Origin of the sequence: Neisseria lactamica (assembly GCF_901482445.1) — a bacterium.
Classification (GTDB): Bacteria; Pseudomonadota; Gammaproteobacteria; order Burkholderiales; family Neisseriaceae; genus Neisseria; species Neisseria lactamica.
Genome location: NZ_LR590477.1, coordinates 864,496 through 979,838, shown reverse-complemented (window position 1 = coordinate 979,838; position 115,343 = coordinate 864,496). Strand labels below are relative to the sequence as shown.

The window sequence follows — 115,343 nt, the reverse complement described above, 5'->3', positions numbered from 1 at the left end:
CCGTCTGAATATTGTTCGGACGGCATTTCCCCTTTGCCCGCGAAATGCGGCACATTCGGCACACCGGAAAGGAAATATGATGAAAGTCCTCTTTATCGCCGACCCGATGGCAAGTTTCAAAACCTACAAAGACACCACCTACGCGATGATGCGCGAAATGGCAAAACGCGGTTGGCAGCTTTTTCATACCTTGAGCGGGGAATTGTCTGTAAACGGCGGCCTGGTAACGGCACAGGCAGCGGCATTTGAGTTTTTGGGTGCAAAAGCCGATGATGATCATGCATGGTTCAAATCCGCAGAGAAAGTTCAGACGGCATTGAAAGCATTTGATGCCGTGATTATGCGTACCGATCCGCCGTTCGATATGCAATACCTCTACGCCACCCAATTACTGACGCTGGCGGAACAGCAGGGCGCGAAGGTTTTTAACAGCGGACAGGCGATGCGCGACTTCAACGAAAAACTGGCGATTTTGAATTTCAGCCGCTTTACCGCGCCCACGCTGGTAACGACCCGTTCCGCCGATGTCCGCGCATTTTTGAAAGAACACGGCGACATCATCGTCAAACCGCTGGACGGTATGGGCGGTATGGGCATTTTCCGCCTGACCGAAAAAGCCCCCAACATCGGCAGCATCCTCGAAACCCTGATGCGGCTTGATTCCCGCACCATTATGGCGCAACGCTACATTCCCGAAATCGTCCACGGTGACAAACGCATCCTGATTATCGGCGGCGAAGTCGTCCCTTATGCTTTGGCGCGTATTCCGCAAAACGGCGAAACACGCGGCAACCTTGCGGCAGGCGGGCGCGGCGTGGCGCAGGAATTGGGCGGACGCGACCGCGAAATTGCCGAAACGCTCGCCCCCGAACTCAAACGGCGCGGCATCCTGCTGGCCGGTTTGGACGTTATCGGCAGCAACCTGACCGAAGTCAACGTAACCAGCCCGACCGGATTCCAAGAAATTATGAAACAAAAAGGTTTCGATGTGGCGGCAATGTTTGCCGATGCCGTTGCCGCGTGGTCGGTACGTTAAACCGATGCCGTCTGAAAGGCTTTTGCTTCACAACCGCCTGGTTTGATCGGGCAGGCAGGGTTTTCTCTCAGCCGGCAGGGATGCGCTTAATACCGTACGGACACCCCTCCGCCCCGTTTTCAGACGGTATATATAGTGGATTAACAAAAATCAGGACAAGGCGACGAAGCCGCAGACAGTACAAATAGTACGGAACCGATTCACTTGGTGCTTGAGCACCTTAGAGAATCGTTCTCTTTGAGCTAAGGCGAGGCAACGCCGTACTGGTTTTTGTTAATCCACTATATTGAGAACATTTTGAAAGGATACCGATGGAACCTTCCTCCTACGCGGCAGAAAAAAAAGGAAAAGGCGGCATCAGGCGCGTTATTAACGCATTCGGCTATTCGATAGACGGCATCGCCGCTGCCTACCGTTACGAAGCGGCATTCCGTCAGGTTTTGTGGCTGAACGCGCTGCTGGTGTGCGCGGCATTTTTTTGGGTTTCCGAAACCGCCGTCCGCCTGCCGTTGATTATCGCGTCTTTTGTGTCGGTCATTGTCGAACTGTTCAACACCGCCGTCGAAGCCGCCGTCGATCATACTTCGACCGAAAAACACGAGCTGGCCAAACGCGCCAAAGACGCAGGTTCTGCCGCACAATTGTTCGCGATGCTGATGTTGGCGGCGGTTTGGCTGTCCGCCCTGTTCGGGTAAAACGCTTGCAGCAGGATTTGTAACCCTTTAGGATTAGTATGTAGTATTTATTATTCGCTTAATCTATATCAAATTTCCGAACGGTATTTGTTTGTAAGATGAGCGCATCCTCGTTTGACATTTAAGGAGTAGAAAGATGAAAAAACTATTGGCAGCCGTGATGATGGCAGGTTTGGCAGGCGCGGTTTCCGCCGCCGGAGTCCACATCGAGGACGGCTGGGCGCGCACCACCGTCGAAGGTATGAAAATGGGCGGTGCGTTCATGAAAATCCACAACGACGAAGCCAAACAAGACTTTTTGCTCGGCGGAAGCAGCCCTGTTGCCGACCGCATCGAAGTGCATACCCATATCAATGATAACGGTGTGATGCGGATGCGCGAAGTCGAAGGCGGCGTGCCTTTGGAGGCGAAATCCGTTACCGAACTCAAACCCGGCAGCTATCACGTGATGTTTATGGGTTTGAAAAAACAATTAAAAGAGGGCGACAAGATTCCCGTTACCCTGAAATTTAAAAACGCCAAAGCGCAAACCGTCCAACTGGAAGTCAAAACCGCGCCGATGCCGGCAATGGACCACGGTCATCACCACGGCGAAGCGCATCAGCACTAATCTGCTGAAAATATTTGAAATGCCGTCTGAAAAAGCTCGGGCTTTCAGACGGCATTTTTATGCCCGCCTTTAAAATGTGTTAAAATCTGCCTTTAAAAACCGCCGTTTCCAAGCCATCCTGCGTATGAATACGACATCAGACCCCTCCAATATCATCGTCGGGCTCTCCGGCGGTGTCGATTCTTCCGTAACCGCCGCCCTGCTCAAGCAGCAGGGTTATCAAGTGCGCGGTGTGTTTATGCAGAACTGGGAGGACGACGACAACGACGAATATTGCAGCATTAAACAGGATTCGTTCGATGCCATCGCCGTTGCCGATATTGTCGGCATCGATATCGACATCGTTAATTTCGCCGCGCAATATAAAGACAAAGTCTTTGCTTATTTTCTTCAGGAATACAGTGCGGGGCGCACGCCGAATCCCGATGTGTTGTGCAATGCCGAAATCAAATTCAAATGCTTTTTGGACTACGCCGTAGGGCAGGGCGCGGATACCATCGCCACCGGTCACTATGCGCGCAAAGAAGTCTGCAACGGCGTGCATTACCTGCTCAAAGGTTTGGATCGAAACAAAGACCAAAGCTATTTCCTCTACCGCCTCAAGCCTTTCCAACTTGAACGCGCGATTTTCCCGTTGGGCGGTTTGGAAAAACCCGAAGTCCGCCGCCTTGCCGCCGAGTTCAAACTGCCGACCGCCGCCAAAAAAGACAGCACGGGCATCTGTTTCATCGGTGAGCGTCCGTTCCGCGAGTTCCTGCAGAAATACCTGCCGACCGACAACGGCAAAATGGTTACGCCCGAAGGGAAAACCGTCGGAGAACACGTCGGGCTGATGTTCTACACGCTCGGACAGCGCAAAGGTTTGGGCATCGGCGGCGCGGGCGAACCGTGGTTTGTTGCGGCTAAAGATTTGACGAAAAACGAACTGATTGTCGTGCAAGGACACGACCATCCGCTGCTCTATACCCGCAGCCTTGTGATGAACGATTTGAGTTTCACGCTGCCCGAATGTCCGAAAGCAGGGCACTACACCTGCAAAACGCGTTACCGTATGGCGGACGCGCCTTGCGAATTGCGCTATTTGGATGATGAAACCGCAGAGCTGGTGTTTGACGAACCGCAATGGGCGGTTACGCCGGGCCAGTCTGCCGTGCTGTACGACGGCGACATCTGCTTGGGCGGCGGTATCATCCAAACGACCGACAAACCCGTCATCATCACACGATAAAGGTAATGCCGTCTGAAACGGTTTTCAGACGGCATAGTTCTGCTTCATTTCACTCTAAAAGACCGAAAATTATGGAAAAAATCTGGTTAGACAGCTACGAGAAGGACGTCAGTGCCGAAATCGATATCACGCAATACAATTCCATCAGCGATGTATTCCGCCAAAGCGTGGAAAAATTTGCCAGGCTGCCCGCTTTTCAAAATATGGGCAAAACGCTGACTTATGCCGAAACCGGCAAACTGGCGACTGATTTCGCCTCTTATCTGCAAAACGTCCTCAAGCTGCCGCGCGGCGAACGTGTTGCCATTATGATGCCGAACGTATTGCAATACCCGATAGCCCTTTTCGGCATTTTGCAGGCAGGTTTGGTGGCGGTGAACACCAATCCGCTCTATACGCCGCGCGAGCTGGAGCATCAGCTGAAAGACAGCGGCGCGACCGCCATCATCGTTTTGGAAAATTTCGCCAACACGCTGGAGCTGGTGCTGCCGCGCACGCAGATCAAACATGTCATCGTCGCCTCTGTCGGCGAAATGTTCGGACTGCTTAAAGGTTCGCTGATTAATTTCATCATCCGAAAAATCAAGAAAATGGTGCCCGAATACCGCATTCGGGAAACCGTTTCCTTTCAGACGGCATTGAAAGAGGGAGCGAAGCACGTTTTCCAACCTGTCGCATTAAACCGCGAAGATACCGCGCTGTTGCAATACACGGGCGGCACGACGGGCGTTGCCAAAGGCGCAGTGCTGAGCCACGGCAACATCTGCGCCAATATGCTTCAGGCAAAAGAATGGATTAAAAACCAGTTGCGCGAGGGAAAAGAAACCGTTATCGCCGCCTTGCCGCTGTACCATATTTTTGCCTTAACCGTGAATCTGATGATTTTTGCCAATGCCGGCTCAAAAATCATCCTGATTACCAACCCGCGCGATATGAAAGGCTTTATCGGCGAACTGAAAAAACAGCGGGTTAATGTATTTATCGGCGTAAACACGCTGTTTAACGCGATGGTTAACCGGCCCGATTTTGCCGAAGTCGATTTTTCAGAATTGCGGCTGACTTTGGGCGGCGGTATGGCGACCCAAAAAGCCGTTGCCGAAAAATGGAAAAAAATCACCGGCACGCCCATCGTCGAAGCCTACGGTTTGACCGAAGCCAGCCCAGGCGTGTGCTGCAACCCCTTAAACATCGAATCATACAGCGGCAGCATCGGTTTGCCCGTCCCGTCCACCGAAGTAGAACTGCGCGGGTCGGACGGCAAAGAAGTCCCCGTCGGGCAGCCGGGCGAATTGTGGGTAAAAGGCCCTCAAGTGATGCAAGGCTACTGGAACCGCCCCGAAGAAACCGCCAAAGCCATAGACGCGCGCGGCTTTTTGGAAACCGGTGATATTGCCGTGATGGACGAAAAAGGCCGGTTGAAGCTGGTCGACCGTAAGAAAGACCTCGTCGTTGTTTCCGGATTCAATGTTTATCCGAACGAAATCGAGGAAGTCATCGCGCATCACGGCAAAGTGATGGAAATCGCCTGTATCGGCGTACCCGACGAAAAAACCGGGGAAGCCTTAAAAGTATTCGTCGTCAGAAAAGACCCGTCATTGACGAAAGAAGAACTTATCGCCTTTTGCCGCACCGAATTAACCGCATATAAAGTACCGAAAAATATCGAATTCCGCGACGAGTTGCCCAAGTCCAACGTCGGCAAAATCCTGCGCCGCGAGTTGCGCCAAAGTACCGGGAAATAAAGAAAAGATGCCGTCTGAAAACAGCCGTCCACCGTTCAGACGGCATCCGTCCGTTTGCCAGAACCGCGCGCTTCACGTTAAAATCACGCATTCCAATACGGGTATTTCATTATGACCAAATTCATTTTCGTCACCGGCGGCGTTGTCTCCTCACTGGGTAAAGGTATCGCCGCCGCTTCTATTGCCGCCATCCTCGAATCGCGCGGCTTGAACGTTACCATGCTCAAGCTCGATCCTTATATCAACGTCGATCCCGGCACGATGAGCCCGTTCCAACACGGCGAAGTGTTCGTAACCGACGACGGCGCGGAAACCGACCTCGACTTGGGACACTACGAACGGTTTATCGATTCCACGATGACCCGCCGCAACAGCTTCAGCACGGGACAGGTGTACGAAAACGTCATCGCCAAAGAACGACGGGGCGACTACCTCGGCGGTACGGTTCAAGTCATTCCGCACATTACCGACGAAATCAAACGACGCATCCATGAAGGCGCGACGGGTTACGATGTGGCGATTGTCGAAATCGGCGGCACGGTCGGCGACATCGAATCGCTGCCGTTTTTGGAAGCCATCCGCCAGATGCGAAGCCAGTTGGGACGGAACAACACCCTGTTCGCCCACTTGAGCTACGTTCCCTACATTGCCGCTGCAGGCGAAATCAAAACCAAGCCGACCCAGCACACCGTTAAAGAAATGTTGAGCATCGGTTTGCAACCCGACATCCTGATTTGTCGTATGGACAGGACAATGCCTGCGGACGAACGCCGCAAAATCGCCTTGTTCTGCAACGTGGAAGAGCGTGCGATTGTCGGCAGCTACGATGTGGACAGCATCTACGAATGCCCCGAAATGCTGCACGACCAAGGCATCGACAACATCATTACCGAGCAGTTGCAGCTTAACGTGCAACAGGCGGATTTGACCGCGTGGAAAAAAATCGTCCACGCCGTCAAAAATCCGAAACACACCGTCAAAATCGCGATGGTCGGCAAATACGTCGATTTGACCGAATCCTACAAATCATTGATTGAAGCCTTGAAACACGCGGGCATCCACACCGAAACCGACGTGCAGATTACCTTTGTCGACAGCGAAAACATCGAGAAAAACAAGGGCGACGTTTCTATGCTCAAAGATATGGATGCCATCCTCGTTCCCGGCGGTTTCGGTTTGCGCGGCGTGGAAGGCAAAATCGCCGCCGTGCGCTATGCCCGTGAAAACAACGTGCCATATTTGGGCATCTGCCTCGGTATGCAGATTGCGCTGATCGAATACGCCCGCGACGTGGCAGGCTTGAAAGGCGCGAATTCCACTGAGTTCGACCTCAAATGCACCGCGCCAGTCGTTGCCCTGATTGACGAATGGCAAACTGCCGACGGCAGCGTCGAAACCCGCGACGAATCCACCGATTTGGGCGGCACGATGCGTTTGGGCGCGCAAGAAGTCGAATTGAAAGCAGGCAGCCTCGCCGCCAAAATCTACGGCAGCGAACACATCTGCGAACGCCACCGCCACCGCTACGAAGTCAACAACAACTATGTTCCTCAGTTGGAAAAAGCAGGCTTGGTCATCGGCGGCGTATCCGCCGGACGCGAACGCTTGGTCGAAACCATCGAGCTGCCGAACCACCCTTGGTTCTTCGCCTGCCAGTTCCATCCCGAATTCACTTCCAACCCGCGCAAAGGGCATCCCTTGTTCACCGCGTTTGTCAAAGCCGCGTTGAACAATAAAAAAGCCTGATAAAGCGTTACTTGATGATCAAAATGCCGTCTGAAAGCCTGAATGAAGACTTTCAGACGGCATTTTTGCAAATCGGGGATCATAAAAGCCATCAATTTAATTTTTATGGTTTTATCTAATATTGACCAACTGAATATTGTTAAGCAGGGCGTGAAACTCAAGATTATTGTTTTTATAGTCGTGCAAGTCCGGTTTTGACAGGAAATAGCTTTAAAAATCAGTTTTGCTTAGTTTGATGGGGATGATGGTTTTGAGTTGATATGTTTAGAATATCAAAATTTAATTGTAAAAATAAGGAGTTTAGATGAAGGTTTATTATGCTCATTCCGCCCAAGGCCAATTCTGCAACCTTTTGCCTTACGAACGCTGGAAAACCCTTCAATCCCACGCCCAAAATGTCGGCAATTCGGCTGCAAATTTTGCTCAAGTTTTCGGCGCGCAAGACATCGCTTATCACGCCGGTCAACTACACGATTTAGGAAGATACTCGCTTGAATTTCAGGCTAGATTAAATGGCGGGAGCAGGCCTGTCGACCATTCTACTGCCGGGGCAAAAATCGCAGTCGAGCGTTGGGGCAGCATTGCTATAATGCGTGCCAAACACCGCACTCAAAAACTTGATGAGATTCGAGGCCGTCTGAAAAACGGCGATCCCTGCCGCGTCATCGTCACCTCTTTAATCGAAGCCGGTGTGGATGTCGATTTTCCGCTGGTGATGTGCGCTGAAGTAGGTTTAGACAGCGTTGCCCAAGCCGCCGGCCGCTGCAACCGCGAAGGCAAAAGGCCGTCTGAAAACAGATCTGTCTGGATATTCGCGCCCGAAGCACAATGGAAAGCCCCGTCTGAACTTACCGCCTAAGCTGCCGTTATGCGCCTGACCGCCGACAGCTTTTCAGACGACTTCATTCCACAGATTTTCGATTTTTCAACGCCTCAAGCTATTTGTATGGCTTGTTCGTTAAATTTTGCACGTTTCAAATTTGGAGAATCGATGTGAATTTCGACTATATAGCCCACGCTCGCCAAGACTCATCAAAAAATTGGCATTCCCATCCCCTGCAAAAACATCTACAAAAAGTCGCCCAACTCGCCAAGCGTTTTGCAGGGCGTTATGGGTCGTTGTTTGCCGAATATGCGGGGCTTTTGCACGATTTGGGGAAATTTCAGGAATCTTTTCAGAAATATATCCGTAATGCATCCGGCTTTGAAAAAGAAAATGCCCATTTGGAAGATGTCGAATCTACCAAGTTGCGCAAAATTCCGCATTCCACTGCCGGTGCCAAATATGCGGTAGAACGTCTAAATCCATTTTTCGGGCATTTGCTGGCATATTTGATTGCCGGGCATCATGCTGGGCTGGCAGATTGGTATGACAAAGGCAGCCTGAAACGCCGTCTGCAACAGGCGGATGACGAGTTGGCAGCGTCTTTGTCGGGCTTTGTGGAAAGTAGTTTGCCCGAAGATTTTTTCCCGTTATCAGATGATGACTTGATGCGGGATTTTTTTGCGTTTTGGGAAGACGGGGCAAAGCTGGAAGAATTGCATATTTGGATGCGTTTTCTCTTTTCCTGCTTGGTGGATGCCGATTTTTTGGATACCGAAGCCTTTATGAACGGCTATGCCGATGCAGATACTGCGCAGGCTGCCGGATTGCGCCCAAAATTTCCCGGTTTGGATGAGTTACACCGGCGATATGAGCAATATATGGCGCAACTTTCAGAAAAAGCAGATAAAAATTCATCTTTAAACCAAGAACGCCACGCCATTTTGCAGCAATGTTTTTCTGCCGCAGAAACGGACCGTACTTTGTTTTCTTTAACCGTGCCGACCGGTGGCGGTAAAACTTTGGCGAGCTTGGGCTTCGCTTTGAAGCACGCGCTGAAATTTGGCAAAAAACGTATTATCTATGCTATTCCTTTCACCAGTATTATCGAGCAGAATGCCAATGTTTTCCGCAATGCATTAGGCGATGATGTGGTTTTAGAACACCACAGCAATTTGGAAGTGAAAGAAGATAAGGAAACAGCGAAAACTCGTCTTGCTACGGAAAATTGGGACGCGCCGCTGATTGTTACTACCAATGTGCAACTGTTTGAAAGCCTGTTTGCGGCGAAAACCAGCCGTTGCCGCAAGATTCACAATATTGCCGACAGCGTGGTGATTTTGGATGAAGCCCAGCAGCTTCCGCGCGATTTCCAAAAACCGATTACCGACATGATGCGGGTGCTGGCGCGTGATTACGGCGTTACCTTTGTGCTGTGCACGGCAACCCAACCGGAGCTTGGCAAAAATATCGACGCATTCGGTCGCACTATTTTGGAAGGGCTACCAGATGTGCGCGAAATTGTGGCAGACAAAATTGCCTTATCGGAAAAACTGCGCCGCGTCCGCATCAAAATGCCGCCGCCAAACGGCGAAACGCAAAGCTGGCAGAAAATTGCCGATGAAATAGCCGCGCGCCCGTGTGTTTTGGCAGTGGTCAATACGCGAAAACACGCCCAAAAACTCTTTGCCGCCCTGCCTTCTAACGGAATCAAGCTACATTTATCTGCCAATATGTGCGCCACACACTGCAGCGAAGTGATTGCGTTGGTTCGCCGATATTTGGCACTGTATCGCGCAGGCAGCCTGCACAAGCCCTTGTGGCTGGTCAGCACGCAGTTGATTGAAGCAGGCGTGGATTTGGATTTCCCTTGCGTGTATCGGGCGATGGCAGGGCTGGACAGCATTGCCCAGGCGGCGGGACGGTGCAACCGTGAAGGTAAACTGCCGCAGTTGGGCGAAGTAGTCGTATTCCGCGCCGAAGAAGGCGCGCCCAGCGGCAGCCTGAAACAGGGGCAGGACATTACCGAAGAGATGCTGAAAGCAGGGCTGCTTGATGACCCGCTTTCCCCGTTGGCATTTGCCGAATATTTCCGCCGATTCAACGGCAAAGGTGATGTGGACAAACACGGTATCACAACGCTTTTGACGGCAGAAGCATCAAATGAAAATCCGCTGGCAATTAAATTCCGCACAGCTGCCGAACGTTTCCACCTGATTGATAACCAAGGCGTGGCACTCATTGTGCCGTTTATCCCGTTGGCTCATTGGGAAAAAGACGGCAGTCCGCAAATCGTCGAAGCAAACGAGCTGGACGATTTTTTCAGACGACATCTAGATGGTGTTGAAGTTTCAGAATGGCAGGATATTTTGGACAAACAACGCTTTCCGCAGCCGCCAGACAACTCCTTTGGGCAAACCGATCAACCACTGCTGCCCGAGCCGTTTGAAAGCTGGTTCGGTCTGTTGGAAAGCGACCCGCTCAAACACAAATGGGTTTACCGCAAGCTGCAACGCTACACGATTACTGTGTACGAACACGAACTGAAAAAGTTGCCTGAACATGCCGTTTTTTCAAGAGCGGGATTGCTCGTGTTAGATAAGGGCTATTACAAAGCCGTGCTTGGCGCGGATTTTGACGATGCGGCTTGGCTACCTGAAAATTCGGTTTTATGAAAAATGCCCCTATTGCTAGGGGCATTTTGTCATTTTTAACATAGCACTATGGTTTCAACACACAGCCACCCGAAGGCGGCCGACCGTTCACAACTCATTTATTTAAAGCATAGATAAAGTCGTTGAACGTGGGTACATTTTACAACACATTAAAAAATAAGCGAATGATACTTGACAAATAAAGCTAAAATTAATTAATATAGCTCTATGGAAATTATTAAGGAGGCAATATGAGGTTCATCCTGGAAATCAGTGGTGATTTGGCATGCTTCACAAGGTCTGAGCTAAAGGTGGAAAGGGTTAGTTATCCTGTGATAACGCCGTCTGCCGCCAGGAACATCCTAATGGCGATATTGTGGAAGCCGGCGATTCGCTGGAAGGTCTTGAAGATAGAAATCCTAAAACCGATTCAGTGGACGAATATCCGCCGCAACGAAGTGGGAACTAAGATGAGTGAGCGTAGCGGCTCGCTCTATATTGAAGATAACCGCCAGCAGCGCGCATCCATGCTGCTGAAAGACGTTGCCTACCGCATTCACGCCGATTTTGACATGACCAGTGAAGCGGGCGAGAGCGACAACTATGTTAAATTTGCCGAAATGTTCAAGCGGCGGGCAAAGAAAGGACAATATTTCCACCAACCTTATTTAGGCTGTCGTGAGTTTCCTTGTGATTTCAGGTTGCTGGAAAAAGCCGAAGATGGATTGCCACTCGAAGACATTACCCAAGATTTCGGTTTTATGCTGTATGACATGGATTTCAGCAAATCCGACCCGCGTGATTCCAATAACGCCGAGCCGATGTTTTACCAATGCAAAGCGGTAAACGGCGTGATTACCGTGCCGCCTGCCGACAGCGAGGAGGTGAAACGATGATTTTGCACGCGCTCACCCAATACTATCAACGCAAAGCCGAAAGTGATGGCGGTATTGCCCAGGAAGGGTTTGAAAACAAAGAAATACCGTTCATTATCGTTATAGACAAACAGGGTAATTTTATTCAGCTGGAAGATACCCGTGAGCTGAAAGTTAAGAAGAAAGTTGGCCGCACTTTTTTAGTACCGAAAGGTTTGGGCAGGAGCGGTTCAAAATCCTACGAAGTAAGCAATTTATTGTGGGATCACTACGGTTATGTACTTGCTTATGCCGGAGAAAAAGGGCAGGAGCAGGCGGACAAACAGCATGCCAGCTTTACCGCCAAAGTAAATGAATTGAAACAGGCGCTGCCCGATGATGCAGGTGTTACTGCGGTTGCTGCCTTTTTGTCTTCTGCGGAAGAAAAAAGCAAAGTCATGCAGGCTGCAAATTGGGCGGAGTGTGCCAAAGTCAAAGGCTGTAATCTCAGCTTCCGCCTGGTGGATGAAGCGGTAGATTTGGTTTGCCAGTCAAAGGCGGTGCGGGAATATGTGAGTCAAGCAAATCAAACGCAATCCGATAATGTCCAAAAAGGCATTTGCCTGGTAACGGGCAAAGCTGCGCCGATTGCGCGGCTGCATAACGCCGTGAAAGGCGTGAATGCCAAGCCCGCCCCGTTTGCATCGGTAAATCTGTCGGCTTTTGAATCATACGGCAAAGAGCAGGGCTTTATCTTTCCCGTGGGCGAGCAAGCCATGTTCGAATATACCACCGCCTTGAACACCTTGCTTGCTAGCGAAAACCGATTCCGTATCGGCGATGTAACGGCCGTATGTTGGGGCGCGAAACGGACTCCGTTGGAGGAAAGTCTTGCTTCGATGATTAACGGCGGCGGCAAAGACAAGCCCGATGAGCATATCGATGCCGTTAAAACTCTTTATAAAAGCCTATACAACGGTCAATACCAAAAACCTGACGGCAAAGAAAAATTCTACCTTTTAGGTTTATCGCCCAATTCCGCGCGCATTGTCGTCCGCTTTTGGCATGAAACCACCGTTGCCGCCTTATCAGAAAGTATTGCGGCGTGGTATGACGATTTGCAAATGGTGCGCGGCGAAAACTCGCCATACCCCGAATATATGCCGCTACCGCGCCTGCTGGGTAATTTGGTGTTGGACGGCAAAATGGAAAACCTGCCATCTGACCTGATTGCCCAAATAACCGATGCCGCGCTCAACAACCGTGTTTTACCCGTCAGCCTGTTGCAGGCTGCTTTGCGGCGCAACAAGGCGGAACAGAAAATTACCTATGGCAGAGCAAGTCTGCTTAAAGCCTATATCAATCGCGCAATCCGTGCGGGTCGTCTGAAAAACATGAAGGAGCTAACTATGGGCCTAGATAGAAACCGTCAAGACATCGGCTATGTGCTGGGGCGGCTGTTTGCCGTGCTGGAAAAAATACAAGCCGAGGCCAATCCCGGCTTGAACGCCACCATTGCCGACCGCTATTTCGGTTCGGCAAGCAGCACACCGATTGCCGTATTCGGCACACTGATGCGCTTGTTGCCGCACCATTTGAACAAACTGGAATTTGAAGGACGTGCCGTACAACTGCAATGGGAAATCCGCCAGATTTTGGAACATTGTCAGAGATTTCCTAACCATTTGAATTTGGAACAGCAAGGCCTATTTGCCATCGGTTACTACCACGAAACCCAATTCCTGTTTACCAAAGACGCATTGAAAAACCTGTTCAACGAAGCGAAAACCGCATAAGGAGCAAATGCTATGACTATTGAAAAACGCTACGACTTTGTCTTTTTATTTGATGTGCAAGACGGCAATCCCAACGGCGATCCTGACGCAGGTAACCTGCCGCGTATCGACCCGCAAACCGGCGAAGGTTTGGTAACTGATGTTTGCCTGAAACGCAAAGTCCGCAACTTTATCCAAATGACTCAAAATGACGAACATCACGACATCTTTATCCGCGAAAAAGGCATTTTGAACAACCTGATTGACGAAGCCCACGAGCAGGAAAACGTAAAAGGCAAAGAAAAAGGCGAGAAAACCGAAGCTGCCCGCCAATACATGTGCAGCCGTTATTACGACATCCGCACATTTGGCGCAGTGATGACTACCGGCAAAAATGCAGGACAAGTACGCGGTCCCGTGCAACTGACTTTTTCTCGCTCTATTGATCCCATCATGACCTTGGAACACAGCATTACCCGCATGGCGGTTACCAACGAAAAAGATGCCAGTGAAACCGGCGACAACCGTACAATGGGTCGCAAATTCACCGTCCCCTACGGTCTATACCGCTGCCATGGCTTCATTTCTACCCATTTTGCCAAACAAACAGGCTTTTCCGAAAACGATTTAGAGCTGTTTTGGCAGGCACTTGTCAATATGTTTGACCACGACCATTCCGCCGCACGCGGACAAATGAACGCACGCGGGCTCTATGTGTTTGAACACAGCAATAATCTAGGTGATGCGCCTGCTGATAGTCTGTTCAAACGCATTCAGGTAGTCAAAAAGGACGGTGTAGAAGTAGTAAGGAGTTTTGACGATTATCTTGTCAGCGTAGACGATAAGAATCTTGAAGAAACCAAGCTGTTGCGTAAATTAGGCTGAAAATGACCGCACTTTCAACTGAAACCCAAGGGGAAAATCAGGACACGCGCCTGATTCCCCTTTCCGCCCTGCAACACTACGCCTTCTGCCCGCGGCAATGCGCGTTGATTCACAATGAACAGGCGTGGGCGGAGAACTATTTGACCGCGCAGGGCAAGGCACTGCATGAGCGGGTGGATTCGGGTGAGCCGGAAACGCGCAAGGGCGTGCGCTTTGAGCGGACGGTACACGTTTCGGCGGAAAAACCGGGCATCAGCGGCGTGTTGGATTTGGTGGAAGTGGAAACGAAAACAGGCCGTCTGAAACCCGTGGAATACAAACGCGGCAAGCCCAAACCTGACCCGATGGACGAAATCCAGCTTTGCGCCCAAGGCTTGTGCCTAGAGGAAATGACAGGGCAAACCGTCTCTGAGGGCGCACTGTGGTATATGCAAACCCGCCGCCGTGTCCCCGTCGTGTTTTCAGACGACCTGCGCGCCCAAACCCTCGCAACTATAGCCGCCGTGCGCGAACTCTTAAACAGCGGACAAACCCCACCGCCCGACTACGGCAAACGCTGCAAAGCCTGCTCGCTGGCGGAGATATGCCAGCCGGAGTTGTTGGCGAAACGGGATGGGAGTGTGGGATATGTGGAAGCGTTGTTTATTGTGTAAGAAAAAACCGCAGGTATTTGAAATCTGCGGTTTTTTGGTTTATAGCTTGCTGTCTTCGCTGTCCAAGAAACTTCTCAAACGGTCGCTTCTTGTCGGATGCCGCAGCTTGCGGAGTGCTTTTGCCTCGATTTGTCGGATGCGTTCGCGCGTTACGTCAAACTGTCTGCCGACTTCTTCCAGCGTGTGGTCGGTGTTCATATCGATGCCGAAACGCATACGCAGGACTTTTGCCTCACGCGGTGTCAGGCTTTCGAGGATTTCTTTGGTTACTTCGTGCAGGCTGGTGTACATTGCCGCATCGGCCGGCGCAACATTGTTGGCATCTTCGATGAAATCGCCCAAGTGCGAATCGTCGTCGTCGCCAATGGGGGTTTCCATCGAAATCGGCTCTTTGGCGATTTTCATGATTTTGCGGATTTTGTCTTCGGGCATCTGCATCAGTTCGGCAAGTTTGGCAGAATCGGGTTCTTCGCCGGTTTCTTGAAGGTGCTGGCGCGAGATGCGGTTCATCTTGTTGATGGTTTCAATCATATGAACCGGAATGCGGATGGTACGCGCCTGATCGGCAATCGAGCGGGTGATTGCCTGACGGATCCACCAGGTTGCGTAGGTGGAGAATTTGTAGCCCCGGCGGTATTCGAACTTGTCGACCGCCTTCATCAGGCCGATGTTGCCTTCCTGAATCAAATCAAGGAACTGCAAGCCCCGGTTGGTGTATTTTTTGGCGATGGAAATGACGAGGCGCAAGTTTGCCTGAATCATTTCCTGTTTGGCGGCTGCGGTTTCTTTTTCGCTTGACACCATATTTTTGTTGATTTCTTTTAACTCTTCGATGGAAATGCGGGTTTCTTTTTCCATATCCGCCAACTCGGTTTGTTTTTCGAGAATAGCGTGGCGGAAGCGGTCGAGTGCGTTGCTCCAAACCCTGCCTTTGGCGATCTCTTCTTCAATCCATTGCAGATTGGTGATTTCGGGCAGGAAGTTTTGGATGAAGTAGTCGCGTTCCATATGGACGCGGTCGAGGCAGATGTCGCGGATTTCGCGTTCGAGTTTGCGGATGTTTTCTACTTTTCCGCGCAGGCTGCTGCTGAGGCTGTCGATTTGGCGGGTGGCGAAGCGGACTTCCAAAAGTTTGTTGGCGATGGCATCGCGGTAGGCGAGATAGTCTTTGTGCCGGCTGTGGTGTTTTTCCAAGCGGCCGATCATTTTTTTGTAGTCTTTTTCGATTTGGGCAAAGTGGCCGATGACTTTTTGTTTCAATTCGGCGAGATTGGCTGCCGAGATTTCATCCGCATCTTCTTCCGACTCTTCGTCGTCTTCGTTTTCATCCGAATTGTCGTTGGAAGGTTTCTCGGGCACTGTGGTTTCCAAGTGTCCCAAGCCCAATTCGTTGAGCAATACTTCATTCGGGTCGATAATGGCTTCTACGACTTCGTCGACGCGGATTTCGTCTTTGCGGATTTTTTCGATGAGTTCTAAGATTTCCGCAATGGATCCCGGGCAGGCGGAGATGGCCTGAACCATATTTTTCAGGGCGTTTTCGATTTTTTTGGCGATGATGATTTCGTCTTCGCGGGTCAGCAGGTCGACCTGCCCCATTTCGCGCATATACATACGGACGGGGTCGGTCGTCCTGCCGAACTCGGAATCTGCGCTGGAAAGGGCGGCCTCGGCTTCTTCGACGGCATCATCGTCGGTAACGGCGGCATTGTCGCTTAACAATATGTCTTCCGCATCGGGGGCGTGTTCGGTAACTTGGATGCCTAAACCGGAAATCATACTGACGATGTTGTCGATTTGATCGGCATCGGACATATCGTCGGGCAGTGCGTCATTGATTTCGGAGTAGGTGATGTAGCCGCGTTCTTTGCCCATAATGATGAGTTGGCGCAGGCGCGCGCGTTGTTCCTCAATCGTCAGGGGGCGGGTATCGTCTTGGTATTCTTCGTGATTTTGGTTTTTGGACATTGTCTGCTTTCTGTTGGTAAGGTGCCGACGGTTTGCGTTTGGACGCACCTGAAGGCGTGGCAGAGTAGGGTACTCTGATGCCGTCTGAAGGCTTTTGGGGATGGGTGTTCTGCAGGTGTCGTTGTTGCAGCCGGGGTGAATGCTTTTCAGACGGCATAACGGGTTTACGGGTGGCGGAATCCGCCGGTCAATTTTGTTTTGCGGTCAGCAGCGACAGCAAAAGTTTTTTCTCGCTTTCATTTAAGCCGGATTGCAGGCTTTTTTGTTTCAATGCTTCGATTTGGCTGTATTTTAACTCATTGAGCAGTTTTTTGATGCCGATTTGGAAGTTTTCGCAATCTTCTTCGCCGCCGCCTTCCATTTCTTCCGATTGAAGGGCCGACCGGAAGATGCGGTTGATTGTTTCCTCGTAGGGCGAACCGCGCATATGTTCCAAAATCTGCGCGGTTGCCGGCACGGAAGGATGGTTTTTAATGGTTTCGGCGAGGTTGGCAAGGCAGGCGAAATCGCCGTCCAACGCCAGATAATCGGGCAGGTCTATATATGCAGCCCAATCCGGATTTATCAAGAGGCTGCGGATTTGCCGTTGCACCAATGTCGGCATAACGGGCTGCTTGACGGAAATCGGGGGCAGTTTGTAGTTTTTTTGTTTGACGTGCCGCTTCGGCACTTCCTGTCCGAGCAGTTGGGCGAGATTGTCGGGGTCGATGCCGACCAGTTCGCTAAGCCGTTGTTTCAACAAATAACCCAATGCCGGCGCGGTGATTTGCACCAAAAGCGGCGAACTGGTTTTCACCAATTCCGCCTTGCCTTCCTGCGTATTGAGATTGAGGTCGTCTGAAAGGTGTTCCCAGAAATACTCCGACAAAGGCTTGCTTTGATTCAACAGCGCGTCTTCAAATTGCGTCTTGCCGTAGGCGCGGATGTAACTGTCGGGGTCGTGTTCTTCCGGCAGGAACAAAAAATGCAGCGATTTATCGTCTTTCAACTGCGGCAACGCGTTTTCCAGCGCGCGCCAAGCCGCTTTGCGTCCCGCACTGTCGCCGTCGAAACAGAAATAAATACTGTCCGCCTGCCGCATCAGGATTTTGACGTGTTCTGCCGTCGTTGCCGTACCCAAAGCCGCTACGCCGTAGCCCACGCCGAACTGCGCCAGCGCGACCACGTCCATATAGCCTTCGACCACCAAAATTCGTCCTGCTTCCTTGACAGCGGCACGCCCTTCATACAGTCCGTAAAGGTTTTTCCCTTTGTCAAACAAAGGTGTATCGGGAGAATTTAAATATTTCGGCTTCGAGTCGTCCAGCACCCTGCCGCCGAAACCGATCACCTGCCCGCGCGGATTGCGGATGGGGAACATAATCCGATGGCGGAAGCGGTCGTAATGCCGTCCCTCATTGTCAATCACCATCCCCGTATCCACCAACGCGGTATTCGGGTACGGTTGGAACACTTGCGCCAAAGGCTGCCAGCCGTCGGGCGCGTAGCCCAAACCATAATGCGCGATGACTTCGGCACTCAAGCCGCGTTTGTCCAAATAAGCCTTCGCAGCCGGATTGAATTTCAGCTGTTGCGCATAAAAATCAGCCGCCGCCGCCGTCGTTTCTTCCAGCGTCTGCTGTTTTTTCTTGCGCTCGGCACGGACTTCGGGATTATCGTTTTGCCCGCGCACTTTAGGCACGACCATACCCACGCGGTCGGCAAGAAACTGCACCGCCTCCGGAAACGACAGTCCCTGATGTTCCATCACAAAACCAATCGCCGAGCCGTGTGCCCCGCAACTGAAACAGTGGTAAAACTGTTTGGTCGGACTGACCGAAAAAGACGGTGTTTTTTCCTTGTGGAACGGACAACACGCCATATAGTTCGCCCCGCCTTTCTTCAGCGGAACCTGCTCGTCGATAATATCGACAATATCGGTTTTGGCTAAAAGCTCGTCAATGAAATCGGATGGAATCATAGTTCGGCGGGGCGGATGCCTGTTTTCGGTACGGACGGTACGAAATCGGGATTTTTCGGAATGGCGGTCGGATGTGGCGGTTCAGGCAAAATGCCGTCTGAAGCCGGAAACCGGATGTTCAGACGGCATTTGCGTTCAAACGCTTAAGCCAATTTGCCGTGGCATTGTTTGTATTTCAAACCGCTGCCGCAGGGGCAGGGGTCGTTGCGGTGGACGATTTGCCCCCGCGCTTCCAAGGCTTCGGGGCTGAAATCCGTCCCATCGGGATTAAAGGCCTCGGTAACCAGATCGGTTTGCGATTGCCCCAAAAGTTCTTCCATATCGGGCGATTCGGAATGGATGGATTGGATGTTGCCGACAGGTTGTTCTTCAACCGCCGCAACAGGGTTTTGTTCGATTTGAACCGAGGTAAGCAGGGAGGCGATATGGAATTTGATGCCGTTCCACAGGTCTTGGAACATGGTAAAGGCTTCGCGTTTGTATTCCTGCTTCGGATTTTTCTGGGCATAGCTGCGCAGGTGTATGCCTTGGCGCAGGTAGTCCATAGCGGCGAGGTGTTCGCGCCATTGGTTGTCGATGACCTGCAACATCACGTTGCGCTCAAAATCAGCCATTGCCTGCCTGCCGACCAGTTCGGTTTTGGCGGCATATTCGTTTTCGATGCGTTCGATCAGGCGCTCTTTGATGTCTTGACCGTCAATCGCATTATCAGCCTTCAGCCAGGACTGGATGTCTTCCTGAAGCCTGAATTCGGCAGCCAGGCGGTTTTCCAGTGTCGGAATATCCCACTGCTCTTCCATACTTTCCGGCGGCATATAGAGGTCTACAAGCCCGCCGACGACATCAAAACGGATTTCCTTCATCAGGTCGCTGATGTCTTTGCTGGTCAGAATTTCGTTGCGCTGGCTGTAAATGACTTTGCGCTGTTCGTTCGCAACGTCGTCGTATTCCAAAACCTGTTTGCGCATATCGAAGTTTCTGCCTTCGACTTTGCGTTGCGCGCCTTCGATTTGGCGCGTCAGCAGGTTGTGTTCGATGGCGACGCCGCGTTCGGGTGCGAGGCGGTTGAGGATGGCGGCGGCACGGTCGAGTGCGAATAGGCGCAGCAGCGGGTCTTCAAACGAGAGGTAGAAACGGCTGGATCCGGGGTCGCCCTGACGGCCGGAGCGTCCGCGGAGTTGGTTGTCGATGCGGCGGCTTTCGTGGCGTTCTGTGCCGATGATGTGCAAACCGCCTGCTTCCATCACCTTGTCGTGTTCTGCCTGCCAGCCGTTTTCCAATGCGGAAATTTGTGCGGCTTTTTCTTCGTCGCTCAGGTTTTCGTCGGACCGGATGGCTTCGATTTGGTGCTTCAGGTTGCCGCCCAATACGATGTCCGTACCGCGCCCCGCCATATTGGTGGCAACGGTAATCGCGCCGACTTTGCCGGCTTGGGCGACAATCAGGGCTTCGCGTTCGTGTTCTTTGGCGTTCAGAACGTTGTGCGGCAGACCGGCTTTTTGCAAAAGATGGGAGACCAGTTCGGAGTTTTCGATGCTGGTTGTGCCGACTAAAACAGGTTGTCCGCGTTTGTGGCATTCCTCGATGTCTTTGACGACGGCTTCGAATTTTTCTTCGGCAGAACGGAAAATCTGGTCGTTGAAGTCTTTGCGCTGTACGGGGCGGTTGGTCGGGATAATGACGGTTTCGAGGTTGTAGATGCTTTGGAACTCGAAAGCCTCGGTATCTGCCGTACCGGTCATACCGGAGAGCTTGGTGTACAGGCGGAAATAGTTTTGGAAGGTAATAGATGCAAGCGTTTGGTTTTCGCGTTTGATCTCCACGCCTTCTTTGGCTTCAACGGCTTGGTGCAGACCTTCGGACCAACGGCGGCCGGACATCAGACGGCCTGTAAATTCGTCAACGATGACGATTTCGCCGTCTTGGATAACGTAATGTTGGTCTTTGTGGAATAACGTATGCGCGCGCAATGCCGCCATAAGGTGGTGCATCAGGGCGATGTTGGCGGCGGAATAGAGCGAGTCGTTTTCTGCCAGCAGCCCCATTTGGGTCAGAATCTGCTCGGCGTGTTCGTGACCTGCTTCGCTCAGGATGACCTGATGTGCCTTTTCATCTACCCAGTAGTCGCCTTCGCCTTCTTCTGTCTCTTGACGGACGAGGTGGGGCGGGACGGTGTTCATGATTTGGTAGAGCCGGATGTTGTCGTCTGCCTGACCGGAGATAATCAGCGGGGTACGCGCTTCGTCAATCAGGATGGAGTCCACTTCGTCAACGACGGCGAAATTCAATTCGCGCTGCACTTTATCGTATTGGTCGGTCACCATATTGTCGCGCAGGTAGTCGAAGCCGAATTCGTTGTTCGTGCCGTAGGTAATGTCGGCAGCGTAGGCGTTTTGGCGGTCAAACGGCTGCATGTCTGAAATAATCACGCCCACGGTCAGACCGAGGAAATTATAGAGCGGCTCCATAATGCCTGCGTCGCGCGAGGCGAGGTAGTCGTTGACGGTAACGACGTGCACGCCTTTGCCGGCCAGCGCGTTGAGATAGACGGCGAGGGTGGCGACCAGGGTTTTGCCTTCGCCGGTACGCATTTCGGCGATTTTGCCGTCGTGCAGCACCATACCGCCGATAAGCTGTACGTCGAAGTGGCGCATACCGAGCACGCGGCGGGACGCTTCGCGGCAGACGGCGAAGGCTTCGACCAAGATGTCATCCAAAGTCTGGCCGTCGGCGAGGCGTTGTTTGAATTCGGCGGTTTTGGTCTGTAAATCCGCGTCGCTCAAGGCTTTCATTTGTTCTTCGAGTGCGTTGGTTTTGACAACGGATTTGCGGTATTGTTTGAGCAGCCGGTCGTTGCGGCTGCCGAAGATTTTTTTGGCGATGTTTGTCAGCATGAATGATTCCTGCGCCTGATATAATAGTGGGCGAAGATGCGATTTTATCACAAGCGGTTGCGTAAAGTGCCAATGCCGTCTGAAAATTAAAGGCGCGTTTGCGGCATTTCAATCTTTTGGGACGTGTGTTTTATGGATTTGGAACAATTGGGCAGGCGGGACGCGCTGCTTTCGGGGCTTTTGAGGCAGGCGGGGGAATGGCGGCGTTTGGATGCGGCGGTAAAGGGGCTGCTGCCCGCCAACCTGCATCCCCACTTTCAGACAGCCTGCGTCGAGGACGGCAGGCTGATTCTTTTGGCGGCAAACAATATGGCGGCATCGCGTTTGAAGATGATTGCCCCGTCGGTCTTGCCGAAGCTGGCCGGTTTGGATGAATCGGTGCGTTCCGTTGCGGTCAAGGTTGTGCCGAAGCGGGAAGGGCTGCCGAAAACCAATACCCTGCATTTGAGTCCGGCCGCATTGGAAAGTTTGAACTCGGCGGCAGCAGACTTGGAAGGCAGGCATCCCGAATTGTCGGAGGCATTGGCGGAACTGGTCAGGAAGCACGGGGAATAAGGCGGCAGGTAGGGATGTTGTAAATATCCGTTAATATTTGCGCGGAAGGGGAGGATTTCCCTAATACTAAAGAAATAGCTTCGGGATAAAATTGCCCTTTTTTGGGTAAAAGATTGTAAACTTGCAAGCGGGATTTGATTTTAAACGAAGTTTGCAGCAAAATGCCGCCCCGAAACATCTGTTTGTGCAACGCGGCGGAATCTTTTTCAAGGTTTTGTTAATGGCGGTTGCACTTTGATTTCCGTAAAACCGAACATTATTTCATCAATTGGAGATTTGTCATGAAAGCGTATCTTGCCCTGATTTCTGCCGCCGTCATCGGTCTGGCTGCCTGCTCTCAAGAACCTGCCGCGCCTGCTGCCGAAGCAACTTCCGCTTCCGAGGCTCCCGCAGCCGAAACGGCTTCCGCCCCTGAAGCCCCTGCCGCCGAAGCCCCTGCCGCCGAAGCGGCTGCCCCTGCCGCCGGCAACTGCGCGACTACCGTTGAAGCCAACGACGCTATGCAGTTCAACACTAAAGAAATCCAAGTCAGCAAAGCGTGTAAAGAATTTACCATCACTTTGAAACACACCGGTACCCAACCTAAAACCAGTATGGGTCACAACATCGTCATCGGCAAAGCCGAAGATATGGACGGTATTTTCAAAGACGGCGTTGGCGCGGCTGATACCGACTACGTTAAACCTGATGATGCACGCGTTGTTGCACACACCAAACTGATCGGCGGCGGCGAAGAAGCTTCTTTGACTCTGGATCCTGCCAAATTGGCCGGCGGCGAATATAAATTCGCCTGCACCTTCCCGGGGCACGGTGCTTTGATGAACGGCAAAGTGACTTTGGTCGATTAATCCGTTTGAAGCTCGAAAACAGACAGCCTGCCTTGCGCAGGCTGTTTTGTTATAATTTGGAAACATTAATTTAAGAATAAATCCTATGAATCTGTTTGAAACCAAAAGCGTTACCTTTGCCGAACCGATTGAAATGCTGTATGCCTGCCACGGCAAAGTGCGCCGTTTCTGCAATCAGGTTGCTATGTTGTCGGACTATATCGCCGAAAACGGCTGCAATCAGATTGTTTTGCAAACCATCCGCCAAATCTCCCGGTATTTCAACGTTGCCGCACCGTTGCATCATGAAGACGAAGAAGAAAACTTTTTCCCGCTGCTGCTGCAATATGCGCCGCAAGCCCAAGAAAGCGTGGACGAGCTTTTGCGCCAACATATCGGACTGCACGACAACTGGGCGGCGGTTTCCGCCGAATTTGCCAAACTCGAAGCAGACAATGCCTATATCCCCGATGCGGAAACGTTCAAACGTTTTGTGGCGGGATATGATGTGCATCTGGCGATTGAAGAGCCTTTGTTCGACATGGGCAAAACGTTTATCCCTAAAGAAAAATTGACCGAAATCGGCGAAATTATGGCCGCACGCCGGCGCAAATAAGGTAATCGTCTCAAGGAATACACTATGCTGACCCCGAAAAGTTGCGATTTGTTCAATATCCCTTTTTTCCAGTTTTCCCAGCTTAAAAAATACCAGCCCGAAAGCATTCCGCAAATCAAGGCTGACTATAAAGAAAACTGGCAGATATGGCAGCAGCTGATACAGCAGGTCGCCGCCGAATTGGGTGCGCCGTTTGCCCCGCCGCATATCGAACGCTGGTGTAACGGCTGGCAGGTGCGCGCCCACTTCTTTGCCTATTTCAAATACGAACAATATAAAAATTCCGCAGCGATTTTGTCGATACTACTCAACCGCCGCCGGCTGAGCGTCAGCTTGGATTGGCACTGCTATAAAGCCGATGTTTCCCCCATCGCGCTGCCTGATTACAACCGTTGGTTGGATAATTTTGATACCGAAAAATACGCTTCTTTCGATATGTGGCACGGTGCGGAAAGCGAATACGACGACTACCGAACCGTCGCGCAACAAAGCGAATCCGACCGAAAGTTGCAAAACGGTGAAGACTTCTTCTGCATCGGCAAACACATCGAACGCGACGATTTGGGCAAGCAGGATGTAGCAAAATGGATAGCCGAAACGGTGGAAGATTTGCTGCCTCTTTATGAAGCCTGTCACGGCAAATGATTCAGAAGACTGACGGGTAAAAATACCCACCCCGTATGCCAACCTAACCTAAATGCCGTCTGAAAATCACATTCAGAACGTTTCAGATGGTCTAATTTCAAAAGTGAACAAATATGACCGAAACCCAATCCCTAGAGCTTGCCAAAGCGTTGATTTCCCGCCCGTCCGTTACGCCGGATGACCAAAATTGCCAAAAACTCCTTGCCGAACGCCTGCACAAAATCGGTTTTGCGGCTGAAGAACTCCATTTCGGCGACACCAAAAATATCTGGTTGCGACGCGGCACGAAAGCTCCCGTCGTCTGTTTTGCAGGGCATACCGACGTCGTGCCGACGGGCCCTGTTGAAAAATGGGATTCGCCCCCGTTCGAACCGGCCGAGCGCGACGGAAGATTATACGGGCGCGGCGCGGCGGACATGAAAACCGGCATCGCCTGCTTCGTTACCGCCTGCGAACGCTTCGTTGCCGAACATCCCGACCATCAAGGCAGCATTGCGCTCCTGATTACTTCCGACGAAGAGGGCGACGCGCTGGATGGCACGACCAAAGTCGTCGATGTATTGAAAGCGCGCGACGAGTTGATCGACTACTGCATTGTCGGCGAGCCGACCGCCGTGGACAAATTGGGCGATATGATTAAAAACGGCCGGCGTGGCTCGCTGTCGGGCAACCTGACCGTCAAAGGCAAGCAAGGCCATATTGCCTATCCACATTTGGCGGTGAATCCCATACATACTTTTGCCCCGGCATTGTTAGAGCTGACGCAGGAAGTCTGGGACGAAGGCAACGAATACTTCCCGCCGACCAGCTTTCAAATTTCCAATATCAACGGCGGTACAGGCGCGACCAATGTCATTCCGGGCGAGCTGAACGTCAAATTCAATTTCCGCTTCTCCACCGAGTCCACCGAAGCAGGGCTGAAACAACGCGTCCACGCCATTTTGGACAAACACGGCGTGCAATACGATTTGCAGTGGTCGTGTTCGGGACAGCCCTTCCTGACCCAAGCGGGCAAACTGACCGACGTGGCACGCGCAGCCATTGCCGAAACCTGCGGCGTAGAGGCCGAATTGTCCACCACCGGCGGCACTTCGGACGGACGCTTTATTAAAGCCATTGCGAAAGAACTCATCGAATTAGGCCCGTCCAATGCCACCATCCACCAAATCAACGAAAACGTGCGGCTGGATGATATTCCGAAGCTGTCTGCGGTGTATGAGGGGATATTGGCGCGCTTGTTGGCTGGAAATGCCGTCTGAAAGCAGCTTGCTTGCCGGATAAGGATGTCCGACCATTTTATTAGACCCAACGTGGGTTTGAGGCAACACATTGATTTTATGTAGAGCGATTTATTTGAACGGCAATCTATTCCCTCTCCCGTGGGAGAGGGCTAGGGAGAGGGCATTGGGGCGGTAACGGAAATATTGTCTGTATCTGCCCCGTTTTACCCCCTCCCCGACCCTCCCCGACAGGGGAGGGGGCCAAGTTGCAGGTACGCCGACGGAATATGGTTGAAACCCGGCCATTCGGGGCGGTGGGATTTTGGTTTATTTTTGGGAAGTAACCCCTTCCAAATCAGGGTAAACAGGGCTGCGCCTTATGTGCAGCCCTGTGTGTTGAAACATTGAGGAATATAACCGTGCCGTCAAATTACTTTCATACGCGTGAACGATTGGGTGCTTTAGGCGGCATTGTGCAACACCATACCGCCTTGTACCGCAGCGTGGCGGTATATGAACCGGCTGTGCTTATCGTGCGGCGCGGATGCAAGAAGCTGCGGTGGGCGGAGCGCGAATTGAGGATTGCGGCGGGTGAGGCGGTCGCCTTGGCAGGCGGACAGACGTTTGACGTCATCAATATTCCCGATTCAGACGGCCTCTATCAGGCGCAATGGATTGCTTTCGAACAGGAAACCGTAGAAAGGTTTGCCGCACAATACGGGACGGCGCAGGCAGTGTGCGATGCGGTGAAGCTGCCGCATCCCGGGCGTATGGGCGCGGCGTTTGATTATGCGGCTGCGGTACTGGCGGATGAAGAAGTGCCGCACAATGCGGCAGAGGCCGCGCTTTGCGGCGTGTTGGCGTGGTTGCAGCATGACGGCATCGGTTTTGCCGTGTACGAAGGCGTCAACCTGATGCGGTAAATCCGCAAACTGATTACCGCCGATATGGCTGCGGACTGGTCGTCGGCGATGCTGGCGCAGCGGCTTAATTGCAGCGAGGCCGCGTTGCGGCGGCGGTTGGCGCGGCAGGATACGAATTTCCGTACGCTGCTGACGGATGTGCGCATGATGCGCGCGCTGACGCTGTTGCAGGTTACGCAATGGCCGGTGGCGCAGATTGCCGGCGCGGTCGGCTATGACTGTCCGTCCCGTTTCAGCGCGCGCTTCAAAGAGCGGTTCGGTTGCGTACCGTCAGCGATCCGCTCGGAAGCGGAGCCGGCGGCATATCGGCGCACGGGGCAGGTCAGCGTCGGTGTTCGACCGTGAATTTCGCTTCGCCCAAGCTGTTTGCCTTAGTGAAGAAACCGACCAGTGCGGGTGTGGATTGGGCGGTGATGTTCGGCAGCTTGGCGACTTTCAGCGCGGTGAGCGTGAATTCGTAGCGGTGTTTCCTGCTTTCGGGCGGACACGCGCCGCCGTAGCCCGGCGTGCCGAAGTCTGTGCGGGTTTGCAGCGCGCCTTTGGGCAGCCTGCCGCCTTGCGCGGTAATGCCTGCGGGCAGGCGGCGGACATCGGCGGGAATGTCGGCGACCACCCAGTGCATCCAGCCCAGACCGGTCGGCGCGTCTTTATCGTAAACGGTCAGGACGAAACTTTTTGTCCCTGAGGGCGGATTTTTCCACGACAGCGCGGGCGAAGCATTGCCGCCCGAACAGCCGAAGCCGTAAGGCGCGCTCAAAAGCTGGTTTTGCGTGAAGCCGCCGTCTTCGGACGGGTTGTCGAATTGCAGCGTGAATGCGCCCTCAGCAAAGGCAGCGGTTGAAAAAGCCAGCAGTACGGCGGAGAGGATGCAGGTTTGCATAGATGATTCCTTTACTTGATGAATAAGTGGATTCATTATAGGCTGTCAACGGCGGCAGGAATGTGCCGAAACGGTTGGATGATGTGCCGAAATGCGCAAATGCAAAAATCCGTGGTTTCAGACGACCTTTTGCAGGTCGTCTGAAAGCTTTAATTCCTTTCCCTGATGCTTTGGAAATATCGCATATTTAGGCATTGCCGCAACCCGCCCCTCAAGGTTTCCGTCGTAGCCAGTTCCTGCATCGGCGTGCGGGAATGGCGGAAATCGGGGATTTCGCCGTCAAATCTATGATAGGGATACGGAGCAAACAAATGATTACCCTGCCTGCCTTAAACAATCTGCCGTCAAAATGGGATGAAATCCGCCATTGGCTCGAAACCCAGGTTTTTGAGTGCGGAGTTATGCCGTATCCCAATTTGACGGAACACGAAGCCAAGCAGTTCGAGCGGGATTTTTGGGACAATATCGGCTGCGCACCTGAAGAGTATGTCCGTATCCGCCGCGCCATCCGTCTGCTGGAAGCGAGTTATCCCGACAGTTTGAACGAGCTGGTGTGTGCCGCCATTGCCACGCCTTTGGGCGAGATGCTGGCGGTGTTCGGCAGTAAAGGCTTGTGTCTGCTGGAGTTTGTCGGACAGAAGCATTTGGAACAGGAAATTGCCGCCGTCCAAAAAGCTTTGCGCGGGCGGTTTGTGTTTCGGGAAGATGAGCGAACGCAACTTCTGAGGCAGGAATTGGACTTATACTTCAAATGCCGTCTGAAAACCTTTGCCACGCCCTTGGAAATGATTGGTACGGCGTTTCAAAAACAGGCGTGGGACGCGCTTTTGGAGATTCCTTACGGTGAAACGCGCAGTTATAAGGAGCAGGCGCAGCGTTTGGGCAACCCCAAAGCCGTCCGCGCCGTTGCCGCCGCAAACGGGCAGAACAAGGTGTCTGTCCTGATTCCCTGCCACCGCGTCATCGGCAGCGACGGCAAACTGACCGGCTACGCGGGCGGGTTGAACCGCAAACAGTTTTTACTGGCTTTGGAACGCGGCGAAGTTCAGACGGCATTGTTTTAAGCGGGGGAGGGCAGAATGGCTCGCCGGGCTTAAATGTGGTGTGATGACGGTTGTGGAAATTCATACAACGGCAATCCTTTTAAGGCATCGGTCTTAATGTCTTTCTGATTCATATGCTTGTCGTTTTGCCGCCCATTTTTCCAAAATTAAGGATTGACACATTTTTTCCGGACGCTATAATACGCCCCATTCCCCGATAGCTCAGTCGGTAGAGCGACGGACTGTTAATCCGCAGGTCCCTGGTTCGAGCCCAGGTCGGGGAGCCAAAATTTTGAAGCCCGAACTTGAATGTTCGGGCTTTTTCATATTTGCACGTCCGGCGTTCGGGATGCGGCGAGATAGGTTTTCCAACAGTTTCGCGGTAAAATCCGTCTGTTTTGTTCGGTTTTCCATTTTATGTCTCAAAAAATCCTGATTATTTCTCCCAGTTGGATAGGCGACTGCGTGATGACCCAGCCCTTGTTCCGCCGTTTGAAGGAACTTCACCCCGGTTGCACGATTGATGTGTTCGCACCGAAGTGGTCGATGGCGGTGTTTGAGCGTATGCCTGAAGTGAATGAGATTCTTGAAAATCCGTTCGGACACGGTGCGTTGGAGTTGAAACGCCGCTGGCGGGTCGGCAGGGATTTGGGGCGGCGCGGATACGATCAGGTTATCGTGTTACCGGGTTCTTTGAAATCGGCAATCATCGCACTGGCAACGGGTATTGGAAAAAGAACGGGTTATGTCGGCGAAAGCCGTTATTTTCTGTTGAACGATGTACGCAGGCTGGATAAGGAACGTCTGCCTTTGATGGTGGATAGATATACGGCTCTTGCGCATCAGAGTCAGAAAGATTTTGACGGGTGTTCAGGATTTCCTAAGTTTTCCATTGATGAACGGCAGAGGAAAATTTCTGTCGAAACCTTTGGCTTGGATATTGGAAAGCCTGTTTTGGCTTTTTGTCCGGGTGCGGAATTCGGGCCGGCAAAGCGTTGGCCGGCAAAGCATTTTTCCGAGTTGGGCAAACATTATTCGGCGGCGGGTTGGCAGGTTTGGCTGTTCGGTTCGCAAAAAGATGATGAAATCGCCGAGGAAATCAACCGCCTTTCAGACGGCATATGTGTGAATTTATGCGGTAAGACCGATTTGTCTCAGGCAATGGACTTGTTGTCGTTGGCAGATACGGTTGTATGTAACGACAGCGGGCTGATGCACTTGGCGGCAGCTTTGGGCAGGAAGGTAGTGGCGGTTTACGGTTCGTCCAGTCCGACACACACGCCGCCTTTGAGCGATAAGGCAAAAATCGTCAGCCTCCATTTGGAATGTTCCCCGTGTTTTAAGCGGGAATGTCCGCTAGGGCATACAGACTGCCTCAACAAGCTGTATCCCGAGAAGATTGTGCAGGCGGTTGAAGAGGCGGTATGATGGGTTCTGTTTTCGGGTTTATGCCGTCTGACGGCGGATATTGATAGGATGTTTATGGCTATTGCGAACAATAAAAAAGCATTTCACGATTTTTTCATTGAAGACCGGATTGAAGCCGGTTTGGTCTTGGAAGGCTGGGAAGTCAAAGCAATCCGCGCCGCGCGCGTACAGCTTAAAGAGAGTTATATCTATTGGAAAAAAGACGCGTTTTATCTGGTCGGTTGCCATATTACTGCGTTGCCCACAGCCTCGACACACATCAAACCGGATGCCGTACGCCCGCGCAAGCTCTTGTTGAATCAGTCGGAAATCAACAAGTTGATCGGAAAAACCGAACGTGCCGGCTACACCATCGTGCCGCTGGATTTGCATTTTTCGCGCGGAAAAATCAAGATGGAAATCGGTTTGGCAAAAGGTAAGAAACAACACGACAAACGCCAGAGTATGAAAGAGGCGGATTGGAAACGCGAGAAACAGCGGTTGATTAAGCATACGCGCTGATGGGGGATGCGGTTTCAGACGGCATTTGAACAATGCCGTCTGACGGTTGTTTAGACAATGGTGTTGAAATACGAAACGGAAAAACAGGGCGGTTGCCCTGTTTTCTATTTGCGTAAAAGATGCGGATGACGGGAAGCGGAAAAACGGAAATGCCCATCTTTGGCGAAATCGTAAACGTTGCTGACTGCCCTGATATGGTGGGGTGGTTCTTTTCCTTGTTTCAGACATTCGCGCGCTATTCTCCGTAATTTCCGGTTGGCAAGACGTTTGTCCTGTTTTTCGCTGACTGCCGTGGTTATAGGGGAAAAGGGGTGTTTTCTGTAACTTTTACTCATGATGGTCTCCCAGGTTGAAATACCTAGGTTTCCTTGAGTGCGATTCCGTACTTTGTCTTCATTAAAGTTTCCGTGATGTTTGAAATATATTTAGTAAATGCTGACCAGTACATTGCTATTTGAATGCCGGGCGGTTTTGTAAAAATTGCCGATTTTGTAAAAGTAGTCGGTAATTTCTTCTTTTATATCATCAATTTCATCTTCATAATCCCAAATGTCGGGGTAGATATGATGCTCTTTGCACACCTGCATACTGAAATGCTCCATTGCGCTTTTTATGTCGAAGCTTTCCAAAGCCGAGACGATTTCATGGATTTGGGCGGATTCGATATAAGCGGCGTATCCGTCGTCGTCCGAAATGGGTGCCGTTCCGACGATTGATTCGGATAACAGATTGCCCTTTAAGGGATTTTCTGCACTTGTTCCGGTCAGTACAAAATGCAAAACATCCCACATTTTATCGATGTCGAGGCAAACGGCAGCCTCATCCTCCAGATCTTCCAGTTCTTCAAACAATTCTTGCCATTCGGTATCGGTATTTTTAAGCAAAGCCAGTTTTTCATTATCGACCAGTTGATAGGTTGCTGTCATTCCCATGATATTTCCTATAATTTCATTTTGAATCAGTTATTTATGGAAGCAGTTTGCCCGGGTTCATGATGCCGTGCGGGTCGAGATGCTGCCTGATACTTTTCATCAGGGCAATTTCGGCAGGGGTGCGTACTTTGTCCAGCCACTGTTTTTTGATGATACCTATGCCGTGTTCTGCGGCAACTGTACCATTGCAGGCAAGAACGTTGCAATAGACTGTGCTGTTGATGTCGTTTTCGTAACGATAGACTTCATTGCTGAGGATTTCGGGCAGGAAAGTATTGTAGTGCAGGCTGCCGTCGCCCAGATGTCCGAAGCAGACGATTTGTATGCCTTTGAAATTTTGTTCCAAATCTTTGGCGCACCGGCGGACAAAGTCGGCAACGCGCCCGATGGGGACGGCAATATCGTGTTTGATGCTGGTGCCCAGTTTGCGTTGTGAAGCGGAGATGTTTTCGCGCAACGCCCACATATTGATACGTTCTTGTTCGCTTTGCGCCAATACGCTGTCGGTAAATCCTTTTTTATAAAGAAATTCGACAAGCTGATCATCAAGATTGCTGTCGGGTAATGAGTCGGTCAACTCAAGTAAAATATGCCATTCTGAATGTGTCGGCAGGGGGAGGTTGCTGAATTCGGAGGACAACCCGGCGGCAAAACGGCCGATCAGCTCAAAACTGCACAGGCGTTCGGCAAAGTGCGCTTGGGTTTCGGTCAGCAGGCGGACGGCGGATTCGATGTCGGGAATGCCGACCCAGGCGGTCGCCTTGTCTAAGGGGCGGGCAAAAAGCTTGAGCGTGGCGGCGGTGATAATGCCCAAAGTACCTTCGCTGCCGATAAACAGATGGTGCAGGTCGTAGCCGGTGGTGTTTTTATGCAGGGGATGGAGATGGGAAACCAGTTCGCCGTTTGGCAGGACAATTTCCAGTCCGATGACCAAATCGCGCATCGTGCCGTAACGCAATACGTTCAATCCGCCGGCATTGCAGGCGATATTGCCGCCGATTTGGCACGAGCCTTCGCTGGCGAGACTGAGCGGGAACAGCCGGCCGGCAGCTTCTGCCGTTTGTTGTACGGTTTTAAGGATGCAGCCCGCTTCGACGGTCATACAGTTGTCCGCCAAGTCGATATTGCGGATTTTGTCGAGCTTGGAAAGGTTCAGCAATACGCCGTTTTCCGATACTGCCGCGCCGCACAAACCGGTATTGCCGCCTTGCGGCGTAACCGGAATGCGGTGTTCGTAACAAAAACGCATAATGGTTTGCACGCTTTCGACGCTGCGCGGCTGCAAAATGATGTCTGGTGCAGACGTAAAGCGGTTGCGCTGATCTTTTAAAAGCGTCGGAGAAGGTTCGGCAATCTCGTCTGCCGACAGCAGTCGGGAAAATTCGTGATGCAGGTCAAGCATATTCGGGAACGCAATGAGAGGATGTAAACGCGGGCGGATGCCGTCTGAAAAAATCAAGGGGGTATTTTAAGATGCTGCCGGCCTGCTTATATAAGATGCGGGCAGGCATTGTTTATCATTTGGCGTGATGGTTTAATTGATTGAACCAAAATAACTTTATTTAAGCCCGTCTGTTTTTTCAACACGATTGTGAAACACGACCGAAAGCAAAAGAAGCAGGATACAGAACGTATCCTGCTTCTTTGCAAGCGGTAAATGCTTATTTTGCAGCTTCAGATGCGGCAGGAGCTTCGGCAGCGGGAGCTTCAGCGGCAGGAGCTTCGGTAGAGGAAGCCTCGGAAGCAGGAGCTTCAGCGGCAGGAGCTTCGGCAGCGGGAGCTTCAGCGGCAGGAGTTTCAGCAGCAGCAGGAGCTTCAGCGGCAGGAGCTTCGGTAGCGGGAGCTTCAGCGGCAGGTGCTTCGGCAGCAGGAGCTTCAGCGGCTTTTTCTCCGCCGCAGGCGGCCAAAGCCAAAGACAACAAAGCAGCGGCAAACAGGGATTTTTTCATTTTAGTAACCTTTAAAATCAATTTAAATCAAATTAGGGTAAAACGGCCATTATCGACCATCACTACAAACCAAGTTGAAAATTCATTGCTGAATTTTGCGTAATTATGCACCACGAAATAGGGGATTGCAACGGTGTGCAAATGGGAAAACAGGTTTGAATGAAAAGTTTTTCCGCCTGTCGAATGATAAATCCTGTAAAACGGTTTTGCAGCCCCGTTTCCGGCAAAGGGGATTTCGTGCAGGCCGATATAATTCAGTATGTTGCGCGATTGATGACGGCAGGTTTGGGATGACGGCGGATAAGCCGGCGCGCCCCGGCGGGTGTTGCAAAAAAGTTGCACGATGGGAAAATAACAAAAAATTACATAAAAATGTGTGCCGCACGGTTTGTGAATACATTAACGTCGGCCGGCCGGCGCGGCGGTTGTGTTAGAATCTTTAATGTAACCAATCTGCTGTTTCTGAAAGGACAAATATGGCTATTGCAAAAAATTCCGTCGTTTCGCTGCATTATGAAATGTACGATGCCAACAATCAGCTTCTGGATAAGACGGAAGAGCCGATTGCGTATCTGCACGGCGGTTATGACGGTATTTTTCCTTTGGTCGAAGAGGCTTTGCACGGCAAGGATGCCGGCGATACGGTCGATGTGGCGCTGTCGCCCGACGACGCGTTCGGCGAGCAGGATCCGGAGCTGGTGCGCGTTGAAGATGTCGGCGTGTTTCCCGTGGATGTCGAGGTCGGTATGATGTTTGAAGCCGACGATCCTGAAACCGGCGATGTTGTCGTCTATCGTGTAACCGATGTTGCCGACGGCAAGGCGGTGGTGGACGGCAACCATCCTTTGGCCGGGATGAAAATCCGCTTTAAGGCAAGGGTTGAAAGTGTGCGCGATGCGTCTGACGAGGAAATCGCACACGGACACGTCCACGGGCCGCACGGCCATCACCATCATTGATGTATCGGCTTGGAGCTTTGCGATGCCGTCTGAAAGGCTTGATTCCGTTTCAGACGGCATTTTTGTGTGAAGGAGGAGGGACGTATGTCGGTCGGACATTATGAAAATTTTCCCGTCGGTTCGCTGATTTTGCCGCGCAGGTTGAGGAAGCCGGTTCACGCGGTGTATGCGTTTGCGCGGACGGCGGACGATATGGCGGACGAGGGCTGTATGCCGTCCGAAGTCAGGTTGGCGGGGTTGGAGGGTTTGCGGCGCGAGTTGGATGTGTTGGCATCGGGCGGCCGGTCGGCGCATCCTTTGATTGCCCGATTGGATGCCGAGGCCGTTGCACCGTTCGGTTTGGATTTGCAGCCGTTTTATGATTTGCTTTCGGCGTTTTCGCAGGATGTGGTTAAAACGCGGTACGCGCATTTCGGCGAGCTGGCCGATTATTGCCGGCGTTCCGCCAACCCTGTCGGACGCATTATGCTGGCTTTATACGGAAAAACAGATGCGGTCAGCGTGGCGCAAAGCGACGGCATCTGTACGGCTTTGCAACTGGTGAATTTTTGGCAGGATGTGGCTGTGGATTGGCAAAAGGGCAGGGTTTATCTCCCGCAGGACGATTTGTTGAAATTCGGTGTTTCCGAAGGACAGATTGCGGAGGGTAGGGCGGATGCGGTGTTTCAGCGGCTGATGGCGTATGAGTGCCGGCGCGCATTCCGTATGCTGAAGGCGGGTTCGCCTTTGGCGCGCGAATTGAAAGGGCGTATCGGTTTGGAACTCCGTATGATTGTGTTGGGGGCGCAGTTGATTTTGCAGAAACTGGACGCGTGCCGATACGATGTGTTTGCACAACGCCCCGTTTTGGACAAGAAAGATTGGTTAATTATGTTGAAACGCGCGTTGTGGAAATGATGGGGGAAATGAATGCCGTCTGAAAGGGGTTGTTCCGCTTCAGACGGCATTTTGCAGGCGGTTGGTATGGTCAGGCGATTTCATGCGGGTTCAACCTGGCTTGATCTTCTGCACCCAAGCCGATGAGTTTGCGCAGTCGGGTCATGTAGAAATTGACATCCAAACCGGTGCCGTAGCGTTGCGCCGTCCACAGTGTTTCCGCCAGTGCCTCCATCATTTCGTGTTCGGCTTCCAGCCGGCCGCGTTTGGCGCACAGGGTGTCGTGGATGGCGCGTATGCCGTGCGGCTGGTCTATGTCCGCCTGTTCTTGGACGGACAGATGCAGCGACATATGCAGGAAGGGGTTGCTTTCGCCGTTTTCGGGCAGCCAGTCGGTGTCCAGATGGTCTTCGATGCGTTCGAGATAGCGGTGGTATTCGGGATGGGCTTCGACAATGCGGAGGGCTTTCTGTTCCAGTGCGCTCAGTTGCAGCGGATTGAGCCGCTGCTGCCACACGCGGGCGAAAAAGCGGCGGACATCGTGGGTATTGACATCGTACATGGCGGGTTCGATAAGATGTTTATGGAAATAGGTTCGGATAATGGCGGGTTTTACATAAATTAAATCCCACCGTCAACCTTACCATTTATAATGCAGACAAATTATTTGTCTGAAACGGATTCGATTATGAAAAAACTGATTTGCCTGTTCGCCGTATTTTTGATGTTGTGCGGACGGGCTTTCGCGCTGGATGCGAACGATCTGCTGCCGCCGGAAAAGGCATTCGTTCCGGAGCTTGCCGTTGCCGACGACGGTGTGAACGTCCGTTTCAAGATTGCCGACGGATACTATATGTATCAGGCGAAAATCGTCGGCAAGACCGATCCGTCGGATTTGTTGGGACAGCCTTCTTTCAGCAAGGGCGAAGAGAAGGAAGACGAATTTTTCGGCAGGCAGACGGTTTACCATCACGAAGCGCAGGTTGCCTTTCCTTATGCAAAGGCTGTCGGCGAACCGTATAAATTGGTTTTGACCTATCAGGGCTGTGCCGAAGCCGGCGTGTGCTATCCGCCCGTGGATACCGAGTTTGATATTTCCGGCAACGGCACCTACCATCCGCAAACCGACGAACCGGCATCCACCAAAGACCGCTTTTTGCAGCCTTCCTCTCAAAACGGCAGCGGGGCGTTGCAGCCCCCGAAGGGGAACGAGGGCGGCGACAGCCGTTTCAAGCTGTCTTGGGATACGCTCAACGCCAACCTGTTGGCGTTTTTTCTCGCCGGTTTGGGTCTGAGTTTTACCGCCTGTATGTATCCCCTGCTGCCGATTGTTTCCAGTATCGTGGTCGGCGACAAAAAGGCAGGCAAGGCGCGGGCGTTTGTGCTGTCCGTCGTTTATGTTCAGGGTTTGGCTCTGACTTATACGCTGGTCGGCATTGTTGCCGGACTGACGGGTGCGTTGCTGACCGTATGGTTGCAGCAGGCTTGGGTGGTGTTGGCGGCATCGGCTTTAATGGTCGTCTTGGCACTGTCTATGTTCGGGCTGTTCAACATCCAGCTTCCCAACGCCGTGCAGTCGTATTTTCAGAATCAAAGCAGCAGGCTTTCAGGCGGTAAAATCGTTTCCGTCTTTATTATGGGCATATTGTCCGCGCTGATTGTCGGGCCGTGTGTCGCCCCGCCGCTGGCATTTGCTTTGGGCTACATCGGTCAGACGGGCGATGCGGTTTTAGGCGGTTTGGCACTTTACACTTTGGCGTTGGGCACCGGCGTTCCGCTGATTGCCATCGGCACGTTCGGCGGGCATATCCTGCCTAAGGCAGGCGATTGGATGAATGCCGTCAAATACGCTTTCGGCTTTATCCTGCTTGCCGTCGCCGTTTACCTCGCCACGCCGCACTTGCCCTATTATCTCGTCGTCGCGCTGTACACGCTGCTGATGCTGGTTCCTGCCTGTATGCTGCTGGTCAACGGACGCAGGCAGAAACGCCGTCCGAAAGCTGTGGCATTCGCATTGGGCGGCATATTGCTGATAGGCGGCGCGTGGTTCGGCTGGCAGGGCGCAAACGGCAAAACGACCGCGCTGCACCATTTCCTGACCCTCAATCCGCCGGTCGAAGCAGGCAAATCTTCGGAACACGGCAAAATGTTTGCCGATACTGCCGCGCTGAAGGCAGCGATGGATACGGCGTTGAAAGAACATCCCGACAAACCCGTCGTTTTGGATTTTTATGCCGACTGGTGCATTTCCTGCAAAGAAATGGCGGCTTACACGCTCAATCAGCCGGAAGTGCATCAGGCGGTCGATATGGAACGCTTTTTCCAAATCGATGTAACCGCCAACACGCCCGAACATCAGGCGTTGTTGAAAGAATACGGTCTGTTCGGGCCGCCGGGCGTGTTTGTCGTCCGCTCCGACGGCAGCCGCAGCGAGCCGCTGCTGGGTTTTGTCAAAGCCGACAAGTTTATCGAGTGGTATGAACAAAACCGCTGATTCCGATGTTTCAAATGCCGTCTGAAGTTCTCAGACGGCATTTTTGTCAGAAAGGAAAACGGCAATATCCGCTATACACACGGAAGCAGTCCAAAGATGTGAAAACCGTGTGTATAAGTTGGTTTGCGTATTGAAATTAAAAGATAAAAATACAATGATTAAAAAATAGGCATAAGAAAAGATAAACACAGCCGGTGTTTGCCGGTGTGTGTATCTTTTGTGGAAAAACATCTTAATGCCATGTATTTTATGGAAAATAATAACATGATTAAAAAATAGTCAATTATCAAGGTTCAGGTAGGCGGCTGCAACCGTCAATGTCTGAAAATAGGCAGTGCTGTTTAAGTATGGAAAGCCGGATAAAAAAAACTGCCTCCGTTTCCAGAGGCAGTTCGTGTGCGGATAAAACCTTACAGACCGCTCAAACGGGCGGTATCGTGTGCAATCATCAGCTCTTCGTTGGTCGGAATGACCACGGCAACGGCTTTGCTGTCGGCAGTCGTAATTACGCCTGCGTTGCCGAAGCGTGCCTTCAGGTTGGCCTCGTGGTCGGCTTTCAGACCGAGGAAGCCCAAGTAGCCGATCACGCGCTCGCGGATGATGTCGGAGTTTTCGCCGATGCCGCCGGTAAAGACCAGGGCATCCAGCCCGCCGGCGGCAACCGCCATACTGCCGATGTATTTGGCAAGGCGGTAGATAAACATATCCAAGGCCAATTTCGCACCTTTATGCCCCTTGGCGGCTTCTTCTTCAATGGTGCGGCAGTCGTTGGACAGGCCGGAAATGCCGAGCAGACCGGATTTTTTGTTCAGCATTTCGGTGATTTGGGCGATGGTCATATTGGCGTTTTCGGCGAGGAAGCCGAATACGGAAGGATCGATGTCGCCGCTGCGCGTACCCATTACCAGCCCTTCCAGCGGAGTCAGGCCCATACTGGTGTCGCGCGATTCGCCGTTGGCGACGGCGGTGATGGACGCGCCGTTGCCCAAGTGGGCAATGACCATACGCAGGTCTTTTTTGTCTTTGCCGAGGAAGCGCGCGGTTTCGTCGGCGACGAAGCGGTAGCTGGTGCCGTGCGCGCCGTAGCGGCGCAGGCCGTATTTTTCATAGTATTCTTGCGGAACGGCGTATTTGTAGGCGTGTTCCGGCATAGTCTGATGGAAGGCGGTGTCGAAAACGACGACGTTGGGCAGGCCTTTGAAAATGCTTTGCGCGGCACGCAGGCCCAAGAGGTGGGCGGGGTTGTGCAGGGGGGCGAGCGGGATGCATTTTTCGATGCCGGCAATGACTTCGTCGTCAACGAGGATGGATTCGCTGTACAGTTCGCCGCCGCTGACGACGCGGTGGCCGATGGCGCCGATGCGGCTGTCGAGGCCGTGGGCTTTGAGTTCTTCCATCAGGGCTTCGACCGCGCCGGTGTGGTCGGGCTTGGCGGACAGGTCGACTTTGTGTTTTTCGCCGTTTGCTTTGAATGTGATGTAGGCATCGGGCAGGTTAAGTTTTTCGGCAAGGCAGCTCAGCAGGACTTCGCCGCTGCCGTTATCCAGGACCGCGCCTTTGAGGGACGAGCTGCCGCAGTTCAAAACCAAGATTAATTTTTGGGACATTTTCTTACTCCGGAAAGTTTCAGACGGCATTGGAGTCGGACGCGGATACTAACCAAGTCCCGTGCCGAATCCGTTTTGCCTTCCTTGGCGGGAAAGTAGTGGGACCGGCTGAAACGGTTGATAAAAGAAGCAGGCTATTCTAGCAAAAAATCTTTGCAATTGCTTGGCTTAATCGGGCGTTTGCGTGAAAATGGCGGAAGTCGGGCATTTTGACGGAAAAAGGGAATATGCGGCGTGCCGGTATTTCCGAGGGGATTTTTTTGCGTTTTTCCCGTCCGAGCCGGTACATTCGCCCTGTTTTTAGTTGATGCCGTCTGAAAAAAGGCGGGTGGGGAATTTATGCATTATTTCAGTATTCACGACCAATCGGGCCGGCATATAGGCTTTTTTATTATGCTTGCCGACGACGAGTCGGAGGCGCGGCCTCAGAGCGGGCGTTTTGCCGTCAAACTTGAAGGCGGAATGGAAAATCATGTCCTTTCGCCGTTTGCCCAAACGGAAATCCCCCAGTATTGGCGCGTGGTCAAAGACCGCATCGGGCTGTTTTTTGACGAAGCCGAGGTGGGGGCTTTGCGTAACGAATATTTGACCGTGTCGGGGCAGACTTTTATTTTGAATGATTTGACAGGGAATATGTGATGGAAAGTATGTTTATATTGGTACCCATCAGCATTATTTTGGCGTTTGCCATCGGCTGGTTTTTTTGGTGGTCGGGTAAAAACGGGCAGTTTGACGACTTGGAAGGGCCGGCGCACCGCATTTTGATGGACGATGATTCGACAAGCAAATTGCTTGAAAAGAAAGAGGAAAAAGATGAAGGCTGAGCAGGGTGTCCGGGGATTGTGCAAAAGCCGCCGTTTCGCCCCGCTTTTCGCCACGCAGTTTCTCGGCGCGTTCAACGACAATGTGTTCAAAACCGCGCTGTTTGTGATGATCGGGTTTTACGGTTTGGGGGAAAACGGCTTCCTGCCCGCCGGGCAGATGTTGAATTTGGGCGCGTTGCTGTTTATCCTGCCGTATTTCCTGTTTTCCGCACTGTCGGGACAGTTGGGCAACAAATTCGACAAGGCTGTTTTGGCACGCTGGATTAAGGTGCTGGAAATCATCATTATGGCGGTGGCGGCATACGGGTTTTATACGCGTTCCGCCGTTTTGCTGATGGTGTGCCTGTTTTGTATGGGCGCGCAATCGACGCTGTTCGGCCCGCTGAAATACGCCATCCTGCCCGATTACCTCGACGACAAAGAGCTGATGACGGGGAACAGCCTGATTGAATCCGGTACGTTTGTCGCCATCCTGTTCGGTCAGATACTGGGGACGGCGGTTGCCGGCGCGCCGCCTTGTATTGTCGGGATACTGGTTTTGCTGGTCGCCGTCGGAGGCACGGCCGGCAGCCTGTTTATGCCGTCCGTACCCGCCAAGGCTGCCGATACACAAATCGAGTGGAATATTGTCCGTGGCACAAAATCCCTGCTGCGTGAAACGGTGCGGCACAAGCCCGTTTTTACCGCCATTATCGGTATTTCGTGGTTTTGGTTTGTCGGCGCGGTTTATACCACGCAACTGCCGACCTTTACCCAAATCCATCTGGGCGGCAACGATAATGTTTTTAACCTGATGCTTGCTTTGTTTTCCATCGGTATTGCCGCCGGTTCGGTACTGTGTGCCAAGTTCGGCAGGGAACGCCTGATGTTGGCTTGGGTAACGGTTGGTGCGTTCGGTTTGACGGTTTGCGGCCTGGTTTTGGTGTGGCTGACGCACGGTCATCGTTTTGAAGGGCTGAACGGCATTTTCTGGTTCCTGTCGCAAGGATGGGCATATCCCGTGATGGCGGTGATGACGCTGATCGGCTTTTTCGGCGGATTTTTCTCCGTTCCGCTCTATACCTGGCTGCAAACTGCCAGCAGTGAAACTTTCCGCGCCTGCGCTGTTGCCGCCAACAATATCATTAACGGTATCTTTATGGTTGCCGCCGCCGTTTTGAGCGCGGTGCTGCTGTTTTTGTTTGACAGCATTTCACTGCTGTATCTGATTGTCGCCTTGGGCAATATTCCGTTGGCGGTATTTTTGATTAAGCGCGAAAGGCGGTTTTTAGGCGCGGCGGCAATCGGGGAAAAACGGTAAATGCCGTCTGAACAGCCTGCACCGAAATACACAATCCGCCTGCCCAATGTTGTGAACACGCTGTGAATAAGTGGGTTTGTGCATTGAAATGAAAACAGAAAAATACATTGCTTAAAAAATAATCAATTCACAAAGATAGAAGAAAGACACCGATATGACGACACGCCAAATCATCCTCGATACCGAAACCACCGGTCTGTATGCCGACGGCGGCGACCGCTTGGTCGAGTTTGCCGGTTTAGAAATGGTCAATCGCCAAATGACCGACAAAAACCTGCACCTCTATGTCCACCCCGAGCGCGATATGCCCGAAGAGGCGGCGAAGGTGCACGGTCTGACGATAGAGGTTTTGGAAGAGAAAAATGCGCCGCCGTTTGCAGAGGTCGGCAGGCAGATTGCCGATTTCCTACGCGGTGCGGAACTGATTATCCACAATGCCAAATTCGACGTGGGCTTCCTCAATATGGAGTTCCGCCGGATGGGTCTGCCGACTGTCGAAGAACTCGGCTGCACCGTTACCGATACCCTGGCGATGGCGCGCGAAATGTTTCCCGGGCAGAAGGCCAGCCTGGATGCCCTGTGCAACCGTTTTTCCGTCGACCGCAGCAAGCGCGTCCTGCACGGCGCGCTGATCGACTGCGAGCTTTTGGGTGAAGTCTATCTTGCGATGACGCGGCGGCAGTTTGACCTGATGGGGGAGGACGAAAAGGAAGAGCCGGCGGCCCAACCTGCCGTATCTGTCGAAATGAAACGCAGCGCCAAGCTGAAAGTGGTTAAGGCGGATGAGACCGAACTGGCGGCGCACGAAAAATACCTCGACGGCTTGGGCGAGTCCTGTATTTGGCGCAAGGAGGCCGTGCCGTCTGAAAACGGCGGGGAAAACGCATGAAGCGCAAAAATATCGCGCTGATTCCCGCCGCCGGCATCGGGGCGCGTTTCGGTGCGGACAAACCCAAGCAATATGTCGAAATCGGCGGAAAAACGGTTCTGGAGCATACGGTTTGCATTTTTCAAAATCATCCGTCCATCGATATGACGGTTGTCGTCGTATCGCCGGAAGATGTCCTTGCCAATGGTTTTCAGACGGCATTTGCCGGTGTGGAAGTTTGGAAAATCGGAGGGCGGACTCGTGCCGAAACCGTCCGCAACGGTGTGGAAAAACTGTTGGAAACCGGTTTGGCGGCGGAAACCGACAATATTCTGGTACACGATGCCGCCCGATGCTGCCTGCCGTCTGAAGCCCTGACGCGGTTGATAGAACAGGCGGGCAACGCTGCCGAAGGCGGGATTTTGGCAATTCCCGTTGCCGATACGCTCAAACGCGCAGAAGGCGGACAAATCAGTGCAACTGTCGACCGTTCGGGGCTTTGGCAGGCACAAACGCCGCAGCTTTTCCGCGCCGGGCTGCTGCACCGCGCATTGGCTGCGGAAAACTTGGACGGCATTACCGATGAAGCGTCCGCCGTGGAAAAATTGGGTGTGCGTCCGCTACTGATACAGGGCGACGTGCGCAATTTGAAATTGACGCAGCCGCAGGACGCATACATCGTCAGGCTGCTGCTCAATGCCGTCTGAACTTCAATTCAAACCATCAGGAACAGAAATTATGACGAATATCCGTATCGGGCAGGGCTACGATGTCCACCAACTGACCGAAGGCAGAAAGTTGATACTCGGCGGAGTTGAAATCCCATTTGAAAAAGGGCTGCTCGGACATTCCGATGCCGACGCGCTGTTGCACGCCATTACCGACGCGCTGCTCGGTGCGGCAGGTTTGGGCGACATCGGCAGCCATTTCCCCGACACCGCCGCAGAGTTTAAAGATGCGGACAGTCGCGTCCTTTTGCGTGCGGCGTATCAAAGCGTTCAGGCGCAGGGTTGGCAGGCGGCCAATGTCGATACGACCATGATTGCACAGAAACCCAAACTCGCGCCGCACATTCCGCAAATGCGTGCCAACATCGCCGCCGATTTGGGCATAGACATTTCGTGCGTCAACATCAAAGGCAAAACCAACGAAAAACTCGGTTATCTCGGGCGCATGGAAGGCATAGAGGCGCAGGCGGCGGTATTGCTGGTACGGATTTGAACGCGGCGGGCAGGACGTGCAAAAAAATGTTAAGATTGCGGCTGTTTGTTGATACGGTTTCCCAAAGGACAAAAATATGACGACACAAGACGAACTCAAGCGCATCGCCGCCGAAAAAGCAGTCGAATTCGTACCCGAAAATGAATATATCGGCATCGGTACCGGCTCGACCATCAACTTTTTCATCGAAGCCTTGGGTAAGAGCGGTAAAAAAATCAAAGGCGCGGTATCTACTTCCAAAAAATCCAGCGAACTGCTTGCCCGGTACGACATTCCGGTCGTTTCCCTGAACGAAGTGTCCGGTTTGGCGGTCTATATCGACGGTGCGGACGAAGTCAACCACGCCCTGCAAATGATTAAGGGCGGCGGCGGCGCGCACCTCAACGAAAAAATCGTCGCCAGCGCATCAGAAAAATTCATCTGCATTGCGGATGAAAGCAAATATGTTTCACGTTTGGGCAAATTCCCTCTGCCCGTAGAAGTCGTCGAAAGCGCGCGCTCCCTTGTTTCGCGCAAACTGCTCGCTATGGGCGGACAGCCTGAATTGCGTATCGGCTACACCACGTTTTACGGCAACCAAATTGTCGATGTCCACGGCTTGAATATCGACAAACCGCTGACGATGGAAGATGAAATCAACAAAATCACTGGCGTGCTCGAAAACGGCATATTCGCCCGAGATGCCGCCGACGTGTTGATTTTAGGTACGGAAGAGGGCGCGAAAGTCATCTATCCCTGCCAAGGGTAATCCTGACGTTAAGATGCCGTCTGAAATCCGGTTCCGATATGTTCAGACGGCATCGGCATTTGAAAAATATGCAGATTAAAAAAATTATGAAATGGCTTCCCGTCGCCCTGTCGCTTTTGGGTGCGTTGGGTTATACGGGGTACGGCAGCGAGGCGGTGCGGACGGCGGTTGCCGTACTCGACGTACTCGGCACGGCAGGGGACGTGGGTTCCGACGCGCCCGCCCGCCGCCGAGTATCGGCGAAATCCGGCCACAGCTACACAGGCACGGTGTCCAAAGTCTATGACGGCGACACCCTGCACGTCATCGACGGCGACGGCGCAAAACACAAAATCCGTATGGCGTATATCGATGCGCCGGAGATGAAGCAGGCTTACGGCACGCGTTCGCGCGACAACCTGCGCGCGGCGGCGGAAGGCAGGAAAGTCAGCGTGCGCGTGTTCGATACCGACCGCTATCAGCGCGAAGTGGCGCAGGTTTTTGTCGGCAAAACCGATTTGAACCTGATGCAGGTGCAGGATGGGGCGGCGTGGCATTATAAAAGTTATGCTAAAGAACAGCAGGATAAGGCGGATTTTGCCGACTATGCCGACGCTCAAATTCAGGCGGAAAGGGAACGCAAAGGATTGTGGAAAGCTAAAAATCCGCAAGCGCCGTGGGCGTACCGCCGGGCAGGCAGGAGCGGCGGGGGCAATAAGGATTGGACGGATGCCGTGGGCGAATGGTTGGGCATTTGGTAAAGACACCGCACGGCTTTGAACGGCAAATGCCGTCTGAAAACCGCGCGTCCGGCATTTTTGCGGAAACGCGCAACCGCCGTCTGCCGCGATAAAAAAGTTCAGGCGGCGGTTTTTACGGTAAAATGGCGGATTATTTTGAAATGGCGGCAGTTTCGCCGGTTTTTGATACGGACACTATATGGATTTTCGTTTTGACATTATTTACGAATACCGCTGGATGTTCCTTTATGGCGCACTGACGACACTGGGGCTGACGGTCGTGGCGACCTCGGGCGGTTCGGTATTGGGGTTGCTTTTGGCATTGGCGCGCCTGATTCACTTGGAAAAAGCCGGTGTGCCGATGCGCGTGCTGGCGTGGGCGTTGCGTAAGGTTTCGCTGCTGTACGTTACGCTGTTCCGGGGTACGCCGCTGTTTGTTCAAATTGTGATTTGGGCGTATGTGTGGTTTCCGTTTTTTGTCCACCCTTCAGACGGCATTTTGGTCAGCGGGGAAGCGGCAGTCGAGCTGCGTCGCGGATACGGGCCGCTGATTGCCGGTTCGCTTGCTTTGGTTGCCAACTCGGGGGCGTATATCTGTGAGATTTTCCGCGCGGGCATCCAGTCTATAGACAAAGGGCAGATGGAGGCGGCGCGTTCTTTGGGTATGACTTATCCGCAGGCGATGCGCTATGTGATTCTGCCGCAGGCATTGCGCCGTATGCTGCCGCCTTTGGCAAGCGAATTTATCACATTGCTAAAAGATAGTTCCCTGTTGTCGGTGATTGCCGTGGCGGAGTTGGCCTATGTTCAGAATACGATTACGGGCCGGTACTCGGTTTATGAAGAACCGCTTTATACCGTCGCCCTGATTTATCTTCTGATGACGACTTTCTTAGGTTGGATATTCCTGCGTTTGGAAAAACGTTACAATCCGCAACACCGCTGATTGGAGTCATATCAACAAAAAGCTGCCCGGGTATTCATTTGAGGCAGCTTTTTTGTGGCAAATTTACATTCAAAGAGAAAACGCCCTATGCCGTCTGAAAGTCTTTCAGACGGCATCTGTCAGCCTCACGCAAGAGGGAATCCCATCTGTTTGGTTTCAATTTTTTGGGGTGATGTATGAGCCGTCATTCCCGCACAGGCGGGAATCCTGTCCGTTCGGTTTCCGTTGTTTTTGAGTTTCGGTTTTTCCGATAAATTTCTGCAGTTTCCGGTTCCGGATTCCCGCCTGCGCGGGAATGACGAATCCATCCATACGGAAACCTGCACCACGTCATTCCTACGAACCTACATCCCGTCATTCCCACGAAAGTGGGAATCCAGAACGTAAAATCTGAAGAAACCGTTTTATCCGATAAGTTTCCGCACCGACAGACCTAGATTCCCGCCTGCGCGGGAACGACGGCGGAGAAGTTTCGGTTTTCCCGATAAATTCCTGTGGCTTTGGGTTTCCAGATTCCCGCCTGCGCGGGAATGACGGCGGAGAAGTTTCGGTTTTTCCGATAAATTCCCGTGGCTTTGGATTCCCGCCTGCGCGGGAATGACGGTGGATGGTTTCTGTTTTTTTGATAACTTCCTGTGATTTTGGATTTTTGGATTCTTACAAAGCGACGATGAAAAAAGTGGGCTTGAGGGGGTCGGCCTGTCTGCAAAATGCCGTCTGAAGGCTGTTTGTGCGTTCAGACGGCATTGTTGTTATTTGATTTTGAAGTGCAGCCAGGCGACGTGCCCCTGTTTGAGGTAGCGGAAGGTTTCATTGAGGTTACCGACGGGCGGCGGATGGTCGCCGACGATAATGACTTCCACGCCTTTCATTTCGGGGCGTTGGATTAAATCCGCCAGTTGGTCGAAAAATTGGGTGTGCAGGCTGAAGTTGCGGCAGAGGTCGGTTTCGGCGGGCAGGCCGTATTCGGTGCATTTGAGCCTGTGGTTGAAAATGTCGGATTCGGGATAGTCGGCGTGGCTGGTCAGCGTCATCCAGTAAAACAGTCCCTTGTCGTGTTTTTTGAAAAATGCCGACACTTCGCCGAACAGCTCGCTGTCGCACACGCCGCCGAAAATGGCGCAGGTTTTTTTACCGATCAGGTTTTCGGCGGTTTTGATTTCTTGAAAGCCCGCCCTCGGATACCAGCTGAAGCGGTCGTAAAGCGAACTGCCCGCGCCGTGCATCGCAAAGGTGGCGTAACCTTCTTGTTTCAAACGGTTGGGGAGGCAGCGGGCAAATTTTTCGTCGGGCGCGCGGCGCAGTGCGAACCCGCGCAAACCGCCGTAGGCGCACAGTTCGCGCATTTCGCCTTCGACCGTCGCGCCGATAAAGGGAAAACTGCCGCTTTCCCAAACCGAAAAACGGTCTTTTTGCGCCAGCAGTTTGGCAAAAGTGGCGTTTTGAAGTTCGGGATTGGCCGGAAGCCCCCAAGATTCGGCGACGATAAAGAGGATTTTTTGAGATTTCGGCTCGTTCAGATGCGTGGCGGCACGCTGTTGATTGCCCAAGGGGAGGAAGACGGGATCGACCAGGCCGGCGGTAATAAAGTCGGCATTCTGGCTGACGGTGTAGAGCATCGCCTGACTTTTGACGTAATAGAAGTTGTTTGCGCCGAAGATATTGGCCATCCGCCCCCGGTCGTAGTAACTCAAATGGCCGGTGAAATAGCCGACTGCCGCCACGACGGCGGCACAGGCGGCAATGTGTCGGAAGTCGGTTTTGGCGGCGGCTTTCTGCAACACAAACGGCATCGCCAGCATATACAGCAGCAACAGCCCGGTCATTATCTGATAAGGGGCGGGGGCGGTCAGGATGAAGGGGACGAGGTTGATGGCGCCGATGAGGTCCATAAAAGGGAAGAGCTGGATCACCATCATCAGCCCGTCAAACAAAACCGCCAGCCAAAACGCCAATACGCCGGTAATTTTGACGAAACGCCAAGGCAGGGCGATCAGCAGCGCGGCGGGAAGGTAGTCCAAATTGACAATCGGGCGGGCGGTGGCGGTCAGCAGTGCCAAAACCCAAAACACCGCATTGGGGGCCAGCAGTATCAGCAGGGACAGCAGCAGCCGTTTCGGCAGGAATGGCGGCAGCGTCCATTGTTTGGAGAGCAGGGTGTGAATATTCATCGTATTTCCTTTTCGATTGAAACTTCGCCACTCGGACATCTGTCCTTCGGGGCGGCAGGATCAGACTTTATTTGGGAGGCGCAACCCCTTCCAAATCAGGGCAACACATAGGGCGGTGCTTTATATGTCGTCCTGTGTGTTGAAACATCTGCATTTCTTTCTGAAACAGGGGTATGTAAAACAGAGAACCGGATGACAGACCGATGCCGTCCGGGCGCGAAAGTGCGGCACGGTGCGGCAGGGGGCGCGCACGCGTGTCGGGGAAAGGAAAACAGGGAAAAGAGGCGGGCTGAAACCCTGCCTGAAGAAAAGGCGGGTTTGAGGGGCGGGAAAAGGGGAATGCGCCGCGCGGAAAGTGCGTGTGTCGGCAGGAAGGGGGTTATAATTTTTTGCTTGCTTGCTTGCTTGCTTGCTTGCTTGCTTGCTTGCTTGGCGTTTGTCTGTTTCGCATTTTGGGAGGGGCGGCGGATACGGTGTATCGCGCCGCTTTTTTCAGATTCGGATGAGGATGGCGAGGCTGTTGTCCGCAATCGGGCGGTGCGGTTTTACATTACGTCCAACACATCAATGCCCAGCAAATCCAGGCCTTGTTTCAGCGTGTCGCCGGTGAGTTTTGCCAGTTGCAGGCGGCTGTTGCGGCTTGCGCTTTCGGCTTTCAAAATCGGGCAGGCTTCGTAGAAGCGGCTGAACAGGGTGGCAATTTGGTAGAGGTAGGCGGCGAGGTAGTGCGGATACGCCGTGTCCGCCACGCTTTGCAGCACGTCTTCGAATTTCAGCAGCTCGGCGGCTAGTTGTTTTTCCAAAGGTTCGGTCAAAACGGTTGGCGCAGTTGCGTCCCATTCGCCTGCTTTGCGGAACACGCTTTGCACGCGGGTGTAGGCATATTGCAGGTAGGGGGCGGTGTTGCCTTCAAACGAGAGCATGGCGTCCCAGTCGAACACATAATCGCTGGTGCGGTTTTTGCTCAAATCGGCGTATTTGACCGCGCCGATGCCGACGGTTTTGCCGATTTTCGCCGCTTCGTCCGCGCCCAATTCGGGATTTTTCTCTTTCACCAAAGCGGTGGCGCGTTCGACGGCTTCGGTCAGCAGATCGACCAGTTTTACAGTGTCGCCGCTGCGCGTTTTGAACGGTTTGCCGTCTTTGCCCATCATCGTGCCGAAGCCGATAAACTCGGCTTTTGCATCTTCCGGCAAATAGCCGGCTTTGCGTGAAGTGGTAAAGAGTTGCTCAAAGTGCAGGGCTTGGCGGTGGTCGACGACGTACAGCAGGCGGTCGGCTTTCAGACGGCCTATGCGGTAGCGCAAACACGCCAAGTCGGTGGAAGCATAAAGGAAGCCGCCGCCTTGTTTTTGCACGATAAATGCGGCAGGTTCGCCCTCTTTGTTTTTAAACTCGTCCAAGAACACGACTTTTGCGCCGTCGTCTTCGACCGCCAAGCCTTTTTGAACCAAATCATCGACCACGGCTTGTAAATCGTCGTTGTACTTCGATTCGCCTGCCACGTCTTCGGGGCGCAGCTTCAAGCCCAGCGTGTCGTAAACGGCTTGGGCGTGCGAGAGCGAAATATCGACAAACTGTTTCCACAATGCCAATACGGTTTCATCGCCGCCTTGCAGCTTTACAACGTATTCGCGCGCGGTGTCGGCAAAGGCGGGGTCTTCGTCAAAGCGCACTTTGGCGGCGCGGTAAAACTGCTCTAAATCCGCCAGCTCGAACGCGGCATTGTCTTTTTGCTGCTCGACCAGATAAGCGACCAACATACCGAACTGCGTACCCCAGTCGCCGACGTGGTTTTGGCGGACGACGGTGTTGCCCATAAATGCCAACACGCGCGAAATGCTGTCGCCGATGATGCTGGAACGGAGGTGTCCGACGTGCATTTCCTTCGCCAGATTGGGCGAAGAATAGTCGATGACGACGGTTTTTGGCTTGTCAGTTTTTGCCACGCCGAAACGCGCGTCGTTCAAGGCCGTCTGAATGTTTTGCGCGAGAAATTCGGGGCGCAGACGCAGGTTGATGAAACCCGGACCGGCTACCTCCGCGCTTTCGATTACGGCGTTGTCCGCCAATGCTTCAGCCACTTTTTGCGCCAATTCGCGCGGATTTTGTTTGGCTTTTTTCGCCGCACCCATCACGCCGTTGATTTGGAAATCGCCGTGTTCGGCGTTTTTGGTCGGCTGCAAGACAACGGGGCTGCCGGAGATGCCTGCGGCGGCAAAGGCGGCGGCGGCTTCGCGTTCGACGGTTTGATGTAGGTTCATGAAGTTCGGTCTTTCGGTTAAATTCAAATCAGGCGGTATTTTAAAAGATTTTATGCGGCAGAAACAGGAATTGTGCGCTTTTTCTGCCGGTTTACGGCGTTTCGGGTTCGGGTACGTCGAACACTTGGCGCAGGTAGGCGAGGAAGGTGCTGTTGTTGGTCATGGTTTTGCCCGGAGAGTCGGACAGCTTGGCGACGGACTGCCCGTTGCATTCGACCAGTTTCAACACGATATTCAAGGGCGTATGCCCCATATCGTTGGTGAGGTTGGTGCCGATGCCGAAGCCGGTTTTGAAGCGGTCTTTGAAATATTGGTGCAATGCCCAAGAGCGTTCGATGTCCAGCCCGTCGGAGAAGGTCAGCATTTTGGTGCGGCTGTCGATTTTGAGCTTTTGATAGTGGGCGTAGGCTTTGTCGCCCCAAACGTAAGGGTCGCCGCTGTCGTGGCGCAGACCGTCGAAGAGTTTGGCGAAATAGAGGTCGAAATCGCGCAGGAAGGCATCCATACCGACAACGTCGGTCAGGGCAACGCCCAAATCGCCCCGGTATTCGTGTACCCAGCTTTCGAGCGCGGCTTTTTGGAAATTCCGCAGGCGCACATCGAGGGCCTGGAATGCCTGCAGGAACTCGTGCGCCATGGTGCCGATGGGGGTAATGCCGAGTTTTTTGGCGAGATAAACGTTGCTGGTCCCGCGTACGATGCCGGGTGCGGCTTCGAGCAGGGTGCGGATGACGTGTTCCTGCCACGCGAGCTTGTAGCGGCGGCGCGTGCCGAAGTCGGAAATCAGGAAGGGCGGTTCGTCGGGGTTTTGTGCGGCGGCGATTTCTTTCAGGCGCGCGGCTTTGGCTTGAAGCCGGCGTTCGCCTTCTTCGATAACGGCGGGGGTTTCCAGCCGGCGGAAGTAAAGTTCGTTGACAATGGCGAGGATGAAGATTTCAAAAAACATCGCCTGTATCATCGGGCCTTCGATGCGGATGTTCAGACGGCCTTTATCGTCTGTGCCGACTTCGACAAAGCGGCGTTGGAGCTGGAAGAGTTCGAGATAATCGACAAAGTCGCTTTTGATGAAGCGCAGGCTGCGGAGGTAGTCGAGTTCGTCGTGGGTGAAGCGCAGCCGGCAGAGCGCGTCGAGTTCGGCTTCCAAGTCTTCCCTGATGTCGGCAAGCGGATAGGGAGTCGAGGCATTGCGGCATCGGAATTCGTAAAGGCTGTGCGTCTGCGGAAACTGGTGCAGAACTACTTGCAGCATAGTGAATTTGTAGAGGTCGGTGTCAAGCAGCGAATGTATGATGCCGGTCATATGGCGTGTCTCCCGATTTCTGTTGGCGGCTTGGGGCGTATTAGAACACATCGCGCCCGCCCTGTGTGCCGAAAATGCCGTCTGAAGGCGTTTCTTGATGATTGGGGCTGATTCGGATTTCCCCGAAACCGTCTTCCTGCACGATTCTGACCAAGCCTTCCTTGGCAAGCTCCAGCAGCGCGATGAAATTGACCACTACATAAGCCGCACCCTGTCCGGGCTTGAACAGGTCGTGAAACCCGCATATCCCGTGTCCGTTCAGACGGCGCAGGATTGCCGCCATTTGCGCGCGCACGGAAAGGGTTTCTTGGATGACTTCGTGGCTGCGCGTGTGTTTCGCCCGCGACAAAATACTCAGCCAAGCCTGCGTCAGGTCGGTAATATAGACTTCGGGCAGCCTGACCTCGGCGGCGATTTCCAAAGGCAGATATGCCCACGCGAAATCCCGTCCGGCGCGGGGCAGCGCGTCCAAGCCCTGTGCCGCCAGCTTCATTTGTTCGTAAGCCAGCAGGCGGCGCACCAGCTCGGCACGCGGGTCGGCCTCGTTTTCTTCGGTTTCTTCGGGGCGCGGCAGCAGCAGGCGGGATTTAATCTCAATCAATACCGCCGCCATCAAAAGATATTCCGCCGCCAAATCAAACTGATAGGCTTCCATTTGGGCAATGTAGTGCAGATACTGCCCGGTAATTTCCACCATCGGAATATCGAGAACATCGATGTTCTGTTTGCGGATCAGATACAGCAGCAAATCCAAAGGGCCTTGAAAACTGCCCAATACGACTTTCAGCGCGTCGGGCGGAATAAACAAATCCCGGGGCAAATCGGTAACGGGTTGGCCGAATACCCATGCGACGGTGTGCTCGGATGGTGCGGATGGGGCAGGAATGGGCGGCATGGCGTGAATCGGTAAGTGGATTTCAATATTAAGTTTACAAAAGAAAACAATCTGCCGGCATTCACGCGTAATGTGGTCGGGCAGATGTTCAGACGGCATTATAACGGCTTTTAAATGCAAATGTTTTGAAAAGGAGCAGGTTGTGAATACGGTCTTGCTAAAACCTCTTAATTAATATAAATGTCTGAATTTTAAGTTTCTTGAGACAATATAATCAGTACTGGCTCTATCTATATAACCAGTAGCTTCTTTTACTTCAATATTATCTACATTACCGTATATTACAGGTAGCGACCCATAAATGATAAATTTATTCCCCAAAATTTTTTTACTAATTGATATATCATCTTCCATAAGTAATTCAGCGTAATTTTTAGCTCTTACTTGAAATCTAAACAATATTTTTCCTGCGTAAATTCTCGCATATGTGGGAGAGTTTATACCATAATCTTTGTATAGATGAACAATAGAAATACATTGTTTATCTATGCAATAATAAGCTACTTTTTGTTGGTCAAGATAACGGCAATATATGTAATACATACTGTAAAGTATTACCACTAATAATGTAAAACTTGTTCTTAGGATACATATTTTGCGACAACGTATCTTATGGTATATACCATATACTACAAAAAATATCGGAATAAGTATTAGTAATAAAAATGAAAAAATAACTAAATTATTAACGAATTCCATTAAATAGCTCTCCGATACTTGGTATATTATTAGGAATCATATATTTTGTGTTATTTTTTATCCGTATCCTTTGTTGTCCTAAATCATAACCATAGTTTGTTCAAATGCCGTCTGAATCCTGTTTCAGACGGCATTGCTTATTTTTTGCCCGCGATGTGTTCCACCGCCGCCTGTGCGCAATATAGCCCGAACGAAGCGGTAACGAGCATGCTTGCACCGTAGCCGGCGCACGACAAGCCCTGCGGTGCGGCATCGGCAGAACACGCCGCACCCGATTGCGGCGGTGTGATGTTTTCGGTTGAGAACACGCACGGCACGCGCATTTTTGCTTTCGTATCGCGGCTGAAGCCGTAGCGTTTCCGTAAGGTATAGCGCAGGTTGGCAAGCAGCGGGTCGTGGGTTACGCGGCTTAAGTCGGCGGTTTGAATCAGGGCGGGGTTTTTCTGCCCGCCCGCGCCGCCGCTGACGATGAAAGGCTGCCGGTTTTCCACAAAATAAGCCGCCATTGCCGCTTTGACGCGCACTTGGTCGATCGCGTCGATGACGAAATCAAAACCTTTTCCGAAGTATTCCGGCAAATTGTCTTCGGTAACGAAATCTTCAATTTCAAATACTTCGCATTGCGGATTGATTTGTGTAATACGTTCGCGCAAGGCGGTAACTTTTGCTTTGCCGAAGTCGCCGGTCAGGGCGTGCAGCTGGCGGTTGACATTCGATTCGGCAACGTTGTCCAAATCAATCAAAGTCAAACGCCCGATGCCCGTCCTTGCCAAAGCTTCGACAGCCCAAGAGCCGACTCCGCCTACGCCGACTACGCAGACGTGGGCATCGGCAAAGTGTGAGAGTGCTTCGTCTCCGTAGAGCCGCGCAATGCCGCCGAAGCGGCGCGAAAGGTTCAAACCGGTGCCGGTCATAAGTCAAATCCTGTAAGGTTGCATCAAATGAAGCGTAAACGGAAGCCGGTGGGAAACGTCCTACCGTCCGACGGCGGCGTATTATACTGTAAAGCGGCCGGGCTGTTCGGCTGTTGTATAAAACCCGGCGGCGGGACTATAATGAAACGGCGCAGACAGCCTTTGCGCGAACCTGATGAAACGGCGCCGCGAGGCGGTGCAAAAGGAGGATACGATTATGTACAAACATTTGGTCGTTGCCGTCGACGGCAGTGAAACGTCCATCAATGCCCTGAAACACGCCGCCGAACTTGCCGGCGTCAACAATGCGCGCCTGACTTTGGTGCACGTTGCCAATCCTGCCGAATATATGGCGCTTGCCCCCGAATTTTTGCAACACGAAAGCTACGAAGCCGCCGCCGTCGCACAAGGCAACGAGGTTTTGGACAATGCCGAGAGGATTGCCCGCGAACTGGGTGTCGGAAATACGGTCAAACACCTCTTGGTGGCGAACAAAGGCGCGCGCGAAATGGCGCAGGATTTGGTCGATTATGCCGATGAAAACGGTGCCGACCTGCTGGTGTTGGGCACGCACGGACGTACCGGGCTGATGCACCTTCTGATGGGCAGTTTCGCCGAAACGGTAATGCGCCAAAGCCACCTGCCGCTTCTGATTATCCGCAGCAAAGCCGAAGAGGCGTAAAGTTTCCCCGTCCGTCCGCCTTAAATGTGATTTCTTCATATTTAAGGCTTTTTGATTTTTTCGCTTGTGTTTCCGTCATCCGCCGGTTCGGCTTATGGGCAAGGCGTTTGTTTTCTGCCCGGTCGGAAATCTGTTTTGGCAGATGAAAAGTATTTTCCAACCAGCGGACGGCCCGGCATTGCATTGGAACACAGCCTTTTTTGACAAACGGAGCAACCGTGTCCGATTACATCCGCACCTCACGCGCCGCCGACAGCCTGCGCGATATCAAAATCACCCCTCATTTCCTGCCGCATACGGACGGTTCGTGTCTTATTGAATGCGGTAATACCAAAGTTATCTGTACCGCTTCCGTGGATGAAAATGTCCCACCGTTTTTGCGTGGTAAAAACCAAGGCTGGGTAACGGCGGAATACGGGATGCTGCCTGCGTCCACCGCTTCGCGTATGCGCCGAGAAGCCTCGGCGGGCAAACAGTCCGGGCGCACGCAGGAAATCCAACGTTTGATCGGGCGTTCGCTGCGCGCGGTCGTGGATATGGAAAAACTCGGCGAACGACAAATCTTGATTGACTGCGATGTGATTCAGGCAGACGGCGGTACGCGCACGGCTTCGATTACCGGTGCGTTTGTCGCGCTGCACATTGCCGTCGGAAAGCTGATTTCAGACGGCATATTGACCGAAAATCCGATTCGTGAGGCCGTTGCCGCCATATCCGCCGGCATAGTCGGTGGTGTGCCGCTTTTAGATTTGGATTATCCTGAAGATTCCGGTTGCGACAGTGATGTGAATATCGTTATGACCGCATCGGGGAAAATCATCGAAATACAAGGTACGGCGGAAGGCGCGCCATTTAGTTTGGAAGAATTGGGCAAATTAATCGGTTTGGCGGAAAAGGGGATAGGGGAGCTGCTGCGTTATCAGCAAAATGCGCTGTCCGCCGTCTGATTATTGTCCGTATGCCGTCTGAACGCTCTTCAGACGGCATTCCGCCGCCCCGGCGGAACAAGTGGCATTTGCATGAGAGGCTTCGGAAAGGGGCGGAGAAATCTTTGCCCGTCCTTGAACTCTGTATCAAAAATAGTAATAATAAGCCCTTTTCCAGCAAATATGCTGCCCGACCAATCCCTACACAAGAAAGCACGAAACATGGCGTTAATCGTACACAAATACGGCGGCACATCCGTAGGCTCGCCCGAACGCATTAAAAACGTGGCCAAACGTGTCGCCAAAGCCCGCGCCGAAGGACACGACATCGTCGTCGTCGTATCCGCTATGAGCGGCGAAACCAACCGCCTGGTCGCGTTGGCGCACGAAATGCAGGAACACCCCGATCCGCGCGAATTGGACGTGGTTTTGTCCACCGGCGAACAGGTTACCATCGGTCTTTTGGCAATGGCGTTGAAAGACATCGGCGTGGATGCCAAAAGCTACACCGGCTGGCAGGTCGCCCTCAAAACCGATACCGCCCACACTAAAGCCCGCATCGAAAGCATTGATGACGAAAAAATGCGCGCCGACCTCGCCGATGGCAAAGTCGTCATCGTTGCCGGCTTTCAAGGCATCAGCAGCGAAGGCGACATTTCCACGCTCGGACGCGGCGGTTCCGACACTTCCGCCGTTGCGCTTGCCGCCGCGCTCAAAGCGGACGAATGCCAAATCTATACCGACGTGGACGGCGTTTACACCACCGACCCCCGCGTCGTACCCGAAGCGCGCCGCATGGATACGGTTACATTTGAAGAAATGATCGAACTGGCCAGCCTCGGTTCGAAAGTTTTGCAAATCCGTTCAGTAGAATTTGCCGGAAAATACAAAGTGCGCCTGCGCGTACTGAGCAGCCTGCAAGACGGCGGCAACGGCACCTTAATTACCTTTGAAGAGGACGACAATATGGAAAGAGCTGCCGTAACCGGTATCGCATTCGACAAAAACCAAGCCCGCATCAACGTGCGCGGCGTACCCGACAAACCCGGCGTCGCCTATCAGATTTTGGGCGCGGTCGCCGATGCCAACATCGAAGTCGATATGATTATCCAAAATGTCGGCAGCGAAGGCACAACCGATTTCTCTTTCACCGTACCGCGCGGCGATTACAAACAGACTTTGGAAATCCTGTCGGAACGCCAAGACAGTATCGGCGCGGCCTCTATCGATGGCGACGACACCGTGTGCAAAGTCTCCGCAGTTGGTTTGGGTATGCGTTCGCACGTCGGCGTAGCCGCCAAAATCTTCCGCACGCTCGCCGAAGAGGGCATCAACATCCAAATGATTTCAACCTCCGAAATCAAAGTTTCCGTATTGATTGATGAAAAATACATGGAACTGGCAACCAGGGTATTGCATAAAGCCTTTGATTTGGGCTGATGTTTCACGGTTTGAAACGGACAACGGCACTGCCTTTATCGGGCAGTGCCGTTTTGTCTGCCGTCTGAACGTTCAGACGGTATATTTTGACTTTGGAACAAAAAATAAAATATCCTAAAAAATTAGCTACATATGACAAATTGAAATAGAAAATTCATTTTCACGGGCGAGATTAAAGTTTCAGGATTTATTGAACTTAAGCGAAACTCAAAAAACGGCTTCTCTACGTGGGGATGATGGGGTAAATCAAACAAAAATAATGGCTTTTTTGAGTTGCTGGTACGATAAAACGGATTGGATGGTGCGTTTGGGGAAACAAATGCCGTCTGAAGGGCTTTCAGACGGCATTTTGACTTTTTTTTGCGGTTTTCCACAAAACGCCGGCTGCCTTTAAAACTTGTAGCTCATCGTCATCAAAAAGGTGCGTCCGCGTGCAAAATTGGTCAATACGCTTTTGCTTGTGCCGCCGTATTTGCCGTTGCACAACGTTTTATCAGCATTACACGTTACTTCTTCGTCCTTGTCTTTCGGGTCGAACGAGCTGTAATAACGCTGCGTTGCCGCATCATTGCCCGCATCGAGCGGATCGATATAACGCCTGTCGAACAGATTTTTGACTTCGGCGCGGAAAATAAGGTTTTTCTTCGGCTCGTAAGCGGCGTAAAAATCAAAAATCAAAGGCTGGCGGGCAAGGGTTTCGGTTTGTTTGATGGAACGCTTGCCCAGTTGCCGGAAATTGCTGGTATTTCCCCCATTGGTGCCGTCGATATAGCGTTCTTCAGCCGTCGCGCGGATGCTCTTGCCGAAATAGCGCATTGCGCCGCCCAAAGTCAGTTTGTTGCCCAACCAGCGCGTACCGACTTCCAAACGTCCGTAATCTCGCGGCAGGGCGGAAACCCTGCTCAACCCATAACCTTGTTTGAGTTGGTCTTCTTTGGACGCATTGTTGGGCAATTCGCTCGCATCGCTGAAGTTGGTCGGTTGCGTGCTTTTTTGATAGGCGTAAGAAAGGTTGGTGAAAAAACGCCCATAATCGTAATTCAGCTCCAACTCAAAACCGTGTTTGTGCACTTTGTCTTTGAAATTGCGATGTTGGATGGTGTAGGCAAGCCCGGTGCTGCTGACCCAGCTCGGAATATTCCCGTTCAAATCCCACCATTTCCCGTAAACGTTGTGGATGTAGTTGTCGATGCGGCTGCGGTAGCCGACCAGTTTTAATCCTAATGTATCATCTTGTTTTAACAATCCTTTTTTATAGGTATTGAAGCCTAATTGCCAAGTGTTTGCGCGCTCTGGCTTTAAGGCGGTGTGAACGCCGGAGTCGCCGATTTGGGAAAAATACATTTCTTGGATGTTGGGCATACGGTGTGTGCGCGAATAGCCGACGAACGGCATGAAATAATCGCCGAAGTCCGCACTAATGCTGACCGAATGGTTGTTGGCGCGCTTTTTGCCGTATTTTTTCAATACGGGTTCATAAAGCCCGCAGCTCGGATCGCAATGTTTCTTGTATGCCGGCGAGTTTTCTCCGAATGCCCGCTTAAATTCGTTTTCCGAGCTGTAATAGCCCGTATATTCGCCGCCGAAACGGTAGTTGATTGTATTAGTGCTGTAGTTTAAGCGGTAAATGTCTTTTTTGAGCGCGGCATCGAAGTAGAACGTGTTGAAATATTGGTTGCCGGCCGGTTGGACGATGGTGGATTTTTGGGGCAGCAGCCCTTTATCGCCCTTAAACCGCCCCAAATAGGAATAAAGCCCGTTGTCCTGATCCGGCCCGTCGAAAAACAGCCCCAATTCTTCAGGAAAGCGGTTTTTGCCGTATTCGTTGTGGAAATAATTGAAGCCCAAAGTGGTTTGCAACTCGGTTTCGCGGGGCAGCCGGAAGGTGACGGTGTTGTTGAGGTCGAGGATTTTCGCGTTGTTGTAGGTTTCAAAATCCTTTAAAAGCCCCCAGCCTGTAAACTTTGCCCCTTTCGGATATTTCTGCCTGCCCGAATTGTAGGCTGCGGTCAGATTGAGGTTGGCATACGGGTTCAAAGACAAACCGTAATTGAACTGATAATTGCGGTTGATGATTTTGCGGCTGCCGATTTTGGTGTTTAAATCGCGAAATTGCGCCGTGTATTTATTGAATACGCCGTCGTATTCCAATTTAAACAGATTGCCTGCCGACTGCTGCTTCAGGCTGGACGGATCGATGGGGGTAATGTCGTATTGCGGTGCCAGGTTTTCCCGCCAGTCTTTATCTTGGTCTTCGATGTATTTTTTCAGTTTCTGGGGGTCTTTGTATTGTTTATAGTAACTGGTTTTCCAGAATTGCCTTTGCAAATCGCGTTCCCACTTTCCGCTGTCGGAATTGAATTTCAACCCGCCTGTTTGTACAAAATATTGCTGCTTGCGCCGTTCCAGATATTCTGCGCCAAAATTTCCGATGTGCTGCCCGCCGCCGCCCACGCGGTAATTTTGCGCCACGCTGCGCCTGCTGTACCCGTAAAGCACGCCGACAGATGCTCCGCTTTCCAGCCATTTGCGCGCACCTATCGCCGCCATCGCATTACCTTTGGTTGAATTGGTGCCGGTCAGACCTTTTAGCAGCAGACCGTAGGTATTATTGCCCTGAACGACGTCATCCACGCCTAAAGTCCGCAAGTTTGCCGAACCGGCAAGGCTGTTGATGCCTGCCGAGCCGCTGAAGCTGCCTTTGACGACATCCAGTCCGGCAATAAAATTGCTGTCGACAGATGCACCGAATTGAGATGAACCGCCTGCCCTGCCCGCGTCGGTCGAAGTCGAATAAAAGGTTTGCGTGATACCGTCCACCATCGTATTGACCCGCCCGAACCCGCTGTCGCCGCGAATATTCAAAGACACAATGCCCGAGCTTTTATCTTGCTGTGTAAACGCACCGGGTATGCTGCGGACGATGGTATCGAGGTTTTCGCCGGATTTGAACACATCCTGACGGGTCGATACGGCGCGCGCATCGGTAAACACTTTTTTGTCTTTCGGTACGCGCTTCGCCTTGACGTGCACATCTTCCAAAACCTGCACTTGCGTGTTATGAGAATGCCGTGGTAAATCTTCAGCATAACTATGATATAACGTAACATTTAAAAGGCAAAAATAAATCGGTTTTAACCGAAAAGATGTTTTCATATTTTCCTCAACAATAAACAATCAGACAATTAAGAAATATATTAGCATTTTTTTCAGACGGCATAAACATCAAAAAAGTGTAAATTCGATATGCCGTCTGAAGATTTCAATCGGATATTTATCGTAAATTCAAATAAAAATTATATATCCTTATTTATTCTGTCATTCGCAAACAGACTGGAAACCGCTTGTTCGGTTTTACTTGCCTTGGATAAGTAACCGTAACATTAAAATTCCGGATTCCCACTTTCGTGGAAATGTGGAAATAATGAGATAAACGTGATTATGGTTTAAACGGGGCGTATGCCCATTCCCCGGGTCTCAAATCCAAATCAAACAGTTTCAGTCTGCCGCTGGCTACCCTGACCAGTCGCAGGCAGGGGTAGCCGGCTTTGGCGGTCATACGCCTGACTTGGCGGTTTTTGCCCTCGGAAATGGTGATTTCGATCCAAAAATCGGGAACGGTTTTGCGGACGCGTATCGGCGGAACGCGCTCCCACAAACGCTCGGCTTCGCCGGGATTTAAAACGCGGACGAGGGCAGGGCGGGTAACGAAATCGCCTAAGTCTATCCCTTTTCTTAGGCTTTCCAACCGGCTTTCGTCGGGCAATCCCTCCAGTTGCGCCCAGTAGGTTTTGGGATGTTTGAATTTGGGGTCGGTAATTTTTGCTTGAAGCCAGCCGTCGTCGGTCAGCAGAAGCAGCCCTTCGCTGTCGGTGTCGAGCCGTCCGGCGGGGTAGAAGCTGGGCAGATCGATGAAGTCTTTGAGGCTTTTGTGTTTTTCGTGCGGTGAAAATTGGCAGATAACGCCGTAGGGTTTGTTGAAGGCGATGAGGTTTTTCATGGTTTGTTTACCGGCATTTCATTAAGGGTTGCAAATCCGCCTTTCGGAGCGGCGGCAACAGGGGCAGGAAGGGGCAACACCCTGACTGTGCCGTATGGTTATTTTTGTGCGGAGAAAACACGGTTTGCCGACGGACGAACCTGCCCGATATGGCAGCTGTTTGGCTTGCGGGGCGGGGTTTCAGCATAAAATGCCGTCTGAAATCGGTTTCAGACGGCATTTGTTTCAAGCAGGCTTAACAGCAGCGTCCGCCGTTTGCGCCGCAGCGGCGCTTGCGGCAATAGTCTTGAAATTGCAGCTTGGTCATCACGGGGGCGTTGGGATTATGTTTGCGCTGCTGTGCAACGTAGTTTTCATAATCGGGCACGCCTGCCATCAAGTTTGCCGTCAGCTTGATGGTTTTCCACCAAGACGCGAGCTTATGCTTCACTTTGTGCCTCCGGCTGCTTGCCGTCGCGGTACACCGCCGGGATTTCTTTGGCGGTCGGCCAGCCGACTTTGCGTGCTTTGAGGGCGGTACGCACGCCGTAGATGGCAACGATGACGACGACTAAGAGGAACAATGCGGTCAAACCGGCATTAATCTTGTCGTTGAAGATGATTTGCGCCATTTCGCCGATGTCTTTGGCCGGCGCGAGGACTTCGTTTTTAGCCAATGCGTCGCTGTATTTGCCGGCGTGGGCGAGGAAGCTGACACGCGGGTCGCTGTGGAACAGTTTTTGCAGACCGGCGTAGCAGGTTACAAACAGTACGCCGACGGCGGGAACGAGTGCCACCCAGACATAACGGTCGCGTTTCATCTTAATCAGCACCACGGCACACATAATCAGGGCTACGCCCGCCAGCATTTGGTTGGCGATGCCGAACAAAGGCCAGAGCGAGTTGATGCCGCCCAGCGGGTCGGTTACGCCGGTGTAGAGGAAGTAGCCCCACAATGCCACGGCGAAGAAGGTCGCAATCAGGTTGGCGGGGATGGAGTCGGTGTTGCCGAAAGGTTTGTAGAAGATGCTGCCCAAGTCTTGAATCATAAAACGTGCGACGCGCGTACCGGCATCGACGGCGGTCAGGATGAACAAGGCTTCAAACAACAGGGCGAAGTGATACCAGAACGCCATCATCGCCTCGCCCGGAATCAGGCGGCTCATAATGTGTGCCATACCGACTGCGAGGGTAGGCGCACCGCCCGCACGGGAAAGGATGGTGTTTTCGCCCACTTCCTTAGCGGTGTGCAACAGGGTTGCCGCATCGACAGGGAATTGCAGCTTGGTGGTAATCACTTCGGCGGCGGTATTGGCATCCGTACCGATCAGGGCGGCTGGGCTGTTCATGGCGAAGTACACGCCGGGATCAAGCGATGCGGCAGCGGCAAGTGCCATAATCGCCACGAAACTTTCCATCAACATACCGCCGTAACCGATCATGCGGACGTGGGTTTCGTTTTCCAGCATTTTCGGCGTAGTGCCGGAGGAAATCAGCGCGTGGAAGCCCGAAACCGCACCGCAGGCGATGGTAATGAACAAGAATGGGAACAATGCGCCTGAGAATACCGGACCCGAACCGTCGATAAAGTGGGTTACGGCAGGCATTTGCAAAGCGGGATTGACGATGACGATACCCAAAGCCAAGGCCGCAATCGTACCGATTTTCAGGAAGGTGGAGAGATAGTCGCGCGGAGTGAGCAGCAACCATACGGGCAATACGGAGGCGACAAAGCCGTAAATCATAATCGCCCAAGTGAGCTGGATGCCGTCAAGGTCGAACCAATGCCCGATAGAACTTTTAGCCACATCTTCGCCGTAAATTACCGCCAGCATCAGCAAAATAAAGCCGACGATGGAAATTTCGCCGATTTTGCCCGGACGGATATAGCGCGTGTAAATACCCATAAACAGCGCAATCGGCATAGTGGCGGCGATGGTAAACGTACCCCAAGGGCTGTGAACCAATGCTTTTACGACAATCAACGCCAACACCGCCATAATGATGACCATAATCATCAAAATACCGATAGAGGCAATCACGCCGGGGACAGTGCCGAGTTCCTGTTTCACAATATCGCCCAAAGACTTACCGTCGCGGCGCATAGAGACGAACAAGACCATCATATCCTGTACCGCGCCGGCAAATACCACGCCGAAGATAATCCACAAAGTACCGGGCAGGTAACCCATTTGCGCTGCCAAAACCGGACCGACCAAAGGGCCCGCGCCCGCAATCGCGGCAAAGTGGTGTCCGAACAATACGCCTTTGTGCGTCGGAACGTAGTCCAAGCCGTCGTTGTGGCGTTCTGCCGGAGTCAGGCGGTTCGGATCGAGCCGCATTACGCGGTTGGCGATGTAGAGGCTGTAAAAACGGTAGGCGATGCAGTAAACGGATATGGCGGCGGTAACCATCCATACCGCGCTGACCTGTTCGCCTCGGCTGAGGGCCAGAGTGGTAAAGGATGCTAAGCCGACCAGTACCACTATGCCCCAAATGAGGAAGGTTTTGAGTGATTTCATCGTATTTCCTTTTTGGTTGAAACCCCGCCCCTTAGGGCGGTAGAACTAGACTTTATTTGGAAGGGGCGTAACCCCTTCCAAATCAGGACGACACATAGGGCGGTGCTTTATGTATCGTCCTGTGTGTTGAAACATCGAATAAATCCTTATCTCACACTGTCGGAATATGCCTGAACGGCAGGAAACGGCCAACCGCCTGCCGGCACGGGCACAAACCGGAGTCTGAATGATTGACGAAGTATGAAACAGTGCGCTTGTCGGGATTTGTGCCTTATGCCCGCATCGAACAGTGCAGGGATGCGCGCGCACAAAACGTTAAACGCCGAATATAATTTTAACGCAAATTAGCACACTGATAGCGGTTTTTACTTGGAATTTGGAAAAAATTTACATTCCTTCGGGCGGGCAGGCAGGTTCAGACGGCATCGTCAGGCAAAAGGCGGTGCCGGAATACGGGAAAGGGGCGCGCAATCCGGATTATTGATTCATCGCGGGTAAATTCCGGTTATCGGGCTTGTGTGTTTGCGCGTCCGTTTATAGTATGGCGTTGCCGCAGCTTGGAATCAGGGCGGTTGTTTCATATCTTATTTTTACTGGGGAGCTTTTATGAATATCAGGTTTTTCGCGCTGACCGTACCGGTTTTGTCTTTGGCGGCCTGTGCCGTGCCGGAAGCGTATGATGGCGGCGGACGCGGGCATATGCCGCCCGTTCAAAACCAAGCCGGCCCTGCCGATTTTCGGGCGTTTTCCTGCGAGAACGGTTTGTCTGTGCGCGTCCGCCATTTGGACGGCGGCAAAGTCGCGTTGCGGCTGGACGGCAGGCGTGCCGTCCTCTCTTCCGACGTTGCCGCATCCGGCGAACGCTATACCGCCGAACACGGTTTGTTTGGAAACGGAACCGAGTGGCACCAGAAAGGCGGCGAAGCCTTTTTCGGCTTTACCGATGCCTACGGCAATTCGGTCGAAACCTCCTGCCGCGCCCGCTAAACGGGGCAGCCTGTTTGAACCGCCGTCCGGATTTTTCGGGCGGTTTTTTGTGTCGGATTTGTTTTGGCCGTCGGCTGGTTCCGGCGGTTTTCGGGTGGGGCGGATTGTTTTTCGTTTTGTTCCGGGTTTATTCTATCGGCAGCGGCTCAATGCCAACTTTAAACCTGCTCCGATTTCTTCAGGGCTGTTATCCAATGATAAAATTACATCGTCTGCATCAATGGCATCCCACGCTTCCAGCTTGACATGGCGGCTCGGGCTGATTTTCAGGCAGCCGTTGTGCAGCCAAATATCCACGCTCATCATGTTTTTAAATAGGGCGCGTCTGGTTTTATAGCCCAAGTTCCCGCATAGCTTGGCAACCCAATCCTCATAGCGTTGCCGAAATTTTTCGGTATCAAAAAAATCTTGGTCTTCTGGACTGTCATAAACGAAAGTCCTGCTGTTTGCCAATGCTTGCAAGACCGTTGTGCCTAAAGTTTCATTGTCGGTATCCAATGGCAGGATATGAGGGGGATATAGGTGGTCTGGAGCATATCGCCCAAATCCTGACCATGTTTGAATAATCAAGGCTCTTTCATTTGCCTTATAGCCAGCCCAATAATCTTGTTCTTGTTTGAAAGTCATTTATTCGATCTCCGTAATTTTGACTGTAATGTTTAGATTTTTGCCATACTCTACCACACGTTGCAACTGCAATCTTTGCTCCTTATATATTGCACCCCATCAAAGGGCTGCATTACTTTTCTTATATATTGCACCCCATCAAGGGGCGCAAATCTTTACAAACGTCAAGCCCCTTTAACTCTGCCAGTGAAGGGGCTTTCTTATGTGCATCGCTTTTTATACCGTTAATCCCGATCAATACGAATACCAAAAATCACGCGCCTACATTGTGCGCATTTTCCTAAATGACGAAATTGTCGAGACAACAGTATTTCCTATTACAAACCCGCAAAACACATATAAAACAAGGCAAGAAGCCGAAGAATACGGCCGTCTGACTGTCAAGGCTCTTATGGATAAGCAGGAGAAAACCGCATGAGAGCCGAAGAGAGAGCAGAAACGGCGGGGGCGTGTGTGGGCGCGCCTTGCGCGCCGCAGACGACCCACGCCGTCGAATGCCCCCCTAGGCTAATAGGGGGGGAGCAAAAAAACCCTAATCTGCAGGGTGGGGAACAGCCCATAGAAATTCTTGAATCGCATCAAGTCGAATTTGAATATTTTTCCCAATACGTAACCGACGGTAAAGGCCGTCTGATAGAAATTCCGCTAAGACGCGGCAGGGAAGACGGTGCATTCATCGACCAGATCACATTTACGATACATGAGGAATCCATACCCAAAGTAACCCAAAAAGCCTATGTAACAGATGCCGAGTACCTCGCAAAGTACAGCGAATTGCTGCAGGAAATTCTAGGTTTCGGCATCAGTGCAAAACTGCCCTACAAAGGCAAATTTTTCTATAAGTCCTGCTATCAGCTCGGCCCGCAAAATGTTGAGTATGGCAAAGTCCACTACGGCGGCCAAAGAGAAACCATACTTGTAGAGCTGAACGGCACCGGCTGCACAGCAGCAAAACCCGGTTGGGAAAACAGGCTTTATGAATTTCTGCAAAAGTGTGTCCGGCCAAAAATAACAAGGGTTGACGTATCACATGATTTTTTCAATGGAGAGTACACGCCCCAGCACGCTTTAACCGACCACGATAACGGCCTTTTTGATTGCCATAACGTCCGCCCGAAAAGCGAATGTAAAGGCGTTGCTTGGAGACACGAAGACGGCAGCGGCAAAAGCTTCTACATCGGCAAACGCGGAAACGCCAAATACACAAGGATTTACGAAAAAGGCAAACAGCTAGGCGATAAATCAAGCCCGTGGGTTCGATTTGAAACAGAGTTCAGAAACGGAGATATAGAAGTCCCCATAGACATACTGATTCATGCCGGTTCGTATCTTGGCGGAGCGTATCCCGTCTGTGAACAGATATTCAAATGCGAAGCCAAGCGCATGGATTCAACGGTTAAAGAGGTCAATCTCACGTTTGAACACAAACAATTTTACGCAAGGCAGCAAGTCGGCAAATGGGTCAATTTTTTAAAAGACATCGGTTGGACGGCCGAAGATATCGTCAAAGACCTAACTAATGGCGTTGAAGGCTATCCCAAAGGTCTCCAGCCCGAAGAATACGACAGCAGCAAAGCCAGTGTTTTTTATATCCATGATGAGCAAAAAGCCATAAACGCCCTGAATATCGAAGTCTTAGAGTTTGAATTAAATCAGGAAAAGCAATACGAGTATCCGCAAGACAGGCATAAACAGCATGAGCGCGATTACGACAAAGAGCAGTATCAAATATCAGACCAGTTAGACTACTGGAAATATCTATAAATCAAAGAAAGGAAATACCCATGTTTGATCAATTACAAGTAATCAACTATCCCGCCACACTCTTGGGCGCAAAACAGTTTAAAGGTGAGATTGACGGCAACAAAATCGATACCTGTACCGTACTGGTAGCAACCCCTATGCCCGCAAACGGCAACAGCGTAGGTTTTACCGCCGCCAGCATGAAGTTTGGCGAAAGCCACAATTTCGATCGGCTGAAAAACCTCAAATTCCCCTGTTCCGTAAATGTAACCGTCGCAATGGAATCTACCGGCAAAGGCTTAGTACCCAAGCTGCTTGATTTTGAAGTGAAAGGCGCGGCGACCAAAGCCTAAGGCAGAAAGTCCGGAATATGAGCAGCTATCAGCAAAAATTTATTGTTCAGGAACTGGAAAACTATGAATTCATCTTCCCCAATCAGTTAGGCGATATTGGATTTACCCAAAATCTGAAAGAAGCCGGACAGTATGAAAACTATGAAGACGCATTCAATGCCGGATTAGAAGAGATTGGCGGACATTTTCAGATTTTCAGCTTATACATCAGAGAAGAATAAAAAGTTAACAGGCTCGGCGGGCGGTCTGTAAAACCTTCACAAAGCCCGCAAAACCATTTTTTTAACCGACTAAGGAAAAAATCATGAAATTCATGAATAACCTGAAAAAATACGGCGCGAAAATCGCCGCTTTCGCAGCTGCTCCGTTCGCACTGGCAGCAAATACCTATGCAGCATTGCCCGAACCTGCAAAACAAGCATTAGAAGGCGCAAAAAATGACGGTCTGGAAGCCGGTTGGCTCGTTATCGGCGTATTCGCGGCACTGTTTGTGATCGCGATTGTAAAACGTGTAATGCGATAAGGTCGGCAAAATGTACTACCAAGTTGGAAATCAGTGTTTAGAGCAGCATCAGGCCGAAAACGTCTATTTCAGCTTGGTAGTACCTAAAATAACTGAAGACGGGAAAATCATAAAACCCGAATACAACGGCAAAGATTGGAAAATAGACGGCCAAATCATCAAGGCCGATTTACCTGAATGCGACCCGTCCGAAAACCTGAAAGACGGCATGTATATAGGCTGGCTGATTTTCGGAATCGCGGCATCCGTCTATTTCGTAACCGTGATTAAAAGGCTCTTGAGATGATGGATTTTTATTTCTATGTCGGTCTTTCCGTTCCGATCATCATCGCCGCCATCCTGTTCAAGGATTGATATTCAAAACGGTTAGGCAGATAATCCGACTTCCGAACAACAAAAAAGGAAGTTGAAATCATGTTTATTACTGAAGCGCAATTGGCTCTATATAAATACCAAGATGGTACTGAATATTTTAATAAAACTATGGCAGAAATTTTTTCTGTTGAATTGCTTAAATATTCTAAAAAACAACATTTTTATGTTGTCGAGTGTATATCTTGGTTTTTAAATAAAAAATTATCTTCCAATGTTTGGAAGATTTATTTTAATGATGAATCAGTTGCAATAATAAAAATATCTGATTTAAATAAATTGAGTAACTGTCGTGATATTGAGATACAAACATTCAATTTTGATATTAAACCTGATGCTATTTTCAGTTCCTAGTTATGCTGAAATTAGGAAGTATCCTATCGGAAATTCTAGCGTTAATTTAGAAATTAATCATAGTAAATCTGTAGTTACAGATTTCAGAGTAGATGGACAACGTTTCTCAGGTCGTATTATAGAACCGGCCATCATCGAACACTCTCCCACCGGACTCCGCTCCGCCTCCACTCTCCCCGCAACAATAGAAAGTACCGTCTCCCGCGCCGGAGTCTTGGCAGGGGTCGGCAAACTCGCCCGCTTAGGCGCGAAATTCAGCACGAGGGCAGTTCCCTATGTCGGCACTGCCCTTTTAGCTCACGACATTTACGAAACATTTAAAGAAGACATTCAGGAACAAGGCTATCAATACGATCCCAAAACCGATAAATTTGTAAAAGGCTACGAATATAGTAATTGCATTTGGTACAGGGTGGGAGATTACCCCCATGAAAAGTTGGTAAATGATTCCTGCTATGGCGTCGACAGTTCGACTATGCGCCTTATGTCAGATTACAGCAGATTCCCAGAAGTTAAAGAACTGATGGAAGCCAGAATGGAAATTCTCGGCAGAAAGTATTGGGAAAAGTTAAGAAATCGTCCTGATATGGTTAGTTACAAAAATTACAATTTCGGACCTTGTGAATTCGGCTGGAACGGCGGAGGTTGTTCAGTTCATAAAGGAGATGATTATAGAGGTTTTATCAATTTTTCACTTTCAAGAGATCCAAAATACAAAGAAGAAATGGATGCCAAAAAGCTGGAAGAGATTTTATCCTTAAAAGTCGATGCCAATCCCGACAGATTTATCAAAGCAACAGGCTTTCCGGGCTACAAGGAAGATGTCAAAATCGAAAACGGCAAAATCGTAATGCTCGGCCCCGTAACAGGCGAAGACGGAAAGCCCAAGCAGATAAAAATCACATTCGGCCAAGACGCACAAGGCAACACAACGGCATCGGTAGAAGAGATACAGCGTCCCGATCTCACACCCGGAAGCGCAGAAGCACCCGAAATCAAGCCGAATCCAGCGCCTACGCCCGAAACCAATCCAAAGCAAAAAGAAAACCCGCGCGAAGCAGATCAAGACAATCCCAAACCCACGCCCACACCGGGCGAAACACCAAGCCCGAACGAAAGCCCGAAAGATCGGCGAGAAGAAAAGAAACCAGACGGAAACGGCGGATTGCTCTGTGATCTCTTTCCTACAATCTTAGCCTGTGCAGATATGGGCGAACCTTCAGAAAACGATTTTGAAGGCATAGCCATACCCAAAGCCGTAAATGAAGAAACGTGGTCGCCCGATAACATGTTTTCGTCAAGCGGAGTTTGTCCGAAAGACAAAACATTCCACGTTTTCGGAAAAGCGTTTAACGTCAGTTATCAGCCATTGTGTATATTAATGGAAAACGTCAGATTTGCCGTTATCCTCGGTTTTATCATCATGTCCGCGTTTATCACATTCGGATCATTGAGAAAGGAATAAAATGCCGGCTGCTCTAATTCCATTAATCGCATTTCTGTTAAGAATGCTGATAGTAAAGATCATCATTGCAACAGGACTAACGTTTGTATCATTCGCCGGCTATATTGCCGCATTGAATAAATTCAAAGAATACTTTTTAAATGCGGCAAACTCCATGCCTGAAGACATTTATAACCTTCTACTGATAGGCGGATTCGGAACAGGTTTTAACTATCTTTTCGGTGCGTTCTCTTTTTGGGTAAGCATGAAAGCATTGAACAAACTGACAACAGTATTACCGAAAGGATAAAAATGATTTATCTGATTACCGGCAACATGGGAACCGGCAAAACATCAAAAGCAGTTTCAATGATTTTAAACAACGAAGACGGATTGTTTAAAATGAAACTCGAAGACGGAACAGAAGTAGATAGGCCCTTATATTTTTGCCATATCGACGGACTAGACGCAAAAAAGTTCAACGCACACGAACTAACAGAAGAACAAATCATGTCCGCGCCGCTAAGAGACATCATCCCTGATGGCGCGGTTCTGATAGTAGACGAAGCACACTATACCTATCCGGTAAGATCATCAGGCCGAGCCGTACCGCCTTATATTCAAGAATTAACAGAATTAAGACATCACGGCCATACGGTTATCATGATGACACAACACCCGCAGCAGCTTGATATCTTCGTTAGAAACCTGATATCCAAGCACATCCATTTAGAAAGAAAAGCATTAGGAACAAAACAATATTCGTGGTACAAATGCGTAACCAGCTTAGAAAATCCCGCAGCTGTTTCAAATACAGAATCGAAGAATTTCACACCGCCCAAAGAAGCATTTAAATACTACAAATCATCAAGCCAGCACATCAAATTTAAGAAAAAAGTACCGTTGGCCGTTTGGGCTTTAATTCTGATAATCGGATTTATCGGCTGGAAAATCTATACAGTTTATGGAATATCACAAAAAGCCATAAATCCAGAACAGTTTGAAACAACATCACAAGTTTCAGCATCAGAGCCGATAAATAAAGAAGCAGATTTAAATACAGCAGTACAATCACAAAAAATCAATCAGGATTTGAAAGCAGACGATTTTATCCCGACGTTGGCCGAAAAACCCGAATCCAAACCGATTTACAACAACGTCCGCCAAGTCAAAACCTATGAGCGTATCGCCGCATGTATCGAAGGCGGAAAAACCGGCTGCACCTGCTACAGCGATCAAGCAACACCGCTGGAAGAAGTAACAAAAGAAATGTGCAAACAGTACGCAAGAAACGGCCTACCCTTTAATCCATACAAAGAACAGGACAACAGCGCAAACAACGCGCAAAAAGCCCCTACAACGTCCTAAGCGGGCGCGAAGTTCGAGCCGCAAAGCGGCGCGGTTGTCGGCGCAGCGAATTAAGAAAGGCCGCTGCATGGCGGCCTTCTAATCGTGGGTTATTGACTAAACAGCATGAACACGGATAGAATAAACCGCGTATCTACCGATACAGTCAAATGCAGTTTTCCGAGGCTAACGGTAATTCGCATTTTAAAATTTCCTGTAAAGTTTAAAACTTGGCAGGAATGCAAAAATCCCCTAGTTCGCGCTCGGGGATTTTGCTTATCCCCACCGCTCTACAAATTGTCATATCATCAAATCTAAGTCATATCAATCTACCTTTCCGCGCTTGCCGCGCCTGTTTGAGTTTCAGAAACCTTTCCCAGCCCTTCAGGACGGAGGAGCTAGGGCGGGGGAAAATATCTAGCGGAATTGTTTTTTTTTACTGCTTTCAGTCCGGTTTTCGCTGAGGTATGGGGGGGCGTTTGACAGAGAACGGCCGATAAAAAGGTGCAAGGGGGAAGTTTTGTAAAGATTTGGAGTGCTTTTTTCCAAATCTTTATGAATACCCCCTTGCACCTTTTTATCGGTTGTTCTCCAATCGCACACAAACCCCATGCCTGCGAAAACCGGACTGAAAGCAGTAAAAAAACACAATGCAGCGGGTCGCAACAGCAATTTTTAAATAAACCAGCAAATACAAAAAATTAATTCATACGATTCTGATATACTTCAAACGTCTCGGAATAGCTAACCGACGACAAAGCCGCCGAACCTGATTACTTCCTAATCGCAAGATTGAAAGAAAGATAAGGACGGCGGTTTTCTTATGTTTGAAATTGAGAAACATCAAAGGCATTAAAGCCTGAATCGTAAGGAAAATTAACATGAGAAACGCAGTAGGATTAGACATATCCGCAAAAACATTTGATGTCGTTACCATAATCAACGGCGAAACCGATTACAGAAAATTCAGCAACGATGAACAAGGCTGCAAAAACCTGAAAGAATGGATATCGGCAAAAAGAGAAAAAGACATATACGTATGCATGGAAGCAACAGGAAACTACTACGAACAGGCCGCAGACTGCTTGGCCGAAGAATACCACGTATCAGTAATAAACCCGCTAAAAATCAAAGCCTATGCACAAAAGCGATTCAGCAGAGTCAAAAACGACAAACAAGACGCAAAACTAATCGCAGAGTTTTGCCAAACAGCATTAATAGAAGAGCTGCCAAAGAGAGAAAAACCGACTGAATAGCAATACAGCTTGAAAAGACTGCTATCACTTCAAAGCCAACTTTTAGAACAACAGACATCGCAAAAAAATAGAATCAAAGCAGCAAAAGATTCATTTGTACAGAAAATACATGAAAAACAGCTAAAAGAACTTGAAAACCATCTAAATGCAGTAAAAAAGAAAATCGACCAAACAATCAAATCAGACAAAAAAATGAAAGAGCTGACAAAACGGTTAGAGACAATACCGTCAGTAGGCAAAACAACAGCCATATCGCTAATGAGCTACCTTATTAACAGCACATTCGAAAACGCAAAGCAGTTTACAGCCTATGCCGGATTAAATCCGCATCAAAACATATCAGGGACAAGCGTCAACAAAAAAAGCAAAATGACCAAATACGGAAACCGAAGAATACGCGGATCCCTGTTCATGGCCGCATTAGTCGCATTCAAAAACAACTACTTTCCAGCATTCACAAACAGGCTGAAAAAAGCCAAAAAGCCCAAAATGCTGATCATCGGCGCATTGATGAGAAAAATTTTAGTCGTTGCATTTAATCTTTATAAAACAGAAACCGACTTCGATAAAACACGTTATCAGACGGCTTAGCTAACCGAACTGATAAAAACAGCAAAAGCGGATTGTAAAAAATCCGCTTGGATTTTTGTATTCCGAAAAAATGTAAAACTGAATAGCCAATAAAAACAACAAGATAATAAATTTACAATTTATTTTGTTTGAATAATAAAGAAACATCTTTCTAAAGATTACTATCGTATAAAAAGTATTTTTCTTAAACGACAAGGATTGCGTCCGCGCCATATTCAGACACTGCCCGATCGGATGCTTCAGACGGCATCGGAAGGGTTTGCAGTTTTGGAATATGAAGATGATAATGTCCGTGAGATTGACGGCATTTGAAAGCGGTTATCCCGCATACCGGAGGACACGAAATGAACGAATATTCCCAATTAATCAAGCATCCCGATATTTCCCTTTCCCCGATTTCAGACAGCATCGGGATCGGCAATCCGGCGACGGGTGAAATTTTGGCGTATGTCCGCAAGACGGATTCGGACAAGCTGAAAAACCTGATTCAAAAAGCAGCTGCGGCACAAAAATTATGGGCGGCGAAAACCGCTTTGGAACGCGCCGACATATTGTGGCGTTGGTATTTTTTAGTTAAAGAAAACAAGGAAGCACTGGCGCGCCTGATGACGATGGAACAGGGCAAAAGCCTGACCGAGTCGCGCGGTGAAATTGATTATGCGGCTTCGTTTGTGCGCTGGTTTGCCGAAGAAGCGCGGCGGATTGACGGCGATGTGCTGACAAGCGTGAAAGCGTCGCAAAAACTGGTCGTGTTGAAACAGCCCGTCGGCGTTACCGCCGCGATTACGCCGTGGAACTTCCCGTCCGCAATGATTGCGCGCAAGGCTGCTCCTGCTTTGGCGGTTGGCTGCGCGATGATAGTCAAACCAGCATCGCTCACACCTTTGAGTGCGTATGCGTTGGCTTCGTTGGCTTACGAAGCGGGCGTGCCGCAGGATTTGCTGCCTGTTGTCAGCGGCAGTGCTTCGGAAATCGGCCGTGAATTTGCCACAAATCCGATTATCCGCAAAATCAGTTTTACCGGTTCGACCGAAGTCGGCGCGAAAATTTTTGCCGACAGCGCGGCGGACATTAAAAAACTCAGTTTGGAACTGGGCGGCAACGCGCCGTTTATCGTGTTTGACGATGCCGATTTGGACAAAGCCGTCGAAGGCGCGCTGGCCAGCAAGTTCCGTAACAGCGGTCAGACCTGCGTCTGCACCAACCGCGTTTACGCCCAAGCCGGCATTTACGACGAATTTTGCCGCAAATTAAGTGAAAAAGCAGCCGCGCTCAAATTGGGCAACGGCTTGGAAGATGGCGTAAACCAAGGGCCGCTGATTGAGGAAAAAGCGGTGGAAAAAGTCGAGCAGCACATCGCCGACGCGCTTGCTAAAGGCGCGGTCTGTCTGACCGGCGGCAAACGCAGCGCGTTGGGCGGAACGTTTTTCGAACCGACTGTTTTAAGCGGCGTTACGGCACAAATGGCGGTGGCGCGTGAGGAAACCTTCGGGCCTTTGTGCCCCGTGTTCCGTTTTGAAACCGAAACCGAAGTCATCGCGGCTGCCAACGATACGGAATACGGTTTGGCTGCCTACCTTTTCACTGCTGATACCGCCCGCCAATGGCGCGTCGGCGAAGCATTGGAATACGGTATGGTCGGCATCAATACGGGCTTAATCAGCAATGAGGCGGCACCGTTCGGCGGCGTGAAACGCAGCGGTTTGGGACGTGAAGGCAGCAAATACGGTGCGGACGAATATCTGGAATTGAAATATCTGTGCATTGATGTCGGGTGACGGATGCCGTCTGAACAGCAGGTTTTCAGACGGTGCCGCATTTCAAGCAGCCTTTATCTGTTGTACAATGCGCCCTGTTTTTACGGTTATTTTTGATTTGAATTAAGATATGATGGAAAACGGAAAAACAGCCTCGAGATGGCGTTTTGCCTTGAAAAGTGCGGGCTGGCACCTCTTAATCAGCCTGTCGGTTGCAGGGCTGGCGGCATTGCTGGTTTTTAAGGTTTGGTATCCTTATCCTTATGCCGAGCTGACGGGAGGGCTGTCGCTTTATAAGCTGGTGGTGGCGGTCGATATCGTATGCGGCCCCCTGTTGACGCTGATATTGTCCAGCCCGAAAAAGACAGGCAGGGCGCGAGCCGTGGATTTTTCCCTGACCGGTGCGATCCAGCTTGCCGCGTTGGTGTACGGTTTGCACAGCGTTTCTTTGGCGCGTCCCGTGGTGGAGGCGTTTGAAAAAGACAGGATTAATGTTGTGACCGCCGCCGAAGTGGCGGTTGAAGATTTGCACAAAGCGCCGGAAGGGCTGCAAAGCCTGTCGTGGTTCGGCATCCGCCGCGTCGGGCTGAAAGAGCCGGATACGGCGGACGAACAAAACAAAACCCTGGATTTGTCTATGCAGGGCATAGAGCCGAGTATGCGCCCGGACCGGTGGCTGCCGTATTCCCGCCAAGAGGCGGATAAAATCCGTAAGGCGATGAAGCCGCTGAAAAAATTGGCAGATGCAAGAAAAATCGCCGTTGCCGATATTTTGAAGCAGGCAGATATTTCTGAAGATAAAGACTGGTATTTCCTGCCCTTTACCGGCAGCAGGCAGAAAGATTGGATTGTGGTACTGGACGCGCAGGGAAATGCCCGGGGCTATGCGCCGATAGACGGCTTTATCGCCGACTGAACCCGATGCCGTCTGAAACCGGCGTTCAGGCGGCATCCCTAATATGCCGGACATTGCAAACACAACGGCAGCCTTGCCGCCGCCGTACCGTCGAGGAACACGAAAATTATGGATTTCAGTTGGTTGGCAGAACCGCATACTTGGATAGGTTTTGCCACGCTTTTGGTGTTGGAAGTCGTATTGGGGATAGACAACCTTGTCTTTGTGGCGATTTTGGCAAACAAGGTCCAGCCCGCACGGCGCGACCGCGCACGGATTACCGGGCTGGGGCTGGCAGTCGTCATCCGCATCATTATGCTTGCCTTTATGGCGCACATCATCACGCTGACCGAGCCGCTGTTCCAAATCGGCGGCCTCGCCGTTTCTGGCAAGGACATGATTATGCTTGCGGGCGGTATTTTCCTGCTGTACAAAGCCACCACCGAACTGCATGAACGCCTTGAAGGGCATAACCGTTTTACCGTTGCCGACAGCCGGAAAAAACACGCGCCGTTTTGGGGCGTGGTCGCGCAAATCCTGATACTGGATGCCGTGTTTTCCATCGATTCGGTCATCACCGCCGTGGCGATGGTCGATCACATCGTCGTCGCGATGGGCGCGGTCGTCGTGGCAATGGCAGTGATGATTTCCGCCAGCAAACTCTTGACCGAATTTGTCGACAGGCATCCCACCGTCGTGATGCTCTGCCTTGGTTTTTTGTTGATGATCGGTTTCAGCCTGATTGCCGAAGCCTTCCATTTCCATATTCCCAAAGGCTACCTCTACGCCGCCATCGGCTTCTCGATTTTAATTGAACTGTTTAACCAGATTTCCCAGCGCAACAGCCGCAAAAACGACTACATCGGCAGCTCGTGGCGCAAGCGCACCGCCGAAAACGTCTTGGGTATGATGGGCATACGCGAAAGCGTGCTTGCCGACGCGGGCGGCGAATCCGGGGACGACGCGCATTTTGAAGAAAACGAAAAATCGATGATACGCAGCGTATTGACGCTTGCCGAGCGTCCGATTATGGGGGTGATGATCCCCCGCCGCGACATCGAACGGCTGGACATTTCGCAAAGCCGTGAAGAACAGTATGCCCAACTGCAAAACACGCCTTACAGCCGCCTGCTCGTTGTCGGAAAGGCGGGCGTGGACGAACCTTTGGGCTACATCAACAAGAAAGACCTGCTCGCCCAACTGCTGGAAACAGGCGGTCTCGACATTCAGACGGCATTGCGCCAGCCGCTCGTTTTGCCCGATAGTACCACCGCGCTGGGGGCAATCGAGCTCTTCCGCCAAAGCAGCGCGGATTACGCTTTGGTGGTGGACGAGTTCGGCGCGGTGTTGGGTATGGTAACGATGAAAGACCTGTTGGAAGCCATTGCCGGCGACTTTCCCGAAGAATTCGAGCGCGAAGAAGAACCCGCCGTTCAGGGGAATCCCGATGAAAGCCTGACGGTGGAAGGCGCGTTGGAATATGTGGAGCTGGCATCCCAACTCAATCTGCCGCAACAGGAGGAAGATACCGATTTCCATACCGTTGCCGGGCTGATTATGGAAGAATTGCAAACCATCCCCGATGTCGGCGATTTTGCCGATTTTCACGGTTGGCGGTTTGAAGTGCTCGAAAAAGAAGGGCAGCGCATCGAACGGGTCAGGATTACCAGACTGTCCGAAGAATAAGGTGGGATACGGAATGAATGTTTTGATTTCCAACGACGACGGCTACCTCTCCGAAGGCATCGCCGTTTTGGCGCGCGTTACGGCGGAATTTGCCAACGTCAGGGTGGTTGCGCCCGAACGCGACAGGAGCGGGGTCAGCAATTCGCTGACGCTGGAACGCCCTTTGCAGTTGAAACAGGCGCAAAACGGGTTCTACTATGTCAACGGCACGCCGACCGACTGTATCCACATCGGGCAGTCTGTATTTTCGGATTTTCAGGCCGATTTTGTCTTTTCGGGCATTAACCGGGGCGCGAATATGGGGGACGACACGCTTTATTCGGGGACGGTTGCGGCGGCAACCGAAGCCTACCTTATGGGCATACCCGCCGTGGCGTTTTCCTTAAACGACGCTTCCGGACGCTATTGGGCAACCGCAGAAAAGGCACTGTGGACATTGTTGGCGCATTTTTTCAAAACCCCCCCGCAGTCCCCCATTTTGTGGAACATCAATATCCCCGCCGTCGCGCAGGAAGATGTGCGGGGCATTAAAATCGCCCGTTTGGGCAGGAGGCATCACGGTCAGAACGTCATTCCGGCGCGCAATCCGCGCGGCGAACAGATTTATTGGATAGGGCCGGTCGGCGAAGTTTCCGATCGGGAAGAGGGGACGGATTTCGGTGAATGCGGAGCAGGTTTCATTACCGTAACGCCGCTGCAAATCGACCTGACCGCCTATCCGGACATGGCGGAAACGGCGGCGTTCTGGCATACGGACTGACCGTTTTATCAAATACCGTCGGGCTTTGCGCTTGAGAAGAACGCGCATTTTTATTATGATATGCCGCATTCAGGCTATATATCGGAACATGAAGGTTATCTTATGTTGAAACAAACGACACTTTTGGCAGCTTGTACCGCCGTTGCCGCTCTGTTGGGCGGTTGCGCCACCCAACAGCCTGCTCCTGTCATTGCAGGCAATTCAGGTATGCAGGACGCGCCGTCTTCGGCAGTTTACAACAACCCCTATGGCGCAACGCCGTACAATGCCGCTCCTGCCGCCAACGATGCGTCGTATGTGCCGCCCGTGCAAACTGCGCCGGTTTACACGCCTCCTGCTTATGTTCCGCCGCCTGCACCTGCCGTTTCGGGTACATATGTTCCTTCTTACGCGCCCGTCGACATCAATGCGGCGACGCATACCGTTGTGCGCGGCGACACGGTGTACAACATTTCCAAACGCTACCATATCTCTCAAGACGATTTCCGTGCGTGGAACGGTATGGCCGATAATACGTTGAGCATCGGTCAGATCGTGAAGGTCAAGCCGGCAGGATATGCCGCACCGAAAACCGCAGCCGTAGAAAGCAGGCCTGCCGCGCCGGTACCCGTACCAACCCCTGTGAAACCCGCCGCGCAACCGCCCGTGCAGTCCGCGCCGCAACCTGCCGCGCCCGTTGTAGAAAATAAAGCGGTTCCTGCCCCCGCGCCTGCCCCGCAATCTCCTACCGTTTCGTCATCCGGCACGCGTACGGTTGCCGGCATTGTTTGGCAGCGTCCGACGACGGGCAAAGTGATTGCCGATTTCGGCGGCGGCAACAAGGGTGTCGATATTGCGGGAAATGCGGGACAACCCGTTTTGGCGGCGGCTGACGGCAAAGTGGTTTATGCCGGCTCCGGTTTGAGGGGGTATGGCAACCTGGTCATCATCCAGCATAATTCTTCCTTCCTGACCGCATACGGGCACAACCAAAAATTGCTGGTCGGCGAGGGCCAGCAGGTCAAACGCGGGCAGCAGGTCGCTTTGATGGGCAATACCGATGCTTCCAGAACGCAGCTTCATTTCGAGGTGCGGCAAAACGGCAAACCGGTTAACCCGAACAGCTATATCGCGTTTTGACTTTCTGCCTGAAATCAAGTTGGAAATGCCGTCTGAAAGGTCTTCAGACGGCATTTTTGTTTTTGGCGGCTGTGTTTTCAAATCATTCAGAAGGGATAAGGCGTATAAATTTGTTTGACTGTGTTTGGGTATCCGCTTGATTTCATCCGTTTGCAATGGAAAAGCCGCTTATTTCTGTTCGGGGGGCGGCTTTATCGGATAAAAGGCATTTTGTCCGATTGATTAGGGCTGCATCAAGGGAATATGAAAACACAGCCGTTTATTTTCACAGCTGTGTTTCAAAACGGCGTTGAAAAACGGATGGGTCGGAATCAGACGATTTTGCTTCAATAAATCAAACCATTATGCCGAATGTTGGAACAATGCTTGTCCGGTATTGCAGACGGCATAGTCCGCCGTCAGCAGCCGCAGGACACGTCTCCGGAGGCTTGCAGGCTGATGTCTCTGCGTTTTTTGGCTTTTTCGTAGCGGCAGCGTTGGCGGTCGGTCAGGATTTCCAGCGGGGGAACGGGGACGGGTTTGCCGTCTTTGACCGCAACCATCGTGAAGTAGCAGCTGTTGGTATGGCGGATTTCGCCGGTGCGGATGTTTTGTGCTTCAACACGGATGCCGATTTCCATCGAGGTGCGTCCTGTATAGTTGACAGCGGCGTAAAAGGTAACCAAATCGCCGATGTGGATGGGTTCTTTAAACAGGACTTTGTCAACCGACAGGGTAACGCAATAATTGCCGCTGTAACGGCTGGCGCAGGAATAGGCGACTTGGTCGAGCAGGAGCAGGAGTTCGCCGCCGTGTACGTTGCCGCTGAAATTGGCGGTGTCCGGCATCATCAGTTCGGACATAATGAGTTCGTGCGAAGGCAGTTGGCGTTGTTGTGTCATAGTGTACCTGTTTTAAGAAAGGGTGTTTTGAAATGGGTGCGGGAAAATTTTAGGGAATGGGAAAGTGGAATTCAAGCTAAAAAAAGCTATGGAGGGATAGCCTGCAGAAATGGGCCGCCGATGCCGTCTGAAGGTTTCAGACGGCATTTTGTTCAAGAAAGCCAAAAACGGAAGACCAGGAAAAACACGAGTGCCAGCACGCCCGCCCAAACGGCGAGCATGAATCCGGCAACCGCCCGTCCCATACGGTAAACCGGGTTTTTGCGTTCGTCTTCGATGGGGGAGGTGTGGTGTTTTTCGGGTTGTCCGGACATTTTGTTCTCAATCGGAAAAGTTGGAAACGGGCGTAAGGTTACGCTGCCGTGCAAAAAGATTCAAGAAGGAAGGTCAGTAGCCGTCTTCCCAATTTTCGTCCCAAGCGTGTTTCAATGCCGTCTGAACGGTATCGGCATCGAATCCGCGATAGGCGAGGAAACGCGCCTGTTTTTGTTTTTCTTTAAGGTCGGCGGCGGGCTGTTTGAACTTTTTACGCAACACGGCTATGGCGGCCTGTTTTTCGCTTGAGCGGTTGGGAAGCAGGTTGCGGCTGGTTTCTTCATCTATGCCCTGTTGAGCCAGGGCTTGTTTCAGGCGCAGGGAGCCGTGTTTTCGGCTTTTGCTGCGGATATAGGCTTCGGCGTAGCGCAAATCCGACTGCCAGTTGCGTTCGGCAAATTCGTTTAACACATTTTCCAACTCCTCTTCGCTTTCGGCGTGCGGTGCAAGTTTGCGCTTCAGACCGAGGCGGCTGACTTCTTGGCGCGAGAGGATGTCCATCGCGCGGGCGCGGAGTGATTTTTGGGGTTTCATAGCGGCGGTTTCGGCGTGCGGCAGGTTTCAGACGGCATAGCGTGCCGTCCGAATGCCTACTCTTCTTTATTTTTCTGCGGTTGCAGGTTTTCGTAAATTTCGGGTAGCGAGCCGATAATCCAGTCGGGACGGGTCGCATCGTCTTGCGAGAGCAGCGTCATATCGCCGTAACCGAAGGTAACGCCGACACTCAGGCAGCCGGCGGCTTTGGCGGCGATGATGTCGTTGCGCGAGTCGCCGACCATAACCATATTGGCAACATCGATACCCAAAACTTCGGCGGCGTGCCGCAGCGGCAGCGGGCTGGGTTTTTTTTCGGGCAGGCTGTCGCCGCCGAGTATCAGGCTGAAGTAGTCGGCGAGTCCCAGTTGTTTTAGAAGCTCGGCGGCAAGGATTTCGTTTTTGTTGGTAATGACTGCCAGCGGGATGCCCAAAGATTTGAGCAATGCCAGCCCGGCTGCGGTTTCGGGATAGGGGCGGGTAAAGACGCTCAAATGGTCGCGGTAGTATTTCATATAGGATACGAAACCTTTTTCCCACAGTTCGGAATCGGCTTCGCGGTCGCGGTCGTTGGTGAGGACGCGGTGAACCAGTTTGCCGATGCCGTCGCCCACATAGCTTTCGACCACTTTGGCGGGCAGCGGTTTCATACCGAGTTGTTCCAACATCGCTTCTGCGGCGGCGGCAAGGTCGGGGACGGAATCGCACAGTGTGCCGTCCAAATCGAAGGCAACGGTTTGGACGTGTTCGATGGCTGCATTCATAATCTGGTTTCCTGTCGGGTTGAAAAGGTTTATTTTAACATCGTTTGCACAGGGCTTCTAATGTATGGATTGTTAACAATCGCAACAGGTTTTGCCGGCGGTGTTTCCGGATTTCGGAACGGAGTCGGGAAGGGTGTGCAAATCCCGGCGGCGTTCCAATTAAATTTTTAAAAAATAAAAGGATTCTTATATCTTTATTTAATTGGACATTTGCTTTTTGGATATGTGTTCCGCTTTTTTCAGACGGATTCCGTGCGGCTTGGGAAATAAAATCATATATAGATTAATCAAATCGGGCCGATTCCGACTACACGCTATTACATTTTGCTTGAAAATTGGTTATAGTTGCGAACCTGATGGCTTGTTCCATTCCGAACCTCTCTTTGTGAAAAGGAAGCAAAATGTCTGATGCCGTTGCAAAAGAAACCCTCAATCCGTTTGAAATCGCGCGAAAACAGGTCAAAACTGCCTGCGACCGGCTGAAAACCGATCCGGCCGTTTATGAAATCCTGAAGAGTCCGACCCGCGTGTTGGAAGTCAATTTCCCCGTCAAACTCGACGACGGCACGGTCAAAACCTTCACGGGCTACCGTTCGCAACACAACAACGCCGTCGGCCCCTACAAAGGCGGCGTGCGCTTCCATCCCGGTGTGAATCTGGACGAAGTCAAAGCCCTGTCGATTTGGATGACTATCAAATGCTGCGTGGCCGGCATTCCTTACGGCGGCGGCAAAGGCGGCGTTACCTTGGATCCGCGCGATTATTCCGAAGCGGAATTGGAACGTATCGCACGCGCTTATTCCGAAGCCATTTCTCCGCTGATTGGCGAGAAAATCGACATTCCTGCACCTGATGTGAACACCAACGGCAAAATCATGTCTTGGATGGTTGATGCCTATGAAAACGTGGTAAAACATTCCGCACCGGGCGTATTTACCGGTAAACCGGTTGAGTTCGGCGGCTCTTTGGCGCGTACCGAGGCTACCGGTTACGGCGTGAACCTCGCCGCCGTCCAAGCCTTGGAAAAACTGGGCAAAGACGTGAAGGGTGCCACTTACGCCATCCAAGGCTTCGGTAATGTCGGTTACCACACAGGTTATTACGCGCATCAATCCGGCGCGAAAGTTGTTGCGGTTTCTACTGTCGATGTTGCCATTTACAACGAAAACGGCTTGGATATGGAAGCTTTGTTTAAAGAGTTCCAAGAAAAAGGCTTCATCACCAACGAAGCCGGTTACGGCAAGGAAATTACCAACGCCGAACTTTTGGCTTTGGATGTGGACGTACTCGCCCCTTGCGTGCTGGAAAATCAACTGACTTCCGAAAACGCCGGTAAAGTCCGCGCGAAAATCGTGGTTGAAGGTGCAAACGGCCCGACTACGCCCGAAGCCGACGTTATCCTGCGTCAAAACGGCGTATTGGTCGTGCCCGATATTTTGGCGAACTGCGGCGGCGTGGTCGTTTCCTATTTCGAGTGGGTGCAAAACCTGCAAGGCTATTATTGGGAGTTTGACGAAGTTCAGGAAAAAGAAACCGTCGTCCTGCGCCGTGCGTTCCGCGATATTTGGAACTTGGCGCAAGAGTATGATGTCGATTTGCGAACCGCGTCTTATATGATGAGTATCCGCCGTGTTGAAAAAGCGATGAAGCTGCGCGGCTGGTATTGATGTTTGAACAAAAAATGCCGTCTGAAGCCTTCAGGCGGCATTTTTGTGCGAGCGGGATTAGTGGTGCGAATGACCGATTTGGAAGGTTAAAGTCGAGTAGTTCGCCTGTTTTTGGCACACGTTTTGATCGGGGAAGTCGGCTTTGTGTTCGACACTGGCTTTCCAAAAGCCTTGGCGCAAGGGGATGATGTCTGCTCCGCCTTTGTCGTCTGTGCTGTCGGAGAAAGCCTGTGCTTCGGTGCTGATAAATAAATTATTGTCTGATATATGGTTTTTGAGAAATGAAAAAGCCGGTTGGGTGTAACGGGCTTGTCTGATAAGATGGCAAAATTTTTGAATGGAGAGAAAAGATGCCCTATGTCAACATTAAAGTAACCGGTGGTAAGGAAGCTCCGAGTACGGAGCAGAAGGCGGAGCTGATACAAGGTGTAACGGAATTATTGCGCCGCGTGCTGGGTAAAAATCCTGAAACAACGGTTGTCGTGATTGACGAAGTGGATACCGATAACTGGGGAATAGGCGGCAAAAGCGTTAGCGAACGGCGCAAAGAGGGCAGGTGAAAAGCCTGAAAATCCTGCCCTGATGCTTTAAATTCCGCGTGAAAAAGAGTACATTCCCACCCATTGCCCAAAATTTACGGAACACATTATGGATAAGTTTCCCAAGTCTGCAAAGCTCGACCACGTCTGCTACGACATACGCGGGCCGGTTCACAAAAAAGCCCTTCAGTTGGAAGAGGAGGGCAACAAAATCCTCAAGCTCAATATCGGCAACCCTGCGCCGTTCGGCTTTGAAGCCCCTGATGAAATCTTGGTCGATGTCATCCGCAACCTGCCGACTTCGCAAGGCTATTGCGATTCCAAAGGGTTGTATTCCGCCCGTAAAGCCATTGTTCACTACTATCAGACCAAAGGTTTGCGCGATATTACGGTAAACGATGTCTATATCGGCAACGGCGTGTCCGAGCTGATTACGATGTCTATGCAGGCGTTGCTCAACGACGGCGACGAAATCCTGATTCCCGCGCCCGACTACCCTTTGTGGACGGCGGCGGCAACGCTTGCGGGCGGTACGGTACGCCATTATCTGTGCGACGAAGAAAACGGCTGGTTTCCCAACCTTGCCGATATGGAAGCCAAAATTACGCCCAAAACCAAAGCCCTCGTCATCATCAACCCCAATAACCCGACAGGCGCGGTGTACGGCAGGGAAATCCTGTTGGAAATCGCCGAACTGGCGCGCAAACACGGTCTGATTATCTTTGCCGACGAGATTTACGACAAAATCCTTTATGACGGCGCGGTTCACCACCATATTGCCGCGCTTGCCCCCGACCTTTTGACGGTAACGTTCAACGGTTTGTCCAAAGCCTACCGCGTTGCCGGATTCCGCCAAGGCTGGATGGTGCTCAACGGGCCGAAACATCATGCAAAAGGTTATATCGAGGGTTTGGATATGCTCTCGTCCATGCGCCTGTGTGCCAATACGCCGATGCAGCACGCGATTCAGACGGCATTGGGCGGCTATCAGAGCATTAACGAATTCATTTTGCCCGGCGGACGGCTTTTGGAACAGCGCAACAGGGCGTGGGAACTGGTCAACCAGATACCCGGCGTGTCCTGCGTCAAACCGATGGGCGCGATGTATATGTTCCCGAAAATCGATACCGAAATGTACCGCATCCACGATGACATGAAATTCGTTTACGATTTGCTGGTGCGCGAAAAAGTCCTGCTGGTGCAGGGAACGGGGTTTAATTGGATCAAACCCGACCATTTCCGCATTGTCACGCTGCCTTACGTCCATCAGATTGAAGAGGCGGTGGGCAGGCTGGCAAGATTCCTGCAAACCTACCATCAGTAGGATTCTGATAAAAAATGCCGTCTGAAACGGAGATTCCCGTTTCAGACGGCATTTTCAACAGCAGGAACGAATCAGGCAAATTTCAGTCTGTCGCCGTCGGCTTCCACCCTGATTTCGCTTTCGGGCGCATAGTTTCCGGCAAGCAGGGCTTTTGCCAGCGGGTTTTCGATTTCCGACTGGATGGCGCGTTTGAGCGGACGTGCGCCGTAAATCGGGTCAAAACCGGCTTTGGCGATGATGTCCAGAGCGGCATCTGAAACAGTCAGGCGGAGGTTTTGTTTTTCCAAACGTTTTTCCAAGCCTTTGAGCTGGATTTTCGCAATGTTGCGGATATTATCCTGATCCAGTCCGTGGAACACGACCACTTCGTCGATGCGGTTGATCATTTCAGGACGGAAATGTTCTTTCACATCCTCCATCACAACTTCTTTCACCGCTTCGTAGTCCTGCGTGCCCATTTGTTGGATGTGCTGGCTGCCGATGTTGGAAGTCATCACAATCACGGTGTTTTTGAAATCTACCGTCCTGCCTTGTCCGTCGGTCAAACGACCGTCATCCAAAACTTGCAGCAGGATGTTGAACACGTCGGGATGGGCTTTTTCCACTTCGTCCAAAAGAATCACGCTGTACGGTTTGCGGCGGACTTGCTCAGTCAGGTAGCCGCCTTCTTCGTAGCCGACATAGCCTGGAGGCGCGCCGATGAGGCGGGCAACGGCGTGTTTTTCCATATATTCGGACATATCGATGCGAATCAGGTGATCTTCGCTATCAAACAGGAAGCCTGCCAATGCCTTGCACAATTCGGTCTTACCCACGCCGGTCGGGCCCAAGAACAGGAAGCTGCCGTAGGGTTTATTCGGGTCGGCAAGACCGGAACGGCTGCGGCGGATAGCGTCGGACACGGCACGCACGGCTTCGTCTTGACCGACTACGCGGCGGTGCAACACTTCTTCCATTTTCAGCAACTTGTCACGTTCGCCTTCCATCATTTTTGACACAGGAATGCCGGTCATACGGGAAACAACTTCTGCGATTTCCTCTGCGCCGACATTATTACGCAAGAGTTTGTTTGCCGGTTTTGTGCTGTCCGTATCTGCCCGTTCGGCGGCTGCACGCTGTTTTTCCAAATGCTCCAAATCTTCATACATCAATTTTGAAGCCAGTGCCAAATCGCCTTGCCGTTTTGCCTGTTCGATTTTAATTTTGACTTCGTCAATTTGTTTCTTAATATTAGCAGCACCGTCTGAAATTGCTTTTTCGGCTTTCCAGATTTCGTCTAAATCGGCGTATTCTTTTTCCAAACCGTCGATTTCCTCATCTATCAGTTCCAAACGTTTTTTGCTGGCATCGTCTTTTTCTTTTTCAACGTGCGCCTTTTCCATCCGAAGCTGAATCAGACGGCGGTCGATTTTGTCCATCGCTTCCGGCTTGGTTTCTTTTTCCATCTTGACACGGCTGGCGGCTTCGTCAATCAAATCAATCGCTTTGTCGGGCAGGAAGCGGTCGGTGATGTAGCGGTCGCTCAATTCTGCGGCAGCAACGATGGCGGGGTCGGTAATGTCGATGCCGTGGTGAATTTCATAACGCTCCTGCAAACCGCGCAAGATGGCGATGGTATCTTCCACACTTGGCTCGCCAACCAATACTTTTTGGAAGCGGCGTTCGAGTGCCGCGTCTTTTTCGATGTATTGGCGGTATTCGTCCAAAGTAGTCGCACCGATACAGTGCAATTCGCCGCGTGCCAAAGCCGGTTTCAACATATTGCCCGCATCCATCGCGCCGTCGGTTTTGCCCGCGCCGACCAAAGTATGGATTTCGTCGATGAAAATCAGGGTGTTGCCGTCGTCTTTCGCCAAGTCGTTCAACACGCCTTTCAAGCGTTCTTCAAATTCGCCGCGATATTTCGCGCCGGCAATCAAAGCCGCCAAGTCCAGAACCAGCAGGCGTTTGTTGCGCAGGGATTCAGGCACTTCGCCGTTGACGATACGTTGCGCCAAGCCTTCAACAATAGCGGTTTTACCCACACCCGGCTCACCAATCAGCACAGGGTTGTTTTTGGTACGGCGTTGCAATACTTGAATCGCGCGGCGGATTTCGTCATCACGACCGATAACGGGGTCAAGCTTGCCGTCGCGGGCGCGCTGGGTCAGGTCGAGCGTGTATTTTTTCAAAGCATCGCGTTGGTCTTCGGCATTGGCATCGTTCACGTTTTGTCCTCCTCGTACCGCGTCAATCGCGGCATTGATGTTTTGTTCGGTCGCGCCGGCTTCTTTCAAAATTTTGCCGGTCGCATCGTTCTGCTGCACCAAGGCAAGCAGGAAAAGTTCGCTGGCGATATAGGCATCGCCGCGTTTGGTGGCAGCCTTGTCCATCAGGTTCAACACCGCCTGCAATTCGCGGCTAGGCAGAATGTCGCCGCCCTGGCCGGACACTTTCGGCAGGCTGCTTAAATGCTGCTGCAAACGTTGTTTCACCTGCGGCACGTTCACGCCCGAATGCGCCAGCAACGCGGCAGCACCGCTGTTTTGGTCGTCAAGCAGGGCTTTCAGCACAAAGCCCGCTTCCAGATAGCTGCTGTCCGCAGCCAACGCCAAACTCTGGGCTTCCGCAAGGGCTTGTTGGAATTTGGCGGTTAATTTGTCGTATCGCATTTTCTTTTCCTTTCAAAAATGTCCGCTGTCGAAGCCTATATGTGCATCATTGTGGATAACTCAAGCATTGGATTTTAGTTTTTCGGATTTAATTACTTATCTTATTGAATGTATTATAAATAAATTTTTTAATTTGTGTGTATAACTTAATCTGTCCAATAGGGAAGCGTCCGATGCCGTCTGAACAAATATTGTGAATCGGGTATAATCGGCGCATCTTTTTCCCTTTCAGACGGCATTGATGCCGCAAGGACATTTTTATGAGCAAAAAACGAGTTCTGACCGGTGTAACCACTACCGGCATCCCGCATCTGGGCAACTACGTCGGTGCCATCCGCCCCGCCGTCCGCGCGGCGCAAAACCCCGATACCGAATCTTTCCTCTTCCTCGCCGATTACCACGGCATCATCAAATGCCACGAGCCGGAGATGATTCATCAATCCACCCAAGCCGTTGCCGCCACTTGGCTTGCCTGCGGACTCGACCCCGAGCGCACCACCTTCTACCGCCAAAGCGACATTCCCGAAGTGATGGAATTGAACTGGATTCTGACCTGCATCACCGCCAAGGGTTTGATGAACCGCGCCCATGCCTACAAAGCCGCCGTGCAGGCAAATGCAGAAAACAATCAGGAAGATCCTGATTTCGGTGTGGAAATGGGTTTGTTCAGTTATCCGATTCTGATGACTGCCGACATTTTGATGTTCAACGCCAACGAAGTGCCCGTCGGGCGCGACCAAATCCAACATGTCGAAATGGCGCGCGACATCGCCGGCCGCTTCAACCACCGTTTCCAAGAACTCTTCACCCTGCCCGAAGTGAAAATCGATGAAAACGTCGAACTCTTGGTCGGTTTGGACGGACGCAAAATGTCCAAATCCTACGGCAACACCATTCCGCTTTGGGAAAACGACAAAAAAACCCAAAAATCGGTCAACAAAATCATCACCAATATGAAAGAGCCGGGCGAGCCGAAACAGCCGGACGAAAGCCCCTTGTTTGAAATCTACAAGGCCTTCTCCATGCCGTCTGAAACAGCAGCGTTCACACAAATGCTTGCCGAAGGCCTGGCTTGGGGCGAAGCCAAAAAACTTTTGGCTGCCAAAATCAACGCCGAGCTGGTAGAACCGCGCGAACGCTACAACGAGCTGACCGCCGACCCTTCGCAAATCGAAGAGATTTTGCAGGCAGGCGCACAAAAAGCACGTAAAGAAGCGCACGAATTATTGGGCAAAGTACGCGATGCGGTCGGTATCCGCCCGTTGAAATAAACCCAATGCCGTCTGAACATCCATTGTCCGTGTTTCAGACGGCATTTCAGACGGCATTTTGAAACCATCAGGAGTGTGGAATGTTGAAAACATCTTTTGCCGTGTTGGGCGGCTGCCTGCTGCTTGCCGCCTGCGGCAAATCCGAAAATACGGCGGAACAGCCGCAAAATGCGGTACAAAGCGCGCCGAAACCGGTTTTCAAAGTCAAATATATCGACAATACGGCGATTGCCGGTTTGGCTTTGGGACAAAGCAGCGAAGGCAAAACCAACGACGGCAAAAAACAAATCAGTTATCCGATTAAAGGCTTGCCGGAACAAAACGTCGTCCGGCTGACCGGAAAGCATCCCGGCGACTTGGAAGCCGTCGGCGGCAAATGTATGGAAACCGACGATAAGGGTGGTCCGGCAGGTTGGGCGGCAAACGGCGTGTGTCATACCTTGTTTGTCAAACTGGTGGGCAATATCGCCGAAGACGGCGGCAAACTGACGGATTACCTGGTCTCGCATGCCGCCCTGCAACCCTATCAGGCAGGCAAAAGCGGCTATGCCGCCGTGCAGAACGGACGCTATGTGCTGGAAATCGACAGCGAGGGGGCGTTTTATTTCCGCCGCCGCCATTATTGAGGTATTCAAAAATTCCATAATGCATTTCAGTTTTTCAAACTCTGTGGGAAAAGTCCGCGCCGGCAGTTTGGCAGGGTTTGCGCCGGCGAGAGACGCAAAAGTAGGGAAATATGTGTTACAATTTTGCGAACTGTTTTCATAAAATAGTTTTCGGCCGTGTTTCAATACGGTATTGGTGCCGCCTTATGGTTTGAGAAAAAATCCTTTATATTTAATATAATAGGTTTTTAACTAAACGAAAAACCGTTTTTCCTCCGACCGATGGGCAAAATCAGCCGATTGATGGAACACGGCCCGGTTTTTAAGTAAAATCTTAACCAACAACTCAAGAAGGATAAAACATGAAAAAATTATTGATTGCCGCAATGATGGCGGCTGCCTTGGCGGCTTGTTCTCAAGAGGCTAAACAAGAGACTAAGGAAGCGGTTCAAGCCGTCGGGTTCGATGTTAAAGACACTGCGGCTTCTGCCGCCGAGACAGCCGCTTCTGCCGCCGAAGAAGCGAAAGACCAAGTCAAAGATGCTGCGGCTGATGCAAAGGCAAGTGCCGATGAAGCTGTAACTGAAGCCAAAGAAGCGGCAGCCGAAACCAAAGAAGCGGCAGCCGAAGCAGCTAAAGACACTTTGAACAAAGCTGCCGATGCGACTCAGGAAGCGGCAGACAAAATGAAAGATGCCGCCAAATAATTTGCTGCTTTGGCAAAATGACGAGATGCCGCCTGCCGGCAAATCAAATGAAACCGCCTGAAGATGTTCAGGCGGTTTTTGAGTTGTATGCCCTTTATTTTTACGCCCGCATTGCTGTGCAGGGCGGATGTGCCGCGCATATCGGGATGTTGCGGGCAGGGAAATGCCGTCTGAACATCATTCAGACGGCATTTGGTTTGTCAAGGTCAGACGGCTTCAACCTTAAACGGCATATTGATTTTTTGCCATTGGACGCTTTCATATTCCAATGCGTCGGCAATCAGGGGGTGGCGTTCCAGCCATTCCCTGCCAATACGCAGGATGAAGCCGCAGCTTTCCGTGTCCGTGCGCAACTGCATATTTTTCGGGAAAGACAGGTCTTGGCGCGAACGGCAGAACAGTGCGGCAAGGCGCAGCGACAAAACGGCATACCACAACATTTCGTTGGTGCCGATAATGCCGCCCATTTTTTTCATATCGCCGCGATGACCGATGACCAGTTGGGCGAGTATGGTTTGTTCCTTGCGTGAAAAACCCGGCATATCGGCGTTTTCGAGGATGTAGGCGGAATGTTTGTGATATCCCGTGTGGGCGATGTCCAAACCGATTTCGTGCAGCGCGGCGGCGCGTCCGAGATACTGTTGCCACAAGGCAAGTTCTTGAACCGTAACGTTTTTGGCGTGGCAGAGGCTGTCCATAAAGGTTTGCGCGGTCTCGGCGGTGCGTTTCGCCTGATTGAGGCTGACGTGGTAGCGGTGTTGGAACTCGGCAACCGTCTGCCCGCGCATATCTTCGTTTAAACCGCGACCGATCAAATCGTAAAACACGCCGTCGCACAGGGCGGCTTCGGTTACGGTCATCCTGTCGAGTTTCATTTCCTCAAACGCCGCCATCATCACGGAAAGTCCGCCGGCAAAAACTTCGATGCGTTCCGGTTTCAGGTTTTCAAATTTGGCTTTTTTGACCGAACCGGCTTCGATGATGCGTTCGGCGAGGGCGCGCATTCCTTTATAGGTAATGTCCGCCTCTTGGGGCATTTCGGCGGCAATCACGTCGCGGATGGATTTTGCCGAACCCGATGTGCCGACGGAGAAATCCCAACCTTCGCGCCTCATATTTTTGCTGATGCGCTGGATTTCGTTGCGGGCGGCGGAAATGGCGGCTTGGAAGTCTTTGGCGGTAATTTTGTTTTGAAAGAAGCGCAGGCTGTAGGTTACGCAGCCCAAGGGCAGGCTTTCGGTAATGTCGGGATTCAGCGTCGAACCGATGACAAATTCTGTCGAACCGCCCCCGATGTCGATAACCAGCATTTTGCCGCCGCCGGGGGGGAGGGTGTGGATCACGCCGGTATAAATCAGCCGCGCCTCTTCGCGCCCGGCGATGATTTCGATGGGGAAACCCAATGCCGCTTCGGCTTTGGGAAGGAAATCTGCGATGTTTTTGGCAACGCGGAATGTATTGGTTGCTACGGCGCGTACCTGTTCAGGGCGGAAGCCGCGCAGGCGTTCGCCGAATTTTGCCAGGCAGTCTAAAGCCTGTTCCTGTGAGGATGCGCTGAGGTTTTTCTGTTCGTCCAGACCGGCGGCAAAACGGACCATCTGTTTGAAGGAATCGATGACTTTTAATTGTCCGTTGTTGTTTTCGCAAATTTGGAGGCGGAAACTGTTGGAACCCAAATCGACGGAGGCAAGGACGTTTGCGGGATTGGTGGTCATGGCGGATACCGGTGGGGGAAAAACGCAATGTTACTCTGACGGCGCAGGCATTGACAATATATGAGCGATTCAATTGAAAATGCACTTAAGCTTCTCAATGAACTTGAGAAATTAAAGAGAGGCTCAATATGGAAAATAACAAAGTCAGATCTGATGATAATTCAGTTTCTATTGAATTTATACAAGATTTTATAACTGCAAGTAAAGAATAATATTGGAAATATTGTATGAACAAAAAATTAAACTATATTTTTATGTTGGACTGTTTAGGGTTGGTGATATTGTTTACTTGTATAATAGCTACTTTTGAAAGAGATTATGGATTTAAAATTTTTACTAATTCTAAGAGGCCTGAATTTTATTATTGGATTGGAATGTTTTATTATGGAATTATTTCTTGCTGGTTTGATTATCAATTAATTTCAACAAAGGCCAATTCGTATAAAAGAAAAGTTAAACAATATAAAATATTTTCAGTAATATTTTCAGTTTTGATATTTATTTCTACTATAGTAAAACTTTAAATTTTGGAGCAAAAATTAATGATGCGGCTGTTTTTGATTCTGCTCACAGATGTTGCCGACGGTATGTTTCCGACAGCAAAAAATGCCGTCTGAAAACGTTCAGACGGCATTTTTGCGCTTATTTGAAATCCTTTTCCACGCTCATGAAAATCTGCGTGTTTTTGCGTGTGTAAAAACTTTTCATATTGCTGTCGATTTTCAGATAGCGGAAATTGAGTTGCGGCGTAAATCCCTTCCAAGAGATTTTGTCGTGCCACAACGACAGGTTTGCCTGATATTCGCGGTCTTTGCGCGGGAAGGGGTACACAATGGTTCCGGGTGCGTCAAACGTCCTGCGGGTATAGCGCAGGTTTGCCCGCAGACCCAGGCCGCCGTCGAACGTTTTGACTGCGCCGACACGCAAACCCTTGCGGACGGAAGCCTGTTCCGCCTCTTTCGTCATGTCGTGCGACCAGTCCGCACCGCCGTAAAGCAGCCAGTCTTTCGGCGCGGAATACATCAGTGTCGCGCCCGCCAGCGGCATATGGCTGTCGTATCGGGCGGCGGTGCGGTCTTCCTGATAACGCTTCCACATATTGCCCTCGTTCAGCGTCAGCCGCCAGCGTTCGCTCAAGCGTTGGGAGAAATCGGCATTGAAGCCGCCGACGAAATTGTATCGGCTGCCACCTAAGAGGTTTTGCTCGACAAACGGCACGATGCCGAACGAGCGCGTTACCGAACGGTTTTTATAGCCGAACGACAGGCGCAGGCTCTGTTCGCTGAAATCTTTGTTATCCCAATAATGCACGCCGCCGCCGCTGATGCCGCCGTAGAGGAAATGATGCCCGCCCGCATTGATTTCGCGCGACACGCCCAAGCCGTAGCGCAAACCGTGTGCCTTTTGCGGCAGGCTGTCGGCGGTTTTCGTCCAGCTTTTTCCTGCAAATTCAATCGTTTTTTCGGACGAAGCGTTGTTCACATTGTCCGTTTGCTCGTATTGCAGCGACACATCGGGCTTCCAGCCTTGAGCCTTGTCTATGGCGGCAAGATAGCGGTCGGCAAGCTGCCGCATCGGCGGCTGCAAATCGGGTTTCGCCCGCTCCAATTCCGCCTTCGCTTCGCGGTACTGCCTGTTTTCAAACAGCATCACGCCCAAATCGAAACGCGGATACGCCAAATCGGGCTGTTGCGCCAAAATGCCGCGATACAAAGCCACCGCCTCGTTATGGCGCAACTGGCTGCGGCGCAAACCGCCCAGCGCGTAATCGTGCAGAACCGGATTGAAATCCGGCAGGGCGCGATAGCTTTCCAGCAGCGTTTGCAGCGTGTCCCAATCACGGGCGACGACGGCGCGGTTAATCTGCTCTTCCAAACCCACAAGAGAGGCATTGTCGTCTGAAACGGCTTCGGCGGCTGCAACGGTTTCAGACGGCACGGACGCATCCGTACCGAAAGCCGCCTCGTTGGAAAACTTCTTATGCGCCGCCACAGGCTTGATTTCGGTCTCTTCTGCCTTGCCGACAGACGCAACAACAGGCGCGGCAGCCCGCTTCGGCGCGGCACGCTGCAACAGGCGGAAGGCATTGTCGATTTGTTCGTCAAAAGATGGAGCATAGGAAGCAAGCGGCAGAACCGGAATTTCCGTTTCGCCAACCCTTTCAAGCCTTTCGGCAGGCACTATCCTATCGTCGAACTTGCCGTCCACGAACACCTGTTTCGACACGGGTATAGGTAAAACGGACGTTTCGGCAACAGCCGCCGCCGGCACGGACAAAAGAAGCAAAGCAAATTTTTTCATAAGTCAAACAGTTTCAGGGCAAGGGACCGGACGGGCAAACCGCGCAGTCAAATGGTCGAAATGCCGTCTGAAAGACCGTTTCCGGTTTCAGACGGCATTTGTATCAGGCGGGATTAACGGGAGCCGGCAAAGCCGATTTCGCCGTCATTAACCGCACCGACGATTTCTTCGGCATTAGGGCCGAAGAAACCGAGTTTATAGCTACCGCTGGCACTTGCATCTTCTCGACTGGTTTGGCCGGAGATGCCGTGTCCGCGGATAGTCGTGTTGTCAAGCGAGTTGTGGTGTTCGTAGGACGCAATCTTTCCTTCTGCCAGATTGAGCGTCTTTCCCAATCCTGTAATTTTGCCGCTGCCGGTTTTGTTCTCGAAATTAACGTTATAAGACAAAACGCCGGTGTTTTTGCCGTTGCCGGCTGCACCGGTATAATCGAAGCTGCCTTTGGTCGGCAACGCCTTGGTAGCAGAACCTTTCACAACGAAATCAACGCTGTCATCATCGACATTCAAGCCCCTCTCGATACCGGACGGGTCTTTTTCGATTCTTTCCCGTTCGGAAAGACCGGCAATCAAAGAATATTTTTGACGGTAGATATGTGCCTGACCTTTTGAAATCAGCTCGTAATTGTCCCCGCCGGCTTTAACACGTGCCGTGGTTACAGTACCCACTGTTTGAACCTTGTTTGATGCCGGTACGACATCAAACAAATTGATATTGTTGCCGCTGGAGGAAACGCTGCCAACCTGCTGGGTAACTGATGCCAACTCAATCTCTGTAGGTTGGAACCCCTTACTCTTTGCCCAGTCGTTGACAGCTTCTCTTACACCATCTTTTTAAGCCGGAATAAGAAGCGACAACCGCGCCATTTGTTGCCACGCCTGCACCGGAAACGAAAGAGTTGTCGGCAGTAGAACCTGAACCGGTGCTGCTGCACGCCGCCAAACCTAAAGCAATCACGCTCAATGCGAAAACTTTGTTCAAAGTCATCATAAGTCCCCAAAATTTCAGAAAATAAGTAAATAAGTTTATGGTTGTGTAAACCGCTTCCCATCATACCCATATTTACTTTTACTGACAACCAAATTGTTAATGCTATCAATTATTTTGTTTAAAAAAGGTAATAGTCGGCTATTCATAATCCGCCATTATGCATACCGAACAAGATAAAACCGATTTCAGCGAACGCTTGAAAACAGCAATACGCCTCGCGGGTTTGGACGAGCTGTCCAATGCCAGCCTCGCCAACCGCTTCAACCTGCGCCATCCCAATCAGCCTGTCAGTACGCAGGCGTTCCACCATTGGCTGGTCGGCAGGTCGATTCCGACTCCGGATAAAATCGAGACACTAGCAAAATGGCTGGATACCAGCGCGGAATGGCTGCGCCACGGCAGGCTCTCCGGCACGGAAGGTGCGGCTTCGCCGCAAGAAGCCCTGCTGTTGAAATATTTCCGCCTGCTGCCGCCCGAAAAGCGTGATGCGCTGATGGTGCTGCTGCACCATCCGGACGACGGATAACCGGTGAAAATGGGAAATGCCCGGGCGGTGTTGTCTGTTCCTGTTTGGACAAGCGTTCTTGAGAGCGGTAAAATCGGGATTTGCCTGAAAAGGGCAGGGCGATATGCCGTGCTTGGATTTTGTGCGCGGTTTTCGCGTTGAAAGCAATTATGTCTGTTTGAATATTTAATGCCGTCTGAAACGTCCGGACGCGCCCCCGTTCCCTATGAAAAAACCGACCGATACCCTACCCGTCAATCTGCAACGCCGCCGCCTGCTGTGTGCCGCCGGCGCGCTGTTGCTCAGCCCGCTGGCAAAAGCCGGCGCGCAACGTGAAGAAACGCTTGCCGACGATGTGGCTTCCGTGATGAGGAGTTCTGTCGGCAGCGTCAATCCGCCGAGGCTGGTGTTTGACAATCCGAAAGAGGGCGAACGTTGGTTGTCCGCGATGTCGGCACGTTTGGCAAGGTTTGTCCCCGATGAGGAGGAGCGGCGCAGGCTGCTGGTCAATATCCAGTATGAAAGCAGCCGGGCCGGTTTGGATACGCAGATTGTGTTGGGGCTGATTGAGGTGGAAAGCGCGTTCCGCCAGTATGCGATCAGCGGGGTCGGCGCGCGCGGCCTGATGCAGGTTATGCCGTTTTGGAAAAACTACATCGGCAAACCGGCGCACAACCTGTTCGACATCCGTACCAACCTGCGTTACGGCTGCACCATTTTGCGCCATTACCGCAACCTTGAAAGGGGCGACATCGTCCGCGCGCTCGCCCGTTTTAACGGCAGCCTCGGCAGCAATAAGTATCCGAACGCCGTTTTGGGCGCGTGGCGCAACCGCTGGCAGTGGCATTGATTTTGAATCCGGGCCGCAACCGGAACGTGGCGAATCCTGTATAATCCGAAAATCTGTTCACTGGAAGTTCAGACGGCATTGCAACTGTTGATGCCGTCTGAAAAATTATTTATGGCAAGAGACAACCGCATCCAAATGTTTCCGCACGAATGGCGCGCCAGTACGACGCTTTCCGGCGTGTACGCGCTGCGTATGCTGGGTATGTTCCTCGTGCTGCCCGTATTGGCGGTGTATGCCGCCTCGCTCCCCGGCGCGGAAGACAATAAAACGCTGGTCGGGCTGGCAATGGGTATTTACGGGCTGACGCAGGCTCTGCTGCAACTGCCTTTGGGCATCGCTTCCGACAAGTTCGGGCGCAAGAAAACCATTTATGCGGGGCTGATTGTGTTTGCAGCGGGCAGCTTTCTTGCCGCCGCCGCCGATACCTTGCCCTTATTGGTTGCCGCCCGCGCCATACAGGGCGCGGGGGCAGTCAGTGCGGCAGTTACCGCGCTGCTGGCGGATTTGACGCGCGACGGCGTGCGTACCCGCGCGATGGCGATGATCGGTTTGAGTATCGGTCTGACTTTTTCGGTCAGCCTCGTCGTTGCCCCTGTGATTGCCGACGCGGTGGGCGTACGCGGCTTGTTCCTGCTGACCGGTCTGTTAACCGTCGCCAGTATCGGCGTGGTGGCGTTTATGACTCCCGACCCGGAGGTTTCCAAGCTGCACGAAGATACGCAGGCGCAGCCTTCGCGTATAGGCGAGGTTTTGAAAAACCGTAGGCTGCTGACGCTCGATTTCGGCATTTTCGCCCTGCACGCCGCACAAATGGCATTGTTTACCGCACTGCCTTTCGCGATGACCCAGCTCGGTTTGGAAAAAATCCAGCACTGGAAAGTCTATCTGCCCTCGACCATTACGGGATTGGTGGTGATGGTTCCGCTGATTATCGTCGGCGAGACGCGCAACAAGCTCAAACAGGTTTTTATCTTGGGCATCGCCTGCATCGCGGCGGCACAGCTCGGTTTGCTGTCCGGTATGCGCTCGGTAGGCTTGATTACCACTTATTTGGTTGTTTACTTTATTGGTTTCAATGTGTTGGAAGCGAGCCTGCCGTCGATGGTTTCCAAAATCGCGCCGTCCGACCTGAAGGGTACGGCGATGGGCGTGTACAATACGATGCAGTCGCTCGGACTGTTTGCCGGCGGCGCGGCAGGCGGCTTGCTGTTTCAAAAATACGGCTTTGCCGGCGTGTTTGCCTTTTGCAGCATATTAATGCTGCTGTGGCTGGTAATTGCCGTTTTATCGCCCGCGCCCAAGCCCGTCAAAAACCTCAGTTACCCTGTCGGCGGCGTGTGGCAGGGTAATCAGGACGGCTTACAATGCGCCTTGTCGCAACTCGAAGGCGTGGAAGACATCGGTTTCAGTTTCGACAGGCAGACCGTCTATCTCAAAGTGTTGCAGAAGGGTTTCGATCAGGCTGCCGCTGAAAAAATCATTACAGGAGTTTAAAAAATGTCATTGAACAAAGTCATCCTCATCGGCCGCCTCGGACGCGATCCAGAAGTGCGCTATATGCCCAACGGCGAAGCGGTGTGTAATTTCAGCGTCGCCACCAGCGAAACATGGAACGACCGCAACGGCCAGCGCGTGGAGCGCACCGAGTGGCACAACATCACGATGTACCGTAAACTGGCGGAAATTGCCGGCCAATACCTCAAAAAAGGCGGGCTGGTTTATCTGGAAGGCAGAATCCAAAGCCGCAAATACCAAGGCAAAGACGGCATCGAACGCACCGCTTACGATATTGTCGCCAACGAAATGAAAATGTTGGGCGGGCGCAATGAAAACAGCGGCGGTGCGCCTTACGAGGAAGGTTACGGTCAGAGTCAGGAGGCTTACCAACGCCCCGCGCAGCAAAACCGGCAGCCCGCCCCCGACGCGCCGTCCCATCCCCAAGAAGCACCAGCCGCGCCGCGCCGCCAACCCGCGCCTGCCGCCGCCCCGGTCGAGGATATTGACGACGATATCCCGTTCTAGCACCCATATATCCTATAAGTGTTAAATTTGATATTTAAATAGCTGGAGAACCTAGGTGTTGACTAGGTTCTTTTTTTTGCACAAAAATTGAATGATCTTTATCATTTTGTTAGTATTTATATATAAAATTGTAAAATTAAAATTTGCTATGGTTAGATTGGGAATTATAGTTTTCACTAATGGTGAACGATATCCTATCCTTATAGACAATGGAAAAAATATTCCACATTATTATTCTACTTTGTGGACCACATCTATTTTAAGGAGTAGTTGCTCTGTAAATACGATTCGCAATAAGCTATATGCTATACGGTGGCTTTTTAAATGGGAGTATAGTAATAATAGAAATATTGTTAATGAATTTAAAAATGGGAATCTTTTAAGTTATAAGGATATGATTAATTTAAGAGAGCATTTTAGGCTAAGTGAGAAAACAGATAAAAAGAAGTTAAGTTTTAGTAATAGACTATCTGGAAATAAAAAAAGTATCAATTCAATAATTATTAGCCGTTCTCATCAATACAATAGGATGACAGCTGCAATTGAGTACTTGGAGTTTATATCCAGTCTTTTTATGAATAAAGGATTATATACACCAAAAGATGTAGAAAAAATGACGTTTACGTTTAAAAACCTGAGACCGAATATTCGGAGTTTTTATTCTTCTGAAATTTTTGATAATGCTAATATTACAGATGGTTTACTCGATGAATTTCTTGGTATTGCGGATTATCTGAACCCAAAAAATCCTTTTAAGAATGAAGGAATAAGAAAAAGAAACTATTTAATGTTCATGTTGCTGCGCAAATTAGGCACATGTTAAAGAATTTTTGAACAAAAAAGGTATTAAATATTTTGAATATTAAAAGTTATAGGAGATTTAAAAATGTCAAGAAATGTAAGTTTGGATATTGATTTATCCATGAATAATAAAAAATTTTCTCGTTATGAAATACTAGAATGCTTATTGTATGGAGGTTGGAGTTTTCTAGATGATGGAAATTTTGTTTACTTACCACTTGGTGATGAAGACTATGATTGGAATTCAGCTTCTATGTCAGAAAAAGAAATTTTAGATTTTTTAAGAATAAAAAGTAATTTAGATGAAGTAATCGGATTTCCAATAACATGGGCTGACACCAATATTGGTGGACAAGTTTTATTTTTCCCTAATTTTGAATTCTCATTTAGCATAACTATTAATATTAAAAATTTTGATAAAAACATAGTTGATGTTAACTGGTATTTGATTAAATTATTACCTATATTTGATAAGAATGGTATTTTATATAATTCTATTAGATATCAGGAATATAGATAAATCATAAATTAGCAAGCTGTAGCCCATATGAAACCTAAACTCAACAAGTAGTATGTGTGCGGAACGCACGCATTTAGACGTGGAGAGCTTCTATCAATAAGAGTCGATAATCTAATTTTAACAGGAAATCATCCTGCTATATTTATAAGACGTACACATGATGATCCAATAGATTTAAGAATGAATCAGGCTGTAGCGAAGACAAAAGAAAGACGTTTAGTAATCAGTCTTGAATTATCAAATCTCATAGATGAATATATACTTAATTATCGAAATAAAATACCAAATTCGAATAGGCACCCTTATTTATTTGTAACACATAAAAAAGGAATTTCACAAGGAAAACCACTTAGTATTAGTTCCTTTGATAATATTATAATACCTACTATGAAAAAAGTAGACAAAAAATTTTCTATTATTCATTCTCATATATTTAGACATGAGTGGAACTTAGATTTTTCTAGAAAAGTAGATCTTAATAATAAATTAGCTAAAGAGAATAAAACCAATCATACTGAAATTACTCCTGAGAATGAAGCTAAGTATAGACAACACTGGATGGGGCATACATCAGAGAAAAGTTATAACAAGAGACATATTATTGAACAAGCTAATAAATTAGTTCTTCTTGAGCAAGAAGAATTATTAGGTAAACTTTCTAATAAAATTGTTGAAAGAAATGACTAAAATTGCAAGAGATGGATATTCATTTAATCAGAATGATACGATATGGATATTAAATAAAGATACAAAGATAAAATTAACAAGAGATATTTTATCTTTGGACAGCTCATTGCTAGATGGATTTAAAAATATTTTATCTGACTATGCACAAGAGATGTCAGCTCATCATACTAGAAATATGTTGTTTATATTTAGGCGGTTAATAAAATTTTCTAATGGGAATGCTATTACAACAGACAGTATATTGAATTGGCGTGCAAGTTTAACTAGGGAAAATAAATGGTATTTAGGATCATTAAAAGGATTTTTACATACTTGGTATAAAAGAGGTTATTTAGGAATTTCTCTGGAAGTAGTTAAATTATTAGAAACATTTAATATAAAAGGAAATAAAAAGGGGAAATCAGTTGCTAATTATTGTCCATACGCAGGACCGATGACGAATAATGAACTATTAAGCCTAGTGAGTGAACTTAATGAGCTATGGAAACAAAACAGAATCAGCTTTAAGTGTTATGCATATATTAATGTTCTAATAATAACTGCTAGACGTCCTTCGCAGTTGAAGCAACTGAAAATGTGTGATTTAATTAAGGATAATAATGATTATTATATTAATATAACCAAGAGTTAAACAACGGCATTCAAACTTTAGGAAGTCATTTAGGAAATTAGCAGTCACTGAAGATCTGTATTTAATTATAAGAAACTTAGCTGAAGATCAAATTAAAAAAATTGAAACACATATTAGTAATACTTTACCTTTTGAACAAAGAAAATTAATACCTATTTTCATGAGTCATCAAACTTTATTAGAGATTAATAAGGGTAATGTGGGACTGTATCTAGAAAAAGACTTATTACATTCAACTATTCAAGAAATGAAGAAACTCATGGTGGAATTCAATAATGTCCAACATGCTATTTCTGAGCGTACTGGAAAAGTTATATATGTGAATGCAAGATGTTTTCGTTACACATGTGGAACTAATTTGGGGCGGAAAGGTGTTGGTGCCACAGTTATTGCAGAATTATTAGATCACTCAGATATACAGAATGTAAAAGTTTATACAGAAAATACTGCCGATACTGTTCAGTATATTGATCGTGTAATGGGTGCCGAAATGGGGAAATTGGCTGATGCCTTTTCTGGAAGAATAATCTCTAGCTTGAATGAAGGTGAGAGGGGGAATGATCCAACATCTTTTATAACAAACAATGGATCAGACACTGTTGGGGCTTGTAGTACAAATAAATTTTGTATAAGTTCTTATGAAAACTGTTATCTATGTAGAAAATTTAGGCCTCTTCTTGATGGCCCTCATCAACAGATATTAGATAAATTATATTGAGAAAAAGAAGAGCGACTGAGAGTGTCTAAAAGCATAGATTATGCGAATTCTAAAGATCGCATTATTTTAGCGGTTGAGTATGTAGTTAAAGCTTGTAGCCAAATGAAAAAATCTCGAGAGATTCATTAATATGGGTAGCCAAATTTTTGAACCAATAAGTAATTCCCCTACTAAAAATCTAGAACAGTTCATTTATTTCTGTAGATATAGATTAGATGCTTTTGGTGCTGATTGCTGGGAAAATAATCAATGGAGAACAAAGTTTAATATCCATTCAGTACAAGTTCGATTTTCTACAGATAGATTTCCATCAAATAGTTATAAATATGAACCGTTATCTTCACCATTTATTGAGTTTGCTAAGGCTTATATCCATTATACTTATTCGTTAAGACCTATTCGTTAATTCGCTAGACATATGGAAGCATTGCGTTTTGTTGAAATGGCTTTACATAATGTAAAGAAAAAAGCAGATATTCTATATTTGGATAGTTTAGTTATTCAAGAAGTTCAAAATTTAGTTGCTAAAAAATATTCTAAAATGAATGAATCAACAAATAAACTAGGTTATCAATTAGAAACATTATTTAATTTTTGTATAGAATATCAAATTGTTCTAAAGCTCCCTATATGGACTAATCCTTATAGTCGTCCTAGAGATTTAACAATATTATTAGATAAGAGAGGAAAAGATTATCGTTCCAAAAAAATGCCATCTGATGAGGAAATGTTACTTACAGCAAAACTCTTTCATGATGCACCAAATTTAGATAAAGGAACTGAGTATTATACAGCAGTTATGGCTCTACTTATGGTTGCTCCATCTTGTTGTTCTGAGTTGATGTCTTTATCTGTTAATTGCTTAGAATGGGAAGAAGATAGCTTAGGAAATAGGCAATTAGGTATTCGATGGATACCTGCAAAAAATGGAAAAGAGGGTTTGAAATGGGTTCCTAGTAGCATGCAAGATGTGATTATTGAAGCAGTCAAACGTTTAACAGATATAGGAGCTTTAGCAAGAAAAGCAGCAAAGTTTGCAGAAGAAAATCCTAACACAGTAATGATATCACCAGATCAAGGTATGCAAGTATCCCATTATTTATCTCAAAAACCTTTAACTGAAATAGAAATAGGTAAGATTTTAGAAATTAATGGAAAGCATGGGATTAAAACTAAGTGGTTTGAAAAGTTAATGAAAGAAAATAATGGCGTTATAACTTCTAATGTTTTGGGAAAGTACTTATACGAAAAATATACCTCAAAATTTAATTACTGGCCATATATTGATAAAAATAGAAACGTTAAAGCTTCTGAAGCCTTATTATTATTCAGAGAAAATGAATTTCATGATGAATTTTCCCCTAAACGTTTTTCTTTTGTGTTACCAACAGTGAATCAAATTAATGATAGATTTTGCTATTCAGAAACTCGTCCTAAAACATCATTATGGGAAAAGCATTGTATAACTACTTCGAAAGGAGAGTTTGTTAGATTACTATCACACAATGCAAGGCATTGGTTAAGTACAAAAGCTGAGAGAGGTGGAATGGATGAATTAACTTTAGCGAACTGGGCAGGCAGAGCTAGAGTGGCAGATAATAAAGCTTATGATCACAGAACAGAAGAAGAAAAAAGTGAGGCTGTTCGAGATTTACTCATTCCTGAGGATATTTCAATATTAGACAAAATTCATTTAAATTTTCCTATTACCTATGAAGACTTAGGAAAAAATAGAATTGGAATTGCAACTATAACAGAAATAGGCATTTGTGAGCATGATTATGCAATGTCGCCATGTTCTCGCCATGGAGATTGTGAAACATGTAAAGAACTTATTTGTATTAAAGGATTAGAATCATCTTTAGAAATATTAAAGCATAGAGAAATTCAGCTTACAGAGCAAATTAATAAAGCAAAAGAACACCATAAATTAGGAGCTTTTGGTGTAGATCGTTGGATAAGTAACCTAGGGTGGAGATTGGCACATATAAGAACCAAAATTGCATTCTTGGAAAATAGTGAAATTCCAAATGGTGCACTATTACGAATACCTGACGAATATGATCCTTCACCAGTCAAGTTAGCCTTATTGGAAAAAGGAATGGATATAGATGTTAAAAAACCAGAAACGGCTAAACTTGATGATGATTTATATAGGTTAATGGAGATGTAGTATGCCAAAAATTCTTATTACAGAAGAAAATTTGGAAGATATCATTATGTTGATTAAAACCTGGGAGGGGAAGTTAACATGGAAATTACTTTGCTCTAAAGTCTCAGAGTTATTGAATATTAAGAGTATTGAGAGGCAGTCACTGTCTAATTATCCTGATATACAAAAAGCCTTTAGCCAACAGAAGCAAAAAATGAAGGAGGATGCAAAAAAAGAACCAGTACCAAATGTTACGATGGATTATTTGCTAAAACAAGTTAACAATTTGAAGGCTCAGGTACAACGCTTGGAAGAAATTAATGAGCGATATAAACAGCAATTTATTGTATGGCAATATAATGCATATATGCATGGGATGACACAAGATACACTAAATAAACCTCTTATTGCTGTTAACCGTCAACGTAGGTAATTTATAGGATGTAAGGTAAATTATTTTTACTATAGTAGTCTCTACAAAAGATCGTCTGAAAATCAATTTTCAGACAATCTCTTCATACCTATTAAACTCCTTGATGGGTAGAGTAGAAAACAATTTTCGTCAACATCTACTTCTTATGGCCGGAGAGATATAGCAGTTTAATGGCGCGTCAAACACTATTGTACTGAACTACTTTCTGCTCAAGCCCGCCCCCCCAACTTGCAGTAGTCTCCACTAAATCTTTATTTTGTTAACAATATGGATTTGTTCAGCCTCGCTCACGTCTTGCCGGAGACAAGCACACGGTCATGTATGCAAAAATTCAAGACTGCTGCATGGTTATTAATCACAAAGGTATTCCAAAAAATAATTGTGCAAACTAGTTATCGGAACAGGAACGCAATTGAAGTGTAACGCGAAATTTCAGGCAATCTGCATACCTCGCAATGACTGTGGCTGTCTAAACCTCGCCATTTTAGGAATGAGCCTATGCCAAACACCCACACTCATACCATCCAATCAACGCATGTCTACGGCTGTACAATATCCACTTGCATGCTGGCTGATTGGGCCTTCACCCGCTACCACACGCCCGGCAAATCCGAGTATGCCGTGGTGTACGGCACGGTCGTCCAAGACGGGTCGGGGTGCTTTGCCGCAGGCAGCCGAATCCGCACTTCGTCCGTTACCCGATGGGCGGCACCGCTGGCTCATACGCACAACTCGGTGTATTGCCTGCCGGAAGGTGCAGGCTGCTTTTGCGACCTGCCCGCAACCTTGCAGCCTGCCATCGACTGTTTGGGTATCGATCCTGCCGAAGCGGCCGTTATCCTGCAAAACGCCTTCATGCAGCCTGCACATACCTTGCCTGAAACCGCCTGTTTCGGCGTTCCGGTGGTGCGGCCGGCAGGGCAGGGAGATTGTCCGGTCGTCATGGAGCGCCATATTGCCGAATTGCCGTTCTACCCGTTTTGGCGGGACAGCAGCATTGGTTTCGCCCAAAACCTGATAGACGAGCAAGCCGCCATTTTCCTGCACGATTGGAACGCCTTCTGCCGCCTGTTTGTCCGTACCGGTAAACACCGCGGCCAAACCGGCCACACAGGCAACCAAGCGGAAGACGGCCAATACTGCTATTTCGGCCTGCCGATTGTGCATATGCCAGAACAGGATAATGCCCCTGCCGTATCGGAAGCCGACATCACCAAACTACCGTTTTACATCTATTGGCGCACTGCCTGCGCTTCCGATGTACACCCGTTGGCAGACGGCACACGCGTTGTACCCCTTGCCGATTGGGAAGCCTTCTGCCGACGGTTGGTATTGACCGGCAGATAGGCAGGTAAAAAGTGCAGGCTGCTTTTTATCGCCCCAACCCTGTTTCAGACGGCCTCTAAAGCAGCCTGCACCTTATTTTTCATTGTCAGATGACCAGAAACCGAGTATCCCATGCCTCAAACCTATTTCACCGCCGACTGGCACTTCTCCCATCCCAACATCGCCCGATACTGCCCGCAATTCCGCTTGCAAAGCGATAACGCCGACGAGCTGAACGAATACCTGATCGACTGCTGGAACCGCGTCGTTACCTCGCAAGACACTGTGTACAACCTCGGCGATGTAAAAGCCCGCATACATCGAAGCCGTGCTGCAACGGCTTAACGGGCAACACCATTTGATCTACGGCAACTACGACTACCTGATTCGGCAAAACGAAGCACATTTCCTCAACACGCGCAAAGCCGACGGCCATCCGTTGCTCTCGTCCGCTAGCCATTACCTGCGGCTCAAACTGCCCGAAATCAGTAATACCGCGATTTTGTGCCACTATCCCTTATATGAATGGGACGGCATCCACCACGGCCTATACCACCTCTACGGCCATCTGCACGACCGCATGGCCGCCGTCAAAGGGCGTGCCCTCAATATCGGCTGGGATCTGCACAGCCGTTTCCTGACCGCACAAGATATTGACATCTTCCTGCGCGACCTCCCTGCCGTTCAGTATTTCGACGACAAGCAAAACGTTATTGTCGGCAACAGCACGGAAGATGCGGCTGCAAAAGTTTGGGCGAGATTGGCAGCATTGAATGAATGAGCTTTTATTTTAGAAATGAATTTTCAGGTAGACTTGAATGGTGCAGCCTGAGACCTTTGCAAAATCCCCCCAAAAATCCCCTAAATTCCCACCCAGACATTTAGGGGATTTTCCATGAGCACCTTCTTCCGGCAAACCGCACAAGCCATGATTGCCAAACACATCGACCGCTTCCCACTATTGAAGTTGGATCAGGTGATTGATTGGCAACCGATCGAGCAATACCTGAACCGTCAAAGAACCCGTTACCTTAGAGACCACCGCGGCCTCCCCGCCTATCCACTGCTACCCATGTTCAAAGCCGTCCTACCCGGACAATGGCACAGCCTCTCCGATCCCGAACTCGAACACAGCCTCATCACCCGCATCGATTTCAACCCGTTTTGCCGTTTTGACGAACTGGGCATCCCCGATTACAGCACCTTATGCCGCTACCGCAACCGGCGGCGCAAGACGACACCCTGTCCGAATTGCCGGAACTGATTAACCGCCAACTGACCGAAAAAAGGCCTAAAAGTAGAGAAGGCATCCGCCGCCGTCATTGATGCCACCATTATTCAGACCACCGGCGGCAAACAGCGTCAGGCCATAGAAGTCGATGAGGAAGGACAAGTCAGCGGCCAAACCACACCGAGTAAGGACAAAGATGCCCGTTGGACAAAGAAAAACGGTTTATACAGACTCGGTTACAAACAACATACCCGTACCGATGAGGAAGGCTATATCGAGAAACTGCACATCACCCCAGCCAATACCCATGAGTGCAACCACCTGTCGCCTTTGCTGGAAGGCATTGCCGAAGGTACGACCGTCTATGCCGATAAAGGCTACGACAGTGCGGAAAACCGGCAACATCTGGAAGAGCATCGGTTACCGGACGGCATTATGCGCAAAGCCTGCCGCAACCGTCCGCTGACGGAAAATCAAACGAAGCGTAACCGGTATTTATCGAAAACCCGTTATGTGGTCGAGCAAAGCTTCGGTACGCTGCACCGTAAATTCCGCTATGCCCGGGCAGCCTATTTCGGGCTGATTAAAGTGAGTGCGCAAAGCCATCTGAAGGCGATGTGTTTGAACCTGTTGAAAGCCGCCAACAGGCTAAGTGTGCCTGTTGCTGCCTAAAAGGCGGTTGGATGCCTGATTATCGGGTGTCCGGGGAGGATTAAGGGGGTATTTGGGTAAAATCAGGAGGTATTGGGGGAGAGAAACAGCCGAAAATCTTTGTTTAGGTTCCGGCTGTCGAGGGAAGGGCTTTTTTGCAAAGGTCTCTGCCTGAACGGGGTTTCGGGCTGCCTTTAATCTGCATTATGGAATCATGATTAGCCATACGGGTTTTCTGTTTTTTGCTTTTCTTCTTTAAACCATTGTTCAAAAATATTACCCGGTGTTAAATCATCTCTATGCGAGAAAAATTTTTCATATGAATAATTAGCGGATGCTTTCTGATTTACATTGTCATATATGAGTTTCAACTGAGTTGGAATTTCCTGATGATTCTCGGCAAAGACAGAGCATAGTTCCGAATAATCTTCCATTCCAAGATTAAGAAACTGCCATTGAATCTCTTTTGTATTAAAAGACTCCTTTCTCATAATTTTATTATCCACTTTAAAAAAAAGCATCAAAAGACAATACGTTTCTTTCCCTTGCACCATATATATAGACAGCGGTAACCCCCTCTCCTGAAAATTCAAGTGCCAAGCTAAGCATACGTTTTTGTATTTCTGATATCTTATCTTCAAATTTCATTTTTACTTTCCTGTGTTGTAAATCTTTTCAACTTTTTTAATGCCATCAATTTCATATTGAATAACAAAATGATCTGGCCTTAAACTATGGGGCTGTACTAGATAAGCCCTAAATTTCACACCACCGGCGCAGCACTTTAAGCTGCTCGGAAGGTGCGCCAAAGTTAAAACGGAACTCGCATTCTTTCAAGAACAGCGGGAAAGATTTACGGTCGATTCCATTGTATTTGCGCAGTACGCGCTTTGCCTGATTCCAGAAATTTTCAATGCCGTTGATGTGGTTTTGTCTGTCGGCAAACAGCTTGCTGTGATTAATGCGGTGGTGGGTAAATCCGCTTACATCCAACACATCATAGCTGCTCAAACAATCCGTATAGACAATGCTGTCAGGCATAATTTTCTTTGTGATAACAGGCAGTAAAGTTTCTCTTTTAGCATTCTCAACTACCACGATATAAACCTTGCCGCCGCGTTTGAGAATACCGAAAACTGCCACCTTGTCTGCCGCACCGCGCCCGCGTTTGCCTTTGCGGTGTCCGCCAAAATAACTCTCGTCCAACTCAACTGAGCCGTCAAAAACCGTATCGGCTTCCAGTGAAAGATGATGGCTGATGACTTCGCGAATCTTGCGGTAAAACAGCACTGCCGAATTGGGGTGGATGCCCGATAAATCAGCTGCTGAACGGGCGGTAACTTCGAGTACAAAAAATTGAAGCAATTTCTTTTGAATACTCTTTTTTAGTTTACAATGGGTTATCTTCATTTTTGCAGTCTAACATGACTGCTTATCTAGTACAGCCCCTAAATTTTTATTCATGGAGATTTTCATTTATTAAAAATTCGGGTAAGTTTTTAAACAAAAAAAATTCATCTCCCCAATTAATCATATTCAACACTGATTGGGAAAAAATTAGCCGAAACCCGATTTCATCATCATCAAGATATAGTTTTCTCATTTCCAATAGGTCTTCATCTTTAAGGAAACCAAAAAAATCAAAATCGGTTAAATCGAATATTTTAAGCTCTCCATAACTACCTAAAGATACGTTTTTAGCTTCCTTGTTGATTTCATAAGACAGATTCGATTCGCTGCCATTACACTTAAATAAAACAGGGATCCCTTCCAAATCAAACTGTATTTCATCGGGACGTTGGACATCAATATCAAGATCCGTTTCGTCATATATGAAGAAAAGCCCCTTTACTGATAAAATCCTTCCATTTAACTCATTCATTTATTTACCCTTATCCCTTTTTTTACTGATGGATTAGTTAAGCCATTTTTCAAAATTGTTATAAACTCTCCTTCAGGAGATGTTACTACTACATTATTTCCTTTAATTCTAAATAAAACTGATCCACGTGCATGATTTGCACCTTGCCTGATTCCCTGCCCGTTAAAAGTTCCTACCCTTAACTCATCTGGCCGTTTAGCAATTTCATAAATAAATTTTTTAAAACTTTCTCTTCCGCTAGAAGTTTTCATATCAAATCCATGTTCAGTAGCATGTTTTCCTACTTTGTGACCAAATTGGTTATCGGCTAAAGAAAATCTTTGCGGGTTCCAAGATGCTTTTTGAAATTCCTTAGGAATTTTAGCAAAATCAATTTCTAATCTTGCCAACTCTTCTTGTATCTTGCTTACTTTAACCTCAAGTTGTTCAAATCTTCTAGGCGAGCTTTTCGCCTCTTTGGCTAATTCAAACAATTTCTTGGCTGTGCGCAAATCCCCCGCTTCTTTGGCAGCTTCGTAGGCCTTTCTGAAATCGCGGACGGTTTCTAGTTTTTTAGCTACTTTCACTCCCGGAATGGCAAAAATAGTTGCAACAGCATAATCTCTAAACGTGTCGGCCTGTTTGAAATCTTTAATCGTTCCGACAACCGTCATATCGGTAAGCAGTTCGCTGCCAATCCGCATCATTTTTGCATTGGCGGCAATTTCTTCCGGTGATTTGCCGTAAGACATTAACACAACAGTATCGGTTTTGCCGAACTCTTCGCTATGAGCTTGCCTTCTTTCGGGATTAAATGCCATTTTAAAATCAAACAATCTGCTTAATGGAGTGGCACTTAACCCACTCATAGCAACTTCCGCTTCTTTTCTCAACCGAGTACATAAAGGAGAACGGATATTGGCATTACATTCAGCTAGCAGTCGCAAATCTCGCTCTTTATTTAGCCTTTCCAACCTTTTTTGTTCCGCGCAGGCTGCCTTATCTCCTTTTCGGCAAGCTACAGCAGCATCTACTTGAGCATTGAGTTCCTCTCTAGTTAAGTAATTATTCTCCACCGCATTCTGCCCCAACACGCCCCCTACTTGCGCATTGAACAGGGCATTGGTGTTTGTGCCGCTGGTGCCGTTCAGGCTGCCGCCCGCCGCACCCACCACCGAAGCAAGCGCGCCGGTCTGCGCTTTGATCTCTTCTTTAATGTGCTCGGGCAGAAGGTTGGGATTGAATTTTCCGCTTATCGGGTCGATGGCAGTGCGGCCGTCGTCGTATTGTTTGGCCAGATACTCGGCTGCGCGTTCGGCAGCAACGGCAGCGCTGCCGCCGGCAAGCGGGTCGGCGCCGTTGGCGTAGGCCAAGGCGGCACCGAGCATAAAGTGGCCGATTGCTTGCGCGGCTTCGTTTTTGTTTTCACCGTGGCCGAAGCGCTTGCCGATGGCGGCTGCGGCATACGGCGCCAACGTATTGGCCGCCAGCTGTAAATTACCCTGGCCGCCCAGGGCACCGGTAATCAGGGTTTCGGCGGCGGTAAGGGCGCGGCTTTTGCTGCCGCCTATGCCCCAGCTTCGGGCTTCTTGGTAGGCTTGGGCGTAGGCGGGGGAATGGGCCAGCATCTCCTGCTGCCGTTGTGCGTCGCTTAGGCTGAGATAGTGTTCGTAGCTGCCGTCGTTTTGTTCTTTCAGACGGCCTTCGTGGGCGGCTTGTTGTTTTTCCAGCTCTTCGGCTGCCGCTTTGGCACGGTTGCCCCTATAGGTGCCGACGGCACTGTGGATGACGGCAGTCGATTGGGCGACGGTTTGCTGTTTGTCGAGTAGGTTTTGCAGATCGGGAACGCTGTCGGCACCGTGATGGGCAGTGGCCGAATCGGTATGGATGCCGAGGGCGCGGGCACTGGTTTTTTTGCCGCCGATGGTGATGTTGCCTTCGCTGAGTACCGAGCGGGTATAGCCTTGGCTGTTGCCGCTTTCATGTTGCGGCAGGGTGGGGCTGTAGTTGAAGCCTTTATTCATGTTCTGGCCGGCGGTTTGGGACGCACGGCCGAAGGCGCTTTGATTGAAGCCGTCGCTTCCTTTCAGGCTGCCGCCGTAGCCGGCACCGATACCCATGCTTTGGGCACTGTAGCTGCTTTCGTTGCGGATGTCTTCAAAGCTGAAACTGCGGGCGGTCAGTTCGTTGTGATCTTTATCTGCGGCAGAAGCGATGGCACCACCTTTGAGCCGGACGCTGTCGGCTGTGATGTGGTAGCCGCCTTCGCCGGCAAAGAGACCGCTCTGGCTGCCGACGTTAAAAGACAGCCTGAATATTTTTCAGACTGTCTTTTTGAAGAGATGGAAGTTATTTGTTTCTCAATATCTCAATAAGGGCGGCTTTGGACTGGTAGAAGTCCAAATCAAATAATGAAATGCCTAAATGTTTGCAATATTCTTCGATCATCTCCACAGTCAGCCTGTTTTTTTTGAGTCTTTCGGTATATTTTTCTGTCTGTTCAAACGGCAGCGGCGTGCCATATTCCATAAACTCGACACGACTGGTTTCTTTATGCAGCATAACATTTCTGGTTTCGCAGTCATGACGGGAAACCTGTTTGCTGCCCTCATACAGGGTAAATGAGACCGCACCGAATTCGTCTTTGCCAAAATATGGACGTAAATACATAGTCAATAATCTGATTTTCCACAGCAAGGCTTCATACGGCACACTTGAAAAGTCTGTGCCGTTCCGGTTATTACCTATTAGCAATGACCAATCAGACTGCGTTTCCAACAATAAATATTTGGATGATCCGGTAATCTCAAGCGGATTCAAGAAATCCAATTTCTGACTGAGGGTATACTCCTCATCCAAATACGATAGTTTCGGTTTTAGATTTTGATAAAAATCACTTAAATCCATACGTCTTTTTAGATAAAGATCCAGTGCTTTTTCAAATGGCGCGCCAATAAAATAAAACTGTTTCAGGCTCGGATGGCCGTCTCTTGCAAGAAAAAAATCTTTGTTTACATTCATAATTTAATCCACGGTTCTTAAAATTACAATAGCATCCGGATCATTACTCAATGCTCTTGATGCATGTCCGGCTCCACGGTTCGAACTGGCGCGATCGTATTCGATATAAATTCGTTTATTAGAATCACGCAAGGTGGCTTGGACATCCGGGCGGCAGATCCCTACCCGGCACATTTGGTTGTTTACCTGCTGTTGGTTGATCCTAATATCTTTTGCACCCATTGAGCGCAAGTAAGCCACATCGTCCTGCATAATTTGGTTTTGAGACTTGCTCTTACCAATGGTTCTTCCACTACCATTTCAGCACGGTATTGCCCTTGCTGCTGAGCTGCAGTTTGTCCGATTGCAGCAGGGTGTTTTGATGGGTTTGGCTGTCCGAACGGTTTTTGCCTTTGCCGTAGGCCGCTTCGGCATAGATATAGACACCGGTTTGCGCACCGACGGAAACCCCGACGCCGACTTGTACGCCGGCATTGCGGTTTTTGCCGTCCTGATGTTGGCTGTCTTGGGCGGAGAGCAGCCGGATGTCGCGCGCGGAATCGAGGCGGATGGTGTCGCCCGCAGTAATGTTGCTGCCTTGGACGGTAATGTCGCCCTCGCGGCTGCGGATATTGATGTCGCCGCCGGCTTTCAGGCTGCTTTGCCGGCTTTGGCGGTAGTTTTGGTTTTGTTCCTTGCCGGCGGTTTTAAAGCCGAAGCCGGCTTCGACGGACAAGAGGACGGCGCCTTGCTGTCCGGTTTGGTTTTTGACGGCGTCGGCCACTAAAAGTATGTTCTGGGAACAGGCCTATGCACTACGTATATACTTACTTACAATAACTTAGAGCTTGTTTTGCTCCTTGTCCAATTTCCGAGTAGTTTCTGTCAACGGGTATGATTATATCTTTTCCATCAATGCCTTCCCACGCATCCGATCTGATATGTTTATTGGGGGAAATTATGATTTCTTTGCTATCCATTTTAATGCTGCACATCATCATCCTTCTAAAAAGAGCTGATTTGGTTTTATACCCCAGTGTTTCTCGTATATGATCAACCCATTGGTTGTAGCGTTGGACTCTTTGTACCGGATCGAAAAAATTTTTACATTCTTCACTTCCATATTTAAAAGTTCGACTATTTTTTAATGCCTGAGAAATAGCTTGCCCAAGCAGATTGTCATCGACATTTGGAGGCAAAATATGAGGTGGGAATAAGGTGTCCAACATTAACAACCTAAATCCGGATTGTGTTTGCACAATGAACGCTTTTTCATTTGCATATAAACTTGCAAAATATTGATTTTCTAACTTGTCTTCCATTATTTAATCTCCGTTACTTTAACATTAACATTATGGGTCTTTCCGTATTCTATCGCTTTGTTGATTTGCTGCCATTGCTCTTTAGTGGTTTGGGCTGGAATAGCTAAATGTATCTCTCTCCGCCTAATTGTATTAGCATTTAACTCAACACCAGAAAGAGAGTAAGTTTTAAAATTGGCAGCTTTGTCAATATAGTTTTTTAAAGTATTATAAATTTGTCTTGGTTTGAGTGTCCTTGATGCTGTTTGTGTATCCAAAGTCTTAGCACTAATAGCCAAACCACTATGGTGGTCATAATAATCAAAAGTTTTAAAATTTTTTGGTAGTCGAGCATCCGAGGGAAGGCTTTTACCAACATAATTCTCCCATGGCATACCTTGCTTTCCAATACCATTATTCCATTGGATACCTACTTTTGAATTAGAAACGGTTCTACTTGGTTTGGCAAATAAGATATTTAAATCCGTAACTTTCTGATGTGCAGTTGAAAATTGATTAGCCATACGCCCAGCATTAACATCCAAGCTGGTCGGTGGTCGGTTATATCCGGCCGGAATCGGTTCGCGGATTGCCAACGGAGATTTCTTAACCGAAGCCCCACCAAGACTGACACTACCCAACATTGTTCCGGCACCTAAAAAGAAATTGGCTTTCCCGTGCTCAAGGTTTCCCTGTGTGATTTGATAAGTTCCGTAACTGGCTTGTGCTCCACCAATAGCCATCATCAGATAACGTCCTCGAGTGGTAAATTCCAAACCTAAAGCAATGCCTTGTGCGGTGGAGGCTGCTGCTCTGCCTTCAAAACTATCGGCATAAGCTTTATCCCTTTCAAGGATATTCCAAGCTTTCTCGTATTTCCCTATCGGACGACCTTCCGATAAAAAGAAATGCTTAACAGCAGCCAAACCGGTTTTATATTTCCCTTGGGTATCCCGGATTTCTTTCCAAGATTTGTTCCAAAGCTCTCTAACTTTTTCATCTCTTTTGGCCAACCAAAACGGATAATAAGGCTCCCCGTTTCTTAAAATTTCTTTACCTTGATAGAGGTCATTTCTAATTTTCCTAAGCGCATTTCTGGCCTTTCTATCAGAAATTCCCTTATTGTCATAGATGCTGTCAATATAGGATGTCAGAATATCTGCTTCCTGAGCTGTTAATT

110 protein-coding genes, 1 tRNA gene and 6 pseudogenes (1 of these 117 running past the window's edge) are annotated in these 115,343 nt (G+C 50.1%); 76 read left to right on the top strand and 41 right to left on the bottom strand.

The window, feature by feature from the left end; all coding sequences use genetic code 11:
* Positions 1–79 precede the first annotated feature (79 nt).
* The 12 genes and pseudogenes from gshB (at position 80) to cas4 (ending at position 14,701) form a co-directional block, all read left to right on the top strand.
* Positions 80–1,036: a glutathione synthase gene (gshB, locus tag FGL10_RS05125; RefSeq protein ID WP_036469840.1), complete on the top strand. Its 957-nt coding sequence runs from the start codon at positions 80–82 to the stop codon at positions 1,034–1,036.
* 311 nt (positions 1,037–1,347) lie between these two features.
* Positions 1,348–1,731: a diacylglycerol kinase gene (locus FGL10_RS05120; RefSeq protein WP_002235063.1), complete on the top strand. Its 384-nt coding sequence runs from the start codon at positions 1,348–1,350 to the stop codon at positions 1,729–1,731.
* A gap of 136 nt (positions 1,732–1,867) precedes the next feature.
* Positions 1,868–2,341 (top strand): copper chaperone PCu(A)C, encoded by a 474-nt coding sequence (locus FGL10_RS05115; protein ID WP_003708638.1) that lies wholly within the window; start codon positions 1,868–1,870, stop codon positions 2,339–2,341.
* A 124-nt stretch (positions 2,342–2,465) separates the two neighbouring features.
* Positions 2,466–3,569, top strand: a complete 1,104-nt coding sequence (mnmA, locus tag FGL10_RS05110) for a tRNA 2-thiouridine(34) synthase MnmA (RefSeq protein ID WP_003708640.1) — start codon at positions 2,466–2,468, stop codon at positions 3,567–3,569.
* 71 nt (positions 3,570–3,640) lie between these two features.
* The gene (locus FGL10_RS05105) at positions 3,641–5,311 is read left to right on the top strand and encodes an AMP-binding protein (RefSeq protein ID WP_003708642.1); all 1,671 of its coding nucleotides are present in this window, start codon (positions 3,641–3,643) and stop codon (positions 5,309–5,311) included.
* A gap of 111 nt (positions 5,312–5,422) precedes the next feature.
* The gene (gene pyrG, locus FGL10_RS05100) at positions 5,423–7,057 is read left to right on the top strand and encodes a CTP synthase (protein WP_003708644.1); all 1,635 of its coding nucleotides are present in this window, start codon (positions 5,423–5,425) and stop codon (positions 7,055–7,057) included.
* A 586-nt stretch (positions 7,058–7,643) separates the two neighbouring features.
* Positions 7,644–7,913 (top strand): annotated as a pseudogene (locus FGL10_RS12925) (CRISPR-associated helicase/endonuclease Cas3); the annotation flags it as partial.
* Between the two features lie 137 nt (positions 7,914–8,050).
* A complete protein-coding gene (locus FGL10_RS05090) occupies positions 8,051–10,555 on the top strand; it encodes a CRISPR-associated helicase/endonuclease Cas3 (RefSeq protein ID WP_036469581.1) in 2,505 nt (834 codons plus the stop codon).
* Between the two features lie 230 nt (positions 10,556–10,785).
* Positions 10,786–11,430 (top strand): type I-C CRISPR-associated protein Cas5c, encoded by a 645-nt coding sequence (cas5c, locus tag FGL10_RS05085; RefSeq protein WP_003708650.1) that lies wholly within the window; start codon positions 10,786–10,788, stop codon positions 11,428–11,430.
* Positions 11,427–13,184 (top strand): type I-C CRISPR-associated protein Cas8c/Csd1, encoded by a 1,758-nt coding sequence (cas8c, locus tag FGL10_RS05080; RefSeq protein ID WP_003708651.1) that lies wholly within the window; start codon positions 11,427–11,429, stop codon positions 13,182–13,184. The genes cas5c and cas8c overlap by 4 nt, the downstream gene beginning before the upstream one ends.
* 12 nt (positions 13,185–13,196) lie before the next feature.
* Positions 13,197–14,048: a type I-C CRISPR-associated protein Cas7/Csd2 gene (gene cas7c, locus FGL10_RS05075; RefSeq protein WP_003708653.1), complete on the top strand. Its 852-nt coding sequence runs from the start codon at positions 13,197–13,199 to the stop codon at positions 14,046–14,048.
* A gap of 2 nt (positions 14,049–14,050) precedes the next feature.
* Entirely contained in the window at positions 14,051–14,701 is a 651-nt protein-coding gene (gene cas4 / locus FGL10_RS05070; protein ID WP_003708655.1) for a CRISPR-associated protein Cas4, read from the top strand.
* Positions 14,702–14,740: 39 nt separating this feature from the next.
* Here cas4 and rpoD read toward each other — a convergent pair whose 3' ends face one another.
* The 3 genes from rpoD to secA all read right to left on the bottom strand — a co-directional run bounded on the left by rpoD (position 14,741) and on the right by secA (position 21,523).
* Complete coding sequence (gene rpoD, locus FGL10_RS05065; RefSeq protein ID WP_003708658.1) at positions 14,741–16,669, bottom strand: RNA polymerase sigma factor RpoD; 1,929 nt, start codon at positions 16,667–16,669, stop codon at positions 14,741–14,743.
* A 187-nt stretch (positions 16,670–16,856) separates the two neighbouring features.
* Positions 16,857–18,629, bottom strand: a complete 1,773-nt coding sequence (gene dnaG / locus FGL10_RS05060; protein ID WP_036475123.1) for a DNA primase — start codon at positions 18,627–18,629, stop codon at positions 16,857–16,859.
* A 143-nt stretch (positions 18,630–18,772) separates the two neighbouring features.
* Entirely contained in the window at positions 18,773–21,523 is a 2,751-nt protein-coding gene (gene secA / locus FGL10_RS05055) for a preprotein translocase subunit SecA (RefSeq protein ID WP_003708663.1), read from the bottom strand.
* 132 nt (positions 21,524–21,655) lie between these two features.
* Between secA and FGL10_RS05050 the strand changes: the two genes are divergently transcribed.
* From FGL10_RS05050 to FGL10_RS05015, 6 genes and pseudogenes are all read left to right on the top strand, one after another.
* Positions 21,656–22,078 (top strand): DciA family protein, encoded by a 423-nt coding sequence (locus tag FGL10_RS05050; protein WP_003708665.1) that lies wholly within the window; start codon positions 21,656–21,658, stop codon positions 22,076–22,078.
* A 281-nt stretch (positions 22,079–22,359) separates the two neighbouring features.
* A complete protein-coding gene (gene azu, locus FGL10_RS05035) occupies positions 22,360–22,926 on the top strand; it encodes an azurin (protein ID WP_003708670.1) in 567 nt (188 codons plus the stop codon).
* Positions 22,927–23,011: 85 nt separating this feature from the next.
* Positions 23,012–23,521: a hemerythrin domain-containing protein gene (locus FGL10_RS05030; protein ID WP_003708672.1), complete on the top strand. Its 510-nt coding sequence runs from the start codon at positions 23,012–23,014 to the stop codon at positions 23,519–23,521.
* A 24-nt stretch (positions 23,522–23,545) separates the two neighbouring features.
* Entirely contained in the window at positions 23,546–24,166 is a 621-nt protein-coding gene (locus tag FGL10_RS05025; protein WP_003708673.1) for an HI_0552 family protein, read from the top strand.
* Positions 24,167–24,279: 113 nt separating this feature from the next.
* Complete coding sequence (dapE, locus tag FGL10_RS05020) at positions 24,280–25,425, top strand: succinyl-diaminopimelate desuccinylase (protein ID WP_003708675.1); 1,146 nt, start codon at positions 24,280–24,282, stop codon at positions 25,423–25,425.
* Positions 25,426–25,838: 413 nt separating this feature from the next.
* Positions 25,839–26,654 (top strand): annotated as a pseudogene (locus FGL10_RS05015) (helix-turn-helix transcriptional regulator).
* Here the strand turns inward: FGL10_RS05015 and FGL10_RS05010 are convergent.
* The gene (locus FGL10_RS05010) at positions 26,632–27,189 is read right to left on the bottom strand and encodes a YbhB/YbcL family Raf kinase inhibitor-like protein (protein WP_003708681.1); all 558 of its coding nucleotides are present in this window, start codon (positions 27,187–27,189) and stop codon (positions 26,632–26,634) included. The pseudogene FGL10_RS05015 and the gene FGL10_RS05010 sit on opposite strands and share 23 nt — an antisense overlap.
* A 311-nt stretch (positions 27,190–27,500) precedes the next feature.
* Here FGL10_RS05010 and FGL10_RS05005 point away from each other — a divergent pair, with 311 nt between their 5' ends.
* The 4 genes from FGL10_RS05005 to smpB all read left to right on the top strand — a co-directional run bounded on the left by FGL10_RS05005 (position 27,501) and on the right by smpB (position 30,161).
* Positions 27,501–28,253: a methylated-DNA--[protein]-cysteine S-methyltransferase gene (locus tag FGL10_RS05005; RefSeq protein ID WP_036469615.1), complete on the top strand. Its 753-nt coding sequence runs from the start codon at positions 27,501–27,503 to the stop codon at positions 28,251–28,253.
* Between the two features lie 190 nt (positions 28,254–28,443).
* Positions 28,444–28,519, top strand: a tRNA-Asn gene (locus FGL10_RS05000).
* Positions 28,520–28,649: 130 nt separating this feature from the next.
* Positions 28,650–29,660 (top strand): lipopolysaccharide heptosyltransferase II, encoded by a 1,011-nt coding sequence (gene waaF, locus FGL10_RS04995; RefSeq protein ID WP_036475120.1) that lies wholly within the window; start codon positions 28,650–28,652, stop codon positions 29,658–29,660.
* 54 nt (positions 29,661–29,714) lie between these two features.
* Complete coding sequence (smpB, locus tag FGL10_RS04990) at positions 29,715–30,161, top strand: SsrA-binding protein SmpB (RefSeq protein WP_002229688.1); 447 nt, start codon at positions 29,715–29,717, stop codon at positions 30,159–30,161.
* Positions 30,162–30,586: 425 nt separating this feature from the next.
* Here the strand turns inward: smpB and FGL10_RS04980 are convergent, their stop codons facing one another.
* The 3 genes from FGL10_RS04980 to FGL10_RS04970 all read right to left on the bottom strand — a co-directional run bounded on the left by FGL10_RS04980 (position 30,587) and on the right by FGL10_RS04970 (position 33,042).
* On the bottom strand, positions 30,587–31,087 hold the full coding sequence (locus FGL10_RS04980; RefSeq protein WP_232043729.1) for a YfbM family protein: 501 nt from the start codon (positions 31,085–31,087) through the stop codon (positions 30,587–30,589).
* Positions 31,088–31,127: 40 nt separating this feature from the next.
* On the bottom strand, positions 31,128–32,495 hold the full coding sequence (locus FGL10_RS04975) for an FAD-binding oxidoreductase (protein WP_036469622.1): 1,368 nt from the start codon (positions 32,493–32,495) through the stop codon (positions 31,128–31,130).
* Positions 32,496–32,754: 259 nt separating this feature from the next.
* Positions 32,755–33,042: a hypothetical protein gene (locus FGL10_RS04970; protein WP_036469588.1), complete on the bottom strand. Its 288-nt coding sequence runs from the start codon at positions 33,040–33,042 to the stop codon at positions 32,755–32,757.
* A gap of 476 nt (positions 33,043–33,518) precedes the next feature.
* Between FGL10_RS04970 and FGL10_RS04960 the strand changes: the two genes are divergently transcribed.
* On the top strand, positions 33,519–34,001 hold the full coding sequence (locus FGL10_RS04960; protein ID WP_003708701.1) for an FKBP-type peptidyl-prolyl cis-trans isomerase: 483 nt from the start codon (positions 33,519–33,521) through the stop codon (positions 33,999–34,001).
* 84 nt (positions 34,002–34,085) lie between these two features.
* Positions 34,086–34,898 (top strand): squalene synthase HpnC, encoded by an 813-nt coding sequence (gene hpnC / locus FGL10_RS04955; RefSeq protein ID WP_003708703.1) that lies wholly within the window; start codon positions 34,086–34,088, stop codon positions 34,896–34,898.
* 70 nt (positions 34,899–34,968) lie between these two features.
* Here the strand turns inward: hpnC and FGL10_RS04950 are convergent, their stop codons facing one another.
* Positions 34,969–35,439 (bottom strand): DUF1841 family protein, encoded by a 471-nt coding sequence (locus tag FGL10_RS04950; RefSeq protein WP_036469592.1) that lies wholly within the window; start codon positions 35,437–35,439, stop codon positions 34,969–34,971.
* Positions 35,440–35,529: 90 nt separating this feature from the next.
* Between FGL10_RS04950 and FGL10_RS04945 the strand changes: the two genes are divergently transcribed.
* Positions 35,530–37,371 (top strand): protein-disulfide reductase DsbD, encoded by a 1,842-nt coding sequence (locus FGL10_RS04945; RefSeq protein ID WP_003708709.1) that lies wholly within the window; start codon positions 35,530–35,532, stop codon positions 37,369–37,371.
* Positions 37,372–37,781: 410 nt separating this feature from the next.
* Here FGL10_RS04945 and FGL10_RS04935 read toward each other — a convergent pair whose 3' ends face one another.
* On the bottom strand, positions 37,782–38,978 hold the full coding sequence (locus FGL10_RS04935) for an acetate kinase (protein WP_036469600.1): 1,197 nt from the start codon (positions 38,976–38,978) through the stop codon (positions 37,782–37,784).
* A gap of 339 nt (positions 38,979–39,317) precedes the next feature.
* Here FGL10_RS04935 and FGL10_RS04930 point away from each other — a divergent pair, with 339 nt between their 5' ends.
* The 10 genes from FGL10_RS04930 (at position 39,318) to FGL10_RS04885 (ending at position 45,604) form a co-directional block, all read left to right on the top strand.
* Complete coding sequence (locus tag FGL10_RS04930; RefSeq protein ID WP_003708721.1) at positions 39,318–39,617, top strand: HLGFF motif protein; 300 nt, start codon at positions 39,318–39,320, stop codon at positions 39,615–39,617.
* Positions 39,617–39,802, top strand: coding sequence for a cbb3-type cytochrome oxidase assembly protein CcoS (gene ccoS, locus FGL10_RS04925; RefSeq protein WP_003708723.1), 186 nt, complete (start codon positions 39,617–39,619; stop codon positions 39,800–39,802). Before FGL10_RS04930 ends, ccoS begins: the two co-directional genes overlap by 1 nt.
* A complete protein-coding gene (locus FGL10_RS04920) occupies positions 39,792–41,102 on the top strand; it encodes an MFS transporter (protein ID WP_003708724.1) in 1,311 nt (436 codons plus the stop codon). The genes ccoS and FGL10_RS04920 overlap by 11 nt, the downstream gene beginning before the upstream one ends.
* Positions 41,103–41,256: 154 nt before the next feature.
* Positions 41,257–41,991 carry a DNA polymerase III subunit epsilon gene (gene dnaQ, locus FGL10_RS04915; RefSeq protein WP_003708726.1) on the top strand — a complete coding sequence of 245 codons (735 nt, stop codon included), beginning with the start codon at positions 41,257–41,259 and terminating at the stop codon, positions 41,989–41,991.
* A complete protein-coding gene (gene ispD, locus FGL10_RS04910) occupies positions 41,988–42,677 on the top strand; it encodes a 2-C-methyl-D-erythritol 4-phosphate cytidylyltransferase (protein WP_003708728.1) in 690 nt (229 codons plus the stop codon). Before dnaQ ends, ispD begins: the two co-directional genes overlap by 4 nt.
* A gap of 31 nt (positions 42,678–42,708) precedes the next feature.
* Positions 42,709–43,191, top strand: coding sequence for a 2-C-methyl-D-erythritol 2,4-cyclodiphosphate synthase (gene ispF / locus FGL10_RS04905; protein WP_036469604.1), 483 nt, complete (start codon positions 42,709–42,711; stop codon positions 43,189–43,191).
* A 76-nt stretch (positions 43,192–43,267) separates the two neighbouring features.
* Positions 43,268–43,939, top strand: coding sequence for a ribose-5-phosphate isomerase RpiA (rpiA, locus tag FGL10_RS04900; RefSeq protein WP_003708731.1), 672 nt, complete (start codon positions 43,268–43,270; stop codon positions 43,937–43,939).
* Positions 43,940–44,007: 68 nt separating this feature from the next.
* Complete coding sequence (locus FGL10_RS04895) at positions 44,008–44,679, top strand: thermonuclease family protein (protein ID WP_003708733.1); 672 nt, start codon at positions 44,008–44,010, stop codon at positions 44,677–44,679.
* Between the two features lie 15 nt (positions 44,680–44,694).
* Complete coding sequence (locus FGL10_RS12540) at positions 44,695–44,874, top strand: hypothetical protein (protein ID WP_003708735.1); 180 nt, start codon at positions 44,695–44,697, stop codon at positions 44,872–44,874.
* The gene (locus FGL10_RS04885; protein ID WP_003708737.1) at positions 44,858–45,604 is read left to right on the top strand and encodes an amino acid ABC transporter permease; all 747 of its coding nucleotides are present in this window, start codon (positions 44,858–44,860) and stop codon (positions 45,602–45,604) included. Before FGL10_RS12540 ends, FGL10_RS04885 begins: the two co-directional genes overlap by 17 nt.
* Before the next feature lie 752 nt (positions 45,605–46,356).
* Here FGL10_RS04885 and FGL10_RS04870 read toward each other — a convergent pair.
* The 6 genes from FGL10_RS04870 to FGL10_RS04830 all read right to left on the bottom strand — a co-directional run bounded on the left by FGL10_RS04870 (position 46,357) and on the right by FGL10_RS04830 (position 53,847).
* Positions 46,357–47,775: a sulfatase-like hydrolase/transferase gene (locus FGL10_RS04870; RefSeq protein ID WP_003708746.1), complete on the bottom strand. Its 1,419-nt coding sequence runs from the start codon at positions 47,773–47,775 to the stop codon at positions 46,357–46,359.
* Between the two features lie 545 nt (positions 47,776–48,320).
* Positions 48,321–50,039: an arginine--tRNA ligase gene (gene argS, locus FGL10_RS04855; protein ID WP_003708749.1), complete on the bottom strand. Its 1,719-nt coding sequence runs from the start codon at positions 50,037–50,039 to the stop codon at positions 48,321–48,323.
* A gap of 91 nt (positions 50,040–50,130) precedes the next feature.
* On the bottom strand, positions 50,131–51,339 hold the full coding sequence (gene pncB / locus FGL10_RS04850) for a nicotinate phosphoribosyltransferase (protein WP_036475117.1): 1,209 nt from the start codon (positions 51,337–51,339) through the stop codon (positions 50,131–50,133).
* A gap of 40 nt (positions 51,340–51,379) precedes the next feature.
* The gene (locus tag FGL10_RS04845; protein WP_003708754.1) at positions 51,380–52,234 is read right to left on the bottom strand and encodes a segregation and condensation protein A; all 855 of its coding nucleotides are present in this window, start codon (positions 52,232–52,234) and stop codon (positions 51,380–51,382) included.
* Positions 52,235–52,405: 171 nt separating this feature from the next.
* On the bottom strand, positions 52,406–52,933 hold the full coding sequence (locus FGL10_RS04835; RefSeq protein ID WP_138251429.1) for a hypothetical protein: 528 nt from the start codon (positions 52,931–52,933) through the stop codon (positions 52,406–52,408).
* 137 nt (positions 52,934–53,070) lie between these two features.
* Positions 53,071–53,847, bottom strand: coding sequence for a tRNA threonylcarbamoyladenosine dehydratase (locus FGL10_RS04830; RefSeq protein ID WP_003708759.1), 777 nt, complete (start codon positions 53,845–53,847; stop codon positions 53,071–53,073).
* 217 nt (positions 53,848–54,064) lie between these two features.
* Here FGL10_RS04830 and FGL10_RS04825 point away from each other — a divergent pair, with 217 nt between their 5' ends.
* The 3 genes from FGL10_RS04825 to FGL10_RS04815 all read left to right on the top strand — a co-directional run bounded on the left by FGL10_RS04825 (position 54,065) and on the right by FGL10_RS04815 (position 56,895).
* Positions 54,065–54,529 (top strand): universal stress protein, encoded by a 465-nt coding sequence (locus FGL10_RS04825; protein ID WP_003713854.1) that lies wholly within the window; start codon positions 54,065–54,067, stop codon positions 54,527–54,529.
* Positions 54,530–54,747: 218 nt separating this feature from the next.
* A complete protein-coding gene (rph, locus tag FGL10_RS04820; RefSeq protein ID WP_003708765.1) occupies positions 54,748–55,476 on the top strand; it encodes a ribonuclease PH in 729 nt (242 codons plus the stop codon).
* Positions 55,477–55,677: 201 nt separating this feature from the next.
* On the top strand, positions 55,678–56,895 hold the full coding sequence (locus FGL10_RS04815) for an aspartate kinase (protein WP_036469608.1): 1,218 nt from the start codon (positions 55,678–55,680) through the stop codon (positions 56,893–56,895).
* 390 nt (positions 56,896–57,285) lie between these two features.
* Here the strand turns inward: FGL10_RS04815 and tdfH are convergent, their stop codons facing one another.
* The 5 genes from tdfH to FGL10_RS04785 all read right to left on the bottom strand — a co-directional run bounded on the left by tdfH (position 57,286) and on the right by FGL10_RS04785 (position 63,396).
* Positions 57,286–60,051: a TonB-dependent zinc piracy receptor TdfH gene (gene tdfH / locus FGL10_RS04805; RefSeq protein WP_036469611.1), complete on the bottom strand. Its 2,766-nt coding sequence runs from the start codon at positions 60,049–60,051 to the stop codon at positions 57,286–57,288.
* Positions 60,052–60,334: 283 nt separating this feature from the next.
* Entirely contained in the window at positions 60,335–60,895 is a 561-nt protein-coding gene (locus tag FGL10_RS04800) for an rRNA large subunit pseudouridine synthase E (RefSeq protein WP_003708778.1), read from the bottom strand.
* A gap of 7 nt (positions 60,896–60,902) precedes the next feature.
* Positions 60,903–61,115 (bottom strand): hypothetical protein, encoded by a 213-nt coding sequence (locus FGL10_RS04795; RefSeq protein ID WP_138251428.1) that lies wholly within the window; start codon positions 61,113–61,115, stop codon positions 60,903–60,905.
* 15 nt (positions 61,116–61,130) lie between these two features.
* Positions 61,131–61,325, bottom strand: coding sequence for a YbdD/YjiX family protein (locus FGL10_RS04790; protein WP_002212918.1), 195 nt, complete (start codon positions 61,323–61,325; stop codon positions 61,131–61,133).
* On the bottom strand, positions 61,315–63,396 hold the full coding sequence (locus FGL10_RS04785; protein WP_003708782.1) for a carbon starvation CstA family protein: 2,082 nt from the start codon (positions 63,394–63,396) through the stop codon (positions 61,315–61,317). The genes FGL10_RS04790 and FGL10_RS04785 overlap by 11 nt, the downstream gene beginning before the upstream one ends.
* 606 nt (positions 63,397–64,002) lie before the next feature.
* Here FGL10_RS04785 and FGL10_RS04775 point away from each other — a divergent pair.
* A complete protein-coding gene (locus FGL10_RS04775; protein ID WP_003708787.1) occupies positions 64,003–64,383 on the top strand; it encodes an MliC family protein in 381 nt (126 codons plus the stop codon).
* Positions 64,384–64,515: 132 nt separating this feature from the next.
* Here FGL10_RS04775 and FGL10_RS04765 read toward each other — a convergent pair whose 3' ends face one another.
* Positions 64,516–65,010: a contact-dependent growth inhibition system immunity protein gene (locus FGL10_RS04765; protein ID WP_003708790.1), complete on the bottom strand. Its 495-nt coding sequence runs from the start codon at positions 65,008–65,010 to the stop codon at positions 64,516–64,518.
* A gap of 202 nt (positions 65,011–65,212) precedes the next feature.
* Here FGL10_RS04765 and FGL10_RS04760 point away from each other — a divergent pair, with 202 nt between their 5' ends.
* The 16 genes and pseudogenes from FGL10_RS04760 to FGL10_RS04680 all read left to right on the top strand — a co-directional run bounded on the left by FGL10_RS04760 (position 65,213) and on the right by FGL10_RS04680 (position 79,210).
* Positions 65,213–65,428, top strand: a complete 216-nt coding sequence (locus FGL10_RS04760; RefSeq protein WP_003708791.1) for a hypothetical protein — start codon at positions 65,213–65,215, stop codon at positions 65,426–65,428.
* A complete protein-coding gene (locus FGL10_RS04755) occupies positions 65,425–66,774 on the top strand; it encodes a replication initiation factor domain-containing protein (RefSeq protein ID WP_003711552.1) in 1,350 nt (449 codons plus the stop codon). Before FGL10_RS04760 ends, FGL10_RS04755 begins: the two co-directional genes overlap by 4 nt.
* A 20-nt stretch (positions 66,775–66,794) precedes the next feature.
* Positions 66,795–67,106, top strand: a complete 312-nt coding sequence (locus FGL10_RS04750) for a hypothetical protein (protein WP_003711554.1) — start codon at positions 66,795–66,797, stop codon at positions 67,104–67,106.
* A gap of 17 nt (positions 67,107–67,123) precedes the next feature.
* The gene (locus tag FGL10_RS04745) at positions 67,124–67,327 is read left to right on the top strand and encodes a hypothetical protein (RefSeq protein ID WP_003711556.1); all 204 of its coding nucleotides are present in this window, start codon (positions 67,124–67,126) and stop codon (positions 67,325–67,327) included.
* Positions 67,328–67,410: 83 nt separating this feature from the next.
* Complete coding sequence (locus tag FGL10_RS04740; protein WP_003711558.1) at positions 67,411–67,629, top strand: major capsid protein; 219 nt, start codon at positions 67,411–67,413, stop codon at positions 67,627–67,629.
* Positions 67,630–67,639: 10 nt separating this feature from the next.
* Positions 67,640–67,915, top strand: coding sequence for a hypothetical protein (locus FGL10_RS04735; protein ID WP_036475115.1), 276 nt, complete (start codon positions 67,640–67,642; stop codon positions 67,913–67,915).
* A 128-nt stretch (positions 67,916–68,043) separates the two neighbouring features.
* On the top strand, positions 68,044–68,355 hold the full coding sequence (locus FGL10_RS04730) for a DUF1132 family protein (protein WP_003711827.1): 312 nt from the start codon (positions 68,044–68,046) through the stop codon (positions 68,353–68,355).
* The gene (locus FGL10_RS04725; protein ID WP_080718813.1) at positions 68,336–69,820 is read left to right on the top strand and encodes an IgG-binding virulence factor TspB family protein; all 1,485 of its coding nucleotides are present in this window, start codon (positions 68,336–68,338) and stop codon (positions 69,818–69,820) included. Before FGL10_RS04730 ends, FGL10_RS04725 begins: the two co-directional genes overlap by 20 nt.
* Before the next feature lies 1 nt (position 69,821).
* Positions 69,822–70,109, top strand: coding sequence for a DUF2523 domain-containing protein (locus FGL10_RS04720; RefSeq protein WP_003711497.1), 288 nt, complete (start codon positions 69,822–69,824; stop codon positions 70,107–70,109).
* A 2-nt stretch (positions 70,110–70,111) separates the two neighbouring features.
* Positions 70,112–71,167, top strand: coding sequence for a zonular occludens toxin domain-containing protein (locus FGL10_RS04715; protein WP_036475113.1), 1,056 nt, complete (start codon positions 70,112–70,114; stop codon positions 71,165–71,167).
* 860 nt (positions 71,168–72,027) lie between these two features.
* Positions 72,028–72,993, top strand: a pseudogene (locus tag FGL10_RS04710) (IS110 family RNA-guided transposase).
* A 344-nt stretch (positions 72,994–73,337) separates the two neighbouring features.
* On the top strand, positions 73,338–74,771 hold the full coding sequence (locus FGL10_RS04700) for an NAD-dependent succinate-semialdehyde dehydrogenase (protein ID WP_003710598.1): 1,434 nt from the start codon (positions 73,338–73,340) through the stop codon (positions 74,769–74,771).
* Positions 74,772–74,880: 109 nt separating this feature from the next.
* Complete coding sequence (locus tag FGL10_RS04695) at positions 74,881–75,666, top strand: hypothetical protein (RefSeq protein ID WP_003710597.1); 786 nt, start codon at positions 74,881–74,883, stop codon at positions 75,664–75,666.
* Positions 75,667–75,774: 108 nt separating this feature from the next.
* Positions 75,775–77,331 (top strand): TerC family protein, encoded by a 1,557-nt coding sequence (locus FGL10_RS04690; RefSeq protein ID WP_003710595.1) that lies wholly within the window; start codon positions 75,775–75,777, stop codon positions 77,329–77,331.
* Positions 77,332–77,344: 13 nt separating this feature from the next.
* A complete protein-coding gene (surE, locus tag FGL10_RS04685) occupies positions 77,345–78,091 on the top strand; it encodes a 5'/3'-nucleotidase SurE (RefSeq protein WP_003710594.1) in 747 nt (248 codons plus the stop codon).
* Positions 78,092–78,193: 102 nt separating this feature from the next.
* The gene (locus FGL10_RS04680; RefSeq protein ID WP_003710592.1) at positions 78,194–79,210 is read left to right on the top strand and encodes a peptidoglycan DD-metalloendopeptidase family protein; all 1,017 of its coding nucleotides are present in this window, start codon (positions 78,194–78,196) and stop codon (positions 79,208–79,210) included.
* A 398-nt stretch (positions 79,211–79,608) separates the two neighbouring features.
* Here FGL10_RS04680 and FGL10_RS04675 read toward each other — a convergent pair whose 3' ends face one another.
* The 4 genes from FGL10_RS04675 to FGL10_RS04655 form a co-directional block, all read right to left on the bottom strand.
* Positions 79,609–80,091, bottom strand: coding sequence for an acyl-CoA thioesterase (locus FGL10_RS04675; RefSeq protein ID WP_003710586.1), 483 nt, complete (start codon positions 80,089–80,091; stop codon positions 79,609–79,611).
* A 152-nt stretch (positions 80,092–80,243) separates the two neighbouring features.
* Positions 80,244–80,405 carry a hypothetical protein gene (locus FGL10_RS04665; RefSeq protein ID WP_025456733.1) on the bottom strand — a complete coding sequence of 54 codons (162 nt, stop codon included), beginning with the start codon at positions 80,403–80,405 and terminating at the stop codon, positions 80,244–80,246.
* Between the two features lie 73 nt (positions 80,406–80,478).
* Positions 80,479–80,940, bottom strand: coding sequence for a recombination regulator RecX (recX, locus tag FGL10_RS04660; protein WP_036475109.1), 462 nt, complete (start codon positions 80,938–80,940; stop codon positions 80,479–80,481).
* 56 nt (positions 80,941–80,996) lie between these two features.
* Positions 80,997–81,704, bottom strand: coding sequence for a phosphoglycolate phosphatase (locus tag FGL10_RS04655; RefSeq protein ID WP_003710582.1), 708 nt, complete (start codon positions 81,702–81,704; stop codon positions 80,997–80,999).
* Positions 81,705–82,105: 401 nt separating this feature from the next.
* Here FGL10_RS04655 and FGL10_RS04645 point away from each other — a divergent pair, with 401 nt between their 5' ends.
* The gene (locus FGL10_RS04645; protein ID WP_003710579.1) at positions 82,106–83,371 is read left to right on the top strand and encodes a Glu/Leu/Phe/Val family dehydrogenase; all 1,266 of its coding nucleotides are present in this window, start codon (positions 82,106–82,108) and stop codon (positions 83,369–83,371) included.
* A 57-nt stretch (positions 83,372–83,428) separates the two neighbouring features.
* Here the strand turns inward: FGL10_RS04645 and FGL10_RS04640 are convergent.
* A pseudogene (locus tag FGL10_RS04640) lies at positions 83,429–83,614 on the bottom strand (DUF4198 domain-containing protein); the annotation flags it as partial.
* A 107-nt stretch (positions 83,615–83,721) separates the two neighbouring features.
* Here FGL10_RS04640 and FGL10_RS04635 point away from each other — a divergent pair.
* Positions 83,722–83,931, top strand: a complete 210-nt coding sequence (locus FGL10_RS04635; RefSeq protein WP_003710575.1) for a tautomerase family protein — start codon at positions 83,722–83,724, stop codon at positions 83,929–83,931.
* A gap of 88 nt (positions 83,932–84,019) precedes the next feature.
* Positions 84,020–85,234, top strand: a complete 1,215-nt coding sequence (locus FGL10_RS04630) for a pyridoxal phosphate-dependent aminotransferase (protein ID WP_003710572.1) — start codon at positions 84,020–84,022, stop codon at positions 85,232–85,234.
* A 71-nt stretch (positions 85,235–85,305) separates the two neighbouring features.
* On the opposite strand, the gene clpB is transcribed toward FGL10_RS04630, so the two are convergent.
* Positions 85,306–87,885 carry an ATP-dependent chaperone ClpB gene (gene clpB, locus FGL10_RS04625; protein ID WP_036475107.1) on the bottom strand — a complete coding sequence of 860 codons (2,580 nt, stop codon included), beginning with the start codon at positions 87,883–87,885 and terminating at the stop codon, positions 85,306–85,308.
* A 260-nt stretch (positions 87,886–88,145) separates the two neighbouring features.
* Between clpB and trpS the strand changes: the two genes are divergently transcribed.
* The 3 genes from trpS (at position 88,146) to FGL10_RS04610 (ending at position 90,468) form a co-directional block, all read left to right on the top strand.
* The gene (gene trpS / locus FGL10_RS04620; protein ID WP_036475105.1) at positions 88,146–89,156 is read left to right on the top strand and encodes a tryptophan--tRNA ligase; all 1,011 of its coding nucleotides are present in this window, start codon (positions 88,146–88,148) and stop codon (positions 89,154–89,156) included.
* Positions 89,157–89,236: 80 nt separating this feature from the next.
* A complete protein-coding gene (locus tag FGL10_RS04615; RefSeq protein ID WP_003710563.1) occupies positions 89,237–89,782 on the top strand; it encodes a hypothetical protein in 546 nt (181 codons plus the stop codon).
* Positions 89,783–90,123: 341 nt separating this feature from the next.
* Entirely contained in the window at positions 90,124–90,468 is a 345-nt protein-coding gene (locus FGL10_RS04610) for an Ag473 family lipoprotein (protein ID WP_003710561.1), read from the top strand.
* A gap of 206 nt (positions 90,469–90,674) precedes the next feature.
* On the opposite strand, the gene FGL10_RS04600 is transcribed toward FGL10_RS04610, so the two are convergent.
* From FGL10_RS04600 to FGL10_RS04575, 4 genes are all read right to left on the bottom strand, one after another.
* Positions 90,675–92,183 carry a Ppx/GppA phosphatase family protein gene (locus FGL10_RS04600; RefSeq protein ID WP_003710559.1) on the bottom strand — a complete coding sequence of 503 codons (1,509 nt, stop codon included), beginning with the start codon at positions 92,181–92,183 and terminating at the stop codon, positions 90,675–90,677.
* Positions 92,184–92,825: 642 nt separating this feature from the next.
* The gene (locus FGL10_RS04585; protein WP_003710552.1) at positions 92,826–94,484 is read right to left on the bottom strand and encodes a surface lipoprotein assembly modifier; all 1,659 of its coding nucleotides are present in this window, start codon (positions 94,482–94,484) and stop codon (positions 92,826–92,828) included.
* A 113-nt stretch (positions 94,485–94,597) separates the two neighbouring features.
* Positions 94,598–95,248, bottom strand: coding sequence for a factor H binding protein domain-containing protein (locus tag FGL10_RS04580; protein ID WP_003710550.1), 651 nt, complete (start codon positions 95,246–95,248; stop codon positions 94,598–94,600).
* Positions 95,249–95,273: 25 nt separating this feature from the next.
* Positions 95,274–95,471: a hypothetical protein gene (locus tag FGL10_RS04575; protein ID WP_003714476.1), complete on the bottom strand. Its 198-nt coding sequence runs from the start codon at positions 95,469–95,471 to the stop codon at positions 95,274–95,276.
* Between the two features lie 160 nt (positions 95,472–95,631).
* Between FGL10_RS04575 and FGL10_RS04570 the strand changes: the two genes are divergently transcribed.
* From FGL10_RS04570 to FGL10_RS04510, 14 genes and pseudogenes are all read left to right on the top strand, one after another.
* Entirely contained in the window at positions 95,632–96,000 is a 369-nt protein-coding gene (locus tag FGL10_RS04570; protein WP_003710546.1) for a transcriptional regulator, read from the top strand.
* A gap of 205 nt (positions 96,001–96,205) precedes the next feature.
* The gene (locus tag FGL10_RS04565) at positions 96,206–96,829 is read left to right on the top strand and encodes a lytic transglycosylase domain-containing protein (protein WP_003710545.1); all 624 of its coding nucleotides are present in this window, start codon (positions 96,206–96,208) and stop codon (positions 96,827–96,829) included.
* A 111-nt stretch (positions 96,830–96,940) separates the two neighbouring features.
* On the top strand, positions 96,941–98,323 hold the full coding sequence (locus tag FGL10_RS04560) for an MFS transporter (protein ID WP_036470185.1): 1,383 nt from the start codon (positions 96,941–96,943) through the stop codon (positions 98,321–98,323).
* Positions 98,324–98,326: 3 nt separating this feature from the next.
* Positions 98,327–98,851 (top strand): single-stranded DNA-binding protein, encoded by a 525-nt coding sequence (locus FGL10_RS04555; RefSeq protein ID WP_003710541.1) that lies wholly within the window; start codon positions 98,327–98,329, stop codon positions 98,849–98,851.
* A 91-nt stretch (positions 98,852–98,942) separates the two neighbouring features.
* Entirely contained in the window at positions 98,943–99,674 is a 732-nt protein-coding gene (locus tag FGL10_RS12535) for a hypothetical protein (RefSeq protein ID WP_003710540.1), read from the top strand.
* A 63-nt stretch (positions 99,675–99,737) separates the two neighbouring features.
* Complete coding sequence (locus tag FGL10_RS04545) at positions 99,738–100,172, top strand: hypothetical protein (protein WP_003714464.1); 435 nt, start codon at positions 99,738–99,740, stop codon at positions 100,170–100,172.
* A 54-nt stretch (positions 100,173–100,226) separates the two neighbouring features.
* On the top strand, positions 100,227–100,859 hold the full coding sequence (locus FGL10_RS04540; RefSeq protein ID WP_231118390.1) for a site-specific integrase: 633 nt from the start codon (positions 100,227–100,229) through the stop codon (positions 100,857–100,859).
* Positions 100,852–101,490 carry a hypothetical protein gene (locus tag FGL10_RS12530; RefSeq protein WP_003710535.1) on the top strand — a complete coding sequence of 213 codons (639 nt, stop codon included), beginning with the start codon at positions 100,852–100,854 and terminating at the stop codon, positions 101,488–101,490. The genes FGL10_RS04540 and FGL10_RS12530 overlap by 8 nt, the downstream gene beginning before the upstream one ends.
* Before the next feature lie 160 nt (positions 101,491–101,650).
* Positions 101,651–102,208: a tyrosine-type recombinase/integrase gene (locus tag FGL10_RS12525; RefSeq protein WP_003710533.1), complete on the top strand. Its 558-nt coding sequence runs from the start codon at positions 101,651–101,653 to the stop codon at positions 102,206–102,208.
* A 418-nt stretch (positions 102,209–102,626) separates the two neighbouring features.
* Complete coding sequence (locus FGL10_RS04530) at positions 102,627–104,381, top strand: hypothetical protein (protein WP_003710530.1); 1,755 nt, start codon at positions 102,627–102,629, stop codon at positions 104,379–104,381.
* 1 nt (position 104,382) lies between these two features.
* Positions 104,383–104,793 carry a hypothetical protein gene (locus FGL10_RS04525; protein WP_003710529.1) on the top strand — a complete coding sequence of 137 codons (411 nt, stop codon included), beginning with the start codon at positions 104,383–104,385 and terminating at the stop codon, positions 104,791–104,793.
* A gap of 564 nt (positions 104,794–105,357) precedes the next feature.
* Positions 105,358–106,140, top strand: coding sequence for a hypothetical protein (locus FGL10_RS04520; RefSeq protein WP_003710526.1), 783 nt, complete (start codon positions 105,358–105,360; stop codon positions 106,138–106,140).
* A 111-nt stretch (positions 106,141–106,251) separates the two neighbouring features.
* Positions 106,252–106,900: pseudogene (locus FGL10_RS04515) on the top strand (phosphoesterase).
* A 114-nt stretch (positions 106,901–107,014) separates the two neighbouring features.
* Positions 107,015–108,022: pseudogene (locus FGL10_RS04510) on the top strand (IS5 family transposase).
* Positions 108,023–108,219: 197 nt separating this feature from the next.
* Here FGL10_RS04510 and FGL10_RS04500 read toward each other — a convergent pair.
* The 5 genes from FGL10_RS04500 to FGL10_RS12515 form a co-directional block, all read right to left on the bottom strand.
* The gene (locus tag FGL10_RS04500; protein WP_232043728.1) at positions 108,220–108,522 is read right to left on the bottom strand and encodes a hypothetical protein; all 303 of its coding nucleotides are present in this window, start codon (positions 108,520–108,522) and stop codon (positions 108,220–108,222) included.
* A complete protein-coding gene (locus FGL10_RS12520; protein ID WP_232043726.1) occupies positions 108,509–108,649 on the bottom strand; it encodes a hypothetical protein in 141 nt (46 codons plus the stop codon). The genes FGL10_RS04500 and FGL10_RS12520 overlap by 14 nt, the downstream gene beginning before the upstream one ends.
* 108 nt (positions 108,650–108,757) lie before the next feature.
* Positions 108,758–109,411, bottom strand: coding sequence for an IS1595 family transposase (locus FGL10_RS04495; RefSeq protein WP_003711539.1), 654 nt, complete (start codon positions 109,409–109,411; stop codon positions 108,758–108,760).
* 46 nt (positions 109,412–109,457) lie between these two features.
* The gene (locus FGL10_RS04490) at positions 109,458–109,883 is read right to left on the bottom strand and encodes a hypothetical protein (protein WP_138251425.1); all 426 of its coding nucleotides are present in this window, start codon (positions 109,881–109,883) and stop codon (positions 109,458–109,460) included.
* A complete protein-coding gene (locus tag FGL10_RS12515) occupies positions 109,880–111,982 on the bottom strand; it encodes a VENN motif pre-toxin domain-containing protein (RefSeq protein WP_051926228.1) in 2,103 nt (700 codons plus the stop codon). Before FGL10_RS12515 ends, FGL10_RS04490 begins: the two co-directional genes overlap by 4 nt.
* 3 nt (positions 111,983–111,985) lie before the next feature.
* On the opposite strand from FGL10_RS12515, the gene FGL10_RS12510 reads away from it, so the two are divergent.
* Positions 111,986–112,237 (top strand): hypothetical protein, encoded by a 252-nt coding sequence (locus tag FGL10_RS12510; RefSeq protein WP_036475103.1) that lies wholly within the window; start codon positions 111,986–111,988, stop codon positions 112,235–112,237.
* On the opposite strand, the gene FGL10_RS04480 is transcribed toward FGL10_RS12510, so the two are convergent.
* The 5 genes in view from FGL10_RS04480 to FGL10_RS04460 are tightly spaced (at most 52 nt apart) and all read right to left on the bottom strand, a layout consistent with a single transcriptional unit that may run on beyond the window.
* Positions 112,212–112,883, bottom strand: a complete 672-nt coding sequence (locus FGL10_RS04480) for a hypothetical protein (RefSeq protein WP_003686835.1) — start codon at positions 112,881–112,883, stop codon at positions 112,212–112,214. The genes FGL10_RS12510 and FGL10_RS04480 overlap by 26 nt on opposite strands.
* Before the next feature lie 3 nt (positions 112,884–112,886).
* Complete coding sequence (locus FGL10_RS04475; RefSeq protein ID WP_134982918.1) at positions 112,887–113,123, bottom strand: hypothetical protein; 237 nt, start codon at positions 113,121–113,123, stop codon at positions 112,887–112,889.
* A gap of 52 nt (positions 113,124–113,175) precedes the next feature.
* On the bottom strand, positions 113,176–113,646 hold the full coding sequence (locus FGL10_RS04470) for a hemagglutinin repeat-containing protein (protein WP_036470681.1): 471 nt from the start codon (positions 113,644–113,646) through the stop codon (positions 113,176–113,178).
* 43 nt (positions 113,647–113,689) lie between these two features.
* On the bottom strand, positions 113,690–114,184 hold the full coding sequence (locus FGL10_RS04465; RefSeq protein WP_003711443.1) for a contact-dependent growth inhibition system immunity protein: 495 nt from the start codon (positions 114,182–114,184) through the stop codon (positions 113,690–113,692).
* Positions 114,184–115,343: the 3' portion of a hemagglutinin repeat-containing protein gene (locus tag FGL10_RS04460; RefSeq protein WP_138251424.1), read on the bottom strand. 8,068 nt of this gene lie beyond the right edge of the window; only the last 1,160 of its 9,228 coding nucleotides appear in the window; its start codon lies off the right edge, out of view; its stop codon occupies positions 114,184–114,186. The genes FGL10_RS04465 and FGL10_RS04460 overlap by 1 nt, the downstream gene beginning before the upstream one ends.

Coding starts and splice junctions, on each gene's coding strand:
- gshB (WP_036469840.1), top strand. CDS start 80: ATGAAAGTCCTCTTTATCGCCGACCCGATGGCAAGTTTCAAAACCTAC.
- FGL10_RS05120 (WP_002235063.1), top strand. CDS start 1,348: ATGGAACCTTCCTCCTACGCGGCAGAAAAAAAAGGAAAAGGCGGCATC.
- FGL10_RS05115 (WP_003708638.1), top strand. CDS start 1,868: ATGAAAAAACTATTGGCAGCCGTGATGATGGCAGGTTTGGCAGGCGCG.
- mnmA (WP_003708640.1), top strand. CDS start 2,466: ATGAATACGACATCAGACCCCTCCAATATCATCGTCGGGCTCTCCGGC.
- FGL10_RS05105 (WP_003708642.1), top strand. CDS start 3,641: ATGGAAAAAATCTGGTTAGACAGCTACGAGAAGGACGTCAGTGCCGAA.
- pyrG (WP_003708644.1), top strand. CDS start 5,423: ATGACCAAATTCATTTTCGTCACCGGCGGCGTTGTCTCCTCACTGGGT.
- cas5c (WP_003708650.1), top strand. CDS start 10,786: ATGAGGTTCATCCTGGAAATCAGTGGTGATTTGGCATGCTTCACAAGG.
- cas8c (WP_003708651.1), top strand. CDS start 11,427: ATGATTTTGCACGCGCTCACCCAATACTATCAACGCAAAGCCGAAAGT.
- cas7c (WP_003708653.1), top strand. CDS start 13,197: ATGACTATTGAAAAACGCTACGACTTTGTCTTTTTATTTGATGTGCAA.
- cas4 (WP_003708655.1), top strand. CDS start 14,051: ATGACCGCACTTTCAACTGAAACCCAAGGGGAAAATCAGGACACGCGC.
- rpoD (WP_003708658.1), bottom strand. CDS start 16,669: ATGTCCAAAAACCAAAATCACGAAGAATACCAAGACGATACCCGCCCC.
- dnaG (WP_036475123.1), bottom strand. CDS start 18,629: ATGATTCCATCCGATTTCATTGACGAGCTTTTAGCCAAAACCGATATT.
- secA (WP_003708663.1), bottom strand. CDS start 21,523: ATGCTGACAAACATCGCCAAAAAAATCTTCGGCAGCCGCAACGACCGG.
- FGL10_RS05050 (WP_003708665.1), top strand. CDS start 21,656: ATGGATTTGGAACAATTGGGCAGGCGGGACGCGCTGCTTTCGGGGCTT.
- azu (WP_003708670.1), top strand. CDS start 22,360: ATGAAAGCGTATCTTGCCCTGATTTCTGCCGCCGTCATCGGTCTGGCT.
- FGL10_RS05030 (WP_003708672.1), top strand. CDS start 23,012: ATGAATCTGTTTGAAACCAAAAGCGTTACCTTTGCCGAACCGATTGAA.
- FGL10_RS05025 (WP_003708673.1), top strand. CDS start 23,546: ATGCTGACCCCGAAAAGTTGCGATTTGTTCAATATCCCTTTTTTCCAG.
- dapE (WP_003708675.1), top strand. CDS start 24,280: ATGACCGAAACCCAATCCCTAGAGCTTGCCAAAGCGTTGATTTCCCGC.
- FGL10_RS05010 (WP_003708681.1), bottom strand. CDS start 27,189: ATGCAAACCTGCATCCTCTCCGCCGTACTGCTGGCTTTTTCAACCGCT.
- FGL10_RS05005 (WP_036469615.1), top strand. CDS start 27,501: ATGATTACCCTGCCTGCCTTAAACAATCTGCCGTCAAAATGGGATGAA.
- waaF (WP_036475120.1), top strand. CDS start 28,650: ATGTCTCAAAAAATCCTGATTATTTCTCCCAGTTGGATAGGCGACTGC.
- smpB (WP_002229688.1), top strand. CDS start 29,715: ATGGCTATTGCGAACAATAAAAAAGCATTTCACGATTTTTTCATTGAA.
- FGL10_RS04980 (WP_232043729.1), bottom strand. CDS start 31,087: ATGACAGCAACCTATCAACTGGTCGATAATGAAAAACTGGCTTTGCTT.
- FGL10_RS04975 (WP_036469622.1), bottom strand. CDS start 32,495: ATGCTTGACCTGCATCACGAATTTTCCCGACTGCTGTCGGCAGACGAG.
- FGL10_RS04970 (WP_036469588.1), bottom strand. CDS start 33,042: ATGAAAAAATCCCTGTTTGCCGCTGCTTTGTTGTCTTTGGCTTTGGCC.
- FGL10_RS04960 (WP_003708701.1), top strand. CDS start 33,519: ATGGCTATTGCAAAAAATTCCGTCGTTTCGCTGCATTATGAAATGTAC.
- hpnC (WP_003708703.1), top strand. CDS start 34,086: ATGTCGGTCGGACATTATGAAAATTTTCCCGTCGGTTCGCTGATTTTG.
- FGL10_RS04950 (WP_036469592.1), bottom strand. CDS start 35,439: ATGTACGATGTCAATACCCACGATGTCCGCCGCTTTTTCGCCCGCGTG.
- FGL10_RS04945 (WP_003708709.1), top strand. CDS start 35,530: ATGCAGACAAATTATTTGTCTGAAACGGATTCGATTATGAAAAAACTG.
- FGL10_RS04935 (WP_036469600.1), bottom strand. CDS start 38,978: ATGTCCCAAAAATTAATCTTGGTTTTGAACTGCGGCAGCTCGTCCCTC.
- FGL10_RS04930 (WP_003708721.1), top strand. CDS start 39,318: ATGCATTATTTCAGTATTCACGACCAATCGGGCCGGCATATAGGCTTT.
- ccoS (WP_003708723.1), top strand. CDS start 39,617: ATGGAAAGTATGTTTATATTGGTACCCATCAGCATTATTTTGGCGTTT.
- FGL10_RS04920 (WP_003708724.1), top strand. CDS start 39,792: ATGAAGGCTGAGCAGGGTGTCCGGGGATTGTGCAAAAGCCGCCGTTTC.
- dnaQ (WP_003708726.1), top strand. CDS start 41,257: ATGACGACACGCCAAATCATCCTCGATACCGAAACCACCGGTCTGTAT.
- ispD (WP_003708728.1), top strand. CDS start 41,988: ATGAAGCGCAAAAATATCGCGCTGATTCCCGCCGCCGGCATCGGGGCG.
- ispF (WP_036469604.1), top strand. CDS start 42,709: ATGACGAATATCCGTATCGGGCAGGGCTACGATGTCCACCAACTGACC.
- rpiA (WP_003708731.1), top strand. CDS start 43,268: ATGACGACACAAGACGAACTCAAGCGCATCGCCGCCGAAAAAGCAGTC.
- FGL10_RS04895 (WP_003708733.1), top strand. CDS start 44,008: ATGCAGATTAAAAAAATTATGAAATGGCTTCCCGTCGCCCTGTCGCTT.
- FGL10_RS04885 (WP_003708737.1), top strand. CDS start 44,858: ATGGATTTTCGTTTTGACATTATTTACGAATACCGCTGGATGTTCCTT.
- FGL10_RS04870 (WP_003708746.1), bottom strand. CDS start 47,775: ATGAATATTCACACCCTGCTCTCCAAACAATGGACGCTGCCGCCATTC.
- argS (WP_003708749.1), bottom strand. CDS start 50,039: ATGAACCTACATCAAACCGTCGAACGCGAAGCCGCCGCCGCCTTTGCC.
- pncB (WP_036475117.1), bottom strand. CDS start 51,339: ATGACCGGCATCATACATTCGCTGCTTGACACCGACCTCTACAAATTC.
- FGL10_RS04845 (WP_003708754.1), bottom strand. CDS start 52,234: ATGCCGCCCATTCCTGCCCCATCCGCACCATCCGAGCACACCGTCGCA.
- FGL10_RS04835 (WP_138251429.1), bottom strand. CDS start 52,933: ATGGAATTCGTTAATAATTTAGTTATTTTTTCATTTTTATTACTAATA.
- FGL10_RS04830 (WP_003708759.1), bottom strand. CDS start 53,847: ATGACCGGCACCGGTTTGAACCTTTCGCGCCGCTTCGGCGGCATTGCG.
- FGL10_RS04825 (WP_003713854.1), top strand. CDS start 54,065: ATGTACAAACATTTGGTCGTTGCCGTCGACGGCAGTGAAACGTCCATC.
- FGL10_RS04815 (WP_036469608.1), top strand. CDS start 55,678: ATGGCGTTAATCGTACACAAATACGGCGGCACATCCGTAGGCTCGCCC.
- tdfH (WP_036469611.1), bottom strand. CDS start 60,051: ATGAAAACATCTTTTCGGTTAAAACCGATTTATTTTTGCCTTTTAAAT.
- FGL10_RS04800 (WP_003708778.1), bottom strand. CDS start 60,895: ATGAAAAACCTCATCGCCTTCAACAAACCCTACGGCGTTATCTGCCAA.
- FGL10_RS04795 (WP_138251428.1), bottom strand. CDS start 61,115: ATGCCGTCTGAAACCGATTTCAGACGGCATTTTATGCTGAAACCCCGC.
- FGL10_RS04785 (WP_003708782.1), bottom strand. CDS start 63,396: ATGAAATCACTCAAAACCTTCCTCATTTGGGGCATAGTGGTACTGGTC.
- FGL10_RS04775 (WP_003708787.1), top strand. CDS start 64,003: ATGAATATCAGGTTTTTCGCGCTGACCGTACCGGTTTTGTCTTTGGCG.
- FGL10_RS04765 (WP_003708790.1), bottom strand. CDS start 65,010: ATGACTTTCAAACAAGAACAAGATTATTGGGCTGGCTATAAGGCAAAT.
- FGL10_RS04760 (WP_003708791.1), top strand. CDS start 65,213: ATGTGCATCGCTTTTTATACCGTTAATCCCGATCAATACGAATACCAA.
- FGL10_RS04755 (WP_003711552.1), top strand. CDS start 65,425: ATGAGAGCCGAAGAGAGAGCAGAAACGGCGGGGGCGTGTGTGGGCGCG.
- FGL10_RS04750 (WP_003711554.1), top strand. CDS start 66,795: ATGTTTGATCAATTACAAGTAATCAACTATCCCGCCACACTCTTGGGC.
- FGL10_RS04745 (WP_003711556.1), top strand. CDS start 67,124: ATGAGCAGCTATCAGCAAAAATTTATTGTTCAGGAACTGGAAAACTAT.
- FGL10_RS04740 (WP_003711558.1), top strand. CDS start 67,411: ATGAAATTCATGAATAACCTGAAAAAATACGGCGCGAAAATCGCCGCT.
- FGL10_RS04735 (WP_036475115.1), top strand. CDS start 67,640: ATGTACTACCAAGTTGGAAATCAGTGTTTAGAGCAGCATCAGGCCGAA.
- FGL10_RS04730 (WP_003711827.1), top strand. CDS start 68,044: ATGTTTATTACTGAAGCGCAATTGGCTCTATATAAATACCAAGATGGT.
- FGL10_RS04725 (WP_080718813.1), top strand. CDS start 68,336: ATGCTATTTTCAGTTCCTAGTTATGCTGAAATTAGGAAGTATCCTATC.
- FGL10_RS04720 (WP_003711497.1), top strand. CDS start 69,822: ATGCCGGCTGCTCTAATTCCATTAATCGCATTTCTGTTAAGAATGCTG.
- FGL10_RS04715 (WP_036475113.1), top strand. CDS start 70,112: ATGATTTATCTGATTACCGGCAACATGGGAACCGGCAAAACATCAAAA.
- FGL10_RS04700 (WP_003710598.1), top strand. CDS start 73,338: ATGAACGAATATTCCCAATTAATCAAGCATCCCGATATTTCCCTTTCC.
- FGL10_RS04695 (WP_003710597.1), top strand. CDS start 74,881: ATGATGGAAAACGGAAAAACAGCCTCGAGATGGCGTTTTGCCTTGAAA.
- FGL10_RS04690 (WP_003710595.1), top strand. CDS start 75,775: ATGGATTTCAGTTGGTTGGCAGAACCGCATACTTGGATAGGTTTTGCC.
- surE (WP_003710594.1), top strand. CDS start 77,345: ATGAATGTTTTGATTTCCAACGACGACGGCTACCTCTCCGAAGGCATC.
- FGL10_RS04680 (WP_003710592.1), top strand. CDS start 78,194: ATGTTGAAACAAACGACACTTTTGGCAGCTTGTACCGCCGTTGCCGCT.
- FGL10_RS04675 (WP_003710586.1), bottom strand. CDS start 80,091: ATGACACAACAACGCCAACTGCCTTCGCACGAACTCATTATGTCCGAA.
- FGL10_RS04665 (WP_025456733.1), bottom strand. CDS start 80,405: ATGTCCGGACAACCCGAAAAACACCACACCTCCCCCATCGAAGACGAA.
- recX (WP_036475109.1), bottom strand. CDS start 80,940: ATGAAACCCCAAAAATCACTCCGCGCCCGCGCGATGGACATCCTCTCG.
- FGL10_RS04655 (WP_003710582.1), bottom strand. CDS start 81,704: ATGAATGCAGCCATCGAACACGTCCAAACCGTTGCCTTCGATTTGGAC.
- FGL10_RS04645 (WP_003710579.1), top strand. CDS start 82,106: ATGTCTGATGCCGTTGCAAAAGAAACCCTCAATCCGTTTGAAATCGCG.
- FGL10_RS04635 (WP_003710575.1), top strand. CDS start 83,722: ATGCCCTATGTCAACATTAAAGTAACCGGTGGTAAGGAAGCTCCGAGT.
- FGL10_RS04630 (WP_003710572.1), top strand. CDS start 84,020: ATGGATAAGTTTCCCAAGTCTGCAAAGCTCGACCACGTCTGCTACGAC.
- clpB (WP_036475107.1), bottom strand. CDS start 87,885: ATGCGATACGACAAATTAACCGCCAAATTCCAACAAGCCCTTGCGGAA.
- trpS (WP_036475105.1), top strand. CDS start 88,146: ATGAGCAAAAAACGAGTTCTGACCGGTGTAACCACTACCGGCATCCCG.
- FGL10_RS04615 (WP_003710563.1), top strand. CDS start 89,237: ATGTTGAAAACATCTTTTGCCGTGTTGGGCGGCTGCCTGCTGCTTGCC.
- FGL10_RS04610 (WP_003710561.1), top strand. CDS start 90,124: ATGAAAAAATTATTGATTGCCGCAATGATGGCGGCTGCCTTGGCGGCT.
- FGL10_RS04600 (WP_003710559.1), bottom strand. CDS start 92,183: ATGACCACCAATCCCGCAAACGTCCTTGCCTCCGTCGATTTGGGTTCC.
- FGL10_RS04585 (WP_003710552.1), bottom strand. CDS start 94,484: ATGAAAAAATTTGCTTTGCTTCTTTTGTCCGTGCCGGCGGCGGCTGTT.
- FGL10_RS04575 (WP_003714476.1), bottom strand. CDS start 95,471: ATGACTTTGAACAAAGTTTTCGCATTGAGCGTGATTGCTTTAGGTTTG.
- FGL10_RS04570 (WP_003710546.1), top strand. CDS start 95,632: ATGCATACCGAACAAGATAAAACCGATTTCAGCGAACGCTTGAAAACA.
- FGL10_RS04565 (WP_003710545.1), top strand. CDS start 96,206: ATGAAAAAACCGACCGATACCCTACCCGTCAATCTGCAACGCCGCCGC.
- FGL10_RS04560 (WP_036470185.1), top strand. CDS start 96,941: ATGGCAAGAGACAACCGCATCCAAATGTTTCCGCACGAATGGCGCGCC.
- FGL10_RS04555 (WP_003710541.1), top strand. CDS start 98,327: ATGTCATTGAACAAAGTCATCCTCATCGGCCGCCTCGGACGCGATCCA.
- FGL10_RS12535 (WP_003710540.1), top strand. CDS start 98,943: ATGATCTTTATCATTTTGTTAGTATTTATATATAAAATTGTAAAATTA.
- FGL10_RS04545 (WP_003714464.1), top strand. CDS start 99,738: ATGTCAAGAAATGTAAGTTTGGATATTGATTTATCCATGAATAATAAA.
- FGL10_RS12530 (WP_003710535.1), top strand. CDS start 100,852: ATGACTAAAATTGCAAGAGATGGATATTCATTTAATCAGAATGATACG.
- FGL10_RS12525 (WP_003710533.1), top strand. CDS start 101,651: ATGAGTCATCAAACTTTATTAGAGATTAATAAGGGTAATGTGGGACTG.
- FGL10_RS04530 (WP_003710530.1), top strand. CDS start 102,627: ATGGAAGCATTGCGTTTTGTTGAAATGGCTTTACATAATGTAAAGAAA.
- FGL10_RS04525 (WP_003710529.1), top strand. CDS start 104,383: ATGCCAAAAATTCTTATTACAGAAGAAAATTTGGAAGATATCATTATG.
- FGL10_RS04520 (WP_003710526.1), top strand. CDS start 105,358: ATGCTGGCTGATTGGGCCTTCACCCGCTACCACACGCCCGGCAAATCC.
- FGL10_RS04500 (WP_232043728.1), bottom strand. CDS start 108,522: ATGCTTTTTTTTAAAGTGGATAATAAAATTATGAGAAAGGAGTCTTTT.
- FGL10_RS12520 (WP_232043726.1), bottom strand. CDS start 108,649: ATGAAATTTGAAGATAAGATATCAGAAATACAAAAACGTATGCTTAGC.
- FGL10_RS04495 (WP_003711539.1), bottom strand. CDS start 109,411: ATGAAGATAACCCATTGTAAACTAAAAAAGAGTATTCAAAAGAAATTG.
- FGL10_RS04490 (WP_138251425.1), bottom strand. CDS start 109,883: ATGAATGAGTTAAATGGAAGGATTTTATCAGTAAAGGGGCTTTTCTTC.
- FGL10_RS12515 (WP_051926228.1), bottom strand. CDS start 111,982: ATGGGTATCGGTGCCGGCTACGGCGGCAGCCTGAAAGGAAGCGACGGC.
- FGL10_RS04480 (WP_003686835.1), bottom strand. CDS start 112,883: ATGAATGTAAACAAAGATTTTTTTCTTGCAAGAGACGGCCATCCGAGC.
- FGL10_RS04465 (WP_003711443.1), bottom strand. CDS start 114,184: ATGGAAGACAAGTTAGAAAATCAATATTTTGCAAGTTTATATGCAAAT.